This is a genomic window from Sphingomonas sp. PAMC26645, assembly GCF_004795835.1.
Classification (GTDB): Bacteria; Pseudomonadota; Alphaproteobacteria; order Sphingomonadales; family Sphingomonadaceae; genus Sphingomonas.
In genome coordinates this window covers 1,950,327-2,063,270 of sequence record NZ_CP039249.1, presented here as the reverse complement: position 1 = coordinate 2,063,270, position 112,944 = coordinate 1,950,327, and the positions used below count along the sequence as shown (strand labels likewise).

Here is a 112,944-nt window from a genome sequence, read left to right as displayed (position 1 = left end):
CAGACCGGCGAGCGCGACCAGCGGCATGCGACGCCCGCGCACCAGCACCGCCGCCGCATCGCCGATCGTCTCGATCCGCACCTGATCGCCGCGCACCAGCACGATCTCCTCGACCGATTGGCGTGCAAGCGCGAAACGCTGAGTCCCGACTTCGACGATCAGCGTCGTGAGGATCGACAGCGTCAGCGGGACGCGCGCGATAATTCGCAGCCCCCTCCCCGGATCGTTGACGAGGACGATGCGCCCGCCGATCTGCTCGATATTGGCGCGTACGACGTCCATGCCGACGCCGCGTCCCGACGTCGCGGTGACGACATCGCGGCTCGACAGCCCGGGCGCAAAGATCAAATCGAGCTTCGCCGTATCGCTCATCGCCGCCAGTTCGGTCGCGGTGTGCAGCTTCTGCTCGGCCGCCTTGGCGACGATCCGTGCTACGTCGATGCCCCGGCCGTCGTCGCTGATCTCGATGAGGATTTGGTTGCCCGATTGCCGCGCAGAAACGACAAGCCGCCCCGCCTCGGGCTTGCCCGCGGCCCGACGCGCCTCGGGTGTCTCGATACCGTGGTCGATCGCGTTGCGGATGACGTGGAGCAACGGATCGCGCATCAGCTCGATCATCTCGCGATCGAGTTCGACATCCGCACCGTCGATAACGAGGTTGACCGACTTCCCCAGTTCCGCGCTGATATCGCGTACCATCCGGGGCAGCGCCGAGAACAGCGCGTCGACCTTCTGCATGCGCGTCCGCGTGACCGTGTCGCGCATGTCGGCGACCGTCAGCGACAACCGCTCCAGCGCAGCCTCGACCTGCGGATCGGCGTCGCCATCGCGCAACCGCCGCGCGAGATCGTTCCGCGCGAGGACCATGTCGGACATACCGCTCATCATCCGATCGAGCAGATCGACGTTGAGCCGGACGCTGCGGCTGGCCGCCCGCCCCGCCGGCACAGCAACGACCGCGACCTTGGGTTTGGCATCCGGCGCCAGCGCGGCGATCAGCGAGTCTTCGGTCGAATCGTCCAGCGTTGCGCCCGCGTCGATCGCCTCGACGATCTCGCCGATCCGGTCGACGATGCCGAGCACGGCATCGACCAGCGCGGTATCGGGCGTCCGCTTGCCGTCGCGCACCGCGGCCAGCACGTCCTCCGCCGCGTGGCTGAGCCGGGCAAGCCGGGGCAGATCCAGGAACCCGCAGCTGCCCTTCACGGTATGGACGAAGCGAAAGATCGCATCGAGACGCGCACGATCGGTCGGATCGGACTCCCACGCGACGATCTCGCCGGCAATCGCTTCCAGCGTTTCGCGCGTCTCGGCAATGAATTCCTGTAACAGATCGTCCATGCGGCCCCGCGTTCGAGCCCGTCATGCATGCTTCAGGTTAAGGCGAGGTTAGTTGTCCCGCCCGTCTCTACGGGATCAGCGCGCGTTGAAGACCGCACCGAAGATCATGATGCCTTCGGCAGGCTCCGATACGATGACCTTCCCGCCGGCTTCCGCGACGACGGTGTTGATCATGTACGCCGCCGCCGCGCGGGGCGTGACAGTGTTCGCGCCCTCCCCCTCGACCAGTGTTCGACGAATTTCCGGATCAAGCACGATCCGGGTGCCCTCGATCTTCACGACGATCTCCAGCTGACCATCATTGTCCTCACCCCCGACCTCCATCGTGCCGCCGCGTACAAGCGACTCGGTTGCCACGAGGACAAGGTTGAGCAGTATTTTCACCGCGGACTTCGGCATTGCCGGCGTCTCGACGGCCCAGACGAAGGTGATCCGCTTGTTCTCGGCAACCAGACCTTCGATCGCGTTCCTGGCCTCGTGCGTATCGACCAGCTCGCCGAACCCGCCCGCCGCACCGAACGCCAGCCGGAAGAACTTCAGCTTGCTGGCCGACGCCCGCGCGCTGTCCGCGAGCAACTCCATGACGCGCTCGCGCATCGCCGGATCGGTCTCGTCCGCCAGCAGTTCGAGCCCATTGTTGAGCGCGCCCACTGGCGACAGCAGGTCGTGGCACAGGCGCGAACAGAGCAGGCTCGCGAAATCGACCGGGCTGACCGTCATGAAATTCCCCTAATTCTGGAAGGTCTTGTGGCTGGCGGGCGGCCGCTACGCAATGCCAACTTGCGGTACCCTATACAGTAGAAGCCGCCACCCTTCTTCCCCCCTCCCTGAAAGGGAGGGGTCGGGGGTGGGTCGGCCCGTTTGATCCACACCCGCAGGATATGCGGAAGCCAACCCACCCCCAGACCCTCCCTTCGAGCGAGGGGGGGGAAGAAGGGTGGCGCTACTCAACGACCTCGATCGCCTCCTCGACAAATGCCCCCACCTCGACCGACCGCCACGCCCGAGCCTCACCACCACCAAGTATTACCCAGACCGCCCCATCCCCCATCGCCTGCGCCGCATCCCGAGGAGACGGCACCGGCAGCCCAGACGGATGCGAATGATAATGCCCGATCGCCACTGCCCCCCCACTCCGAGCCCGCCGATGCGCCGCAAACAGCGCAGCCGGATCGATCTCGAACGCTCGCGCGGGGTTGGCCGCCACGTTGGCGCACGCCTCCGCCGCCTCGATCCGCGCGACCGATCCAAACAACAACCCGCACACCTCCGCATCCGGCGAAGCACCCGCTTCCTCCACCAGCCGCCGCAGCAATCCGCTTGAAATTGTCACATTCATCGCCACATCGGTAAGACATGGACCGGGGGGTTTCCATCGTCGAAGCATCGATTACGCCAGCCATTGATGGCTGGAGGCTCGATCGTGCGCTTGCCGAAGTGCTCCCAGACATGTCACGCGAGCGGCTGAAGGCACTGATCGCCGCCGGCCAGGTGACGCTTAATGGTCGCGAATGGCGCGATTCGGCGAAGAAGGCGGCTACCGGACAGGTGTTCGCCGTCGCGATCCCGCCGCCGACGCCGCTGCACAACGAAGCGCAGGATATCCCGCTCGTCGTCGCGTACGAGGACGACGACCTGATCGTGATCGACAAGCCCGCCGGCCTCGTCGTCCACCCTGCCGCGGGGAACTTTGACGGCACGCTCGTCAATGCGCTGCTCCACCACTGCGCCGGCAATCTGTCGGGCATTGGCGGCGTCGCGCGACCGGGCATCGTTCACCGGATCGACAAGGACACGTCGGGGCTGATGATCGCCGCCAAGACCGATCGCGCACACGAGGGCCTCGCAAAGCAGTTCCACGACCACAGCATAGACCGCCGCTACAAGGCGATCGTCGGCGGCATCCCGCGGCCGCCAAGCGGCACGGTCAATGCGCCGCTCGCGCGGAGTCCGCAGAACCGCAAGAAGATCGCGATCGTCGAAGGCGGTAAGCGTGCGGTGACCCATTTCTCGACGATCGAGACACTGCGCGACGCGGCGCTGATCGAGTGTCGATTAGAGACGGGCCGCACGCATCAGGTGCGCGTCCACATGGCGTCGATCGGCCATGCCTTGTTGGGGGACCCGGTCTATGGTAGAACAAAGCAAGCTCAGAAGTCGCTGCTCGAAACGCTTGGTTTCCGCCGGCAGGCCTTGCACGCGGCGCATCTGGGGTTCATCCATCCGGTGAAAAGCATCGCTTTGGCGTTCGAAAGCGAAATGCCCGCAGACATGCAGGAACTGTTCACCCAGCTTCACGTATAGATAATCGGTCCTATGCCGCATTGCGGCAATCGGGGTCAGCAGAAAGGGATTACGACCATGGCAGCCCGCTCCAACGTTCCAGCGACGATACCTGCGCTCGGCAGCGAGGCGGGTCTCAATCGCTATCTTGCCGAGATCAAAAAATTCCCGCTCCTGAAACCCGAGCAGGAATACATGCTCGCCAAGCGTTTCCAGGAGCATGGCGATACCGAAGCGGCCGCGCAGCTGGTGACCTCGCATCTTCGCCTCGTGGCGAAGATCGCGATGGGCTATCGCGGCTACGGCCTGCCGACGTCGGAGCTGATCTCCGAGGGCAATATTGGCCTTATGCAGGGCGTGAAGAAGTTCGAGCCCGAGCGTGGCTTCCGTCTCGCGACCTATGCGATGTGGTGGATCCGCGCCTCGATCCAGGAATATATCCTGCGCTCGTGGAGCCTCGTGAAGATGGGCACCACCGCCGCGCAGAAGAAGCTGTTCTTCAACCTGCGCCGGATGAAGAGCCGTCTCGATGCGTTCGAGGACGGCGATCTGCGTCCCGAGCACGTCACGAAGATCGCGACCGACCTGGGTGTCGCCGAGACCGACGTCGTCAGCATGAACCGTCGCATGGCGATGGGTGGCGACACGTCGCTCAACGTGCCGATGCGCGAAGACGGCGAAGGCCAGTGGCAGGATTGGCTGCAGGACGATGCGCCGTTGCAGGACAAGATCGTCGCCGATGCGCAGGAGGCGGACGTTCGCCACTCGATGCTGGTGTCGGCGATGGACGACCTCAACGAGCGTGAGCAGCATATCCTGACCGAGCGTCGCCTGACCGACGATCCCAAGACGCTCGAGGAACTGTCGCAGGTCTACGGCGTGTCGCGCGAGCGCGTGCGGCAGATCGAGGTGCGTGCGTTCGAGAAGCTGCAGAAGGCGATGATGCGGATTGCCGGCGAGAAGCGCCTGCTGGCAGCATAACATGGTGCGCACCGTCGTCATCGGCGGCGGTGCGGCCGGTATTGCCGCGGCAAGAATGCTGCACGACGCGGGGCAAGAGGTGCTGTTGGTCGAGGCCAATGACCGCCTAGGTGGCCGTGCGCACAGCCTGTCCCTCGCCTCCTTGTTCCCCCGCGAAGGCGGGGGCCCAGACTGGACCCCCGCCTTCGCGGGGGAACATGTCGACGCTGGTTGCGGCTGGCTACACTCCGCCCAGCGCAATCCTTGGACTCAAATTGCCGAGGCGACGGGCTTTACGGTAGACCGCTCCGACGCGAACTGGCGCACCCAGTGGCGGGACCTCGGCTTCCCACCCGAAAACCAGTCAGCCTCTGCCACAGCTTACCAAGATTGGAACGAGCGCGCCCTAGTCGCCCTTGAAGGCCCCGACCGCCCGCTGTCCGACTTCATCGCCCCCAACGACAATTGGCGCCCGAAGATCGACGCGATCTCCGGCTACGCTAACGGCGCGAACCTTACCCAAGTGTCACTCCACGACTGGGCCGCATACGAAGAGGCCGCCACCGACGACAACTGGACGGTCAGGGAAGGCTACGGCACACTCGTCGCCAGCCGTGCCGCCGGCCTGAACATCCGCCTGTCGACCCCAGTAACCCGCGTCGACCACAGCGGCCGCCGCATCAAACTCGACACCCCGGCTGGGACGATCGAGGCGGACCACGTGATCGTCTGCGTCCCCACTACCGTCCTCGCCAAGTCGCAGATCGTCTTCGATCCGCCGCTCCCCGACAAGCACGCCGCCGCCGCGGACCTCCCGCTCGGCCTAGCGGACAAGGTGTTCCTCCACGTCGACCGGCCCGAATGGCCGACCAACGCGCACCTGGTCGGCAACCCGTACAGCGCTTGCACCGCCAGCCACCGCCTTTCTCCGTTCGGCTGGCCGATCGTCGAGAGCTTCTTCGGCGGCGACTGCGCGGAGATGCTGGAGGACGGCGATGCGGCACAGTTCGCGATCGACGAACTGGTGGGGTTGCTCGGCAGCGACTGGCGCAAGCGCTTCACGCCGCTTGTCGCAACCCGCTGGCGCCACGAACCCTATATCGGCGGAAGCTATAGCCACGCGCGGATCGGCCGGGCCGGTCAGCGCGCCATCCTCGCCGCCTCGGTCGACGGCCGCATTCACTTCGCGGGCGAGGCCTGCCACCCATTCGACTTCTCCACCGCACACGGCGCGTACGAAACCGGCGTAACCGCCGCCCGCGCAGTCATTGGCGAGGCCGCGACGATCGCATAAGGAGCGGCGATGGGCCTTATCCGCATCGCTGCAAAGATCGTCTTCGCCTTCGTCCTGATCACGGTCGCGTGGGTCGGCATCTACCGCTTCGTGCCGGTCCCCTTCACGTTGACTATGATGGGCGACGTCATCAACGGCCACGGCGTGACGAAGGACTGGATGCCGCTATCGGAGATGGACTCGGACATGGCGCGCGCGGCGATCGCCGGGGAGGATTCGCGGTTCTGTTCGCATCATGGCTTCGATTTCAAGGCGATGGCGGGGGCGGCGGCGCGCAATGCACAGGGCGGACGCATTCGCGGCGGCTCGACGATCAGCCAGCAGACCGCGAAGAACGCGTTCCTTTTCCAGGGCGGCGGCTATGTGCGGAAAGCGTTCGAGGCGTATTTCACCGTGCTGATCGAGACGCTGTGGGGGAAGCGGCGGATCATGGAGGTGTATCTCAACATCGCCGAGACCGGGATCGGGACATACGGCGCGAATGCCGGGGCGATCCGGTATTTCAACCATGATGCTTCTAAGTTGTCGCCGACCGAGGCGGGGCGGATTGCTGCGGTGCTACCGTTGCCAAAGAAGCGGGCTGCGATAGACCCGCATGGTTTCGTGCGAAAACATGGGAATACGCTGTCGCGGCGGGTTTCGGTTGTCCGGAACGATGGGTTGGACAGCTGCTTGCGAACCTGACCCGTTCCGCCACCCCGGATCAATTCCAGGGTAGCGGAGTGAGAGGCAGCTGAACTCACCGTCAGCTTCCGTTCTGATCACGAACCTGCCCCCTCACCCGTCACCCCATCGAAAGCTGGAGTATCCTCGTGGCGAAGGGTGCGCGTCACCGAGGGATATCCCAGCTTTCGCTGGGATGACGGGCTTGTGAAGCTCTGGGGTGCGATTTGTAAGGAGACAGTTGCAGGTATCAGAACGGCAGCTTGAACCCGGGCGGCAGTTGCAGGCCGCTCGTCATCTTCGACATCTCGCTGCCCGACACCGCATCGGCCTTGGCACGTGCGTCGTTGAATGCAGCGGTGAGGAGGTCCTCGAGCATCTGCTTCTCGCTCACCTGCATCAGCGAATCGTCGATCGCGATGTTGATTATGCGGCCCTTGGCGGAGGCCTTGATCTTGACGAGGCCGCCGCCGGATGCGCCCTCGACCTCGATCGTGTCGAGATTGGCCTGCGCCTTTTCCATCTCGCTCTGGACGTTCTGCGCCATCGCGAGGATTTCGTCGATATTCTTCATGCGTTGCTCCTTTGACCTGGCCACGATTCAAGCTGGGCGTCGGGAAACGCTGCCACCGCGGCCTTCATGATGGGGGATTCGAGAATAGCCTGGCGCACCGCGGCGTCGGCGGCGTCCTGCGCCTCGCGCAGCGTCGGCGCGCCGGGGGCGTCGACGATCGACACTTTCCACGCGGTCCGCGTCACGCTCTTCAACAGCGTGTTGAGTTCGGCGAGCGTGTCAGCCGAGACAGGGCGACTGCCGCTGAGGACGAATTCAGGCGGCGAGTAACTGACGACGCGTGCGCCGTGACGAAGACGCGCGGCGATCGCGAGGCCGCCTGATTCGTCGAGCAGATCAACCAGCGCTTCGAACGTCGGCGGCAGGATTGGGCCGGTTGCGACGGGTTCGGGCGCCTTCGCAGCGGATCCAGCGTTCCAGGGCGGCGCTTCGCCGGACGGGGGTGTAGGTGACGGTAGAGGCGGCGCCGTTGGTGCAACCGCGGGAGCCGCTCCGCTGGCGATCTGCCGCGCGAGCTCGCCGGGGTCGGGCAGCGTCGAGGCGTAGATCGCACGCAACAACGCCATTTCCGCGGCCTCGATCGGCAGCGCTGCCTTGGCGACTTCATCATGCCCCTTGAGGAACAGCTGCCACAGGCGGTGCAACGCGGGGAAGCCGAGCGATGCCGCCCATTCCTCGCGTGCCGCCCGCTCCTCCATCGGCTGCGCGGCGTCCGCCGGCGTGCCGACCTTGGTCAGCGTGATGCCGTGGACGGTTTCGAGCAGCGAGCGCAGCACCGACAGCGGGTCGACGCCGTAATCATATTGCCGGCGCATCGAGGCGAGCGCCCCTGCCCCGTCGCCGGCCAGGATCAGCGTCAGCAGGTCCCGCACCGCGCCGCGATCCGACAGGCCGAGCATCTGGCGAACCGCGTCGGCGGTCACGCCGCCGCCTTCGAGCCCGGCATGCGCGATCGCCTGGTCGAGGATCGACAGGCCATCGCGCGCGGAGCCTTCCGCGGCGCGCGCGATCAGCATCAGCGCCTCGGGATCAGCGACGACGCCCTCTTCGGTCGAAACCCAGGCGAAGTGCTTGGCGAGCTGTTCGGCGGAGATGCGGCGCAGGTCGAACCGTTGGCAGCGCGAGAGCACCGTCACCGGGACCTTGTTCACTTCGGTCGTCGCGAACAGGAATTTCACATGGGGAGGCGGCTCTTCCAGCGTCTTCAGCAGCGCGTTGAACGCGTTCTTCGACAGCATGTGGACTTCGTCGATGATGTAGATCTTGAAACGCGCGGTGACGGCAGAATAGCGCGACGCGTCGATGATCTCGCGGACGTCGTCGACGCCGGTGTGGCTGGCGGCGTCCATCTCAATCACGTCGATATGGCGGCCCTCGGCGATCGCGCGGCAGGGTTCGCAGACGCCGCAGGGGTCGATCGTCGGGCCACCGTCGCCGTCAGGGCCGATGCAGTTGAGCGCCTTGGCGATCAGGCGGGCGGTCGATGTTTTCCCGACGCCGCGGACGCCGGTCATCAGGAACGCGTGCGCGAGCCGGTCGCGCTTGATCGCGTTGCCGAGCGTCTGGACCATCGCGTCCTGCCCGATCAGCTCGGAAAAGGTCTGCGGACGGTATTTGCGCGCGAGCACGCGGTAGGCGGGGGCATCCGGTGTTTTAGCCGGCTGCGGGGGTTCGCCCAGGTCGAAGGAATCTGACATTGCGGTCGTCATAGCGGGTGCTGCGCGTGCTGTCGAAGGGGTCGGAAGTTCACAAAGTTCACACGCTGGGAAGGGTCTGCACTTCGACGTACCCGGAGGCTGGCGAGTGGATTGTCGGAACCTGTGATGTGGGCAATGCCGGTCATGCGCGGCTTATGCCACAACGCCGCAGCGTAGGATAATGGTTTGGAACGTTGCGGGAACATCGGGAGTGGTTTTGCCCCGATTGCGCTTGGGTGATCAGCTAGCGTAACTGGTTAGCGAGGACGATTAGAAGTGCGCTGCGGCTAGGCCGCATCGTCAGTCGGTGCTCTGCACCGCTGGCCGCGCGAACGTTTGCTTGCAAACGTTCGCGGTGGGAGCCGGGACGACCCGTAGCTGAGTCGTTGTGGCTGCTTCCTTCCGGATCTGACCAAGTTGGCGACGACCACGTCCGCCCGACTCCCGCGGCGCATATGGCGGGGTCGGGCGGGATGATCAAGCCGCTTTAGTAATCGCGGCTATTCGATCAGCGGCTGACGCGAACCGTGCGGCAAACGCGCTGGCGGTGATGATTGCGATAGACGTTACGGCAAACCTGGCGCGTACGCACGGCGTGGCGACGGTAGCCGGGACGACGATCGTCGTGGCGAACGACGGTGCGCTCGTGGACGACAGTGCGCTGTGCCGAAGCTTCGGCGGCGATGCCGACGGGGGCAAGGCCGGTCAGTGCGACGAGACCGGCGGCGGCGATGGTGAACAACTTCATGATACTCTCCTTTTGGGTGCGGGGCCTCCCGACCCCGGCAACCTATGTTATCAAACTAAAAGCGTTCGTTACGGTTCCGTACTAGCGGCGGAAGCAGCGACGAACCGGGCCGTAATAGCCACGCTCAATCCGGCAGACGACGCGCGAGCGGCCGTATCCGCGAGGTCCGCGATAGCCGTAGCCGCCGCCTCGGTAGCCGTGATCGCCACGATACCCGCCGCCATAGCCACGATAGCCGCGATCCCTGCCGCGCCAGCCGCGGTCACCGTGCCAGCCGCGATTGCCATGCCATCCGCGGTCGCCGTGCCAGTCGCCACCGCGGCGGGGGCCGTCCCAGCCGTGGCGTTGCGCATCGGCGGGGGCCGAGGCGAACAGCGTCCCGGCGGCCAGCGCGCCGGCGGCGAACATTGCGATGATCTTCATGTCCGGTACTCCTCTCAAGACCTCGTACATTGAGGCGATGAGGGGATAATCCGCTTCCGGCCGTGCACGTTCCCTGAACCGGCGGTTGTCTTCCTGTAAGCTTTGCTGTCGTTTAATTCGGGATACGAACGGTCAAGCCGTCGAGCGCTTCGGTCAGGCGGATCTGGCAGGCGAGACGACTGGTGCGCGTCGCATTGTGTGCGAGATCGAGCATGTCCTCCTCGTCCTCGCTCGCCGGCGGCAGGCGGGCGAAGTCGGCGGGGTCGACGATGACGTGGCAGGTCGCGCAGGCGAGATGGCCTTCGCAAGTGCCTTCGAGCGGCTGGTTATGCGCCTGTGCGGCGTCCAGCAGGCGGTCGCCGGGGGTTGCGACGGTCGTCGTTGCGGTGCCGTCGCGGGCGATGAAGCGGACGATCATGGCCATTGCGCCTCGGCTGCGGCAACGATCGCATCGATCGCGTCGCGGAGTTCGGTTTCGGTGGTGTAGCGGCCGAAGCCGAGGCGGATGCTGGACCGTGCCTGTGCTTCGGTGAGGCCGATCGCGCGGAGGACGTGGCTGGAGCGGCCCGAACCGCTGGCGCAGGCCGAGCCGGCGGAGAAGGCGATGTCGCGAAGGTCGGACATAAGCCGGTTCACGTCGAGGTTTGCGCGGCGGACGTTGAGGTTGCCGTGGTAGCGATGTTCGGTCGAGCCGTTGATCGTCCAGCCGGGGCCGAGGCGGTCGAGCGCGAGCGACCAGAGGCGGTCGATGTGCGCGGCGTCCTGGTCCTTGCGGTCGGCCATGAGTTTCGCGGCGACGCCGAAGCCTGCGCAGAGTGCGGGTGACAGCGTGCCCGAGCGGCCGGGGGCTTCCTGCCCGCCGCCGTGTATCAGGGGGGCGAGGTCGACGCCATCGCGGATCCAGAGTGCGCCGATGCCCTTGGGCCCGTAAATTTTGTGAGCGGAGATGGCGACGAGGTCGACGGTGTCGGGGATCGAAACGCGGCCATAGCCTTGCACCGCGTCGCAGAGCACCAACGCGCCGGCTGCGTGGGCGATCTCGGCGAGCGCAGCGATCGGCTGGATGACGCCGATCTCGTTGTTGACGAGCATCGCGGCGACGAGATCGGTGCCGGGCTGGATCGCGGCGCGGGCTTCGTCGAGGTCGACCAAGCCGTCTGGGTTGACCGGGAGGATCGTGACCTGGCGCCCCCTCGCGGCTTCCGCTGCGACCGTATCGAGGACGGCGACGTGTTCGGTGCTGAGCGTGACGATTGGGCCGGGCGTGCCCTTGATCGCCCAGTTGAGCGCTTCGGTCGCGCCGCTGGTGAACGCGACGCGACCGCCGGGGGGGAGCAGCGCGGCGACTTGATCGCGGGCGACTTCGACGGCGGCTTTGGCGCGGCGACCTTCGCGGTGCGCGGAGTGCGGGTTGGCGTGCTGCGATTCGAGCCAGGGGAGCATCGTAGCGAGCGCTTCGGGCGCGAGGGAGGTGGTTGCCTGGTAGTCGAGGTAGGTCATGCCCCCAGTCTCGCAGGGCGCTTTATGTCCGCCGCAATGCGCGTCCAGGCTTCGGCGAACTTCGCGACGTCGTCCGGTGTCGTGGTCCAGCCGAAGCTGACGCGGACGACTTCGGCGGCGGCCTCGGCGGAATAGCCCATTGCGGCGAGGACGTGGCTTGGGCGCATGCTGCCCGACGAGCACGCGCTGCCCGCGGAGACGGCGAACCCAGCCATGTCGAGTCGGATCAGCTGCGCGGCGGAACTGACGCCGGGCATGCGGTAGGAGGCGATCGTGGGGATGCGGGGGGAGTTTTGCGCGACGATCTCGCCGCCGCTTGCGAGGACGGCTTCGTCGAGTTTGGCGCGAAGGTTGGCCATGTCGGCGAACCAGTCGCGAGGCGCTTCGAGCGCGGCGGCGAACCCGAGCGCGCCGGGGAGGTTCTCGGTGCCGCCTCGGTAGCCACGCTCCTGCCCGCCGGTCGGGTCGAGCAGACCGAGATCGCGGACCAGCAGCGCGCCGATGCCGGGAGGGCCGCCGAGCTTGTGCGCGGAGACGATGATCAGGTCCGCTTCGGGGAGCGGGAGCTTGCCCGCGGCCTGCGAGCAATCGGCTATCCAGAGACCGGTGGGTCGATCCTGAAGGACGCCGGTTTCACTGTTCGCGGATTGCAGTGCGATCGGCTGGGTGCCCTCTCCGTTCGCGACGATACCGCCGGCATCGACCTCCAGCATCACCGGCTGTTCCGCAGCACGGAGGACCGCATCATGCTCTACCGCCGCCACCGCGACGCCGGGGCGCCCACGCAGCGCAAGCGTCGCGGACTCGCTCGCGCCGCTGGTCAGGATCACGTGATGCGGCCAGCCCAGCGCCTTGGCGATCCGCTTCCGTGCGTCCTCCAGCGCAGCCCGCGCCGCGCGTCCCTCGGCATGCGGCGAGGACGGGTTCGCCCAGCGCGCCATGCCCTCGCCAACCGCCGCGACGGCCTCGGGGCGCATCGGCGTAGTGGCGGCGTGATCGAGGTAGATACGCGAGTCGTTACGGGCCAGGATCGGTTCCAATTGCGAAAAGGGGCTCGTTCCCTATATAGCGTTCATATTCCGGCACTCCACCCGAGTGCGTATCCCAGCTCGCGAGTGCCTATGCCAGAAGTCATTTTTCCCGGTCCCGAAGGCCGTCTCGAAGGTCGTTTTGCGCCGGGCCCGCGTCCGCGCGCGCCTGTCGCGATGATCCTGCACCCGCATCCGTCGGCCGGTGGCACGATGAACAACGCGATCGTGCAGCAGCTCTACAAGACCTTCCAGCGGCGTGGCTTTGCGACGTTGCGGTTCAACTTCCGCGGCGTCGGCAAGAGCCAGGGCGTGTTCGACAATGGCGTCGGCGAGCTGAGCGATGCGGCGAGCGCGCTCGATTGGGTGCAGAGCTTCCACCCCGAGGCACAGACGACCTGGATTGCGGGCGTCAGCTTCGGTGCATGGATCGGCATGCAGCTGTTGATGCGCCGGCCGGAAATCCGCGGGTTCATCTCGGTCGCACCACCGGCGAACCTGTACGACTTCACGTTCCTGGCGCCGTGCCCGTCGAGCGGGATCATCATCCAGGGTGAGGCCGACGAGGTTGCTACGCCTGGGGCTACGCAGAAGCTGGTGGATAAGCTGCGGACGCAGAAGCATATCACGATCCATCATGATACGATTCCGAAGGCGAACCATTTCTTCGAGCACGAGATGCCCGAGTTGATGGGGTCGGTGGACAAGTATCTCGATATGCGTCTCGACCCCAACTCGCCGATCCGGTGACCTTATCCTTCTCCCCTTGGGGAGAAGGTGGCGCGCCAGCGTCGGATGAGGGGGAGTTGGGGATCGATACGCTCTTCCCAACTCCCCTCTCCCTTCCCACCGCAAGCGCGGCGGGCCCCTTCCCTCTCCCCGTAGGGGCGAGGGAGTTAGAGCGTCCAGATCGCGACATTGGCCAGTAGCACAGCGGCCATCACCAGCATCAGGACGCCTTTTTTCGTATCGCGCTTCTTCACGATCAGCGTGATGCCACCGGTCAGGCAGGCGAACATGCCCAGCATTGCGATCGCGGGTGCCGCCGAGGCGATTGAGGTCAGTGCCGCGTTCATGCTGACATCGCCTTCGCATAAGCGGCCAGGTCCACATTGCCGCCGGACAGGATGACGAGCAGGCCCGGTTCGAGCTTTACCTTGCCGGCCAGCACTGCCGCCAGCCCGACCGCGCCGCCCGGTTCGATAACCAGGCGCAGTTTCTCCGCCGCCCAGCGCTGTGCCGCGGCGATTTCCGACTCGCTGACGGCGACGCCGGTTGCGTCGCGGCGCGAGAGGACGTCGAAGGTCAGCGGCGACACGCGTAACGTCTGGAGCGAATCGCACGCCGTAGGTGGCGGGTTTGGGCCGACCGGTTCGATCCACGATGCCTCCAGCGACCGGCGCATGTCGTCCCAGCCCTCGGGTTCGACGACGGTGATCGCGCTGTCCTTCAAGGCCAGCGCGATGCCTGCCGACAGGCCGCCGCCCCCGCAGGGGATGACGACACGGCTTGGCACGCCCAGGCCTAGCGCTGCCATCTGTGCGGCTGCTTCTATCCCGGCGCTCCCCTGCCCCTCGATGATCCACGGGTCGTCGAAGCTCGGCACCAGCGTCGCGCCACGCGCTTCCGCCAGCCCTGCGGCGATCGTCTCGCGGCTTTCGGTGGCGCGGTCGTAGGTGACCACCTCAGCCCCCAGCGCCAACGTCGACTCGCGCTTCAGTCGCGGTGCGTCCGACGGCATCACGATCGTCGCTGCGATGCCGAGGCGTTTCGCCGCCCACGCCACTCCCTGCGCGTGATTGCCCGAGGAGAATGCGACGACGCCTTTTTGTCGCGTTGCCTCGTCCAATGCGGTGAGCCGATGCCATGCGCCGCGAATCTTGAACGCACCGATTGGTTGCAACGATTCAGCCTTGAAAGCGACCGGTACACCCTTGATTTCACAGATGAACAGTGGCGTCGGCGGGAGTATCCGCGCGATCTTTTCCGCGGCGTCTCGCACACCCGCCCGCGTCGGTTGTCGCAAAATCGTCACACACCGTCTCCTATCCGCCAAACGCTATTTACATGGGGGGCGCGTAACCCTAGATCGCGCTTCCGCTGCCCCATGGGACTTCCAACCGCAAGGCAGTGTTTTTGTAATTTGTCTCAGGACATTGGAGGTCCCTTGAATTGGTCAAGCATCATATCGCGCTGGGGTTAGCGAAAGCCCATTCGACCGCCGACACCTCCCACATCGGGAGCGGCATCGACATCGCTAAAGGGCGTCCGGTCAATCCGGTCACGCTCGTTCGTCCGCACGCTGCTGCGCGAGCCGCTCGGTTCTTCGTCGAGAAGTTCCCGGGTCGCTCGATGTATGCGGTGAAGGCGAACCCGTCTCCCGAACTCCTGCAGATCCTGTGGGACAATGGCATCACGCATTACGACGTGGCGTCGATCGCCGAAGTGCGCCTGGTCGCACGGACGCTTCCCGAGGCTACGCTGTGCTTCATGCACCCGGTCAAGGCCGAGGAAGCGATCGCCGAGGCGTATTTCACGCACGGCGTCCGCACCTTCAGCCTCGACAGCCTGGAAGAGCTCGACAAGGTCGTTCGTGCCACCCGCGAAGCCACCGACCTGACGCTTTGCGTTCGGTTGCGTGTGTCGTCGGAGCATTCGAAGCTGAGCCTCGCGTCGAAGTTCGGCGCGGCCCCGCACGAAGCCAAGGAACTGCTGTTCGCGGCTCGCCAGGCAGCGGACGCGCTCGGCATCTGCTTCCATGTCGGTTCGCAGGCGATGACCCCGGAGGCCTATTCGAACGCGATGGAGCGCGTCCGTGCGGCGATCGTCGAGGCGGCGGTCACGGTCGACGTCATCGACGTCGGCGGCGGCTTCCCGTCCTCGTATCCCGGCATGGAGCCCCCGCCGCTCGAGCATTTCTTCGAGACGATCCACCGTGCGTTCGAGTCGCTGCCCGTCAGCTATTCGTCCGAACTGTGGTGCGAGCCGGGCCGGGCATTGTGTGCGGAATACTCGTCGATCATCGTGCGCGTCGAAAAGCGCCGCGGGACCGAGCTGTATATCAACGACGGTGCGTATGGCGCGCTGTTCGATGCGGCGCATATCGGCTGGCGTTTCCCGACCGAGCTGCTTCGCGAGCCGGACAGCCGTGCCAAGGACATGGAGTTTAGCTTCTATGGTCCGACGTGCGACGACATGGATTACATGGTCGGCCCGTTCATGCTGCCCGCGGACACCAAGGCCGGTGATTACATCGAGATCGGCATGCTCGGCGCCTACGGCTCGGCGATGCGGACCGCGTTCAACGGGTTCGGATCGGACGAGACGGTGATCGTCACCGACGAGCCGATGGTCTCGCTGTATGATGAACGCTTCCAGGACCTCGCGTCGAACGTCGTCAAGCTGTAACCAAGCTTTAGTACCGCGCCCTTCTTCCTCCCCTCCCGTTTATGGGAGGGGTCGGGGGAGGGCTTGTCCGCGAGCATGGCGTTCGCGGATATTTCAGTCCCTCCCCTAACCCCTCCCGCAAGCGGAAGGGGGATTTATGGAGCATGTTATGACCGAAGACACCCGCATCGACGCGCAGCGCAAGGCGGAACTCCTTTCCACCACCGTCGAGCATATCGACATCACCAGCTTCGACGCGCGGCCGATCGTCGACGCGATGAAGAAGATGTCGTTCACCAGCCGCGACCTCGGCCGTGCGACCGACATCTACAACCAGATGCTGGCCGACAAGGACTGCACGATCTTCCTGGTGATCGCAGGCTCGACGAGCGCCGGCGGTTGCATGGACCTGTATGCCGAGCTGCTGCGCAACAACATGATCGACGGCATCGTCGCGACCGGCGCGACGATCGTCGACATGGATTTCTTCGAGGGCCTCGGCCACAAGCATTACCAAGCGCTCGAAGTGCCGCACGACGACGTGCTGCGCTCGCTGATGATCGACCGGATCTACGACACTTATATCGACGAGGAAGAGCTCCAGCACGTCGACCACACGATCTTCGAGATCGCCGAGACGCTCGAGCCGCGCGCCTATTCGAGCCGCGAGTTCATTCGCGAGATGGGCAAGTATCTCGTCGAGCACGGCAAGAAGGAGAACAGCCTCGTCAAGCTCGCCTATGAGCATGACGTACCGATCTTCTGCCCGGCGTTCGTCGATTCGTCGGCGGGCTTTGGTCTGGTCAAGCATCAGGTCGATGCGGTGAAGGCGGGCAAGCCGTACATGGTCCTCGACGCGATCGCAGACTTCCGCGAGCTCACCGAGATCAAGATCAAGGCCGGCACCACGGGGCTCCTCATGATCGGCGGCGGCGTGCCGAAGAACTTCATCCAGGATACCGTGGTTTGTGCGGAAATCCTCGGTCACGACGACGTCCAGGTCCACAAGTACGCGGTGCAGATCACGGTTGCCGACGTGCGCGACGGGGCATGCTCGTCGTCGACGCTGCAGGAAGCGGCGTCTTGGGGCAAGGTGAACACGGGGATCGAGCAGATGGTGTTCGCGGAAGCGGGCTCGGTGATGCCGTTGCTGGCGTCGGATGCGTATCATCGTGGGCTCTGGAAGGACCGTCCGGTCCGCAAGTGGGGCGCGAGCTTCGACAAGGCCTGAGGCTAGCTGATCCTCCCCCGCCAGGGGGAGGTGGCGCGAAGCGGCGGAGGGGCAGGCGGCGACAACGCTGGTTGCCCTCTCCTCCCCCTCCGTCAGGCAAGCGCCTGCCACCTCCCCCTGGCGGGGGAGGATCAGATACCGTTGCCCCTTCCGGGCAATTGATGCAGCCTCCTCCGGATAACCAGGGGAGGCTTTTTCATGCACAGCGAGATCCTGCGACCGATGGTCGTGCTGATCGCGTGGACGCTCGTGATGCTGGGCTGGACACTTGCGACGCGGTTGCCGGCGATGAAGGCGGCCGGCGTCGATATGGGCAAGCTCGTCGGCACCAAGGCGTCCGACGCGGATCGATCGCTGCCTCCGCAGGTGCAATGGAAGGCGCACAACTACAACCACCTGATGGAACAGCCGACGCTGTTCTACGCGGTATGCGCCGTTATCGCGCTCAGCGGCACGGGCAACGGCGTCAATGCCTGGATCGCGTGGGCCTATGTCGGGCTGCGGATGGCGCACAGCCTCGTTCAGGCGACCAGCAACCGCGTCAGGGCCCGCTTTCTCTTCTTCACGCTGTCGAGCCTGATGCTCGTTGCACTCACGCTGCATGCCGCGCTCGCCGTGTTTTGAGAAAGCCCGCGAATAATCGCCGATCGCGGCCCCCGCCTCTCCCCGAACGCGATCCGATCGTCTAGGATTTCGCCATGACCTTCGATCGCCGTTCGCTGCTCACCGTCCCCCTCGCCGCCGGGCTGGCGCTTCCTGCATTCGCGCGGAGCGGTGCGCAGTTCACTGCTGCTCAGCCTCGCGCGACGGACCTGCCGATGTGGCCGCCCGCAGAACGGTTCGCGCTATGGCCAGGTATTCCACCAGGCGCGCCGAACCCGCTGCCGGTTCCGCAGCCGCGGATGCCGCGCTACCCCGATGGGTATCGCGATTTCCAGATGCGCGGCGTGGTGCGGCCCGAGGTCGGCGTCTTCCGCCCGGCGCGGGCCGACGGTCGCGCGGTGCTGATCGTGCCCGGCGGCGGCTATTCGATCACCTCGCTGCGCAACGAGGGCATCGACGTCGCGCACGTCCTGAACGGTTTCGGGATTACTGCATTCGTGCTGAGCTACCGCCTGCCTGGCGAAGGCTGGGCCGATCGCGCCGATGTGCCGCTATCAGATGCGCAGCGCGCGATGCGGCTGATCCGGGCGAATGCGCGCGCCTACGGGATCAGGGCGGAGAAGCTCGGTGTTCTCGGTTTCTCGGCGGGCGGGCACCTTGCGGGGTCTGTGGCGGTTCTTCACGAGTTCAAGGCGTATCGCCCAGTCGATGCCGTCGACCGCCACTCGGCACGGCCTGCCTGGGCGGGACTTATGTACGCGGTCTCGAACATGGATCCCGGCCGTAGTCACGGCGGATCGCGCGCAAACCTGCTCGGTCCCGATCCGCTGCCCGCGGTCCAGGCGCGTTATGCGATCGACCGACAGTTGAAGGCTGGCGACCCGCCACTGTTCCTCGTGCATGCCGAGGACGACAACACGGTCCCGGTCGCCAACAGCGTCGATACGCTCGCCGCCGCCCGCCGCGCCGGCATCCCCGCCGAAGCGCATTTCCTCCAGCATGGCGGGCACGGCTTCGGCACGCGCCTATCGCCTCGGTCGCCTGGGTCGCTGTGGCCGCAATTGTTCGATCGGTGGATGGGCGAACTGGTCGCTGGCTGACCATGGTCGGTCAGTATCGCGGACCTATCCGTCCTGACCTACGTTTGTCCTGAAAGATCAGGAGAGCGCGATGACTAGTCCGCATGCCGAACCCCGCGACGTCTTCCATGAAAATGGCGAGGTCGTGATCGACGGGCCGGATGGCGCCGTCATCGCAATGACCCCCGAAGCGGCGTTGCGCACGGCGGGTCGGTTGGATGAGGCGGCGCTCGACGAACTGATCGCGCGGGCGCAGCGATCTGGTGATGCGGATTGAACCAATCGTTCGTGCCAGTCAGTGAGACGTAACCGCCAGTCGACCGTCTGAGGTGATCGTGGCAGTTACGTGCAGATAATCGTCTATCCGCGGATGACGCGTATCGAGCCGGTGGCTCGTTCCATGGGTCGCCGTGATCACCAAGACATCCGCACCCGCTGCCTCGCCGGCCGTGATGCCGGCAGGGGCATCTTCGAACACCAGGCAATCGCTCGCGATGACGCCGAGTCGTTCGGCTGCGACCAGGAAACAGTCGGGTGCGGGTTTGCCATTGGGGATGTCGTCCGCGGCAATCATCGTCGCGGGGATCGGCAGGCCGGCGGCCTTGAGGCGGACTTTGGCTAGCGCTCGAGGGGCAGACGTGACGATCGTCCAACGCTCCGGGGGCAAGCCGGCCAAGAATGCGGCGGCGCCGGCGATCGGTTCGATATCGCCGACGTCGAGCATTTCGGCCGCAGTGATCGCTGCGGCTTCCGCGACCGGGTCGACGCCGGGGAGGTTGAGGCGTCGGACCGTCTCGACCGATTGCACGCCGTGGATCGTCGGCACGAACGTTGCTGCGTCGAGGCCGTGTGCGATCGCCCACTTCGTCCAGGTTCGCTCGGCGGACGCGATCGAGGTGAGGATCGTTCCGTCCATGTCGAACAGGAATGCGGCGTAGCTACGGGTCGGGAGGATCATGCGGGTGCTCGTGATGGGATTTGGTAGGTTGGGCAAGTGAGTTTGGCCTAGCCCGCTACACCACCCCGGCGAAAGCCGGGGCCCAATTGGCATGTCTGAGGTAACGGCGCGCCTCCCTTAATCAGACCCGTCCCCCACTTGGACCCCGGCCTTCGCCGGGGTGGTGGCAGTTTCGGCAGTGACGGCAGCAAAAATCTGCCCCGCAAAGAAAAGGCCACTCCGGTTTCCCGAAGCGGCCTGTATTCCTACACCAAGCTAAAGCTTAGATGTCGTCGCCGAGTGCGCCCTTGACGCTGCCCTTGACGTTCTGCGCAGTGCCCTTGGCCTGCTGCGCCTCGCCTTCGGCTACCAGCTTCTCATTATCGGTCGCCTTGCCTACGGCTTCCTTGACGTTGCCTGCGACCTTGTTGCCTGCTGCTGCGACCTTATCGGTGAACTCGCCCATCAGAGCCTCCACTTGCTTTTGCGGGCCCGCCAACCGGGCCGCTTGAACTTGCAGAGGTATAACGGCCGTCTTTACCGAGGGTTCCGTGACGTTTGCGTCATGACCTGCTTTGCGATCAGGCAGGTCAAATCAACCCCGCCAATGGGCTCGAAGGATCGGCATAGCGACGCTGTCCCATCCGCCCCGCGCGGTACGCGAGCCGGCCCGATTCGACAGCGGCCTTCATCGCCGCCGCCATCATGAGCGGGTCCTTCGCCTCGGCGATGGCGGTGTTCATCAGCACGCCGTCGCAGCCTAGCTCCATCGCCACCGCCGCATCGGACGCGGTGCCTACGCCGGCGTCGACCAGCACGGGCACCCCTGCCCCCTCGACGATCAGGCGGATCGTCACGCGGTTCTGGATGCCGAGCCCCGAGCCGATCGGTGCACCCAACGGCATGATCGCGACCGCGCCAGCATTCTCCAGGCGCTTGGTGGCGATCGGATCGTCGACGCAATAGACCATCGGCTTGAAGCCCTCGTTCGCCAGGATCTCGGTCGCGCGCAGCGTCTCGACCATGTCGGGATAGAGCGTCTTCGCCTCGCCGAGCACTTCGAGCTTCACCAGCTCCCAGCCGCCCGCCTCGCGCGCCAGGCGCAGCGTGCGAATCGCCGATTCGGCATCGAAGCAGCCGGCGGTGTTGGGCAGGTACGTGATCTTCTTCGGGTCGATGAAGTCGGTCAGCATCGGCGCGTTGCGGTCCGACACGTTGACGCGGCGGACGGCGACGGTGACGATCTCCGCGCCGGACGCTTCGACCGCGGCGGCGTTCTGGGCGAAGTCCTTGTACTTGCCGGTGCCGACGATCAGCCGCGACTTGAAGGTCTGGCCCGCGACCGTCCAGCTGTCCTCATGGTCGCCGCCACCGACGAAATGCACGATCTCGAGGTCGTCGCCATCGTCAACCATCACGTCTGCCAGCGTCGAGCGCGGCACGACCTCCATGTTGCGCTCGACCGCGATCTTCTCGGGCACGAGGCCGAGTTCGGTCGCGAGTCCTGCCAGCGAAAGCCCGGCGGAGACGCGCTTGTGCTCGCCGTTGACGGTAATCGAGACGGTGCCATCGGAATGGGGCATGGGTACAGGGTCCACTATATAGCGACGGCGCGGCTCGACTTGACGCGAGACGAGCCTGTAAGGAATGGCGTGACGCGCATATAGAGACCGCTCCGCAGCACCCGCAACCGACCCGTAATCGAAAGGCCACCCTTGCCCGATACGATATTCGTCCTGAACGGCCCCAACCTCAACCTGCTGGGAACGCGCGAGCCGGAAATCTATGGCGACGAGACGCTCGACGACATCGCCGGGATGCTGGAGGACCGCGCGCGCGAGCTCGACCTGAAGATCGACATGCGCCAGTCGAATCACGAGGGCCACCTCGTCGACTGGATCCAGGAAGCGCAGGCGCGCGGTGCTAAGGCCGTGATCCTAAACGCGGGTGCGTTCACGCATACCTCGGTCGCGGTGCACGACGCGATCAAGGGCGTGAAAACGCCGGTGATCGAAGTGCATCTTTCCAATCCCCATACGCGTGAATCGTTCAGGCATGTGAGCCTGGTCGGCCAGGCCGCAAAGGGCACGATCGCGGGTTTCGGCGCGCTTTCGTATCTGCTCGCGCTTGAAGCCGTCGCACGGTTCTGACAGGAGGCCCCGCCATGAACGATACAACTGAAAACACGGGCGCAATGCAGGTCGACGTGACCCTGGTGCGCCAGCTCGCCGAACTGCTCGACACCACGCAGCTGACCGAGATCGAAGTCGAGGACGGCTCGCGCCGGATTCGCGTCGCGCGCAAGGCCGCCCAGGCCGCACCCGTCGCGCACTACGCGCCGGCGCCCGCCCCGGCCCCCGTCTCCGCACCGCTGTCCATTCCGCAGGCCGAGATCGGCGCATCTGCCCCCGCGATCAGCGCGAGCGCGGTCAAGTCGCCGATGGTCGGCACGGTCTATCTCGCCGCCAACCCCGAGGCCAAGCCGTTCTCGACGGTCGGCCAGAAGGTCAATGCGGGCGACACGCTGCTGATCATCGAGGCGATGAAGGTGATGAACACGATCGTCGCGCCGTCGGCCGGCACCGTGACCGCGATCCTGGTCGAGAACGGCCAGCCGGTCGAGTTCGACCAGCCGCTGGTCGTGGTCGAATAATGCCGCAAATCAAGAAGCTGCTCATTGCGAATCGCGGCGAGATCGCGCTGCGGATTCACCGCGCCTGCCACGAGATGGGTATCAAGACGGTCGCGGTGCACTCGACCGCCGACGCCGACGCGATGCACGTCCGCCTCGCCGACGAGGCGATCTGCATCGGACCGCCGTCCGCCGCGGACAGCTATCTGAACATCCCGAACATCATCTCGGCGGCCGAGATCTCGGGCGCCGACGCGATCCACCCGGGCTACGGCTTCCTCAGCGAGAACGCGCAGTTCGCCGAGATCGTCGAGCTGCACAACATCCTGTTCGTCGGTCCCAAGCCCGAGCACATCCGGACGATGGGCGACAAGGTCCAGGCGAAGCGCACCGCGGGCGCGCTCGGGCTGCCGCTTGTCCCCGGTTCGGACGGCGCGATCAGCGACATCGCCGAGGCGAAGCGGATTGCCGAGGACATCGGCTATCCGGTGATCATCAAGGCAGCGTCGGGCGGCGGTGGTCGCGGGATGAAGGTCGTCAACGACGCCGACGATCTCGAAACGCAGATGCAGCAGGCCGGCAGCGAGGCGAAGGCCGCGTTCGGCGACGCCACCGTCTACATGGAAAAATACCTCGGCAATCCGCGGCATATCGAATTCCAGATCTTCGGCGATGGTGAGGGCAACGCGATTCACCTGGGCGAGCGCGACTGCTCGCTCCAGCGCCGTCACCAGAAGGTGCTCGAGGAAGCGCCCTCGCCGATTATCACCGCGGAAGAGCGCGAGCGGATGGGCGGGATCGTCGCCAAGGCGATGGCCGACATGGGCTATCGCGGCGCGGGGACGATCGAGTTTCTGTGGGAAGCGGGCGAGTTCTACTTCATCGAGATGAACACCCGGCTCCAGGTCGAGCATCCGGTGACCGAGATGATCACCGGGCTGGACCTGGTGCGCGAGCAGATCCGCGTGGCCGAGGGCCATCCGCTGACGCTCCGCCAGGAAGACGTCCAGTTCCGCGGCCATGCGATCGAATGCCGCATCAATGCCGAGGACCCGCGCACGTTCGCGCCGTCGCCGGGGCTGGTGAAGGTATATCACGCGCCGGGCGGGATGCATGTCCGCGTCGATAGCGGGCTGTATGCGGGCTATCGCGTGCCGCCTTACTACGACTCGATGATCGCCAAGTTGATCGTCTACGGGACGACTCGGCAGGGTGCGCTGCGGCGACTGCGGCGTGCGCTCGAGGAGATGGTGATCGAAGGCGTCACGACGACGATCCCGCTGCACCGTGCGCTGCTAGACGATCCCGAGTTTCAGGAAGGCGCGTACACGATCAAGTGGCTGGAAGAGTGGTTGGCCAAGCAGGGGGCTTAACTTCCCTACGGTACTAAGCTTGTTCTCCCGCGAAGGCGGGAGCCCAGACTGGGCTTCCGCCTTCGCGGGAGAACAAGAAGCGGTTGGGACCTGTGATCTGGCTGAATTTAGTTTCGACATGACGGAGCATTCGTGAAGGCGACGATCTACCACAACCCGCGTTGCTCCAAGTCCCGCGAGGCGCTTGCCCTGCTGCAGGAGGCCGGGGCGGACGTCACGATCGTCGAATATCTGAAAAACCCACCCTCCCGCGCAGAACTCGTCCGCCTCTACGACCGCGCGGGCATGACACCGCGCCAGGGGCTCCGCATGGCCGAGGATGGCGCCAAGGCGGTCAAGCATGGCGATGCCGAAGCAATCCTGGATGCGATGATGATCGATCCGCTGCTGATCGAGCGCCCGCTGGTCGAGACGGACAAGGGCGTTCGGCTCGGCCGCCCGATCGCGCGGCTGCACGAAATCCTGTGATCGGCTCCCCTGCCCTTACATTGCGCACGCACTCCCTAAGTGCCGCAATTTCGGGCAGTGAAATCAACGATATTCTGCGGTTGCCCGAGGGCGCCGCGGCTGGCACGCTTGGTGCAAGGCGCCCTTCAGGGCGGACGGCTCGTCCGAAAGGACGAGGGTTTCAACGACAATCGGGGGCGTACCTGTGAAAAAGATCGAAGCCATCATCAAGCCGTTCAAGCTGGATGAGGTGAAGGAAGCGCTACACGAGATCGGCGTGAGCGGCATCACCGTGACCGAGGCTAAGGGTTTCGGCCGGCAGAAGGGCCACACCGAACTGTACCGCGGCGCGGAATATGTCGTCGATTTCCTGCCCAAGGTGAAGCTCGAGGTCGTCGTCGAGGACGGGCTCGCGCAACGCGTCGTCGAGGCGATCGCCGCGGCCGCACAGACCGGCCGGATCGGCGACGGCAAGATCTTCGTCATCCCGGTCGAGAGCGCGCTTCGCATCCGCACCGGCGAGCGCGACGACGACGCAATCTAGTTCTTACCCACGCATATTGCGTTGACGACGAGTGACGACATCGTCATTTGACGCGACGCAACATTGTGTGGAAATCCCGTTCCATACCGCAATTAGATTCCCCGCATGAAGCGGCGGAAGTCTCAAAACGAAGGGCAAGCATCATGGCGAATTCGGCCTCCGACGTTCTCAATATGATCAAGGACCAGGAGATCGAGTGGGTCGATCTGCGGTTCACCGATCCCAAGGGCAAGTGGCAGCATCTGACGATGGTCGCGAGCCTGATCGGCGAAGACGAGCTGACCGACGGCCTGATGTTCGACGGCTCGTCGATCGAAGGCTGGAAGGCGATCAACGAGAGCGACATGACGCTCAAGCCCGATCTCGACGCGGTCTATGTCGATCCGTTCTCGGCGACGCCGATGATGATCCTGATCTGCGACATCAGCGATCCGTCGACCGGCGAGCTGTACGCCCGCGATCCGCGCTCGACCGCCAAGCGCGCCGAGGCGTATCTGCTGACCACCGGCGTCGGCGACACCGTGTATGTCGGCCCCGAAGCCGAATTCTTCATGTTCGACGACGTCCGCTTCGAGAACAGCTATTCGACCAGCTACTACAAGATCGACGACATCGAGCTGCCGGGCAATTCGGGTCGCGAGTACGAGGGCGGCAACCTCGGCCACCGTCCGCGCGCCAAGGGCGGCTACTTCCCGGTCGCACCGGTCGACAGCGCCGTCGATATCCGCGGCGAGATGGTCTCGACGATGATCGAGATGGGCCTGCCCTGCGACAAGCATCACCACGAAGTCGCGGCCGCACAGCATGAGCTGGGCCTGACCTTCGGCACGCTGACGCAGACCGCGGATCGCATGCAGATCTACAAGTATGTCGTCCACCAGGTCGCGCATGCGTACGGCAAGACGGCGACCTTCATGCCGAAGCCGATCAAGGAGGACAATGGTTCGGGGATGCACACGCACTTCTCGATCTGGGAAGGCAAGACCCCGCTGTTCGCTGGCAACGGCTATGCGGGCCTCAGCGACATGTGCCTGTATTTCATCGGCGGCATCATCAAGCACGCCAAGGCGGTCAACGCGTTCACCAACCCGTCGACCAACAGCTACAAGCGCCTCGTCCCCGGTTACGAAGCACCGGTGCTGCTCGCCTATTCGGCGCGCAACCGCTCGGCATCGTGCCGCATTCCGTACGGCACCGGCCCCAAGGCGAAGCGCGTCGAAGTGCGCTTCCCGGATGCGCTGGCCAACCCGTATCTCGCTTATGCGGCGCTGATGATGGCCGGCATGGACGGCATCCTCAACAAGATCCATCCGGGTGAAGCGATGGACAAGAACCTGTACGACCTGCCGCCGGCAGAGCTCGCGCAGGTCCCGACCGTCGCGGGTTCGCTCCGCGAGGCGCTCGAGTGCCTGCTGGCGGATCACGACTTCCTGCTGAAGGGCGACGTGTTCTCGAAGGATCAGATCGAGAGCTATGTCGAGATCAAGTACGCCGAGGTTGCGCGTTGGGAGATGACGCCTAGCCCGGTCGAGTATGACATGTACTACAGCGGATAAGGCGCGACCACGCTCGCGCCGATCCGCGCAGTGGATATCCGCTGTCGGCCGGCGTCGTGTAGCGACGACCGACGGCGTGGCTTTGCCACGTCGCTGAATTGGAAGAGGGCGCGCGGAGCAATCCGGGCGCCCTTTTTCTGTCAGGCCAAACGAGATCCCTTCTCTTCGTCCTGGCAAGTTCAGACGGGAGGGAGATCGGAACAGTGCCCCTCCCGTCATTCCCGCGAAGGCGGGAACCCATACTGGCTGACAGCGCGATATAAGCGCCAGCGGTCGAGTTTATGGATCCCCGCCTGCGCGGGGATGACGATGGGGTGTAGGCCGAAGTGCATCGGCGCCAAGCTTGTTTCCCCGCGAAGGCGGGGACCCAGACTGGACTTCCGCCTTCGCGGGAGAACAAGGGTAGCCTTGGTTAACTTCGAGGGTGGGCTCGGATTGATCGACCGTGACCGCCACCCATATCTCTCCTGAGAGCTCTCCCGAAGAACCCAAGGAACACCCGTGACCGAAGACAGCGGCAACAGCGCCGGACGCGCGATCCCAAGCGGCCGCCTCGCCCGTCTCGGCGTCTTCGGCAAGCTCGCTGGCGGCGTTGCCGGTGGAGTCGTCGCAGAAGGCGCCCGCCGCCTCGCCAACGGAGAGCGCCCCAAGATCGGCGACCTCCTCCTGACCCCCGCCAACGCCACGCGCGTCGCCGACCAGCTCTCGCACCTCCGCGGCGCCGCGATGAAGCTGGGGCAAATGATCTCGATGGACGCGGGCGACATGCTCCCGCCCGAACTCGCCACCATCCTCGCGCGCCTGCGCAACAACGCGAACCACATGCCCCCGCAGCAGCTCGACCGCGTGCTTGCTGCCGAATGGGGCAAGGACTGGCGCCGCAAATTCGCACATTTCCAGGCGCACCCCGTCGCCGCCGCCTCGATCGGCCAGGTCCACCGCGCGCGCCTGCCCAATGGAACAGAGCTGGCGATCAAGGTCCAGTATCCCGGCGTGAAGGAGAGCATCGACGCAGACGTCGACAACGTCGCGACGCTGCTGCGCGTGTCGGGCATGCTCCCCAAGTCGCTCGACATCGCGCCGTTGCTCGACGAGGCGAAGAAGCAGCTTCACGAGGAGGCCGATTACCTACGCGAGGCGCAGATGCTCGCGCGCTACGGCGAACTGCTCGCGGAGCAGACGCAGTTCGTCGTGCCCGCGCTCTATTCCGAGCTGACCACGCCCCGCGTTCTTGCGATGAGCTTCGTCACCGGCGTGCCCGTCGAGACGCTGGAGACCGCGCCACAGGACGTTCGCGACCAGGTGATGCACGACCTGATCTCGCTCGTGCTGCGCGAACTGTTCGACTGGCGGCTGATGCAGACCGATCCGAACTTCGCCAACTACCGCTGGCAGCCCGAGACGGAAAAGCTCGTCCTGCTCGATTTCGGCGCCGCCCGCCCCCTCCCTGCCGAAACCGGCGAAGGCTATCGCCGCCTGCTCACCGCTGCCCTCGCCGGCGACCGTGACGCGGTACGCGAAGCCGCAATCGCCGCCGGGTTCCTCGGCGAGGCGGCCGTTCTCCAGCACCGTGCACTGATCGATCGGATGGTCGATGTCATCCTCGCCGAACTTGCCAAACCCGGCCCGTTCGACTTCGGCGACCGCGCGTTCGTCGGCGTGCTGCGCGAACAGGGTACCGAGATCGCGCGCGACCGCGATACCTGGCACCTGCCGCCGATCGACACGCTGTTCGTCCAACGCAAGATCAGCGGCACCGCCCTGCTCGCCGCTCGCCTCAAGGCGCGGGTCGACATTCGCACGATGGTCGCGGCCTATTGCGACGGCGCGCCGTCGTAAGGATCAGCGCAGTTTCAGTGCGCGCTTCACGCCGGCCCAGCTGACGTATTTGAAGTTCTGCGTGGCCGGGGCGTTGTCGCCGTCCTGTGCGACGAACAGGCCCTGGGGGTAGGCGGGGCCGAAGTTGCCGAGCATCAGTTCGATCCCGTCGGTATCGCTAGTGCCGTCGATTGCGCCTCCGCCGATGCGGAAACGCCCGGCATAGGTGACGCCCGGCAGACGGTAGAGCGTGTAGGCGTTGTCGCCCTGGCTCGAAACGACGAGATAGCCGCCGTTCCTGCCCGACGGGGCGAGCGCGAGACCCTCCGCGTCGGCGACCAGCGTCTTGCCGTCGACCTTGGCGATCGCGGTTGCCGTGACCGGCGCGGATGGGTCGGCATCGAACCGCCAGAGACCGACGTCCTCCTCGGCGACGTAGAGCTGCCCGGTGCGATCGTCGACGACGCAGCCTTCGGACTGGGTGCCGAGTTTCATCGAGCGGACCGTCGTGACCTTGGGCGATGCGCCGGACAGGTCGATCGCGACCTGGTCGATGCGGCCGTCCTTGAGCACGACGAAGCCGAACAGCGCGTGGTCGCGCGCGCGGGTCCAGAGGCACATGCCGTAGGCCTCGCCCGGACCTACCGGAAAGCGGTCGAGCGGGATGAGCTTCGCCGCCGCCGTGTCGAGCGTGAACAGCGAGACGTGCGCGGTGGCGATGTCAGCCCGGTCGCTGGCCGCGGCGATCACGCGCGTCCCGAGATCGCGCAGGTCGACGTTGTTGAGCCGCGCGGCGGGGGTGAAGCTGAGGCGCTTGCCGGTCAGGCTGTAGACGTGGATGCCGGCTTTCTTGTCGGTGCCGATGACGAGGCTCTTCGCCGGATCGCTCGCGTTGCGCCAGATCGCGGGATCGTCCGCGGCATCGGCGGCGGTGTCGACCGGGTCGGTCTCGGCGGTCGCCGCGACTGTCGGCGCCTCGACCGCCATCGGAGTCGAGGTCGTCGCGCATCCCGCCAGCAACACCGCGATGAAGGGCAGCATGCGCATCAGAACGTCACCCGCACGCCGCCGGTGCAACGCCGGCCGAACGTCTCGTGCTCGATCGTGTAGGCCGAAGATCCGACATAGCGACGGCCCGGACCGTTCAGCAGGTTGGCGAAATCGCCGTAGATCTCGACATTGCCGTTGATCGCGTAGCGGACGGACGCGTCGAGTTCGTTGTCCTTGGCCCAGTAGAAATCGCCGCCATCGACTCCGCGGACGACGCCACCGATCGTGTCCTCCGCGCCGATCGCATCGAGCCACGCCGACCGGTTCTGATAGGAAACGCGGGCCGAGAAGCCGTATTTCTCATAATAGGCGATCAGATTGTAGATCGCATCCGATGCGCCGGGCAGGCGAACTTTCCGCGAAGGGATCGCGCCGGTTGCCGGCGTATCGGCGCGGCTCTTGTTGATCGTCGCGTTGAGCTGGACGCCGAAGCCGCCCATCCAGTCTGGCAGGCCGAGATCGGCGGTGAAGGGGTCGAGCTGCTGCTGGATCGCGCCCTCGATCCCCATGATATAGCCTTTGCCGCCGTTGATGATGGTCGAGTAGACATAGCCCGACCGATCGACGCCGGCAGCGTTCAGGTTGGTCTGGCCGTAGGTCCGGGTCGAGTCGAACAGGACATCGGTGACGTCCTTGTAGTACGCGCCGATCGACAGGAAGCCGCGCGGCATCGTGTAATATTCGACATAGAGATCGACGCCCTTGGCCTTTTCGGGCTTCGCGTCGGGGTTACCGCCGGAGATGGTCGCGTTCGCGTCGTTGATGCTGAGATTGGGGCGCAACTGATCGTAGTCGGGACGTGCGGCGCCGGTGTTGAACGACAGCCGCGCCTTCATCCGATCATTGACGTCCCAGTTCACGTGGAGGCTGGGGTAGACCAAAGTCTGACTCGATTTCACGTCGATCAGGCCGAGCGACGAGAACGCACGAGCGTCGTTGCGGATATGCTCGACGCGCGCGCCACCGATGACGCTGCCCCAGTTGGTGGTGGTCGTCGCCATCGCGTAAGCGGAATAGACCTTCTCGCCGACATCGTAGAAATTGGCGTCGGTGGACACGAACGGGCTGACCGCCTTGGCTTGATCGACCAGCGCCAGGATCTTGTCCCGATCGAAATACTGGAAGGTATAGCCGAGCGGGATCTCGCCCTGGAACCCGCCCGGCTTGGCGATTGCCGCGTACCCGGTTGGAATGCCGGCCGCGGCGAACTGGGCCGGCGTGCTCAGCTCGAGCAGATACTCGTTCGCGGTCTTGGTACGATCGTCGTAGCGGAGACCGGCCGCGAACACCGTCTGCGCGCCGAACACCGAGGCTTCGCGGCTGATGTCGAGCTTGGCGGTATAGGCTTCGGTCACGTCCTGCGCCTTCAGCGACCGCAGGCGTGCGAGGGTGCGCGGGAAGTCTTCGATCGCCGTGACCTGCGCGCCGCGCGAGAAGGTGCCGTCGGGGTTGCGGATCGTGCGGAACAGCTGGACCTTGGCGAGCTGTGGGTCGGTCAGGTCATAACCTACCGTCAGGCGGTTGGCGGCGTTCGCGCCGTTGGTGCCGAACGACGGGCTGTCATAGTTCAGCTGTGCAGGCTGCGACCGGTCGTCGATCGAACGCGTGAAATTACCGCGCCATTTCACGTTCCAGGCGCCCAATTCGTGATCGCCGCCGATCGTGTTGGTGAACACCGACTGCTTGTATTTGCGTACCGTAAAGTTCGAGTTGAGATCGATTCCGTAGACCGTGCCGAGCAGCGGCGTGTTGCCGGTGCAGACGTCGGCATAGCCGGTCGTGCCCGTCGCGGGTCGTGCGTTGACGGTGCAGGCGGCGGTGCCGTTGGGCGTGCGCGACTGCTGGTCGTCGAGGTCGAAGATGTAGTTGTTACGCTGTTCGTCGTCCTGGAACGCCGAGTAGATCGATTCCGCGAACAGCTTGTGGCCGGGCGCCGGGCGCCAGTCGAGCCGGGTCGACAGCGAGTAGTTTTTACGCGTCAGGCGATACAGCTTGTTCTCGGTCTCGCGAGCCCAGTTGCGCGTCTCGAAACCGGGGCGGCGATCGCGGTCGACCGCTTCGAAATCCGTCTCGAAATTGTCTGTGACCATGCCGCGGCGATACAGGCTGGCGGACGAGACGATGCCGAACTCGCCGATGCCGGTGTCGATCCGGTCGGAGATGACGAGCGAACCCTCATATTCGGTCTTCTTGCCGAGTTCGACATGGCCGACGCCGCCCTTGGCCTGCACCTTCATGCCCGGATAATCGAATGCCGAACGGGTGATGATGTCGACGTTGCCCGCGATCGTCTCGCCGGTCATGTCGGGGGTGACGGCCTTGCGCACGATGATCTGCGAGGCGATCGCCGACGGGATCGAATCGAAGCGTGCGTCGCGACCTTCGGGGCTGACGACGTTGATGCCGTCGATCGACAGCGTGGTCCAGTTGATCGGTGCGCCGCGCAGCGTGATGTAGCGCGCCTGGCCCTGGTCGCGCTGGACGCCGACGCCGGGGAGGCGGCTGACCGCCTGCGCGATATTCTGATCGGGCAGGCGACCGATCGAATCGGAGGCGATGACCGAGACGAGCGAGGGGCTGGTTCGCTGGATCTGAAGCGCGGCGGCTTCGGACTCCGCGATCGGGCGCGAACCGGAGACGACGATCTCGTCGCCCTCGCCCGGATTCGCGCCGACTTCGGTGGTCATCGCAACATCCAGCGTCACGGCGGCATCGGCGACCGTCACGGTCCGATGCGCGTCGGGGAAGCCGACATAGCGGATCACCAGTTCGTGCGTGCCGGCGGGGACACCGACCAGCGAGAACCGCCCGGTGCGATCGACCACGGTCGACAGTTCGAGCGTCGGGATCGAGACCGATGCACCGTCGAGATAGTCGCCGCTGCCTGCCTGCGACACGGTACCGGTGATGCTCCCGAGCGCACGCGGCGCGCCGACCGGGGTCGCGGCGTCGGGACGCGCATAGGCGCTGGTCGCGGTCAGCGAAGTCAGCGCGCAGCCGGTGAGCAGCACATGCGCGAGGACGCGACCGCGGACGCGGGTCGACAGGTTCGATTTCATGGTATTCCCCCGGGTGGTCCCGACTTCTTCAGCCGGCTTGGGAGGCGCGGTAGCGGCCGTGCATGGCACCGACGTTACTTTTGCATGACATTCACATGACAGCGGCGTCATCTGGAATCGTCTCACGTACGCGCGAGGATAAACCTACATTAAACCAACGTTAAAATCGGCGGTCACGCGATTCTTATATTCGTAACGGACGTGCCACGACCGCCGCCTATCGCGCCCTTCAAGGCAAAGACTGCCGAAAAAGGGAAACTCTCGATGTTGAATTCAGCAAGCCTGCGCTTGCGGCTGCTGGCCGGCGCCGCCCTGACGGTCGCGATCGCGTCGCCAGTGCTCGCGGCCCCCGCGCCGACCGCCGCCAAGGATACGGCGCCCGCTGCCGCTGCCGCAGACCCCGTGATCGATCCGGCCCCCGCCACTGCGGAGCCCGCCGACCAGACCGGTCTTGGCGAGATCGTCGTCACCGCGACCAAGCGCGAGACGAACCTGCAAAAGACGCCGATCGCGATCAACGTCCTGAGCAGCCAGGCGCTGACGGATCGCCACGTCCAGAGCCTGTACGATCTCGCCGACGGCGCCGTGCCGTCGTTGCGCGTCGCGACGTTCGAGGCGCGCCAGTCCGCGCTGACGATCGGTATCCGCGGCATCGTTCCGCTCGACGCCAACCAGCCCGCGCGCGAGCAGGGCGTCGGCGTCTATATCGACGGTGTCTATCTCGGCCGCCAGCACGGCCTGAACGCGGCGCTGTTCGACGTCGACCGGATCGAAGTCCTCAAGGGCCCGCAGGGCACGCTGTTCGGTCGCAACACCGAAGGCGGCGCGCTCAGCATCGTCACCAAGGGCCCGAGCGGCAAATGGGGCGGCAGCGCGACCGGCGGGATCGCGAACTACGGTAGCTATAACGGTACGCTGCATGTCGACCTGCCCGAAACGTACGGCGTGTCGCTGAAGCTCGACGGCGTCATCCAGCATCAGGACGCGACCACCAAGAACCCGCTCGCGGACCAGACCGGCTTCAACTATTATCATCGCCGCGGCTTCAAGGCGACTGCACGCGTCCGTCCGATCTCGGGCATGACCGCCGATTTCAGCTACGATAACGGCTACGACTCGAACAGCCCGTTCTACAGCCAGTTGCTCAACGTGAACCCGAACGGGTGCAAGGCCGGTGCGCAATCCGCGTCCCCTGCTTGCGCGCTGCCCGGCACCAACTACACGACGCTGACCGGCAGCGTGAAGCCACTCCCGAGCCAGGTCGTCGTCAATGGCGACAGCCGGATGAAGGTCGCCGACATCGGCGTCCCGCAGCAACCGAGCATCGACAAGACGCACGGCTTCACGTCGAATATCCGCTGGGATGTCGCCCCCGAGATCGAACTTCGCTCGATCACCGCGTGGCGCGGCGTGAACGCGACGCAGTACGACAATAGCGGCGGCTATCACCGCGTGCCCGTCGTTGCCGCTGGCTGCGTCGGCAGTGCGTGCAACTTCAGCCGCTACAGCCTCGCCGACCTCCACCAGAACCAGTTCAGCCAGGAATTCCAGGCGGTCGGCACGGTCGGCCAGTTCGATTACGTCGCCGGGCTGTATTACTTCAACGAGCACATCAGCGACGACGCGGCGACGCCGAACTCGCTGGCGTTCAATTCGGCGCTGACGACGATCTCGGTGCTCGATCCCTGCACCGGGTCGGGCGGGTTCGGCTCGCTCGTGGGCTGTCGCTCGATCGATCGTGCCTCCGAAGTGCATTCGAAGAGCTATGCCGGTTACGGCCAGGTCACCTGGAACGCGACCGACCGCGTTCACCTGACCGCCGGTGGCCGCTACACGCGCGACGAGAAGCAGGGCGTGCTGCATTTCTCGCGTAATCTGAACTACGACACGGCGACCCAGGACCAGTTGACCGCCGCCGGCTATGCGCCGCTCGACGCCACTTGGAACCGCTTCAATCCGATGGCGACGCTCGCCTATGACGCCAGTGACACGGTCCACGTCTATGCAAAATACGCGACCGGCTACCGTGCCGGCGGTGCCAGCTCGCGGACGTCCAACTACCAGACGTTCAACCCCGAGGACGTGAAGTCGTACGAGATCGGCGCGAAGACCGATTTCTGGAACCACCGTGCGCGCCTGAACCTTGCCGGCTACATCATGGATCGCAAGAACAGCCAGGTCGACATCAGCTCGATCCAGACGACCGCGTCGGGCAGCTTCAACAACCTGGTGACGATCAATGCGCCTGGTATCACCAAGATCCGCGGGATCGAGGCCGACCTGACCGTGCAGCCGGTCGACGGCCTGACGTTGACCGCGGGCTATGCCTATACCTACACCAAGATCCCGCCCGTACTGATCGCGTCGACCGGCGTGTATCAGGACTTCTACATCGTGTTCACGCCGCGCAATGCCGCCAACGGATCGGTCGACTACACGATGCCGGTCGGCGCCATGGACCTCAAGTTCCATCTCGACGGCAACTACTCGCAGGCTACGCAGACCTTCGATCAGTTCGCGACTAAGAACGACCCCGCGTTCATCGCCAACGCGCGTCTCGCCTTGGCGAACATCCACGTCGGCGGCAGCAACGCGGTGACGATCTCGGCCTGGGTCCGCAACCTGTTCGACAAGCAGTACGTGTTCCGCCGCGACCCGTCGAACAGCCTGCCGGGCGCTCCGACGACCAACCTCACATCGGGCAGCGTCAACAACGTGCTGGGCGACTACGGCAATTTCAACGCGCCGCGCACCTACGGCATGGAGGCTTCGGTCAAGTTCTGATCGGGCTTGCCGCGTAAATTGGAAACCCGGGCAGGCGCTCAGCCTGTCCGGGTTTCGTCGTTTCAGCCCTTGGGTAGGGCGATGACGACGCGCAGTCCGGGGGCCGCATCTTCGAGTGCGATCGTGCCGCGGTGAAGCCGGACTATCGCCTGGATCAGGGGCAGTCCAAGGCCGTGCCCTTCGTCGTGGCGGCTGGCGTCGAGCCGCCCGAACCGCCGCAACGCCAGCTTGCGCTGATCCGGCGGAATGCCGGGGCCGGTATCGGTCACCGTAAGCGTGGCAGTCTTGCCGGTGGTCGTGACGCCGATCTCGATGCGGGTGCCGGGTGGGGTGTGGCGGAGCGCATTCTCGATCAGGTTCACGAGCATCTGGCCGAGCAGTTGGCGATCGCCGACGATCTCGGCGACGGGCGATGTTTCCAGCGTCAGCGTCCGGCCGCCATCGGCGACTACCGGCTGCATCATCGTCGCGATCTCTTCGGCCAGCGCCGCTAGATCGAGCGTCGCGAACGCCGCACGCCGATCGCCGCCTTCGATCTCGGCGATCCGCAGCATCGCCGCGAACATCTCGAGCAGTTCGTCGCTCATCGCGATGGCGGTTTCGAGATCGTCGCGTTGGCTGTCCGTCTGAGCCCGACGCAACGCCAGCGCCAACTGGCTGCGCAAGCGTGCCAAGGGCGTGCGAAGATCGTGGGCGATATCGTTGGAGACGTTGCTGATCCCGGCCATCAGCTCCGAGATCCGGTCGAGCATGCGGTTGAAGGCCATCGCCTGGTGCGCGAACTCGCCGCCCGATCGATCGACCGGTACGCGCCGCGACATGTCGCCGTCGATGATCGCGTCGACCGTCCGCCGGGTCTCGCCGATCCGCCGCCCGATCGTAATGACGAAGAACAACAGGCCACCGATGACGACCAGCAGGATCGATCCGAAACCAATGAGGTAGATCCGGACACGTGCCGCATTATAGTCGTCGAACGGTTCGGTCTCGGCGATCGTCACCAGCGTCATGCCGTGCCCGACATCGCGGACCAGCGCACGCCCGGCGGACAGCCCCGCGATCTGGTCCTTCAACGCGACCGTCGAGAACCCCACCGGCAGGCGACGGGGCAAGGCGATGTTGCCGCCGAGCCTGCGACCTGTCGCGTCGAGCAGCAGGAAACCGATATCGCCGGTGTCACGCTCGCGGGTCGCGGCGTTGATCCGCCGGACGAGCTCTTCGGGGCTGCGGTCGCCGGAAATGCCGGCGGCGGCATCGCTCACGACCAGGATGCGGCGATCGACCAGTCGCTCGATCGTGCGTTGCGTCGCGGTGTAGATCGCGAACCCGGTGCCGAGCGTCGCGACGAGGAACGCGATCAGGAACGCCAGCGTCAACGCGCGCAGCGATCGCAGGCGGGTCATCCGCGCAGCATGTATCCGACGCCGCGCACCGTGCGGATGGGATCGTCGCCCCCCGCCGCGGTCAGTTTCACGCGCAGGTGACGCACATAGACGTCGACGATATTGGTGGTCGGGGCAAAGTCGTACCCCCAGACCCGCTCGACCAGCATCGCGCGCGTCAGCACCGCGTCGGCATTGGCGACGAACTCGGCGAGCAGCTTGAACTCGAGCTTGCCGAGATCGAGCGCGACGCCGTCGCGCCACGCCCGGAACTTGGTGGGGCTGACGACGATATCGCCGGCGTGGATCGTGTCGCCGGCGCTCCCGGTCCAGCCGCGCCCGCGCATCAGCGCGAGCAGGCGTGCGTTCAGCTCGACCGCGGCAATCGGCTTGACCACATAATCGTCCGCGCCCGCCTCCAGCCCCTCGACCTTCTCGACCGAGCGGCCGAGCGCGCTGAGCATGATGACCGGCATCGTGATGTTCGCACTACGCAGCCGCTCCAGCACGGAGATGCCGTCGATCTTCGGCAGCATCCGGTCGAGGATCACCGCGTCGAACGCCTGGCTGTCCACCGCGGCGAGTGCATCTCGTCCATCGGGTGCCACCGTCACGCCGTGATCGAACCCGCGTAGCTCCTCAGCCATCGCCTGCGCGAACACGGCATCGTCCTCGACCAGCAGAATGTTCAGGCTCATCACGGTCTCACTCGGGCAAGCATCCGCCCTATCGTGCTTTGCCGCGCGTACAAGCGTCTTGCGGGCTCAGCCGGAGGTTACAACGCCGTCCGTCGCCTAGCGAGAGCGTCGCATTGGTTCACGCGAAGGCACTAAGGCGCGAAGAGATGAGAAGAATGGGTTCACGCGGAGACGCGGAGAGTTCTCCCGGACCAACGGTCCCCTATCATCGCCGCAAGATGATGAACGACACGCCCGTACCGCCCGCAACACCTCCGCGTCTCCGCGTCTCCGCGTGAACAAATCTTCTTCGCGCCTTCGCGCCTTCGCGTGAACCCGCCTCCTGAAATCCCCCCACCCGTTACGGCAGCAGGATCGTGCTCCCCGAAGTCTCACCCGCCTCGATCGCGCGATGGGCGGCGGCAGCCTCTTCGAGCGGAAAGGTCCGGCCGATCTCCGGCGTGACCGCGCCGTTGTCGAGCATGGCGAACAAGCGGGCGATGCCGGCCTGCCTTTCCTCCGACGTGACGTAATAATCGAACAGCGTCGGCCGCGTCACGAACAGCGAACCTTTCCGCGCGAGGACGCCGATGTTGACACCATCGACCACCCCGCCGGCATTGCCGTAGCTGACGATAAGGCCACGCTTAGCCGCGCTGTCGAGCGACGCGTCCCACGTCGCACGACCAACACCGTCGAGGACCACAGGCACGCCCTTCCCATCCGTGATCTCGCGAACGCGCGCGGCGATCTCCTCCGATTTGTGAAGGATGACGTGATCGGCGCCGGCTTTCTGCGTCCGTGCCGCCTTGTCCTCGCTGCCGACGCTGGCGATCACGGTCGCGCCGATCGCCTTCAGCCAGCCGACCAGGATGTGGCCGACTCCGCCCGCCGCCGCGTGGACGAGGACGGTCTGGCCCGCCTGCACCTTGGCGCAGCGCTCGACCAGGAACTCGGCGGTGCAGCCCTTGAGCAGCATCGCCGCAGCGGTCTGATCGTCGAGCGCGTCGGGAAGCTTGAACAGCTGGTTCGCGGGCAGGTTGCGCTCGGTCGCGTAGGCGCCGCGCGACGGGCCGAAGGTACCGACACGGTCGCCGGGCGCGAAATCGGTCACGCCCTCTCCGACCGCCATCACCACGCCCGCGGCTTCGCTGCCTAGCCCCGAGGGCAGGTCGATCGGGTACACGCCGCTGCGGTGGTACGTGTCGATATAGTTCAGCCCGACCGCGGTGTTGCGCATCCAGACCTCGCCCTTGCCCGGCGGGGGCAACTCGACGTCGCGCCACTGGATGACCTCCGGACCGCCGGTCTTCTCGATGAATGCCACTCTCGCCATGCCGGCCTCCTGATAAATTTCCCGGTCAACCTACGGCATGCGTTTCGGGTTGCAACCGATCTCCGGCGAGCCCATTCCTTGGCGAGACAAGATGCGGAGAGGCACGATGAAAAGCTATTTAAAGCAGTATATTGACGGCGCTTGGGTCGATAGCGAGGGCGGCGCCGTCTATCAGGTGATCGACCCGTCGACCGAGCAGCCGTGCACCGAAGTCACGCTGGGCACCGCCGCCGATGTCGACAAGGCCGTCGCCGCGGCGCGCTCGGCGTTCGAAAGCTGGAGCCAGACGAGCGTGCAGGAACGCCTCGATGTGCTCGGCCGGATCATGACCGAATACAAGGCGCGGATGCCGGATCTGGCGAAGGCGATGTCGCAGGAGATGGGCGCCCCGATGGCGCTCGCTTCGATGGCGCAGGCGCCCACCGGGCTCGCGCATTTCTCGGCAACCGCAAAGGCGCTGGCGGCGTTCGAATTCTCCGAGACGATTGGCAAGGCAACCGTGGTGCACGAGCCGCTCGGCGTCGTCGCGATGATCACCCCGTGGAACTGGCCGCTGAACCAGATTTGCGCGAAGGTCGCCCCTGCCCTCGCGGCGGGCGACACTATGATCCTGAAACCGTCCGAGGAAGCGCCGTCGTGCGCGGTGATCCTGGCGGAGATCATGGATGCGGCGGGCGTACCGGCAGGGGTGTTCAACCTGATCAACGGTGACGGTCCCGGCGTCGGCGCAGCATTGTGCGCGCACCGCGACGTCGACATGGTGAGCTTCACCGGCTCGACCCGCGCCGGCATCGCGGTCGCTTTGGCAGCCGCGCCGACCGTGAAGCGGGTGCATCAGGAGCTTGGCGGCAAGGCGGCGAACCTCGTGCTCGAGGGCTCCGACCTTGCGACCGTCCTGCCGCCGACTGTCGCGGGCGTGCTCGCCAATTCCGGCCAGAGCTGCATCGCTCCAACTCGCCTGCTCGTGCATGCCAGCCAAGTCGCGGAGGCGACCGCGATCGTGAAGTCGATGATGGAGCAGACCAAGGTCGGCGATCCCGCCGAGATGGGCCAGCACATCGGCCCGGTCGTCAACAAGGCGCAGTTCGACAAGATCCAGGGGTTGATCCAGTCGGCGATCGATGAAGGCGCCACGCTGGTGACCGGCGGTGTCGGACGTCCGGACGGGCGCAACGCAGGATATTACATCCAGCCGACGCTGTTCACCGACGTGCGTCCCGACATGCGGATCGCGCAGGAGGAGACGTTCGGTCCGGTTGCGACGATCACGTCGTACGCGAATCAGGACGAGGGCATCCGCATTGCCAACGCCACCGAATACGGGCTGTCGGCGACGATCTCGGGTGATCCGGCGGCGGCGGCGAAGGTCGCACCGAAGTTGCGCGCGGGGCTGGTGACGATCAACTCGTGGAGCCCGGACATCGGCGCGCCGTTCGGGGGGTACAAGCAGTCGGGCAATGGTCGTGAGAACGGGCGGTATGGGCTGACGGACTTCATGGAGGTGAAGACGATCACTGGACTGCCGGGTGACGTGCGCGAAGGGAAACCAGCCGAAGCGGGGGCGTAACCTCCAAGGCCCTTTCCCGTCGGGGAAGGGCCTTCAATCCAGGTTAGGACGAAGCCAGCGTTCGGCGGTCTTCAGGTCGGCGCCACGTCGTGCCGCGTAATCCTCAAGCTGGTCGCGGCCGACGCGGGCTACCCCGAAATACTCTGCTTGCGGGTGACCGAAATAGAAGCCCGAGACGGCGGCGGTCGGGAACATCGCAAAGCTTTCGGTCAGTTCGAGGCCGGTCGCGGTTTCGGCGTCGAGCAGGTCGAACAGGATCGGCTTGAGGCTGTGATCCGGGCATGCGGGATAGCCCGGCGCGGGGCGGATGCCGCGATACTGTTCCTTGATCATCGCGTCGTTGGTGAGCTGTTCGTCGGGCGCGTAGCCCCAGAGATCGGTGCGGACGTGCTTGTGGAGACGTTCGGCGAAGGCCTCGGCGAAGCGGTCGGCGAGTGCCTTCAGCAGGATGTCGTTATAGTCGTCGTTGTCCGCCTTGAAGCGCGCGATGTGCTCGTCGATCCCGTGGATGCCGACTGCGAAGCCGCCGAACCAGTCGTCCTGCGTGTCGACGAAATCGGCGAGGCACATGTTGGCGCGGCCCTCGCGCTTGGCGATCTGCTGGCGGAGCATGGAGAGCCTTACCTCTTCCCCCCCGCCCGCTTGCGGGAGGGGGTTGGGGGGTGGGCTAGCGCCATCCTGAAGCGTGCCGGTGGAGGAGAGCGCGTGCCCACCCCCGGCCCCTCCCGCTTGCGGGAGGGGGGAAGCAGTGACCACCAGGTCATCACCCTCGCGGCGCGCCGGCCACAGCCCCGCGACCCCGCGCGGGGTCAGCCACTTCTCCGCGACGATCGTATCGAGCATCGCCTGCGCATCCGCATACAGCGAACTCGCACTCTCGCCGACCACCTCGTCGGTCAGGATCGCCGGGAAATTTCCCGCCAGCTCCCACGCGCGAAAGAACGGCGTCCAGTCGATATAGTCGCGCAGATCCGACAGATCCCAGTCCGCGAACACATGCACGCCGGGCTTCACCGGCGCAGGCGGCTTCATCGCGAAGTCCGCCACGAACCCTCGCGCACGAGCGGTTTCCAACGGCAAAAGCTCGCTCTGCCCCTTGTTCGCCCGCGAAATCCGCACCGCCTCATATTCGTCCGCGGTCTTCGTCACGAACTCGTCGCGGATCGTGTCCGACACCAGCGTCGACGCGACACCTACCGCACGGCTCGCATCGAGCACGTGTACCACCGGGCCGTCGTACGCCGGCGCAATCCTGAGCGCGGTATGCACCTTCGACGTCGTCGCGCCGCCGATCAGCAGCGGCATCGTCATGCCGGCGCGCTTCATCTCTTCGGCGACGGTTACCATCTCGTCGAGCGACGGCGTGATGAGCCCGCTCAGCCCGATCATGTCCGCGTCGTTCTCGTTCGCGGACTCGAGGATCTTCGACCACGGCACCATGACGCCGAGATCGACCACGTCGAAGCCGTTGCACTGGAGCACCACGCCGACGATGTTCTTGCCGATGTCGTGCACGTCGCCCTTGACGGTCGCCATGATGATCTTGCCCTTGCCGCGCGCGCCGGGCTCCTTCATCGCCTCGATGTACGGCAGCAGATGCGCGACCGCCTTCTTCATCACGCGCGCCGACTTGACGACCTGCGGCAGGAACATCTTGCCCGATCCGAACAGGTCTCCGACGACGTTCATGCCGTCCATCAGCGGGCCTTCGATGACCTCGATCGGACGGCCGTTGTTGCCGTCGATGATCAGCCGTGCTTCCTCGGTATCTTCTACGACGTGGAGGTCGATGCCTTTCACGAGCGCGTATTCGAGCCGCTTGTTAACGCTCAGCGAGCGCCATTCCGCAGCCGCCTTCTCGGCGACCACGTCGGTGCCGCGGTAACGTTCGGCGAGCGCGACGAGCCGGTCGCCGGCCTCGGGATCGGTGTTGAGCACGACGTCCTCGACCGCCTGGCGCAGTTCGGGATCGATATCGTCGTAGATGTCGAGCTGGCCGGCATTGACGATCGCCATGTCCATGCCCGCGGGGATCGCGTAATACAGGAACACGCTGTGCATCGCGCGGCGCACGGGTTCGTTGCCGCGGAACGAGAAGCTGAAGTTCGAGAGCCCGCCCGAGATATGGACGTGTGGGCAGCGCGCCTTGATCTCCTTGCATGCCTCGATGAAGTCGACGCCGTAGTTGTTGTGCTCCTCGATCCCCGTGGCGACCGCGAACACGTTGGGATCGAAGATAATGTCCTCAGGGGGAAAGCCGATCCCGACGAGCAGCTTGTACGCGCGCTCGCAGATCTCGACTTTCCGCTCCTTGGTGTCCGCCTGGCCAACCTCGTCGAACGCCATCACGACGACCGCCGCACCGTACGCCATGCACTTGCGCGCCTGGCTTAGGAACTGCTCCTCGCCCTCCTTCATGCTGATCGAATTGACGATCGGCTTGCCGCTGACGCACTTCAGGCCGGCCTCGATCACGCTCCATTTCGAGCTGTCGACCATGAACGGGATGCGCGCGATGTCGGGCTCGGCGGCGATCAGCTTCAGGAACGTCGTCATCGCGTGGTGCGCGTCGAGCAGCCCCTCGTCCATGTTGACGTCGAGCACCTGCGCGCCGCTCTCGACCTGCTGGCGCGCGACCTCGACCGCGGCGGGATAGTCGCCCGCCATGATCAGCTTCTTGAAGCGCGCCGAGCCGGTGACGTTGGTGCGCTCGCCGATGTTGACGAAAGAGGTGGAGGAAGAGGTCATCGGTTCGTTTCTTCTAGCCCCCTCTCCCCTCCGGGGAGAGGGTTGGGGTGAGGGGTAGTTGGGGAGGGTAGCGTTTGTGGCGCCCCTTACCCCGGCCCTCTCCCCGGCGGGGAGAGGGAGCAGTGGCCTAAGCGGCCATCGTGAACGGTTCGAGGCCGGCGAGCTTGGTGCGCACTTCCGGCCGAGCGACAACCCGCGGTTCGAGCCCGCGCACGCCGTCAGCCATCGCCTTGATATGGGCCGGCGTCGACCCGCAGCAGCCACCGAGCACGTTGACCTGCTTGGCCACCGCCCACTCGCCGACGAGGCCAGCGGTCGTCGCCGGCTGCTCGTCATACTCGCCGAGTTCGTTCGGAAGCCCCGCGTTCGGATACACCATGATCAGCGTATCCGCGATCGCCGACAGCGTCTTCACATGCGGCCGCAGCTGCTCCGCGCCGAACGAGCAGTTGAGCCCGATCGTGATCGGCTTGGCGTGCCGCACCGCATGCCAGAACGCCTCGACCGTATGCCCCGATAGGTTGCGCCCGCTGAGGTCGGTCAACGTCATCGACATCATGATCGGCACGTCGCGCCCAAGCGCATCGCCCGCCTCGATCGCCGCCATGATGCCGGCCTTGGCGTTGAGCGTATCGAACACCGTCTCGATCAGGATGAAGTCGACGCCGACCCCCTCGCCGCCTTCGAGCAGTGCGTCGATCTGCTCGCGGTACACGCCCTTGAGATAATCGAAGTCGATCTCGCGAAAGCCGGGATCGTTGACGTCGGGCGACAGCGACAGCGTCTTGTTGGTCGGCCCGATCGCGCCGGCGACGAAGCGCGGGCGGCCGTCCTTCGCCTCGTACTCGGTGGCGAGCGCACGCGCGATCCGCGCGGACTCGACGTTGATCTCGCGCACCAGATGCTCGGCACCATAGTCCGCCTGCGAGATGACGTTCGCGCTGAACGTGTTGGTCGAGACGATGTCCGACCCCGCCTCGAGATATTCGCGCGTGATCGTCTCGGGGACGTCCGGCTTGGTGATCGCCAGGATGTCGTTGTTGCCCTTCTGGTCGTGCGACAAGCCGAGCGACCCTGCGTAAGCCGCCTCGTCGAGCTTCCAGTTCTGGATCTCGGTGCCGAACGCGCCGTCGGTGATCAGGATGCGCTTGGCGGCTTCCGCGTTGAAACGTTCACGTGGTGTCATCGACAATCTCCTCCCCTCCCGCTGGCGGGAGGGGTCGGGGGAGGGAAGTGCCGCAAACGAGACGGTCGGGTTGGGCCAGCCCCTCCCCTAACCCCTCCCGCAGGCGGGAGGGGAATTACGCCGCGGCGACCTTTTCGGCCGGCTTCGCGCGAACACCGAGCATGTGGCAGATCGCGTAGGCCAGCTCCGCGCGGTTGAGCGTGTAGAAGTGGAAGTCCTTCACCCCGCCCGCATAGAGCCGCCGGCACATCTCGGCCGCGATCGTCGCTGCCACCAGCTGCCGCGCCGACGGATGATCGTCGAGCCCTTCAAACAACCGGTCCATCCACGCCGGAATTTCCGCACCGCAGAGGCCCGCGAACTTCCGAGTCTGCGCGACGTTCGACACCGGCAGGATTCCCGGCAGGATCTGCGCGGTGATCCCTGCGGCTGCAACCCGGTCGCGAAACCGGAAATACGCCTCGGGCGAGAAGAAGAACTGCGTGATCGCACGGGTCGCACCCGCATCGATCTTGCGCTTCAGATTGTCGATATCCGCGTCGTGCCCGCCCGATTCCGGATGGCACTCGGGATACGCCGCGACCGAGATCTCGAACGGATGCAGCTTCCGCAGACCAGCGACCAGAGCCGCCGCATTCTCATACCCGCCCGGATGCGCTTGATAGGGCTGACCCAAGGTTGGCATATCGCCGCGCAACGCGACGATGTGGCGAACGCCCGCCGCCCAATATTCCTCGGCCACCTGGTCGATCTCGGCCCTGGTCGCCTCGACGCAGGTCAGATGCGCGGCAGCGTTCATCGACGTCTCGCGCTGGATCCGCGCCACCGTCGCATGCGTGCGCTCGCGCGTGGAGCCGCCAGCGCCATAGGTGACAGACACGAAATCGGGGCCAAGCGGCTCTAGCGTGCGGATCGCCTCCCAGAGCTGCGCGTCCATCTTCTCGCTCTTCGGCGGGAAGAACTCGAAGCTGACGCCGACATCTCCGGCGAGATCCGCGAACAGCGGTTCTTCGAGCGCGCGGCGCGCTTCGGCCAGTTGGGGGATCGAAATGTTCGTCATGCCGCCTTCACCTCACGCAAGCTCGTGCCGATCTTCCGGCCGAGCCATAATTTCACCGTCAACTCGCCGCCCTCGAGCGTCCCGACGCGCGCCGTCTGCAAGCCTGCCGCCTCGAACCACGCCGCCATCTGCTCGTCCGCGAACCCCAGGCGCGTGTGCGCATCGCGCAACCGCAGTTCCTCGCGGTCGTGGCTAGCGAAGTCAGCGATCAGCAACCGTCCGCCGGGAGCGAGCACCCGCGCCGCCTCGCTCACCGCAGCCCCCGGCTGCTGCGCGAAATGCAGGACGTGATGCAGGATCGCGACGTCCGCTGCGGCATCCGCCATCGGTAGCGCGTACAGGTCCGCCTGCCGCAGTTCGGCATGCGTCATGTCGTGCAGCTTGGCCCGCGCGAGCCGCAGCATCTCCGAACTGCGATCGATCCCGAGCGCGACCGTCGCGCGTCCGCCGAACAGTTCGAGCATCCGCCCGGTGCCCGTACCGATGTCGATCAGCGTGCCGACCGGCGCATCGCCGAGCACGGCCGCCATCGCCGCCTCGACCTCGCTATCGGCGACATGCAGCGACCGGATCGCGTCCCACTCGTCGGCATGCCCTTCGAACCACGCCGCAGCACTCGCCGCCCGGTCCGCACGCACGGCCGCAAGCCGTGCTGCATCCGCGACCGCCCAATGGTCCGGCTCGGTCTTTGCCCATACGTCGAGCGAACGCGCGACCGGCTCGACCACGTCCGCAGACCCCAGCGCGACGAACACCCAGCTACCCTCCTTGCGACGCTCGGCAAGTCCGGCGTCGCACAGGATCTTCACATGGCGCGAGACGCGCGGCTGGCTCTGTCCGAGCACCTGCGCGAGCTCGCCGACCGACAGCTCCATCCGCCGCAGCAGCGCAAGGATCCGCAACCGGGTCGCGTCCGCCAAAGCACGGAAGATTTCGAGCGCCATCGTCATATGAGGACATATAAAGAATTCTTTATATGAGGTCAACGCGGGCGTGTGCGTCTCGAACATTACCGATCGCCGCCCGCGACTTATCGCATCGCGGCCGATCGTGACGGATCGGAAACGCTTCGTCCGCGTTCGATTGCGCTATGGGCTGGGCATTCCCCGGTCCACAAGACGACATCCACGGGAGTAGATACCTATGAAGAAGTTCCTGATCCCCGCCCTGGCGCTCACCGCCGGCCTCGCAGCTTGCAGCAACAACGCGCAGGACCAGACCGCACAGGCGGCCAACGCAATCGCCGCCGATGCAAGCGCGACCACCGCCAATGCCGTCGACGACGTCAGCGCCGCCAGCGATCGCGCGCTGGGCTCAGCCGAGCGTTCGCTCGACAATGCCGGTGCCCGCATCGACAACTCGACCGATCACCTCGACGCCAAGACCGACCGCGCCGGTGACCGGATCGAGGCCGGTGCACATCGTGCAGGCGCGTCCATCAGCAACGGTGCGGACCGTGCGACCGACGCGACCGGCAACGCGCTGACCCGCGCCGGCAACGCGATCAAGGACTAACATCTGAATGGACCGCCGCCCGCCTCCCCTCGTCATCCCAGTGAAAGCTGAGATATCCCGCTTCGTGTCCCAGCGACCTAGGCGGGCAGATGCCAGCGTTCGCCGGCATGGCGTGCTAGGTTTGGCGGCGGTCCTGTTCCCTGCTTTGCTCGCGGCGTGCTCGTCGGCGAGCGAACCCGGCGCCGTCACCGCCGACGAAGCGCACCAGTTGAACGAAGCCGCCGCGATGCTCGATGCGAACAGCGTCGACCTGAACGCGGTCGCCGCCGCTCCTGAAGATACCGAACTCCCCTCGAATCAAAGCGACCAGACCCGATGACCCTCCGCCGCCTCGGCTCGACCGATCTGAAGATCGCCCCGCTCATTCTCGGCGGCAACGTGTTCGGCTGGACCGCCGACCGCGCCGCCAGCTTCGCCGTGCTCGATGCGTTCGTCGCTGGCGGCGGCACGATGATCGACACCGCCGACGTCTATTCGGCGTGGGTCGACGGCCATCAGGGCGGCGAATCCGAGAGCATGATCGGCGAATGGCTGAAGGTCAGCGGCAAGCGCGACGACGTCCTCATCGCGACCAAGGTCGGCATGCTCCCCGGTGAAGGCGGCGAGAAGCTCGCCCCGGCGCGCATCGCCGCCGCCGCCGAAGCCTCGCTGAAGCGCCTCGATACCGATCGCATCGACCTGTATTACGCGCACCAGGACGACGATTCGCAGACGCAGGAGGCTGTCCTCGAAGCGTTCGGCAAGCTGGTCGATGCGGGGAAAGTCCGCGTGATCGGCGCATCAAACTTCCACGCCGCTCGCCTCAAGTCTGCGGTCGAGGCGGCCAAGACCTCGGACCTGCCGCGCTATCATGTGCTCCAGCCCGAATATAATCTCGTCAGCCGCACCAAGTTCGAGGGCGAATTGCAGGATTACTGCGTCACCGAGAACATCGGTGTGTTGCCCTATTACGGCCTCGCTTCGGGTTTCCTCACCGGGAAGTATCGGACCAAGGACGATCTCGGCCAGAGCGTCCGCGGCGGACGCATGGGTGAACTGCTCGAAGGCAAGGGGAAGTCCGTCCTCGATGCGATGGACTCGGTGGTCGAAGCTACCGGCGCGACCCACGCACAGGTCGCGCTCGCATGGCTGATGGCGCAGCCTGGCGTTACCGCGCCGATCGCTAGCGCGACGAGCGTGAAGCAGATCGAAGACCTGTTGGCTGCGATGACGCTGGAATTGTCGAAGGATCAGTTGGACGCGCTGATGGTCGCTGGCGCCTGACCACTTGATCCCCCCCGCAAGGGGGAGGTGTCGCCGGAGGTGACGGAGGGAGGACGAGGGAACAGCGGTTTCGCCTTCCTCCCCCTCCGTCAGGCAAGCGCCTGCCACCTCCCCCTTGCGGGGGAGGATCGTTTAGTCTCCGGCAAACGTCAGCGCCGAGGTCCGCCGTTCGCGCTCGTTGATCAGCAGCGCCCGCCCCGCCGGCGCGACAGACCGTTGCGGGCAATCGTTGCGGAAACAGGCGCGGCAGCCGAGCCCGATCGGCATCGCCCTGCCCGCCAGATCGAAACCGCTTGCCGCCGCCAGCACGCCCGCCTGCGCCGGCGCGACCCCGAGACCGATCGCGAACTCGGCATGCACTGCGCCAAAGCGGCTGCCCTGCGGCGTCACGGTGCGCGCCATCGTCAGCCAGCGCGCGCCGTCCTCCAGTTCGACCAGCTGCACCATAAGGGTGCCCGGCCGGTCGAACGCATGGTGCAGTCGCCACAACGGGCAGCGGCCGTCCGCCTCGACCAGCGCCGCACCGCTGGCGCCGGGATAGCGCTTCGACGCCTGCCCCGCCCGATCGATGCGGATCATGAAGAACGGCAGGCCGCGTGCGCCGACGCGCTGCAACGTCGTCAGCCGGTGCGCGACCTGTTCGAAGCCAGCGCCGAACCGGCGTTGCAACAGTTCGATGTCGTACCCCGTCGTCTCGCATCCACGGAGGAACCTGGCGTAGGGCATCATCAGCGCGGCGGCGAAATAGCCGAGGAGGTGACGGCGATATAGCCTTTCCGCGGCGCGATCGGTGAACCCGGCGCCTTTCGCGAGCGCATCGATCTCCGCCTTCGCCTCGATCTGGCCGAGCTGGAACGCGACCGCGAACGTGCGCGAGGCCGGGTCGAGCATCTCGCTCAACTGCAATTGCCGCGCGTGCAGGTCTAGTCGGCGGAGCGTGTCGGGGAGCACGTCGGCGGGCAGCACGCGGATCGTCAACCCGTGCTTGGCGCGCAACCGCTCGGCAATCGCGCCGTAGAGATCGCCCGCACCGAGCCGCAACTCGTCGGCCAGCGCTTCGGCCGCGGCATCGAGATCGGCGAAATGATTCCGCCAGCGCTCGATCTCGCGACGGACAAGCGTGACCGGATCGTCGCCCGCCTCGACCACGGCGCCGCCGCCGATCCGGTCGAACACGCGGGCGAACGCCGCCGCGCCGCCGGGGGCACTGGCGAGCCACTCCTCGACTTCGTTGCGATCGATCTCGAGGTCGGCGAACATCGGGTCCGCCAGCCGTCGCCGGATCGCTTCCGCACCGCCGCCCGGCTCACCCGCCGCCAGTGAACGCGGATCGAAATCGAAGCTCTCGGCGAGCTTGATTAGCAAGGTCGCGGAGATCGGCCGCTGGTTACGCTCGACGAGATTGAGATAGCTCGGGCTGATCGCGAGCATGTCGGCCATCGCCGCCTGAGTCAGCCCCGCCCCGCGTCGCAAGCGACGGATCGCATGCCCCGCCAGCAATTTCCGTTCCGCCATCGCAAACCCTCCTGTCACGATGTTTACAGAACGACACGTGTTCCACAAGCAGGGCGGACACCGCGACGTTGCGGCGGCGTGGGACGGCCTTCCAACTTGCCGGCCTCGAACGCTATTGCCTGTGCATCGCCTCTCTCGGCACATGATGCATGTAAAGAGAGAGACAAGACGATCATCGAAGGAGGCAAGCCATGCAGACGACTACCGAACAACCCCGCGCCCGCGCCGTCTTCTCGACCAACGATTTCGCGCTGATGAAGGAAGTGCTCGGCGAGATGATCAGTAAGACCTCGATCGACGACGAACGGCTGACGCGGATGAGTGCGCTGTACCACCGCCTCGGCCGGCTCGGCTAAACCGCTCTACAAAGTTTCCTGGGGAGGAAAGGATCCCGCCGGTGGCTCGTCCATCGGCGGGTATTCCTGTTTCTTCCGACTTCACCCCTCCCTGAAAGGGAGGGGTTGGGGGTGGGTCGGCCCGCTCGTGTCGCACCAGGTCGAGAAATGCGGAAACCTACCCACCCCCGGCCCCTCCCTTCCAGGGAGGGGGGAAGGGGGATCCGCCCTGAAATTCTGTCTCTTTTCAACACGCCCCCCTCGTGTAGGACGGCGACATGGCCAAGACACTGACCGCTCGCATCAAGGACGACATCGTCCTCTACGGCGCCCTCGCCGCCAATCTCGGGATCGGCGTGGCGAAATTCGTCGCCGCCGGGATGACCGGATCGTCGTCGATGCTGACCGAGGGTTTTCACTCGGTGGTCGACAGCGGCAACCAGGTGTTGCTGCTCTACGGTCAGAAAAAGGCCAAGCGCCCCGCCGACGAAGCGCACCCGTTCGGCTATGGTCGCGAGCTGTATTTCTGGGCGTTCGTCGTCGCGATCCTGATCTTCGCGATTGGCGCGGGTGTGTCGATCTTCGAGGGCTGGCGACATATCCAGGAGCCCGAGCCGCTCACCAGCCCGACCATCAACTACGTCGTGCTCGCAATCTCGTTCGCACTCGAGGGCAGCAGCTGGACGATCGCGGTGCGCGAATTCTCGAAGTCGAAGGGCGACATGGGCTGGTGGCAGGCGATCCATCGGTCGAAGGATCCGGCCGGTTTCATCGTGCTGTTCGAGGATTCCGCGGCACTGGCGGGCCTCGTCATCGCCGGGATCGGCATCTGGGCGAGCCATGCGTTCAACGATCCACGGATCGATGGCGCCGCCTCGATCGCGATCGGCTTGATCCTCGCGCTGGTCGCGGTGTTGCTCGCGCGCGAATCGAAGGGTTTGCTGATCGGCGAGCGCGCCGACCCGGCGGTGATCGCGACGATCCGCAAGATCATCGCAGCCCATCCCGCGATCGTCTCGGTCAATCACGTCCGCACGATCCACACCGCACCCGAGAGCATCTTCGCCGCGATCAGCGCCGACTTCGACGATTCGGTGACGATGGGCGACGGCGAGACGCTGATCGAGGCGATGGAGACCGAGTTGCGTGCCGCCATCCCGATGCTCTCCTCGATCTATATCCGACCAGAGAAGCGCGAGAACGCGACGCTTGCCGCATCCGCTTCGCCTGCCCCGGCGACCGCACAAAATACCACGCAAATCTGATCTAAATCAGACTCATCACACTGGTAAGGCTCGACATTCCAAAATAATATTGGGGCATGAGACCACTTCTTCGGCTGATCGCCCTGTTCTGCCTGTGCCTGGGATACGCGCTTCCCGCACAGGCGGCCGTCACCATCACCTTCTGGAGCCACGAGCTCGGCAACAGCTTCCCGCACGCGTTCTTCACGTTGCGGGGCGTGCCCGACGCAGGCGGCGCGCCGGTCGACGCAAATTACGGCTTCACCGCGAAATCGGTATCGCCAGCGCTGTTGATGGGCCCGGTGTCGGGGATGCTCGATATCGCGAAGCCGACGTACATCAACGGCAGCGACGCGCAGTTCTCGGTGGTGATGACCGACGCGCAATATACGCAGGTGCTGAAGCTGGTCGACTCGTGGAGCGAGGGCAAGCCGGACAGCGTGTACCGTCTCGGCGATCACAATTGCGTGCATTTCGTGAAGGAAGCCGCGCGGATCGTCGGACTGTCGGGGCTCGACCAGCCGAACCTCATGAAGAAGCCGCGTTCGTACCTGAAGGCCGTCAGCGCCGCGAACGTCGGTCGCGTTATTCCGGTCGGGCTGCACGGCAAGGAGTATCTTGCGGGACTTTCGCCGATCGTGCCCTCGGCCACGACCGGTGCCGTAATCGCCACCTCGTCGTCGCCGATGCCGAGCTACCAGCGTTCGACCGTGCCGCCTGCCCAATCGGCGGCCTTGCCACGCTAGTCGGCCGGTACCAGTTCGACGACGTCGAGTACCGACTCGAATTTGGGATATGGCAGCACCACGCGCCAGCGCTTGGTGCCGATCCGTTCGATCAGCCCGGCCATGTCACGGGTCGCATCGCGACCGTAGCGCATCGGGCGCTTTTCATCACCGAGTTCCATGGTGCCGAGGAAGATCGCGCGCGCGTTGGTGTCGGCGAAGATGGTCCCGACGGGACGCTGCGAGCCATCCAGCTTGGTAAGGCTGACCACTGAATTTCCGCCCCCATCGACGTCGCCGCCATCGCCGCCGCCGATCCTGCACGCGAACCATCCGGACGCCATGAAGGTCGGCCCGATCCCGGCGCGCGAACCGAGCTTGAACGTGCGACACCGATAGCTGCCGGTCGGGGGCAGCGGGTCGACGAGCGAGCGATCGGGATCGAACAGGACTGGCTCCTGCCTGATCTCGCGCGGATCGACTTGCGCAAGCGCATCGACCCAGGCGCCCCGCCAGCCTCTCAGCCGACCGCGATCCGCGACGGTCGCGACCCGCCGCCAATCCGTATCGCGATCCTGTCGATCCAGCACCGGGGCGGCGCCCGCTGGCACGATCCCGGCGATCGCCGATACGCACGTCGCCAGCGTCATGCATGCGGCCGTCTTATGCCAAGTCCGCATCATCTTGAATCCCCCACATTTTTCGCATGCTAAGCCTGCCGGGCCAGCGACGGCAATGGCTATTGCCCGACGCGAACGCAGCGCTCGATCACGCTGCCGTCCAGCCGCCGTCCATCGACAAATTGGCGCCGGTGATCGCCTTGGCCTCGTCCCGACACAGGAACAGCGCGAACGCCGCGACCTGTTCGGGGGTGACGAACTCCTTGGTGGGTTGCGCCGCCAACAGCACGTCGTTCATGACCTGGTCGCGCGTCATCCCGCGGGCCGCCATCGTGTCCGGGATCTGGTTCTCGACCAGTGGCGTCCAGACATAGCCGGGCGAGATGCAGTTGACGGTGATGCCGTCGGTCGCGGTCTCCAGCGCGATCGTCTTGGTGAGCCCGGCGATCGCGTGCTTCGCCATGACGTAGGCGGACTTGTTCGGGCTCGCGACCAGCGAGTGCGCGGACGCGGTCGAGATAATCCGGCCCCAGCCCTTGGCGCGCATGTGCGGCACGGCGGCACGCATCATGTGCCAGGCCGAGGACAGGTTAATCGCGATGATCGCGTCGAACTTGTCGATCGGGAAGTCGGCGATCCCCGCGACGTGCTGGATGCCGGCGTTGTTGACGACGATGTCGACGCTGCCGGTCTCGGCCGCGGCCCGCTCGACCATCGCCGCGATCTGGTCGGGCTTGGTCATGTCGGCGGCGTCGTAGAGCGCGATCGCACCGCTGGCCTGCGCCAACGCTGCCCGCTCACGTTCGATCACATCGGCATCGCCGAACCCGTTGAGCACCACTGCTGCGCCTTCGGCGGCGAACGCCTTTGCGTAGGCGAGCCCGATTCCCGACGTGGATCCGGTAATGACCGCGGTCTTGCCCTTCAGGAACATGCATACTCCCCCATCTTGGCGCAGCGTATTCTGCCGCCGTGCAACCCTAGCGCCACCTTGCGCATTTCGTTCCCGAGAAGAAACGAAAAGGGGCATATCCATGCGGCTCGACGATTACGATCCGAACATCAACGTCGAGGACCAGCGCGGGTCGGGCGGCGGAGGCGGCGGCTTTGGCGGCGGCGGTGGCGGCCTGCTGATGGGGCTGTTGCCGATGATCGGCAGCCGCTTCGGGTGCGGCGGGATCGTCGTGGTGCTGATCCTGATGGCAGTGTTTGGCGGCATGGGTGGCCTCGGCGGGCTGCTCGGTGGCGGACAGACGTCGACACCGACAACGCAGAGCGGACCGCGCTCGGGCACCGATACCAAGTCGAGCTGTTCGCTGAACGCCGAAAGCAAGGCTGCCTGCAACGCCTTCAGCTCGGCCGACAATACCTGGGAGGCCATCTTCCAGAAGAACGGCCAGCGGTTCGAAGCACCGAAGCTGGTGTTCTTCGACGGCAATGGCCGCTCGGGTTGCGGTGCGGCGCAGTCGGCGATGGGTCCGTTCTACTGCCCGACCGACCAGGGCATCTATCTCGACACCAGCTTTTTTAACGAACTGTCGACTCGCTTCAAGGCGAACGGCGACTTCGCGCAGGATTACGTGATCGCGCACGAGTTCGGCCATCACATCCAGAAGCTGCTCGGTACCAACGCGCAGGTCCAGCAGGCGCAGCGCCAGGCGAGCGAGACCGAGGGCAATGCGCTGTCGGTGCGGCTCGAACTGCAGGCGGATTGCTACGCCGGTGTGTGGGCGGCGGCGCACAAGACGCGGCTCGAGGCCGGGGATATCCAAGAGGGCATGACCGCGGCGCAGGCGATCGGCGACGATACGTTGCAGAAGCAGTCGCAGGGTCGCGTGGTACCGGACAGCTTTACGCACGGCACCTCGGCACAGCGCCAGTCGTGGCTGAAGCGCGGGTTGGACAGCGGCGATCCGCAGCAGTGCGACACGTTCTCGGGCGCGATCTGAGCTGAGCCTCCCGATCCTCCCCCGCCAGGGGGAGGTGGCTGGCGCTTGCCAGACGGAGGGGGAGGTAAGCGAAACGCCTGTTTCGTGTCCTCCCCCTGCGTCACCTTCGGCGACACCTCCCCCTGGCGGGGGAGGATTTAAAAAGTGGCGCGCGTGTCCTTACGCGACGACGACGCCCTTCCAGAACGCATAGCGATCCTTAATCTCGGCAGCTGCCGACTTCGGTTCCGGATAATACCAGACCGCATCGATGTTCCGCTTCCCGTCGACGACGAGGGTCTTGTAGCTCGCCACACCCTTCCACGGGCAGTTCGAATGCGTCGCGCTATCCTCCAGCAACGCCGGATCGACGCTGTCGGCGGGAAAGTAATGATTACCCTCTACCACGACGGTATCGTCCGATCGCGCGATCTCATGGCCATTCCAACTTGCAACCAGCATATTGATCTCCTTCAGGCGTGCCCCAGCCCCGCCGCCTCATACGCCTCGGGCTTGAACCCGACCAGCAGCGTCTTGCCGGTATCGAGCACAGGCCGCTTGATCATCGACGGTTGCGCCAGCATCAGCGCGGTGGCCTTCTCGGCATCGAGATCCGCTCGGTCCGCTTCCGGAAGTTTGCGGAACGTCGTCCCCGCGCGATTGAGCAACACCTCCCAGCCAACCCGGCCGATCCAGTCGTCCAGATGCGCGGCGTCGATTCCGGCGGTCTTATAGTCGTGGAACGCATAGTCCACGTCGTGCGCATCCAGCCATGTCCGCGCCTTCTTGATCGTGTCGCAATTCTTGATGCCGAACATCGTGATCGTCAAAATAGCCTCCGAAGCAAAACTGGAATCAGTCCAAGCGCAGCCGTTTGGTAGCAAGCTACGGGACGCACACGCACCCGATCCAGGTCATGAAGCTCGCTCATACCTAAGAGGAGCGATCATGTCCTTCCGCGTTCAGGGGCTCGACCCCGACCAGTTTCGACACCTGTTCGGCGCCTCCGATGCCAACCTCGCGCGAGCAGGCGCCCGGCGATACGTCGTCGACGCCAAGCCCGGCTTTCCCGATCGCATCGCGGTGCGCGACCTGGAGATTGGCGAGACGGCGATCCTGATCAACTACGAACATCAGCCGGCCGACACGCCCTACCGCTCGCGCCACGCGATCTTCGTATCCGAGGCGGAGACGGAACCGCTGGACCTGCTCGACGCGATCCCTGAGGCGATCCGCATCCGGCCGATATCCCTGCGCGCCTTCGGATCGGACGACGAGATGATCGACGCAGACCTGGTCGCCGGCTCGGACCTGATCCCGCTGATCGAGCGGTTCCTCGCGGTGCCGGACGTGGCGTATCTCCAAGCCCACTACGCCAAGCGCGGATGTTATGCGGCGCGCATCGTTCGCGCCTGACCTGCGCAAGCCGGTGGCGTGACCGGCTCGGGGCGTTTATCGGTGCGCCATGACGCATCCATTCTACGCGATCCATAGTCACGGGCTGATCCGGGTTGCCGCCGCCACGCCGCGGGCTTCGGTGGGGGATACCGGCGCCAATGCCGAGGCTACGATCGCCTTGGCGCGCGACGCGGATGCGAAGGGCGTCGACCTCGTCGTCTTCCCGGAACTGAACCTCACCTCCTACGCGATCGACGATCTTCATCTCCAGACCGCGCAGCAACGCGCGACGCTGGCCGCGATCGCGACGGTAGTCGAGGCGAGCGCGACCTTGCGGCCGGTGCTGCTGGTCGGCGCAGCGCTGGTGCGGAACGGGCGGCTGTATAACTGCGCGCTGGCGATCGCGCGCGGGCGTGTGCTCGGCGTGGTGCCGAAGACGTTCCTGCCCAATTACCGCGAGTTCTACGAGAAGCGCTGGTTCGCGAGTGGCGCCGGGATGACTGGACTGACGATCGACCTCAACGGCGAGGACGTGCCGTTCGGGACCGACCTGATCTTCGCCGCGCGCGACCTGCCGGGCTTCGTGTTCCATGCCGAGATCTGCGAGGATTACTGGGCCCCTACCCCACCCTCGACTGCGGGCGTTCTCGCGGGGGCGCTGATCTGCTGCAACCTGTCCGCCTCGAACATCGTGATCGGCAAGGCGCGCGATCGGGCAATGCTGGCGGCGGCGCAGTCGGCGCGCGCGGTCTGTGCGTATGTCTATTCCGCCGCGGGGCCGGGCGAGAGCACCACCGAAGTTGCGTGGGATGGCCAGGGACTGGTCCACGAACTCGGCGAACAGATCGCGGAGTCGGCGCGGTTCTCGACCGAGCCCGAACTGGTCGTCGCCGACGTCGACTGCGAACGGATTACGGCGGAGCGCGTAAGGACCGGCACGTTCAACGATGCGGCCGTGTTCGCCGGCAATCCCGAGACGCGCTTCCGGCGGATCGCGTTCGATCACGCGCCGGTGCTGGCCGACGGCGGTCTCGAACGCGCCATCCGCCGCTTCCCGTTCGTCCCGAACGATCCGGCGCGGCGCGACGACGATTGCTACGAGGCGTTCAACATCCAGGTGGAGGCGCTCTCGAAGCGGCTCGTCTCCGCGAATGCCGAGACGATCGTGATCGGTGTGTCCGGCGGGCTCGACTCGACCCACGCGCTGATCGTCGCGGCGAAGGCAATGGACCGCCTTGGCCGCCCCCGTAGCGCGATCCTCGGCTTCACCATGCCCGGCTTCGCGACCGGCGAAGGGACCAAGGCGAACGCCTGGGCGCTGATGCGCGCGCTCGGCATCACCGCCGAGGAGATCGACATCCGCCCCGCCGCCACGCGCATGCTGAAGGACATCGGCCACCCGTTCAGCGAAGGCGAACCCGTCTACGACATCACCTTCGAGAACGTGCAGGCAGGGCTTCGCACCGATTACCTCTTCCGCCTCGCCAACCAGCGGCGCGGGATCGTGCTCGGCACGGGCGACCTCAGCGAGATGGCGCTCGGCTGGTGCACCTACGGGGTCGGCGACCAGATGAGCCACTATGCCGTGAACAGCGGCGTGCCCAAAACACTGATCCAGTTCCTGATCCGCTGGTGTATCCGCACCGACCAGTATGACGCGGCGACCGACGCGATCCTGTCGACGATCCTCGCGCAGGAGATTTCGCCCGAGCTCGTTCCGGCGGGCGCGGATGGCGCATTGCAGAGCACCGAGTCGATGATCGGGCCGTACGCGCTAAACGATTTCTTCGCGCATTACGTGATCCGCTATGGGCTCGCGCCATCGAAGATCGCGTTTCTCGCCTGGCACGCATGGCGCGATGCGAGCGTCGGCGCATGGCCGGAAGACCTGCCCGCGGACGCGCGCGTCGCCTATGACCTGCCGACGATCCGCTACTGGCTGGAGAAATTCCTCTTCCGGTTCTTCACGACCAGCCAGTTCAAGCGGTCGGCGATGCCCAATGGACCGAAGGTCTCAGCAGGCGGTGCGCTATCGCCGCGTGGCGACTGGCGCGCGCCGTCGGATGGAACCGCGACGATCTGGATCAAGGAATTGCGGTCAAGCGTTCCGTAAGGTCAGCCGCGCCACCTTGCATAAATCGCCCATCCGGCGCATTATGAAAATCCTATGACAGTGGCTCCACCGGATGGATCGCGCGATCGCCGGATCGAGATCCCATCTAATCTTTGGCTGATTCACCCGGCAGGCCGTGCGCTTTTGCCGCTTGCGTTGGCGCGTGGAATTTCGGCCAATTCGGTGTCGGTGGCGGGGCTTTGCCTCGGCGGAGCAGCGGCGCTCGCCTACACGCAGTGGGGAAACTGGGCGCTCGCGCTGGTCGGCCTGGTGCTGTCGATGGGCTGGTTGATCGCCGACGGACTCGACGGCATGGTTGCCCGCGCGACCAAGACCGCGAGCCCGCTCGGCAGGATGCTCGACGGATTGTGCGATCACGGCGTCTTCGCGCTGATCTACATCTCGCTCGCGCTGACGATCGACACGCCCGAGGCCTGGGTCCTCGCCGTCGCGGCTGGTGGCGCGCATGCCGTTCAGTCGAACATGTACGAAGGCGAGCGCTCGCGCTTCCATCGTCGCATCAAGGGCGTGGCGCTCGAAGCGCTGCCCGTTCCGACCGGCAACGCGCTCGTCCGCTTCTACGACGGCGTAGCTAGCAGCATCGACCGGATCGCTATGCCGTTCGAGCGCACGCTCTGTCAGTCGGCGGATCCGGTCGCGCTCGGGGCCCTGTACGGTGCCCGCGCCGTCGCGCCGTTGCGCTTCATGGCCTTGCTTACCGCGAATGTCCGGGTATGGGCGATCTTCGTCGCCTGCTTCGCGGGCAACCCACGCATCTTCTGGTGGTTCGAGATCGTCCCTTTGACTCTCGTGGCCATCGTCGGACTCGTCTGGCACCGTCGTGTCGAGCGGGCTTTCGTTCGTAATACTTCCGCAACGCGACCAAAGACCGCGTCGCGCATGCATCTTTCGTAAGGAACAGGGTCAGTAATGAATAGCATTCGGATCGCCGTGGTCGGCATCGGCAACTGCGCGAGCTCGCTCGTCCAGGGCCTCGAGCATTATCGCGAGGGGGCAAACGACCAGGTTGGCCTGATGCATTTCGACATGGGCGGCTACAAGCCGAGCGACATCAAGGTCGTCGCGGCCTGGGACGTCGATCGCCGCAAGGTCGGCAAGGACGTCGCCGAGGCGATCTTCGCCAAGCCGAACTGCACCGCGGTGTTCGCACCCAATGTCGGCAACACCGGCACGATCGTGAAGATGGGCAAGAAGCTGGACGGCGTCGCCGACCACATGGCCGATTTCAAGGACGACCGCACGTTCCTCGTCTCCGACGCCGCCGAGCCGACCCGTGAAGAGGTCATCGCCGAGCTGAAGGCGTCGGGCGCCGACGTGCTGATGAACTACCTGCCGGTCGGTTCACAGGAAGCGACCGAATTCTACGCCGAGTGCGCGATCGAAGCCGGCGTTGCGTTCGTCAACAACATCCCCGTCTTCATCGCATCGAACCCGGTCTGGGCGAAGAAGTTCGAAGACGCCGGCGTCGCGATCATCGGCGACGACATCAAGGCTCAGCTCGGCGCGACGATCGTCCACCGCGTGCTGACCGACCTGTTCGCCAAGCGCGGCGTGAAGCTGGATCGCACCTACCAGCTCAACACCGGCGGCAACACCGACTTCCTCAACATGTCGAACCATCGCCGTCTCGAGTCGAAGAAGATCTCGAAGACCGAAGCGGTCCAGTCTGTTGCGGCCGAGCGCATGGACGACGACAACGTCCATATCGGTCCGTCGGACTATGTGCCTTGGCAGAACGACAACAAGGTCTGCTTCCTGCGCATGGAAGGCCAGCTGTTCGGCGGCGTGCCGATGAACATCGAGCTGCGCCTCTCGGTCGAGGACAGCCCCAATTCGGCGGGTGTCGCGATCGACATGATCCGTTGCGCCAAGATCGCCAAGGATCGCGGCATCGCCGGCGTGATCGACCCTGCATCGGCCTATTTCTGCAAGCACCCGCGCACGCAGATGACCGACGATCTCGCGCAGATCGAAGTCGAGCGGTTCATCAAGGCCGCCTGACATGATCGATACGCCCCGGATTCAAACGGCGATCATCCTCGCCGCCGGGGAAGGCAGCCGCCTTCGCACCTCCGCCCCGTACAAGCCGCTCTGCGCGGTCGCGGGGCGGCCGTTGATCGCTCACGCGCTTGAGGGGCTAGCCGAGGCCGGCTTTGCGCGCGCGATCGTGACGGTGAGCTATGGGCGCGAGGCGATCGAAGCCTATCTGGCGAGCCGGCGCTGGCCGCTGGCAGTCGAGACGGTTCTCGCGGATCACCGCGAACCTAACGGCGTTTCGGTACTGGCAGCGCGCGATGCGCTAGCCGGTGACGAAGCGATTCTCGCGATGTGCGACCACCTCGTCAGCCCCGAACTTTACGCGCGCATGGCGGAGGCCGGCGCTGGCGGCGGCTTGCGGCTCGGCATCGACCGGCGCCTTGGCCATGACTGGGTCGACCCCGAGGACGTCACCTGCGTCGCCACCGAGGGCGACCGCATCGTCGCGATCGGCAAGGGCCTCGAACCGCACGACTGCTACGACACCGGCGTCTTCGCGATCGGCCCTGCGCTGTCGGACGCGCTGGCCACCTTGGCGAGCCCCTCGCTCACCGAAGGCGTCCGCCTGCTGGCCGCACAAGGCCTCGCCCGGATCGTGGATTGCAGCGACATCGACTGGATCGACGTCGACGACGCCCCCGCCCTGGCGAAAGCCGAAGCGTGGATGGCGACTAAAGCCGAGGCGGTCGCCGCTTAACTGCCGTTCTCCTGCGAAAGCAGGAGCCCAGGATACCACCCGATACGCGCGTAACCCTGGACTCCTGCGTTCGCAGGAGAACAGTGGTTAGCCTGCGACCTCCACCCGCGGATCGGGCACGTCGAGCGTTGCGCACGTCCCTACCGGGGCGTTCTCGATCATCACCGTTCCGCGCAACTGCCGCGCGAGGCTGCCGATCATCCGCATGCCGAGGCTTTTCCGCGATGCCGTCTTCAAATCGAAGTCCACCGGCAACCCGCCGCCCTCGTCCGACACCGTCAGCACGATCCGCCCGTCCGCGCTCCGCACCGTGACCAGGATCACGCCGCCGTCGTCGCCATAGGCATATTTGATCGCGTTGGTGACCAGCTCGGTGACCAGCAATCCCATCGGGATCGCCACGTCCGCACTGATCAGGATCGCCTCGATATCACAGTCTATCCGGTGGGTGAGCGATTGCTCGCCAAGCCCCGTCGCGATCCCGCAGACCAGATCGTTAAGCGCGACGATCCCCACCTGATCGCCACGCCAGAGCTGGTCGTGCGTCTGCGCGATCGCGGTGATCCGCGCCTGCGCGTCGCCCAGCAGCCGCCGGATCCGCGGATCGTCGTCCTCCTGCATCTGGAGGTTGAGCATCGCCGACACCAAAGCGAGACTGTTCTTCACCCGGTGGCTGGCTTCGCGCGTCAGCAATTCCTGATGCTCCATCGCCTCGCTCAGCCGCTGCTCCGCCTGCTGCCGCTCGATCGCCACGCCGATGAGGTTCGCAAACCCCTGCATGAACGCGAAGTCGGCGGGCTCGAACTTGCCCTCGTCGGGGCTGTCGACCTCGAGCACGCCGAAGCGCTTGCCCGAGGTCTCGACCAGCACATTGATCGCGCGGCGGATATTGTGCTGCGCCATGAACTCCGGCGTCCGGAAACGCTGCTCGTTCTCAAGGTGGTTCGAGATCACCGGCAGCCCGGTCTCCAGTGCGAACCCTGCGGGCGAGCCGAGATCGGTCCGCATCTCGGTCGACCCGACCACCCCCGGCGCCCAGCCGATCCCGGCGCGGACCAACAACGTGTTCTGTTCAGGACGGTATTCAAGGAACTTGCAGTATTGCGACCGCATCCCCTCGCCGCACAACTCGGTCGCGCGCTGCAACATCGGCTGCAGATCCCGCGCCCGCAGCGCCTCGATCCCGAAATCGGCAAGGATCGACTGCTGCCGAAGACGATATTCCAGTTCGCCTGCGCCGGGTGGCCGATCGCCGCCGGGAGATTGTTCGATAACCGTCATACTCACTCGATGTTACTGGCAATAAGTCTCGTCACGCCTGCCGCATCCAGCCGGCTCAATCGCCCACCCTGAAATCGCGGATCATGCGTGACCTCCGCGATTGCCCATTCGGGGCTGACGGTCGACGTCAACGCGGCCGCGTCGTCCTGCTCGATCTCGGCGAGTTCGAGCCCGGCGAGCGCTCCTTCGAACAGGTCGATGCCGAAGTCCGCGCCCACCGGATACCGGCGTTTCCTCAACGATCGGGCCGGCAATTGCGCCAGCCGGTCATACTCGTCCCGATCGAGATACGTCGTGACCGTCGGCCTGCTCAGCACGTCGGCAACGTCGTATTTCTTGCCGATCTTAAGGACCACGCGCCCCGAGCCGCTATCGGTCATGGCGCGCAGCCTCAGCCGCGTACCCTCGATGTACCGGTCCTCGATCAGGATATACGGCGCGTCGGCCAGATCGGGCCGACGCGCAGGGTCGACGAGAAACCGGCGCTCGCGCTCGACATGCGCGTATTTGTGAGCGACCAGTTCCTCGTCGAGCCCCCGCAACATTGGGTCAGCGCGTCAGCTTCTTATAGGACAGCGCGGTAGGACGATCCGCCGCATCGCCCAGACGGCGGCGCTTGTCCTCTTCGTAGGATTCGAAATTGCCCTCGAACCATTCGACATGGCTGTTGCCCTCGAACGCCAGGATGTGCGTGGCGAGACGATCCAGGAAGAAGCGATCGTGGCTGATCACCACCGCGCACCCTGCGAAATTCTCGATCGCTTCCTCGAGCGCGCCCAAGGTCTCGACATCGAGATCGTTGGTGGGCTCGTCGAGCAGCAGCACGTTGCCGCCGCGCTTCAACATCTTGGCGATGTTGACGCGGTTGCGCTCACCCCCCGACAGCTTGCCGACGTTCTTCTGCTGGTCCTGGCCCTTGAAGTTGAACGCCCCGACATAGGCGCGCGTCGACTGGTCGAACCCGTTGACCTTCATCGAGTCGAGGCCGTCGGAAATCTCCTCCCAGACGTTCTTCTTGTCGTCGAGATGATCGCGGCTCTGGTCGACATAGCCCAACCGCACGGTCGAACCCTTGTCGATCGTGCCGCTGTCCGGCGTCTCCTGCCCAGTGATCAGCTTGAACAGCGTCGACTTGCCGGCGCCGTTGGGACCGATGACGCCAACGATACCGCCCGCGGGCAGCGTGAACGAGAGGTTCTCGAACAGCAGCTTGTCGCCGTAAGCCTTGGAGACGTTCTCGAGCTCGATGACCTTGCCGCCGAGACGCTCGGGCACCTGGATGACGATCTGCGCCTTGCCCGGCGAGCGGTTCTCCTGTGCGGAGACGAGGCGTTCGAAGTTGGCGATACGCGCCTTGGACTTGGTCTGGCGCGCCTTGGCACCCTGACGAATCCATTCGAGCTCGTTCTTGATCGCGGTCTGACGACCGGATTCCTCACGATCCTCCTGCTCAAGGCGCTTGGCCTTCTTCTCGAGATACGTCGAGTAATTGCCCTCATACGGGAAATACTTGCCGCGATCGAGTTCGAGCACCCAGCCAACGACGTTGTCGAGGAAATAGCGGTCATGGGTGATCATCAGCACCGCGCCCGCATAATCCTTCAGATGATTCTCCAGCCACTGGACGCTCTCCGCATCGAGATGGTTGGTGGGCTCGTCAAGCAGAAGGATACCCGGCTTCTGGATCAGCAGGCGGGTCAGCGCGACGCGGCGCTTCTCACCACCCGACAGCTTGTCGACCGGCCAGTCGCCCGGCGGGCAACGCAGCGCCTCCATCGCGACCTCGAGCTGGTTGTCGAGCGTCCAGCCGTCGATCGCGTCGATCTGCTCCTGAAGCGTCCCCATCTCCTCCAGCAGCGCGTCGAAGTCGGTGTCGTCCTGGGGATCGCCCATCTCGGCGGAGATCGCGTTGAAGCGATCCACCATGTCCGCGACACCGCGCGCGCCGTCCTTGACGTTCTCCAGCACGGTCTTGGTGGCGTCGAGCTGCGGCTCCTGCTCCAGATAGCCGACGGTAACGTTCTCGCCCGGCCAGGCCTCGCCGGTATAGTCCTTGTCGATGCCGGCCATGATCTTGATCAGCGTCGACTTGCCCGCGCCGTTGGGGCCTACGATGCCGATCTTGGCGCCATGATAGAATTGCAGATTGATGTTCGACAGCACCGGCTTGGGCGCGCCGGGGAAGGTCTTCGTCATGTCCTTCATGACATAGGCGTATTGGCCGGCCACGGGGGTCTCCGTTCGGGTGTTCGTGAGGGAGGGATTGATCTGCGCATGTAAGGGCAGCCGCGAAGGTTGGCAACGCGCGAGCTGGGACCTAACGGAGGAGGCCGACACCAAGGGGAATTGCTGATGACGCGTATCGCACCATTTCTGGCGGCCTGTGCCGCAATCACCGCCGTTCCTCTTGCCGCGCAGCGCACCGCTGCCCCGGCAACCGCGGTCGACGCGAAGGTCGCCGCGCTGCGTGACAAGGCACTCACCGACGATACCGCCTACAAGATCGTCGAGGGGATCACCACCGAGGTCGGCCCGCGGATGACCGGCACCGAGGCGGCACCGCGGGCGCGCGCCTGGTCGGTTGCCAAGCTGAAGGCGCTGGGTTTCAAGAACGTGCGGATCGAGCCATACCAGCTGCCCGTCTGGTCGCGTGGCACGGAGAGTGGTGAGCTGGTCGCCCCCTATGCGCAGAAGCTGCATCTGGTCGGCCTCGGCAATTCGGGCGCGACGACGCCGGGCGGGCTGACCCTGCCGATCGTGTATTTCCCGACGTACAACGATCTCGCGCTCGCCGCCGACGGCAGCCTGAGGGGCAAGATCGTCTTCGTGTCGAACGCGATGCAGCCGACCCAGGACGGGTCGAGCTATGGATCGCAGGGCACCGCGCGCTTCGTCGGACCGAACGTCGCCGCCAAGAAGGGGGCCGCGGCGATCGTGATCCGGTCGATCGGCACCGATCACGGCCGCGGGCCGCACGCGGGCAACACCAATTTCGACGCGGGCGTGACGCCGATCCCGGCGGCAGCGCTGTCGGTCGCGGACGCCGAGCATGTCGAGCGGCTGGTGAAGCTCGGCAAGCCGGTGACGCTGAAGCTGGTGCTCGAAGACAAGCAGGTCGGCATGCGCGAATCGGGCAACGTCGTCGCCGAAGTCCCCGGCACCGATCCCAAAGCCGGGATCGTGTTGGTCGGTGGCCATCTCGACAGCTGGGACCTCGGCACCGGCGCGATCGACGACGGGGCGGGCATCGCGATCACCGCGGCGGCCGCCAAGATCGTCATGGACGGCGGCCAACGCCCTCGCCGCACGATCCGCGTCGTCTGGTTCGGCGACGAGGAGAGCGGCGGCTTCGGCGGAGCCGCCTACGCCAAGGCGCACGCCGGCGAGCGCCATGCGACCGCTGCCGAATCGGATTTCGGTGCCGATCGCGTCTGGCGGTTCGAGAGCAGCCTGCCCGACGCTGCCAAGCCCATCGAGGATCGCCTGGCGGTCGCGCTCGCCCCGCTCGGGATCATCCGCGGTGCCGATGCCCCGCACGGCGGCACCGATGTCGGCCCGGTGATCGCCACGGGGGTCCCCGGAATCGACCTCAACCAGTCGGGCCTGCGCTACTTCGACTACCATCATACGCCCGAGGACACGCTGGATCTGATCGACCCCGAACAGCTCCGCCAGAACGTCGCGGCCTGGACCACGGTGATCGCGACAGTGGCCAATGCGCCCGAGGAAATCGGGTCAATTGTGCCCCAGAAGTGACGAATTGCATGAACCAATCTGTCATCGTTCTGCCGCAAACCTTGCGGACAGATGAATTTAGCGGATTGACCGCCCGCCGGGGGCCGCTATTTGACGTGACTTCGCGACGGCAATCGGGTCGGCCGCGAGTGAAACTATGCTTGGGAGCATTCGAATGAAGAAGATCGTTCTGATCGCTGCTGCCGCCGGCCTGATGTCCGTCGCAGCCTGCAGCAAGTCGCCAGAAGCCGCCGCAGTTGAGAACAACGCGGACATGCTGGCTGACAACATGGAAATGCAGGCTGACAACATGGACGCCATGGCGGACAACACCTCGAACGCAGTCGCTACCGACGTGCTCGAGAACGCTGCTGACAACATGAACGCAGCTGCCGACAACGTCCGTGACGCTGCCGACGAGAAGACCGACAACATGAACTAAGACCCTGTCGGGCGTTCGCGCTCGATAGAGTATTAGTGTCGGAAAGGGCGTTCCTTCGGGAGCGCCCTTTTTCTTTGCCGTTTTGCTTGTGCGCCCTTTTGCGGGCGGATCGCTTGCGCTAACGCAGGCGCCGGTGGGGCCTGTAGCTCAACGGTTAGAGCTGGCCGCTCATAACGGCTAGGTTGCGGGTTCGATTCCTGCCGGGCCCACCAACCCCTCTGTCCGTCATCGAGCCAAGCGCTTGAAAACCGATGTCGGGTTTGAGAGCTTCGCGACGTGCAGTGCATGTGGACGTTGCTAAAACCGGGGGGTCCCGGCGTTCCGCCAACTCAGATTTCCGTCATCACGCCCTGATAGACAGGCTCTTCCATCGCGCGGCCCGCACCGATCGCGACGCAGGTCAGCGCGTTCTCGGCGACCGTGACGGGCAGCCCCGTCGCGTCCGACAACACTTCGTCGATCCGCGCGAGCAGCGATCCGCCGCCCGTCATGACGATGCCCTGATCGCAGATATCGGCGGCCAGTTCGGGTTCGGTCTTCTCCAGCGCGGTCAGCACGGTTTCGACGATCTGGCCGATCAGATCCGCCAGCGACGCCGCGATATCCGCCTGCGTCACCTCGATTTCGCGTGGCACCCCTGCACGCAGGTCACGTCCCTTGACGCGCATGACCTCGCCAATTCCATCCTCCGGCATGCGCGCCATGCCGACCGCCAGCTTCACACGCTCGGCGGTAGCTTCGCCGATCATCAGATTGTGCTTGCGACGAATCATCGAACTGATGGCTTCGTCCATCTTGTCGCCGCCGACCCGCGCCGACGTGCTGTAGGCAAGCCCTCGCAGCGACAGCACCGCCACTTCGGTCGTGCCACCGCCGATATCGACGATCATCGCCCCGACCGGCTCGGTCACCGGCAGTCCGGCACCGATCGCCGCCGCCATCGGCTCTTCGATCAGATACACCTTGCGCGCGCCGGCGTTGGACGCCGCCTGGCGTATCGCGCGACGCTCGACCAGGGTCGCGCCGGACGGGATGCAGATCGCGATTTCGGGATGGCGTGGCAGTCGGCTGGGCCCGCCATGCGCCTTTTCGATGAAGAACTTGATCATCTGCTCGGCGACGTCGAGGTCGGCGATCACGCCGTCGCGCATCGGCCGGATGGTCTCGATCCCGTCGGGCGTCTTGCCCATCATCAATTTCGCTTCGGCGCCCACCGCGCGCACCTGCTGGACGCCATTGCGCGTTTCGATCGCCACCACGGACGGTTCGTTCAGGACGATGCCCTGGCCGCGCAGATAGACGACGGTGTTCACCGTTCCGAGGTCGATCGCCATGTCGTTCGACGGGCGGCTGAACAGGCAAGGAAGACGCATGGGCTGTGACAATCTGAAAGCGTGCGCCCGTTACCGTGGCCACTGTATGAAACCATACGCTGTCGGCGTAGTGCGATCCGCGTCAATCGCTCTGCGCCCGGACGGGCGAACCCAACGACGATCACGACGGCAATCTTAATACGGCATCATCGAATAGGGGTCGCGGTGCCTCCGAACGGCGTACAGCGCCGGGCAAGACATGCCCCTCGCCGCCCGTACCGATGAACGGATCGACCAGGGATATGCCTTACGCGCACCCGCCTGCCATCATCCGATCGGCAGGTCGAACAGCAGTTCGCGGACGTAGCGCACTGGCGGCGAACCATGGGCGAGCAACGAGTCGTTGTAGCGCTTGAGATCGAACGCCGCGCCCTGCCGCTTCTTGGCCTCTTCCCGCAGTGCCATATGCTCCGAATAGCCGGTGAAATAGCTCAGCAACTGCGTCGAGCCGAGCGAAGCGCGGACCCATTTGCCCGCCGCCTCGCGCTCCTGCTGGAACGCGGTGTGCGTCATCAGCTGCATCGCCTGGTCGCGCGTCATGCCCTCGGTGTGGATGCCGATGTCGAGCAGCGAGTTCGAGATCGAGCGCAGCCGCATCTTGAGCACGGTGAGCTTGAACAGCGGATCGCCGTTCAGATAGCCCTCGTCCGCCATCATGCCCTCGGCGTACACCGCCCAGCCCTCGACGAACGGTCCCGAACCGAGCACCGCGCGCAGCGTCGACTGAGTCGCGTTGGCGTGCGCGAGCTGGAGGTAATGCCCCGGCATCGCCTCGTGCACCGCGAGGTCGTGGATCATGTAGTCGTTATATTCGCTGAGGAACGAGGTTGCCTGCGCCTCGGTCCAGTCGTCGGGGATCGGCGAGACGGCGAAGAACGTGCCGAGGTTCTTCTCCAGCGGGCCGGGGGAATCGCAGTAGGCGACCGCGACGCCCTGCTGGAACTTGGGCATCGTGATGATCTTCACCGGGCTGTCGGGCATGCCGACCAGTCCCTTCTCACGGACGAAGGCGGTCGCCTGTGCCAGCGCCTTGGTCGAGGCGTCGATCATGCCGTCGCGGGCGGGGCGCTTGGCGTAGGTGAGTTCGAGCGCGAGCTGAATCGCGGCCTGCTGCTGCGCTTCGGACGGCTTGTCGGGAAGCAGCAGCGCGCCCTTCTTGGCGCCGAAGATCTGGCGCGCGATCGCGTACATCTGCGCGCGCGTGTCGACGATCGCAGCCTGCGCGCGGCGCTTGATCTCGGCCCGGGTGAGGTCGGATTGCAGCGCGAAGCCAAGCTTCTTGTCGTAGAGCGCTGCCCCCAGCCGAAAGTCGCCCTTCGCGCCGGGCACGAGCGTCTTGTCGAGCCAGACCTGGTGCTCGGCGACCGCCGCCTTCAGTGTCACGAGCGCCGCATCGAACCGCTTGGCGTCCGCTGCGGACAATTCGCTCTTGTGCGGGGCGAGCATGCTCTCGGCGATGTCGACGATGCCGCTGTTCTGCTTCGCCACGGTCGTCGCGTAGATCGACGGTACGCGGGCGGGCACGATGTTCGCGCGTGCCTGGGCCAGCAATGCAGGGAGCGCCGCCATCCGCGCGGTCGCCGCGTTCAGGCGCTGTGGCCACGGCGCGAAGTCCCGCGCGGCGAGCGAGTAGAGCGAACTGCCGGCGATGTCGTTATAGACCTGCGGGTCCCACGCCCAGCCGCCGAGCGTCTCGGTATCCCAGATGTCGTAGCGCAGCGCATTGTCGAGCAGCGCCGCGTCGACCTGCTCCTCGCGCGACAGGGCTTTGCGGTCGATCCGCTGGAGATCGGCGAGCATCGCCTTCGAGAACGCCTCACGCTTGGCACGCCCTGCGGCGGACATGTCGGTGATCTGCGTGTCGAAGCGGTGATCGCCGAGCGATGTCGCCGACGACGGATTGAGGCGCGCCAGGCCATCGACGTAGCGCTTCGAGAGCGACGCGAACGCGCTCGTCTCGGCTTGCGCGGCAAGGACGGGCGCGGGGATAGACGAAACGGGCAGCGCAAGCATCGCGGCGTTGAGCAACAGACGGAAATTACGCATCTTGGAATTCCTGACGATCAGCGTTGTGGCGCGAGTTGCGCGTTCAGATAGACGGTGACGAGCGCGGCGCGCTTGGCGTCCTCGATCTTGTCGGCGCCCGCCGCGTGGCCGCCTTCGGGGTTCTCGTAATAGAAGAACGGATCGCGATACGCTTCCAGCCGCGCGGCGAATTTGCGCGCGTGGCCGGGGTGGACGCGGTCGTCCTCGGTCGAGGTGTAGATGAACGGCGTCGGGTATTGCACGCCGCGCTTCAGGTTCTGATAGGGCGAATATTTCGAGATGAACGCCCAGTCCGCGGGCTTGTCCGGGTCGCCATATTCGCCGATCCACGATGCGCCTGCCGACAGATGCGAGTAACGCTGCATATCGAGCAACGGCGATCCCATCACGATCGCGCCGTAGAGATCAGGACGCTGCTCCATCGCGACGCCGACCAGCAGGCCGCCGTTCGACCGCCCCGACACGGCGATCTTCCGCTTGGCACTCACGCCGGTCCGGACAAGATCGTCACCGACCGCGTGGAGATCGTCATACGCCTTTTGCCGGTTCTCGCGCAGCGGCATCTGGTGCCAGCGCGGCCCGTATTCGCCACCGCCACGGATGTTGGCGAGCACGAACGCGTTGCCCTCCTCGACCCAGAACAGCCCGGCCGGGCCCGAGCGATAGGGCTGGTCGACGAGATAGGTCGGTGTCTGCGCATTGCGGAACCCGCCATAGGCGTGGACGAGCGCAGGCATCGGGCCCGTCGCGCCCTTCTTGCGCACGAGGAAATAGGGGATCTTCGTACCATCCTTCGACGTCGCGAACCGCTGTTCGACCTGCATTGCGGAGGCATCGAACCGCGCTGGCAGCGTGTCGACGGTGACCGGCTTGGCATTTGGGCGGACGGCATAGAGCGCGGGCGGGCTGAGGAAGCTTTCGACCACCGCGAAGGCGACGTCGTCCTTGCCCGCGGTCGCCTCGAGGTGGATCGTCGATGCGGTCGGCAGCGTCGCGACGCCTTGCGTCCAGATGCCATCCGCACCGCGCGTCAGCGACACGAGCCGGCCAGAGACGTCGTCGAGCATCTTCACCCACAGCACCGACTTGCTCGAATCGACCTGCTCCACCGCCTGCGTCGCGGTCGGCACCAGCACGCGTTCGATCGTCGGCGTGCGTCCCGCCAGCACGTCGGGGACGCTGTACGCCACGACCGACCCGCTCGGAATCCCCTTCCAGTCGGACGCCAGCGTCGCGATCAACCGGCCATCGAGGACGGCGTTGATCTCGGCATCGTCTGGCAACGGCGACGGCACCAGCCGGCCATTCTCGGCGATATGACTGCGCTTCGAATGGAAGAAATCGACGTTGCGCGACACCAGCGGATAGCGCCGGTCGCCATCGGTGAAGACGTTGGTCTCGATCCCGACATCGTCCGCCGTCGCGCTCGTCACGGTAGCCGAGGCCGCGAGCGACGTGCCGCGTTGCCACCGCTTCACGGTGCGCGGATAGCCTGATTTCGTAAGGCTGCCGGCGCCGAAATCGGTCGCCACGTACAGCGCGTCCGGCCCGGCCCAGTTCAGCCCTGTCTTGAAGCTCGGCAAAACGAAACCGTCCGCGACGAACTTGCCCGTGGGGATGTCGAACTCGCGCTCCTCGACCGCATCGCCGCCGCCGTTCGACAGCGCGACCATGCAGCGATCGTAGGACGGCGAGCGGCACGTCGCGCCTTTCCACACCCAGCTCTTGCCCTCCGTCTTGCCGAGCGCGTCGACGTCGATCAGCGTCTGCCACACCGGCTTGCCGCTGGTGAACGACGCCAGCGACGCGACCCGCCACAGGCCGCGCACGTTCGTCTTGTCCTGCCACAGGTTCAGCACCTGATCGCCAAGGATCTGGTCGGGCGTCGCGATCTGGCGGTCCGCCTGCAACAGGTCGAGTGCGCGCTGGCGGTAGCGCGCATAGCCCGGCTTGGCTTCGAGCGCGGCGAGCGACTGCGTGTTCCACCGCTTCACCGTATCGAGCGCACGCGTGCCGTGGATGTCCTCGAGATACGCATTCGGATCGGTAGCGGGGGCCGGTGTCTGCGCCAACGCGGTCGTGGAAAGGGCCAGCAAGGCCAGGAACGGCAGGCGTCTTTGCATCATCACTCTCTTATCGTTCAGTGATGCGACTGTAGGCAGCGCAGTCCGCTACGCCAGCCCCTTCTCTTCAGATCATTCAGCCTCCAGCGCGAGCAGCGCGAACGTCGCCAGCCAATGCTCACCCATGTAATCGTCCGCGAGATGCGGCAGTGCCTCTGCCAGGTGTGCGTCGGCGATCTCGCGCGCGGCGGCAGGATCGGGCAGCGCGTCGGCGATCGTCCGCCAACACCACGCGCGCGACAGGTTGACCCCGTCGAGATGCGCGAGGCGGCCGTCGGACCGATCGCTGACGATCGCGGGGGAGCGCAGGGACGCGGTTGCCGGACCGAACGGCTCGGGCAGGAACGCCGCCAGCCACGGCGCGAACTCCGCCCCGAGCACGTCCTTCATCAACGCCGCCTCGCACAGCGTCGCCGACAGGAAATCCTCTCCGCTAGGCTCGAACGGCCGACAGTCGCGGTCGTCGCCATACCAGTCCCGCGCGCGCGCCTCGATCAGTGCGGCGAGCGACTCGTCATGCGTCCGTGCCCAACGCAGCGCGTGGACGAGAGCGAACGCGGTGCAGTCATGCTTCCCGCTCCGCACCGGGTAGATCAGCTTCGGCAGATACGCTGCAAACCGCGCCGCAAACGCGCGTGCCAATGGCTCGATCGCCGCCGCCCAAGGCCGATCGGGACGCCGCGCCAACTCGTCATGCAGCGCCAGCAGCCATCCCCAGCCATAGGGCCGCTCGAACCCGCCGGTGCCCGGCCGATCGAGATACGCCACCTCTCCCGCTATCAGCGCGGGCACCAGCATCCGGTCGGCCAGCGCCTCGACCGCGGCGGCCTCCACCATGCCTGGATACAGGCGCGCGAGGCGCATCACCTGCCACCAGCCATGCACGCAGCTATGCCAGTCGAAACTGCCGTGAAACACCGGATGCAGCGTCTTCGGCAGCGCCAGGTCACCGGGCCCGTCGAGCACCTGGTCGAGCTTGTACGGCCATTCGCGGGTCAGATGCCCGAGCGTCAGCCCGGCAAATCGCGCCGCGGTCGCGTGGTCGAGCCGCTCTGTCATCGTGTCCTCCCACATCGTTCGTCGGACATTCAGCTGCTGTGGTCCGAAATGATCTTCCACGCGCCGCCACGCCGTTCGAACACCAAAGTCGTCATGCCCGATTCGCTGGTCGACGCCCCGGTCAGCGTCCACCGTGCGAACAGCATCGCATGCGCCGGATCCAGACCGCGCATCTCCAGGAACGCGAATGACAGCTTGCCGCGCGCATTGCCCGCGCCGCTGAAGCTGGACCGGTATTTGTCCGCAATCGCCGGTTTGCCGCGAAGCAGTCCCTTCGGCGTCACGAACACCGCGTCGTCCGCATAAATGTCCATGAACCGCGCGAGATCGCCCGCGTTCCAGCCCGCCGCGCTCGCTTCCATGCCCTTGCGGATCGCGATTTTGGCGGGCGTCTGCGCGATCGCGGGCGCTGCGATCGCGACGATCGCGAAGGGTAGCATCATGGGTCGCATCATTCTCTCGCCATCAGTTCGAGCAACGCCGCCTCGCCGACCGGCTCCGACAGCAGGAACCCCTGATACAGGCTGCATCCACCCGCGGCGAGCAGTTCGAGCTGCGACGGTCGCTCGACCCCCTCGGCGATCACCGCGAGCCCCAGCGAACGCGCCATCGTGATCGCGCCGGCGACCACCACGCGGTCGCGCGCGCTGCCGTCGATGTCCCGCACCAGCGACTTGTCGATCTTGACGTAATCGAGCGGCAGCGACTTCAGATAGGCGAGGCTCGAATACCCCGTCCCGAAATCGTCGATCGCCACCCGGCACCCTGCCCCGCGCAGTTCCGCCAACAACGCCGATGCCGCTGCGAGGTCTTCGATCAACCCAGTCTCGGTAATCTCGACCGTCAGGCGCCCGCGGGGGAAGCCACTCTCGTCGATCCGCGCCAGGAACAGCGCGGCAAACCCCGGCCGGGTGATATCCGCCGCCGTCAGGTTCAGCGACACGCGCAACGTTCCCAACAACTCCGGCCAGGCGACCGCACGCGCCAGCACTAGTCGCTGGATATGGTCCGACAACGCGATGCCCAGGTCGGCGCGGTCTGCGGCATCGAACAGCGTGTCCGCCCCGAGCGGCCCGAGCGCCCGGTGGTTCCAGCGCGCCAAGGCCTCGACCCCCGTGATCTTGCCGCTCGCGATCTCGACCTGAGGCTGCCAGCGCAGATCGATCTCGTCGCGCTCGATCGCATGGTGCAGGTCGATCGCCAGCGCGTCGATCGGCGCGACCCCGTCGGGCAGCGCGACGTGCAGCACCGATCCGTCGCTCGCCTTTGCCTCTGCCAGCGCCTCGCTCGCGCGGCGCAGCAACGCCGCCGCATCGTCGCCCGGCTGGCGCTGCGCCACGCCGAAGCGACATCCGAGCACCGCGCGCGTATCGGCCACCGCGAACGGTCGCGCGAGCGCCGCGTCCAACGCGGTGATCGCCGCCGTCACCGCGTCCCCGGCCGCCTCGATCACCAGCACGAACTCCGACCCGCCGAGCCGCGCGACCATCGCATCCACGCCGATCGCCTGGCGCGCGACCGTCTCCGCGCGCAACACGGCCGCTTCGATCAGGCCATCCACCGCGGGGCGGCCATGCGCCGCATTGACGATGTCGAGGCGCGACAGCGCGACCAGCACCACCGCCACCGGCCGCTCCTCGGCGATACGGCTGACGATCCAGCGCCGCGCTTCGCCGGTCTCCCTGTCATAGTGCGATGCGCCGGGTATGCCGCGTCGATCGATCGCGCCACCGGATGCGCGTGCGGCATGGCGCCCCGCGAACCGCAGCGCCTGGACGAGTTCGCCTTCGCTCGCCGGACTAGCCAGGAATTGCGTCGCGCCCGCATCGAAGAACTCGCCGATCGCCTCGACATCGCCGCGCGATACCAGCACCAGCAACGCCGCACCGTTGGTGGCGACCAACCCGCCCAGCCTGCGCGTCGCCGAAAGTCCGTCGTCGAGCGCACCGCGCGCATCAATCAACGCGACCGCAGCACCGCTTACCAAGAACCGGCTTTCCAACCCTTCGGCATCGCCCACGACCGCCGCCTGCCACCCCGCACCGGCCCCTGCGCTTGCCAAAATCTCCGCGATCTCATCACGTTGACGGAACGATACCGCGAACAGCGTCGTTGCGATCTGCATGTCTTCCATATCCGTCGCACCTCGCTCGATCGGTGCGAGCCTAGCCGCCGTATCGCCGCGCGCCAATCCAATACCAGCCGATCCGGCCTTGTTAGTGGGACAGTCAGGTCTTAGCTCGGAGGAGATGACGATCGCGCCCACCCTCGAGCAAAAGCCGCTGCGCGATACGCATGGTCGCACGATCAAGTATCTGCGGATTTCGGTGACCGATCGCTGCGACCTGCGCTGCCGGTACTGCATGTCCGAAAAGATGACGTTCCTACCGCGCAGCAAGCTGCTGAGCCTCGAAGAGATCGCGATCATCGCCGAGCGTTTCATCGCGCGCGGCGTGACGAAGATACGTCTGTCGGGTGGCGAGCCGCTCGTGCGCCGGGACGTTGCCGAACTGGTACAGCGCTTGGGTCACAACATCGGATCGGGCCTCGAAGAGCTGACGATGACCACCAACGGCACGCGCCTCGCGCAGCATGCCGAGGCGATGGTCGATGCCGGCATTCGCCGCGTCAACGTCAGCATGGACAGCCGCGATCCCGAGCGCTTCCGCTACATCACCCGCCATGGCGACGTGTCACAGGTCATCGGCGGCATCTACGCCGCGCGCGACGCGGGGCTCGCGATCAAGATCAACATGGTCGCGCTGAAGGGCTTCAACGAGGACGAGATCGCACCGATGCTCGCCTGGTGTCGCGACGAGGGCTTCGACCTGTCGCTGATCGAGACGATGCCGCTCGGCGCGATCGACGAGGACCGTACCGACCGCTTTCTGCCGTTGACCAAGGTGTTCGACGACCTCGGCCAGCAGTTCACGCTCGCCCGCGACGCGCACAAGACCGGCGGCCCCGCGCGCTACTGGAACGTCGACGGCACGCGCACGCGTCTCGGCCTGATCTCGCCGCTGACCGCCAATTTCTGCGAAGGCTGCAACCGGGTGCGCCTGACCACCGAGGGCAAGCTGTACATGTGCCTGGGCCATGACGATCAGGTCGACCTGAAGGCGGCTCTGCGCGAAGGCGGGACCGCCGGCCTCGACGAAGCGATCGACGCTGGCCTGTTCGCCAAGCCCAAGGCTCATGACTTCCGCATCGGCCAAGGTGAAGGCCCCGCGGTCGCACGCCACATGAGCGTCACCGGCGGATGAGCCTGTACGAGCGGCGGGCGCTGGTCGCGTCTAATACCCCGCCTGCTCGTGCCGCCGAAGCGGAACTCGCCGACATGGGCGAGTGGGTGCCGGTCGAGGACGCGGACGTCATCATCGCACTCGGCGGCGACGGGTTCATGCTGCAGACGCTGCACACGATGCTGGAGCGCCGCAAGCCGCCCGTGCCCGTGTTCGGCATGAACCTTGGCACGGTCGGGTTCCTGATGAACGAATGGCGCCACCACGGCCTCACCGACCGGCTGGAGCGCGCGAAGCCGTTCAAGGTCATACCGCTCAGCATGACCGCGATCGGCGTCGATGGCCGGACGCACACGCTGCCCGCGATCAACGAAGTCTCGTTCCTGCGCGAGACCCGCCAGACCGCCAATCTCGAGGTGACGGTGAACGACCGCGTCGTCCTCGCCGAACTCGCCTGCGACGGCATCCTCGTCGCGACACCGGCCGGCTCAACCGCCTACAACCTTTCCGCGCACGGCCCGATCCTGCCGCTCGGCTCGGGCATGGTCGCACTGACCCCCATCAGCCCGTTCCGCCCACGCCGCTGGCGTGGCGCCATCCTGCCCGACAAGGCACGTATCCGCATTCGCGTGCTCGACCCCGGCAAGCGCCCCGTCTCCGCGGTCGCCGACCAGCGCGAGATCCGTGACGTCGCGCAGGTCGACATCTGCATGGACCGCGCTCGCGAACTCACGCTGCTGTTCGATCCCGAGCACGCGCTCGACGACCGCATCACCATGGAACAGTTCGTCGCCTGAACGCGGTTTATCGCCGACTTTGCATTTTTGCGGCGAAACCCGCTTGCATCGTCCGACCGGCCGTTTATAGAGCCGCCTCCGGCAACGTTCCCTGATAGCTCAGCGGTAGAGCTCTCGACTGTTAATCGAGTGGCCGTAGGTTCGAATCCTACTCAGGGAGCCATTTTCCAGCCGGACAAGTCCTCGCTTATTCGCGAGATGCCGGTATGCCGGAACCCCCTTTGAAAATGTGTTCAGCCAGTTGCAGTCGTTCTTGCGACGACGTCTGACCTGCCGCTCCCCCCAGGTGCCTAAAAGTCCAAGCTCAAAACAGATCCCGGGCGGGACGCGTTCGCGATGGGCGGGATTTGGCGGGTATTCGCGCAAATTCGTAGCTTCTACCGACACTTAGGTCTGACGAACATTCTTTAGTTCATGAAACTTATTTCATGTTAAGATACTTTGTGGTTTAGGATGAAGTCTTACTCAAACAGTGGAGATTTCATGTTTATTAAGTCACTTGCCACGGCATTGGCTGGCCTCATGCTGGTAGCCGCACCGGTTGCAGCGAATGCGGCCTCGGCCAACCCAGCATCCAGCCTCTCGACGATCAAGTCGGCACGCGCCGGTACGCCGACCGTCAAGAAGTCCAAGGTCGCCGACGGTGGTTTCATCATCATCGCTCTTGCCGCCGTTGCGGTCGGTGGTGGTCTGTATCTCGCGATCGACGATGGCGACGATTCCGACAGCAACTAATCTGTTGGACCGGTGTCATGCACCGGTCCAATCGACTTGGGCTTGGCGGAAGCCACGTCGAAACGGGCGCTTGAGCATCGCTCGTGCCCGAAATGCGCTGAACTACCAATAATCGTTCCGGACTTACCGCGCTTCCTGCTCAATCCGATGATGCTCCCCGATAGCTTTATTCGTGCGTCGCGCGCCGATTTGATACTATGCGGTCCCGCACGTGAAAAACGGGGCGGAGGGTTCGGAATGGTCGATGCAGTGATAGTCCGCGCAGGCGACAGCGTCGTGACCCTGCTGCGCGATGGCGATGTCGGCGACCGGATCAATACCGGCGACACCGTGCTCACCCTGTCTCAGGCTATTCCGCGCAACCTGCCGCGACACCCGCTCGGCTTTCCCGTACCGACGATCAAGATCGCGTCGAACACCGACCTTGCACAGCGCAAGCCGGGCTGGATCGATTTCGACGCCGGGCAGGTGCTCGACCAGGGGTTCGCCTCGGCCGAAACGGCGCTGCTCGACTGCATCGCCGCGATCGCATCGGGCCGCGAGACCGCCGCCGAGCGCAATGGCGAACGCGAGATCGCGATCTGGAAACGTGGAGTAACGCTTTGACACGACTGACCCATGCGACGCTCGACCAGCTTGCAGCGACGATCGAGAGCCCGCGAGGCCGCCCCCTCCCCTCGATCGGCATCGTTCATTTCGGGCCGGGGGCATTCCACCGCGCGCATCAGGCGGCGTATATCGACGCGCTGTTGGGTGATGACCCGCGCTGGGGCATCGCCGCAGTCTCGATGCGCAGCAAGCGGACGGTCGCCGCGCTCGCCGAGCAGGACGGGCTCTACACGCTCGCGATCCGCGACGCCGAATCGTCGAACCGTGTAATCGGCGCGCATCGCCGGTTCCTCGGGCCCGACGACGCGGCCGAAACGCACGCACTGCTCGCCGATCCCGCGGTACGCCTGGTGACCTCGACCGTGACCGAAAAGGGCTATTGCCTCGCCGCCAACGGCACGCTCGACCTGTCGCACCCCGATATCGTCCATGACCTTGCTGGGACTGACACGCCACGCAGCCTGGTCGGATGGCTGGTCTCGAGTCTTGCCGCACGGCGGAAGGCGGGCGTCGCGCCGTTCGTGCCGATGCCGTGCGACAATCTCGCCAACAATGGCGCTAAGCTCCACGCAGCCCTGATTGCCTTCGCGCGCATGGGCGATACGGATCTGGCAGACTGGATCGCCGGTGAGGTACGCGTCCCGTCGACGATGGTCGATTCGATCACGCCGGCGTCCGACGTTGCTCTGTACGACGACGTCGCCGAAGCGATCGGGCTCGAAGACCTTGCCGCCGTCCAGCGTGAATCCTTCGTGCAGTGGGTGATCGAGGACATCGGCACGCCGCTCGGCCCCGATCTCGCGTCGGTCGGCGCCACGATCACGACCGACGTCGCCAGCTACGAGAAGGCGAAGCTGCGGATTCTCAACGGGGCGCATTCGACGCTTGCCTATGTCGGCCTGCTACGCGGCGCAGCGAGCGTGGCGGACGCGATGAACGACGCGGCGCTCGCCAGGTTCGTCGATGCGATGATCCGCGACGACATCATCCCGATGCTAGCCCACACCCCCGGCCTCGACCTGGATGCCTACCGCGCCGCCGTGCTCCAGCGGTTCCGCAACCCGGTGATCGTCCACCGGCTCGACCAGATCGCGCAGGACGGATCGCAGAAGCTGCCCTACCGGCTGGGCGATACACTCGTCGCAAACCGCCGCGCGGGTCGCATGCCCCAGGGCGTCGTCACCGCGCTCGGCGCGTGGGTCGTCTTCCTGATGCAGCGCACCCGCGACAACACCCCGATCGTCGATCCAGCCGGCGATCGCCTTGCCGCTGCGGCACGCGACGGAACGCCCGCCAAGGTCGTCGCGCGCCTGATCGATGCCGGACTGGGCTTCCCCCCCGAACTCCGCGACGACGCAGCCGCCCGGTCCGCGATCGCCGATGCGGCAGAACGGATCAGCCGCGGCGACTGGTCGGGCGTGAACCTCTAGACCCCATAGGCCGCCCGAGCATTGCCGCCGAAGATCGCGTCGCGCGCCTCCGGGCAGGCGCGCGCGACGAACCCGTCGATCAGGTCGACGACCTGGCGATACTCGGCGGCAAGGCGGCAGACCGGCCAATCGGAGCCGAAGATCAGGCGGTCAGGCCCGAAGCACGCAAGCAGGTGATCGAGATACCGCGCGATCTGCTCTGCCGTCCAGGTCGCGTGATCCGCCTCCGTGACGAGCCCGGATATCTTGCAATAAAGCGACGGCACCTGCGCCATGTCGGCGATCGCGTCCGCCCAAGGCTGCCAGCCACCATGCGCGATGTCGGGCTTCGCACCATGATCGAGGATCAGCCGCGGCGTCGGCGAACGCCCCGCCGCGACCAGATCGCAGAAGCGACGGACATGGATCGCCTGACGAGGTTTGACGAGAATGTCGTAGCTGAAACCGCGCTCGACCGTCGCCCGGACCCCGCGCACGAAGTCCGATGTCAGCAGGAAATCGTCGTCCGGCTCGTCCTGGACGATATGCCGAAACCCAACCAGCTTGGACGATCCCGACCAGGTCTCCAGCCGCTGCGCAATGTTGTCGGCCCGCAGGTCGATCCAGCCGACCACGCCCATGATCCGCGGATGCGCAGCCGCGAGCTCCAGCAGCCAGTCGGTCTCAGCCTTCGTCTGTCGCGCCTGCACCGCGATGCAGCCGTCGATCGCGGTGCCGTCCAACAATGGCATCAGATCGGCGGGCGAAAAGTCCCGAGCGAGCACGCTGTCAGTATCGATCCAGTCGAATGCAGACGGCGAATAGGACCAGAAATGCTGGTGCGCGTCGATACGAGTCACGCGGCGATCCGCGCCTGGCTGGTCGGCTGTGTCTGCATCCGAAGAACGTACCGCGTGCACGCCAGCGCAGCAATCGGATCGACGTGTCGCTTTGACCGAACGCTATTTCGCGACGACCACCGGCATGAAGATACAGCCGTTGCCGCGCACCGTCCGGATGATCTCCGTTTCTTAAATACCAACACCAACATCGACGCGTTTCCCGGCGCGATGGTTGTACCGGACACCAGTCGGCGCTAGCGGCATTCTCCATGTCGCCGCCCGCCAAACCGCACGTTAAACCCTTGAACTGGCTCCAGCCTTTGGAGGGCCTGCGGATACTGAAACGCGGCGACGTGCCGATCACGCGAGTCCAGGTTTATGGCCAGCGATGCAGCGGCACCAACCTCGTCACCCGCGCGATCGAGGCGAACATGCCGAGCGTGACGATCACCGAGGATTTTGGCTTCAAGCACTGGTTCGTGCCGCCGCAGACGTTGTTCGTGAAGGATACGCTGGTGCTGGTCGTCGCGCGCGACGCGTTCGACTGGACCCGTAGCCTCCACCGCCAGCCGTGGCACGCGCATCCGGACCTGAAGGCGGAGCCGTTCGACGTGTTCATCCGCAGCCAGTGGCATAGCTATTGGGACGATCATTTCGGTCCCATCGAGCCGGGGCATCCGATGCAGGGCGACGAGATGCTGCACGAGCGCGATCCGGAAACCGGCGAACGCTTCGCCAATTGCATCGCCAAGCGCACCGCGAAGCTTCGCCACTGGGCGTCGTTGACCAACCGGACGCACAACGTCGCGTTGCTCGGCTATGATGCGTTCGCGCGCGCTCCGTCGGCGTTCGTCGAGGCGTTGTCCGAGGCGACCGGGATCCCGCGGCGCGAAGAATATGTGCCGATCACCAGCTACAAGGGACAAGGCTATGCGCCCTACGTTCCGACGGCTTATCCCGAACTCGCGCCTGCTGATGCCGAACACATCACCGCGTGGCTCGATCCCGAGGTCGAGGCGGCATTCGGACTGAGCGCGAACTATGCTGATCGATATCAGTCGCCTTCGGAGGCCGGATCGGTACAACGTTCGGCATGACCAAGCCGATCACGTTCTTCATCCATCACCAGGGTCGCGGCCACGCCAACCGCGCGATGGCGATCATCCGCGAACTGCCGGCCGAGCGCGCGGTGACGATCCTGACCGCCAAGCCGTCGCTGTTCGACGGGTTCGAGCGACCGATCACGATCGCCGCGCTGCCCGACATGATCGGCGCGCCAGTGCCGACGCCCGGCCTGTTCGCGCAGGCGACGCCCGAGGTGATGCACTGCGTTCCGCTCGGCGTCGCGAAGACCCGCGCGACGATGCGGACGATCATCGACCATCTCGACGACGTCGATCCGGCGCTGTTCGTGGTCGACGTTTCCGCCGAGATCGCGCTGCTCGCCCGGATCGCGAGCGTGCCCGCGATCAGCATCCGCATGCACGGCGACCGCCTCGATCCCGGTCATCTGGGCGCCTACCAGGCGAGCGTCGGCTTGCTCGCACCCTTCGGCGAGGCGCTCGAACAGGCGGACACGCCGGACTGGGTCCGCGCGAACACGTGTTACGCAGGCGGCCTTTGCACCACCGTCGACCCCGTCCCGACCAAGGCCGAGGCGCGCGCGAAACTCGGCCTCGATCCGACCAAGGAAATCATCGTCGTCCTCACCGGCGGTGGCGGTGCGGGCACGCCCTATGCGCCGCTGACGATGGCGGCGCGCGCGGTGCCGGATGCGCTATGGCTGGTGCTCGGGCCGGTCCACCGCGAGGGACATGAGACCGACTTCGGCAATCTCGTCGAGCTCGGCTGGGTGCCCGGCGTCACCGACCATATCGCCGCCGCCGACGTCGTCATCGCATCGGCCGGCGACAACACCGTGCATGAGATCGCACGCGTCGGTCGGCCTTATGTCTGCGCGCCCGAATGGCGGTATTTCGGTGAGCAGACCCGGAAGGCGGAGCGTCTTGCCGAGCTTGGCGCCGCGGTCGCGCTGCCATCATGGCCGGGGGCGCTGGCACCGTGGCGGGGGATACTCGACGCCGCGAAAGCGCTCGATTCTGCCGCGCTCGCGGACCTGTACGACGCGGATGCAGCCAAGGTCGCCGCGGACTATCTGGAAGGACTGGCGGTCTCGCTTTGGGCGCCCGCTTCGAAATAGAGCGCTAGTCGATCCTCCCCCGCCAGGGGAGGATCGACACGTTGCGCAGCATCTCAGCTAAACAAAACCTCCGGAGGCATTTTCGACGCGGCCACCTCTTCTGCGGTCGGCCCCCGCAACACCGTAATCGTATCCGCATCCCAGGCGATCAGCCCGCGCTCGGCGAAATGCCCCAGCCAATAGTCCATGCACCACCGCCCCCAGGTGCCGCGAAACAACCGCGCATTGCGGATGATCGCGTCGAAATGCTGGTACGCAGGCGTGTGGACGACATGATGCTGGTGATACGCCCGCGCGCCGCCGACCCACCACATCGGCACCACGGCGCGCTCGAGTCGCGCGGCGAAGTCGGTTTCCTCCCCGCCATAGCCGACATAGCGCTCGTCCATCCCCCCTGCCCGCGCCCAGTCCGCCGCGGAGATCGCGAACGACAGGCCCCAGAGCTCGCCATGGCTCGGCGTCGGCACGATGGCGTCGGACGCGATCGGCGGCTTGGCCGGGTGACGCACGCCGGCGCGGTCAAGCGCGTCCCAGTCCAGCCCGGCATCCAGCACGCCGAACGGCAAATACAAGACCTCGCCCAATCGGATTCCGCCCGGCTCGATCGCCGTAGCCGCGTAGCGCTCGACCAACGTCGGCGCAGGGAGGCAATCGACATCCAGGAAGATCAACTGATCCCCACTCGCAGCCGCCGCCGCACGGTTGCGCGCCGCCGCCAGCGGCATCGCGTCGCCCTCGACGAACACCGCGTGCATCGGAAAGTCGGTCGGCGGGAGATCGGCGTGCGGCGCGTCCTGCATGTACGCGATCACGAGTTCGTCGGGCTTGCGCGTCGCTGCGTTGAGGCCGGCGATCAAGTTCACCAGGTGCGCGCGACGTCCGCGTACCAGCGTCAGCACGCTGACCGTCGAGGACGTCACGATGCTTTCCTGATTCCCTCGACGTCTATCCCGGCTGCCGCATCGCGGAAGAACGCCACGCCTTCGATCACGCCGCGCGCATGATGGCCGATCGCGACATAGCCGTGCGCAAGGTCCGCCCGCGATCCCAGGCCGTCCGAATAATTGCCGACGATGATCGCATGACGCGACGACCGCAACATCTCGATGTCGTTGCCGCTGTCGCCCGCGACGATCACCTGCCGCGGTTCGAGACCGAGGCGGCGGCGGACGTGCTCGACCGCCGTACCCTTCGACGCGGCATGTGGCAGGATGTCGAGATAGCGGCCATGGCTCTGGATGATCGAGCAGCTATGCCCGTGTTCCGCCAGCAGCGCGCGCACCCGCTCGGCCGCCGCCATGTCGCCATCGGCGAAATAGCTGAGCTTGAACCGGCGCTGTTCGAGCGGGCTTTGCGGCGTCAGGCCGGCATGTTGCCCGATCAGCGCGGCAACCGCCTCGCGGTCCCAACCGGCGGCGATGATCCCGTCCCATTCGGTATCGCGGTCGTACACCGCCCCGCGCACCGTCCGGTAATAGATCTCCGAGCCGACCGAGGTGATCAGGATTTCGGGCCGCGGCGCATCATGCTGCCCAAGCACCGCCATGGCGCTGTGGAAGCTGCGCCCCGTTGCGATCGCAAACGTGACATCGGTCTGCGCATCGTGCCACGCGGTGAAATCGTCGACGTCCTTGGCACAACCGAGCAGCGTTCCGTCAATATCCGACACCAGCAACAATTCCGGCTTCCGATCCGGGACCGCAGGCGCGGCGTTCACGACCTCCGCCAGCAACCCGGTATAAAGCTGTACGTGCCGGTCCCAGTCATAGGCGCGGATCGCTACCGATCCTGCCGCTGAGTAGCGCGACCACAGCGCCGGATCGTCTAGTATCTTCTGGATCGCATCGGTGATGGCGCTAGGTGAACGCGGATCGACGAGAATGCCGTTGCCGCAGGTCTCGACGATATCGTTCGGACCGCCGCTGTCGGTCGCGACCACGGGTAACCCGCTCGCCGCCGCTTCGAGCAAAGTCAGCCCGAACGGTTCATTGAGCGCCGGATTGACGAACACGCCCCGCCGGATGCGGGCATGGGCATAGACCGCGGCGATATCGTCCGGCCGGTGCTGCTTGGGATAAGCGATCTTGCCGTACAGGTCGTAGCGGTCGATCAACTGGAGAAGTTCGGCGATGTTGTCGCGGATCTCGGGTTCCAACGTCGCACTGTCGTCGCGCGTGCCCGCCAGGATCACGAGGTTCGCCGCGGCCTGGAGCGCGGGTGACCGGCCATAAGCATGGACGAGCGCCGCGAGGTTCTTCTTGGTCACCGGGCGAGCAATCGCGAGGATTACCGGCTTGGCGGGATCGTCCAGGAACCGGTTGATCAGCGCATCGACGCGGGCATCGGTGCCACAGTTCGCGAACTGCTTGAGATCGCTACCCGGCGCGAACACGCGGATGCGGCCGGGGTCATATGCATCATAATCTGCATACTGGACTTCGGCCTCGTCGCGCGACGAGGCAATGATCGCGGCCGCCCCGGCGATGGCTTCCTCTTCGATCGCGATCCGGCGATCGAGGCCCGCGGTTTCCGCACACTCACGATCGAACGCGGCCAGCTTCACCCGGCCGAGCGAATGTGCGGTGAACACATAGGGGATGCCGGTACGCGCCCAAACCCGCGCCGCGATCAGTCCGGCATCGGCATAGTGCGCGTGCATGACGTCGGGCGCGCGATCTAGCGTGGCGATATGCGCGACCAAAGCCTCGACCAGGCTGTCATGCTCGGTCCACAGGTCTTCCTTGACGAGATACGCATCGGACGCGGTCAGCAGGCGGACGATACGCGTCGTGCCGTCGATCGTCTCGATCGGCTCGGCATAGCATTCCGCATAAGCCGCATGATGGAATGCACGGGTAACGATTTCCATCCGGTCGATAGCCGGATTGCGGCCGCTGGCAGCGACGAGATCGAGAAGGTACCGGATATGGCCCCCGGTATCCGCGGTGATTCCGTATTCGACGTCGGTTGCGCGTAAACACCCCTGCAACGCGATATGTAGTACGAACACCCTTCCCCCGTTCACCTGCAATTCACGTAAGGAACCGCTCACGGGGTTGCCGAGTTCCGGGCCGATGATACTTTACATGCCGGTATTGACGCAGGTTATTACGTTCCCTGCGGCGCCTCGTTCGCTCGGTGATCGATCGCTGTGAGGATCGCTCTACTCACCTGGGCCTATCCTCCTGAAAAGAGCGGACTTACTCGCGCCGCGCGTGAGATCGCGCAGTCGTTGGCACAGTCTGGCAACGACGTCTGTGTCTTCACTATGGACCGTCGCGAAGACAGCCACGACGGCCGGGTGTCGGTCATCGGTTGCGGTCTGCGCGAGGGATCGTTCGCCCCGCGCCTCCGCAAGATTGCGGGGATCGGGCATCTGGTTGCGCCGTTCGCGTTCCGCCGAGCGGTCGCTCGCGAGCACCGACGCGAGCCGTTCGACGTGGTCGAGGCGACCAACTGGTATGCGCCAGGGCTGGCGATCGCGCTCACCGGTCCTGCGCCGCTCGTGACGCGCAACTCGACCCCGGCAGCGACCTCGGCAGAGACGGTTACGAGTCTACGCGACCGGTTCGATCGGCGCGCGGCGATGCTCGCGGAGCTGATCGCAGCGCGCTTCAGCAAGGCACTGATCTCGAACACGCAGCTCCACGGCGAGAAGATCGCCCATCTGTACGGCGTCGAAGCTCCAGGACCAGCCGGCCATCACGCGGTCATCGGCCTTAGCCTGCCACCGGAGATCGTGGCCCGAGGAACGGCCGCAGCCTATCCCGACGATGTCCCCGAGGACCAGCCGATCGAACTGCTGTTCGTCGGACGTGACGAGCACCGCAAGGGGTTCGATGCGCTCATCATGGCGCTGAGGATCCTTGCCCGGCGTGCGGATGCCGGGATGCGCGATTTCCGCCTCACGATCGTTGGCGTGCATGCGGACGATGTGAAAGCGCTTCCGTCCACCGCGCGAGCGCGACTGCGCTGCCATCACCGGGTCGACGAACCGACGTTGCACGACCTGATGAGCGCGGCGCACGTCATCGTCGCACCCTCGCGCTATGAAAGCTTCGGGCTGGTGTACCAGGAAGCGATGATGTTCGGCCGACCGGTCGTCGCGTGCGCCGAGGACCCGAGCGCACGACTGTTCATCGGCGAGAGCGGCGCCGGGTTGCTGGCCAAGACCTGCGCCGGCGACGACCTCGCCACGCAGATCCAGCGGCTGATCAAAGACCCGGCCTTGCGTGCGCATTACGCTGCGGCGAGCCGGCGGGCGTCGGGGATGTTCACGCGCGATACCCTGTCCGCGCAGACGACCGCGGTCTATCGCACCGCGATCGGATCGAAGGGGGCGAGCAGCAACGCCTCGTCCTCCGGCCTGCCCGCGCCGGTCGACATCGCCTCGTAGATTCGCGTCCGCTCGCGCACCCGCTCGCCATCGAGCCGATGTTCGAGCGCACCGGCCAGTGCCAGCGAACTCTCGACGAACGGTACGACCGGACGCTCGTGGACGCGGCCGGAAAAACGGATATCGCTACGGTTGAGGCGGTACTGGATGTCCGGATAGGACGCGGACTGCACCCCATCGACAAGGTTGCGGCGCGGCAGCCCGAGCGAGCGCAACCCGTCGCGATCCGCCGCCGCGACCAGCCAGCCGAGCGCGGCGAGCAAAGCGGTGTCGGGGCGCTCGTCGGTATCGATCTGCAGCACCCAGCGGGTCTGCATCGCGTCCTGGAGGCGGTTGCGTTGTGCGGCGAAATCGTTTGCGAGGGGGTGGTGAGCGACCTCGATCCACGGGACCCGCACTGCGATTTCGCCTGCCTCGTCTGCCGTGCCGTCGAGCAGGACGACGATACGGGCAAATGCGGTGCGATAGTGTGTCGCGATCTCGACGATGTCGCTGGCGTCGGCGGGCCGCGCCATGATGCCGAGCCCTATCCCGTGCGGCACAGTCGTCGTGGGGGTCGAGTGCGCCTGGGCTGGACGGTAATCGGGAGGAAAGCGGACATCGCCCCGCGCAACGGCGACCGGCTCCACCTCGAACCCGAACCGCCACGCCGCGTTCCGCAAACCGGCTGGGTCGAGCATCCAGCGCTCCGCAGGATCGCGCTGTAGGTCAACAAGCCCGCTTCCCAACCGAGCGACGATCTCGTCGGCAACCGCACCGACCTCGTTCGCGTCGCGAACAAGCAGGCGGCAGTGGCTACACTCGAACCAATCCTCGCGCACGAGCCAGTCCCAGTTCCCACAGATCGAGCATCGTAATTGCATGGCTCCGGCAACCCGCGGCGCCAAGGACAGGTTCCGCCTGATCTAAATCCTCCCCCATCGGGGGAGGTGGCAGGCCCGCAGGGACTGGCGGAGGGGTATCCGCGATCAACTCAGGGCGACACCCCTCCGTCTGGCAAGAGCCAGCCACCTCCCCTTACAGGGGAGGATCAAGCGCCCGCTCAATACCCGAAACTATGCGCCAGCGTCAGCAGCAGCCAATACAGCCCGCCCGACAGCAGCATCGCCACCGGCAGGGTCATTACCCAGGCCAACGCCATGTTCATCACGGTCCGGCGCTGCAACCCGGCGCCATTGGCGACACTAGCACCGGCCACACCCGAGGACAGGATATGCGTGGTCGACACCGGCATGCCGTATCGCACCGCCAGCAGGATCGTCGCCGCCGCGACCAGTTCGGCCGACGCGCCCATGCCGTAGGTCAAATGCGTCTTGCCGATCCGCTCACCCACCGTGACGACGATCCGCTTCCATCCGACCATCGTCCCCAGGCCCAGCGCCAGCGCGACGGTCACCTTCACCCAGGTCGGGATATACCGCGTGCCCTGTTCGAGCCCGCTATTATAGCTCTTGAGCGTCGTGATCTCCCGCGCGGTGAAGCGGCTCTGCGCGGACTTGTCCTCGGCGATCAGCTTGGTCGTATCGAGCACGAGGTACATGTCGTTGCGCAGGTTCGGCGTCGCCGCGGCGGGCACCTTGCCCAGCGACCCGTAGCTTTCGATCCGGCTCGACACGTCGTCCGACAACGTCGCCAGCGCGCCATAGATGACAGGGTCGGCGACATGCTTGCTCTTCAGCGCCTTGGTGACCTGCGCACGCGAGGTCGCCACGTCGGCGGGTGCGCCGTCGGCATGCGCGCGGTACGCGGCCGATGCCGCCTGCGCGCTTTGCACGAACGCCGGCATCGCGCTCTCGGGCATCGTCCGGTTCAGCGCATAGGCGGTCGGCGCGCAGCCGATCAAAATGAGCATGATCAGCCCCATGCCCTTTTGACCGTCATTGCTGCCATGCGCGAAGCTGACCGCGGTGCAGGTGCCGATCAGCAGCGCACGGATGCCGCGCGGCGGTGGCGTCTGGCCCTCGGGCGCCTCGTACAGCTTCTTGTCGCGCAGGAACCGCTTCATCACGAGCAGCAGCAACAGCGCGCCGACGAAGCCGACGATCGGGCTGAATGCGAGCGCGGAGAGAACTTTCCAGACTTGCACCATGTCGACGCCCGACGTGCCGTCCGCGCCGCCGCCGTTGATGAGTTGGTTGGCAAGGCCGACGCCGAGGATCGAACCGATCAGCGCATGGCTCGACGAATTGGGCAGCCCGACCGCCCAAGTCGCGAGGTTCCACAGGATCGCCGCTAGCAGCAGCGCAAAGATCATCGCGAACCCGCCGACGCTGCCGACGTTCAGGATCAGGTCGACCGGCAGCAATGTGACGATCGAATACGCTACCGCGCCGGACGACAACATCACGCCGAGGAAGTTGAAGAATCCCGACCAGACGACCGCGAGCGGTGCGGGCATCGAGTGCGTGTAGATGACGGTGGCGACCGCGTTGGCGGTGTCGTGGAACCCGTTCACGAACTCGAACCCGAGCGCGATCAGCAGCGCCAGCGCGAGGAACGCGAACGCCCCGCCCGCCAGGCTCTCGCCGACCTGCGCGGTGTCGAACGCGATGCTGAACCCGGCATAGGCAAGCCCGCCGATCAGCACGGCAAGGAATATCCAGCGCCCGGACGGATGCAGCGAATGATCGAGTTTGGGACCGGTATGCGGCGCAGCGGTAGCGCTCGAATCAGCCGTCACCGCATCGGGTGCAAATGTGGAGGTTGCCATAGGAATGTGCAGTCGGCCCTTACGATGACAATCTTATGACAGATGTAAATCAAGCGATCGTTCGACCCTATTTGGGACGTCGCCCCCTACAATCCTCCCCCGCCAGGGGGAGGTGGCTGGCCCTCGCCAGACGGAGGGGAGGCAGAGGACAACGTGCGTTCCGTGTCCTCCCCCTCCGTCGCCTTCGGCGCCATCTCCCCCCTGCGGGGGAGGATGTTCGGAACCGACCTCCTCGACCTTAATCAGCGAGTTAATTCACCGAGCTTCACCGATGCTCGCGAGCTGCATGCCATTGCGGCCGAACAAAGTGGCCATCTTCACGTCCGCATCCGCAGTCATTTCCTTGCGGCACTGCTGCGCATCGGCGAGCGCCGCGAGGCCGACACCGTGCGATTGGCAGGCGCCGGCGATCGCCGAACGCAGCCGGCGCTGGAACGCGGTGCGCCCGGCGTCGCTGGTCAGGTCGAGCCCGGCGCGCGACACGCGCACCGATACCGGGTCGCGCCCGGAACTCGCGGAAGCACCTGTGGAAAACAGGCAAGCGCCGACGATCGCCGCCGAAGCGACGCTGATGAAAAGCTTCATGATGATGTTCCTCAAATGGTCCTGCGGTCCGCAAGGCGATGCCTGCGGGCGACGGCGTCAGCGCGTCGGGACACCTTTCTGGGTGCGGCATCTCCGACCACGAACCACGTCGCTGCGCATCCCCTACCCGTCGTTCGTTACGCTCGCGCGACGGTTTGGCGACGGTCCGACGACGCGCCGAAACTCTAGATGAGGCGTTAGGTCACATCCCCGGATATCGCTCGAACGCAGGCAAAGCGGCCACATTCGCCATCCACGCCAATCGGTCGGCCACCTGGATATGCGCACCCGGCGCGACCGCCTCGGGATCGTCCAGCGTACAGGATTGCACGTCAATGATCCCCGGCAGATACTCGGCATTGGTATAGAATAGTCCTGTCCCGCACCGTCCGCAGAATTGACGCCGACCGCTTGCCGACGATTCATACGTCACCGGATCGCCCGCGATGGTCACCTGCTCGGACCTGAATGCGATCCAGCCTACCATCGGCGCACCCGCGCTTCGCCGGCAATCGCCGCAATGGCACAGCGCGTGATGCTCGGGCTCGCCCTCCGCGACATAGCTGATCGCTCCGCAATGACATCGTCCCGCCAGCATGCCCGCCTCCCTCTATGTTCTCAACTTGTTCCACGTATCGTCGAACCGCGCAAGCCATACCCGCTTGCCCCTTCGGCCCCCGTTCCCTACCTGTTCACCGGTGAACCAGATCGCCCAAACGTCCGCGCCGCAAGCAGAGCCTCCCTATCTGCGCGGTCTCAACCCGCCGCAGCGCGAGGCGGTGCTGACCACCGACGGGCCCGTCCTGATCATCGCCGGCGCCGGCACCGGCAAGACCGCGGCGCTGACGGCACGGCTCGCGCACCTGATCTTCACCAAGAAGGCGTGGCCGTCGGAAATTCTCTCGGTCACCTTCACCAACAAGGCCGCGCGCGAGATGCGCGAGCGCGTCGGTCGTCTGGTTGGCGATGCGGTCGAGGGCATGCCGTGGCTCGGCACCTTCCACGCGATTGCGGCCAAGATGCTGCGTCGCCACGCTGAACTGGTCGGGCTGCAGTCGAACTTCACGATCCTCGATACCGACGACCAGTTGCGGTTGCTGAAGCAGTTGATCCTTGCCGCCGACATCGACGAGAAGCGCTTTCCGACGCGCAGCCTCGCCGGGCTGATCGACCAGTGGAAGAACAAGGGCCTCGTCCCCGCCGACATCGATGCGGGCGAGTCTGAGCGTTACGCCAACGGCCGCGGCGGCGAGTTGTACCAGCAATACCAGACCCGGCTGATCGCGCTCAACGCCTGCGATTTCGGCGACCTGTTGCTCCACATGCTGGTCATCCTGAAGACGCACCGCGACGTGCTGGCGCAGTATCAACAGCGCTTCAAATACATCATGGTCGACGAGTATCAGGACACCAACTCGTCGCAATATCTCTGGCTGCGGCTGCTCGCGCAGGAGCGCAAGAACATCGCCTGCGTCGGGGACGACGACCAGTCGATCTATTCTTGGCGCGGCGCGCAGGTCGAGAACATCCTGAAGTTCGAGCGCGACTTCCCCGGCGCGAAGGTCATCCGCCTCGAACAGAATTACCGCAGCACGCCGCATATCCTCGGCGCCGCATCGGGCGTGATCGCCAACAATGGCGGCCGCCTCGGCAAGCAGCTCTGGACCGAGCGCGACGTCGGCGAGAAGGTGAAGGTCATCGGCGTCTGGGACGGCCCCGAGGAAGCGCGCCGGGTCGGCGAGGAGATAGACGTCGTCCGGCGCCTTTTTCAGAAAGAGGGGGCCGGCAAGTCGCTCGACGAGGTCGCCATCCTGGTCCGCGCGCAGCACCAGACGCGCGAGTTCGAGGACCGCTTCATCGCGATCGGCATGCCGTACAAGATCGTCGGCGGCTTCCGCTTCTACGAACGCGCCGAAATCCGCGATGCGCTCGCGTACCTCCGCGTCGTCAACCAACCGGCCGACGACCTCGCCTTCGAACGCATCGTCAACGTGCCGAAGCGGGGCCTTGGCGACAAGGCAGTCGCACGCATCCACCAGCTCGCGCGCGCCACCGGCACACCGCTGACCACCGCCGCGGCGCGCATCCTCGACACCGACGAACTGACCGGCGCCGCCAAGAAGTCGCTCGGACGCTTGGTCGGCGACATCGCCCGCTGGCGCGACATGGCGACCAGCCTGCCGCACGCCGAACTCGCCCGCCAGTTGCTCGACGAGAGCGGCTACACCGCGATGTACCAGGCCGAAAAGTCGGTCGAGGCTACCGGTCGCCTGGAGAACCTCAGCGAGCTCGTCCGCGCGATGGAGGAGTACGACTCGCTTGGCGCGTTCCTCGAACACGTCTCGCTGGTGATGGACAACGAGGGCGGCGCGCAGGACCCGCAGGTCACGATCATGACCATCCACGCCGCCAAAGGCCTCGAATACGACACGGTGTTCCTGGTCGGCTGGGAGGAAGGCCTGTTCCCGTCGCAGCGCTCGCTCGACGAAGGCGGCGTGAAGAGCCTCGAAGAGGAACGCCGCCTGGCCTATGTCGCGATCACGCGTGCACGGCGACTGGCGGTCATCATCCACGCTGCTAATCGCCGCATCTACGGCCAGTGGAACTCGTCGATCCCCTCGCGCTTCGTCGCCGAACTCCCGCCTGAGCACATCGACACCGAAACCACGATGTCGGGCGGCGCGAGCCTCTGGCAGGCCAATTGGTCCGACCGCGCCGATCCGTTCGCCGACGTCGCCCGCGGCACCGGCCGCGGCCCCGGTTGGCAGCGCGCGTCAGGCACCGGCAGCACCTTCTCCACCAAACCCGCCCGCGTCGTCGAAAGCCGATCGAGCGCGATCAGTCTCGGCAACAAGGGCCGCGACGACCTGTCGCTCGGCATGCGCGTGTTCCACCAGAAGTTCGGCTACGGCGCGATCGCCGAGATCGAAGGCAACAAGCTGGAGATCGACTTCGAACAGTCCGGCCGCAAGCGCGTGATGGACAGCTTCGTGACGCTCACGCCTTAACGGCATTAACCGGGAAAACGATCAGCCGGCGGTCTGATCGGCAAGCGAGAAGATCCGCTCCATCACCGCCCATTTCGGCCCGGTCGCCTCGATCGGCTTCTGATACACGTCCATCGCGGTCTCCCAAGACGCGACGACCGGCTGCAACGCCGGGTCGACCGCGCGTGGAAAATCGTCCTCGACCTCGGCGATCATCACGAGCCGGTCCGCGACCCGCCAGATCTCCATCTCTCGATACCCCCGCTGGACGATGTCGCGCACGACCTCGGGCCACACGGCACCCAGCGCGTGTCGTTCGCGATAAGCGGCAATCAGCGCTGCGTCGTCGACGAGGTCCAATGCGGTCACGATGCGATACGTCACGGAAATTCCTTCGATACGGCGTACTCCCGCGACAATAGCGCCGCCGCCCCTTTTCAAAAGTCACTTTGACTAATAAAACCGACGAAACGCACAACGACGCGCAGGAGATGGAATGAGACTGTCCGGCAAGACCGCGGTAGTGACCGCGGCCGCACAAGGCATCGGCCGCGCCACCGCAGAACGCTTCCGCGACGAGGGCGCACGGGTGTTCGCGCTCGACCGTGATGGCGATGCGCTACAGGCGATCGACGGCGTCGAACGTCTGGTCGTCGACCTGCTCGACGCCAGCGCGATCGCCGCACTGCCCGCCACGATCGGCGACATCGACATTCTCGCCAACGTCGCCGGCTTCGTCGCGGCGGGCGACATCCTGCAAGGCAGCGACGATGACTGGATGCTGTCGTTCGACCTCAACGTCCACGCGATGCACCGCATGACCCGCGCGTTCCTGCCCGGCATGCTCGCGCGCGGCGGCGGTGCGATCGTCAACATGAGCAGCATCGCGTCGAGCGTGAAGGGCATCCCCAATCGCTACGCCTATGGCGCGTCGAAGGCGGCGGTGGTCGGGCTGACCAAGGCGATTGCCGCCGATTTCGTCGGTCGCGGAATCCGCTGCAACTGCGTGTGCCCCGGCACGATCGAGACCCCGTCGCTGCGTGAGCGGATCGTCTCGCAGGCGGGGACTCAGGGCATTTCGGTCAGCGAGGCAGACGCCGCGTTCGTCGCGCGCCAGCCGATGGGCCGGCTGGGCCGCGCCGAAGAGATCGCCGCGCTGTTCCTGTACCTTGCCAGCGACGAATCGAGCTTCACCACCGGCGCGGTCCACGTGATCGACGGCGGCTGGGTCAACTAAGGATCATCCGATGAAATTATTGCGTTACGGCCCGCGCGGCCAGGAAAAGCCCGGTATCCTCGATCAGGACGGCGCGATCCGCGCGTTGCCCGCGGAGCTCGGCGATATCGCCGGTGACCTGCTGTCGCCCGAGGGCCTCGCGATGATCGCGGCGCTCGACGTGACGACCTTGCCCAAGGTCGAGGGCGCGCCGCGGATCGGCCCGTGCGTCACGCGGACTGGCAAGTTCATCTGCATCGGCCTGAACTATTCGGACCACGCCGCCGAGAGCAACATGGCCCTCCCCGCCGAGCCGGTCGTGTTCGGTAAATGGACCAGCGCGATCCAGGGCCCGAACGACGATGTCGAGATCCCGCGCGGCTCGGAAAAGACCGACTGGGAGGTCGAACTCGGCGTCGTCATCGGCACGCCCGGCCGCCACATCGCCAAGGAAGACGCGCTGTCGCACGTCGCCGGCTATTGCGTCGTCCACGACGTGTCCGAGCGTGCGTTCCAGCTCGAGCGTGGCGGCACGTGGGACAAGGGCAAGGGCTGTGATACCTTCGGGCCGATCGGTCCCTGGCTGGTCACCGCGGACGAGGTCGGCGATCCCCAAAAGCTGGGCCTCTGGCTCGAAGTCGACGGTCACCGCTATCAGGACGGCACCACCGCCAACATGATCTTCGACGTCGCGACGATCGTCTCCTACCTCAGCGACTTCTGCACGCTCGAAGCCGGCGACATCATCTCGACCGGCACCCCCGCCGGCGTCGGTCTCGGCCAGAAGCCACCGGTCTATCTGCGTGCGGGCCAGACGGTCCGCCTCGGCATCGATGGCCTCGGCGAGCAGACGCAGACGATGGTCGCCGCCGCGTGACGACCATCACCGGCCTGCGCACGATCGACCTTCGTTTCCCGACCAGCGCGGGGCTCGACGGCTCCGACGCGATGAACCCCGATCCGGACTACTCGGCCGCCTATGTGGTGCTCGACACCGATACGGACGGTCTCGAAGGTCACGGCCTGACCTTCACGATCGGCCGCGGCAACGACATCTGCGTCGCCGCGATCGAGGCGATGCGGCATCTCGTCATCGGGCTCGACCTCGACTGGATCATCGAGAATCCGGGTCGGATGTGGCGACATCTGACCGGCGACAGCCAGTTGCGCTGGATCGGCCCCGACAAGGGCGCGATCCATCTCGCGACGGGTGCCGTGGTCAACGCGATCTGGGACCTGTGGGCGAAGGCGGTCGGCAAGCCCGTCTGGCGCCTCGTCGCGAACATGACCCCCGAGGAATTGGTCCGCACGATCGACTTCCGATACCTGACCGACGCGATCACGCCGGAAGACGCGCTCACGCTGCTGACGAACCGCGCGGCGGGCAAGGCCGAGCGGATCTCCGATCTCGAAGCGACCGGCTTCCCTTGCTACACTACGTCGGCGGGGTGGCTCGGGTATCCCGACGAGAAACTGCGTCGGCTCGCGCAGGAAGCGGTCGATGCCGGCTTCGACTATATCAAGCTGAAGGTCGGTCGCGATCTGGAGGACGATATCCGTCGCCTGACGATCGCGCGCGAAGTGCTCGGGCCCGACCGCAAGCTGATGATCGACGCGAACCAGGTGTGGGACGTCCCGCAGGCGATCGAATGGGTGAACGCGCTCGCCTTCGCCAAACCGTGGTTCATCGAGGAGCCGACCAGCCCCGACGATATCCTCGGCCACCAGGCGATCCGCGACGCGATCGGTGAGGTGAAGGTCGCGACCGGCGAGATGTGCCAGAACCGCATCATGTTCAAACAGTTCATGGCGGCGGGTGCGATCGACGTCGTGCAGATCGACAGCTGCCGTCTGGGCGGCGTCAACGAGGTGCTGGCGGTGCTGTTGCTGGCGGCCCGGTACGACCTGCCGGTCTGTCCGCATGCGGGCGGCGTCGGGCTGTGCGAATATGTCCAGCATCTCTCGATGATCGACTACCTCTGCTTCTCGGGGACCAAGGAGGGGCGCGTGATCGAGTATGTCGACCATCTCCACGAGCATTTCGTCGACCCCTGCGTGATCCGCGACGCAGCCTACATGCCGCCGACGCTGCCGGGCTATTCGATCGAGATGAAGCCGCAGTCGCTGATCGACTATCGGTTCGCCGGGTGAAGCTCGGGCTCGACGGCAAGGTCGTGATCGTCACGGGTGGCGGGGCCGGTATCGGCCTCGCCATCGCGCGGGGGTTGGCCGAGGAAGGCGCGATCCCGGTCATCGTGTCGCGGAGCGCGCCCGAGGACTTCGCGGCCGAGCATCTGTTCGTCGCGACCGAATTATCCGACGACGACGCGTGTGCGGCGGCGGTCGAGGCGGCGGTCGTGCGCTATGGCCGGATCGACGGGCTGGTGAACAACGCCGGTGCCAACGACAATATCGGGCTCGACCGGACGCCGGCGGAATTTCGTGCGTCGCTCGACCAGAACCTCGTCCATTATTTCGCGATGGCGCATCACGCGGTGCCGCATCTGCGCAAGACCGGCGGCGCGATCGTCAACATCTCGTCGAAGACCGCGGTTACAGGGCAAGGCGACACCAGCGCCTACGCCGCCGCCAAGGGCGCGCAACTGGCGCTGACCCGCGAATGGGCGGTGGCGCTGCGTGGCGACGAGATCCGCGTCAACGCGGTAATCCCCGCCGAGGTGATGACTCCGCTCTACCAGCGCTGGATCGACAGTTTCGACGATCCGCAGGCGAAGCTCGACGGCATCGTCGCGCGCATTCCGCTCGGCCACCGCATGACCGAGGATCGCGAGATCGCGGACACGGTGGTGTTCCTGCTCTCCGACCGGGCGAGCCACACGACCGGGCAATGGCTCTATGTCGATGGCGGCTACACCCACCTCGACCGCGCGATAGACTGACAAACATAAACATAATCAGGAGTGGATCATGAGCGGAACGACCGCCGACAGGAAATATGTGCCGGCGATCGTGCTGACGGTCGCGCTGTTCTTCCTCTGGGGGATGGCGAACAATCTCAACGACATCCTGATCGCGCAGTTCAAGAAGGCGTTCACGCTCACCGACTTCCAGACCAGCTTCGTCCAGCAGGCCTTCTACATGGGCTATTTCCTGCTCGCGGTGCCGGCCGCGCTGGTGACGCGCGCGAAGGGCTACAAGACCGCGATCGTCACCGGGCTGGTGCTGTATGCGGCGGGGGCGCTGCTCTTCTATCCCGCCGCGCATTACGGCGAGTACCTGTATTTCCTCGCGGCGCTGTTCGTAATCGCGTGCGGGCTGGCATTCCTCGAGACGTCGGCGAACCCGCTGATGACCGAACTCGGCGACCCGGCGACCGCGGCCAAGCGGCTCAACTGGGCGCAGGCGGCGAACCCGGTCGGTACCGTCGCGGGCGTGCTGATCGGCAAGTATTTCATCCTGTCGGCGATCGTCCACGACGAGGCGACGGTCGCCGCGATGAGCCCGGCGGCGCGCGAAGCCTTCTATCGCAGCGAAGTCGTCGCGGTACAGACGCCGTATCTGGTGATCGGCCTCGTCGTGCTGCTGTTCGCGGTCGCCGCCGCGGTGATCCGCTTTCCAGAGCACCGCGCCGAAGAGACCGTCGGCGCACCTTCGCGGTTCGTCGACGTTTTCCGCCACCCGCGGCTGATCTTCGCGACGGTGACGCAGTTCTTCTACGTCGGCGCGCAGGTGGGGATGTGGAGCTACACGATCCGCTATGCGCAGGCGAACGTGCCCGGCATGGCCGAGCACGATGCCGCGGATTATCTGTTCGCCAGCCTCGTGCTGTTCGGGATCGGCCGGTTCGTCGGCACGGCGCTGATGGGGCGGATTGCGCCCCCTCGCCTGCTGGCGATCTTCGCGGTGTTGAGTGCTGTGCTCGCCGGGGTTGCGGGCTTCGTTGGGGGACAGGTCGGGCTCTACGCGCTGGTGCTTGCGAGCCTGTTCATGTCGATCCAGTTCCCGACGATCTTCGCGCTCGGCATGGACGGGCTGGGACCGCTCCGCCGCGCGGGCGCGTCGCTGATCATCATGGCGATCATCGGTGGCGCGGTGCTGACCGGGCTGATGGGGCATATCTCCGACCTCGCCGGGATCGATACCGCGATGCTGGTACCGGCCGTGTGCTTCCTGGTGGTGCTGGCGTTCGCGGTGAAGGCCGGGCGGACGCTGTCGGGCGAGATGGTGCCACCGACGATCCACTGAGCAACCTGGTGCGCCACCCACCTCCTTGTTCTCCCGCGAAGGCGGGAGCCCAGTCTGGGTCCCCGCCTTCGCGGGGAAACATGCCTCTTTCGGGAGGAAAGGCGCGTGAAACCTAGACCAGAATACCCCGGTCGATCTCGGCGATAGACCGCACCCCGGTCAGCGCCATCGCCACGCGCATCTCGCGCTCGATCAGCGTCAGCAACTGGGTCACCCCCGCCTCCCCCCGCGCCGCCAGCGCATACAGCCACGCTCGACCGAGCAACACGCCATCCGCCCCAAGCGCCAGCATCCGCACCACGTCGAGCCCCGACCGCACGCCCGAATCCGCCAGCACCGTGAGCTGTCCCTTCACCGCCTCCGCGATCGCCGGCAGTGCCGCCGCGCTTGACAGCACGCCGTCGAGCTGCCGGCCGCCATGGTTCGACACGACGATCCCGTCCGCTCCGATCGCCGCCGCCTCGCGCGCGTCATCCGGATCTAGGATGCCCTTGATGATCAGCGGCCCGTCCCAGCCGTCGCGGATCCATTCGAGGTCTTTCCACGCGATCGACGGATCGAAATTGCTGCCAAGCCAGCCCATGTAATCGTTCAGCCCGCTCGCCTTGCCCAGCACCGGCTCGAGATTGCCGAGTTGGTGCGGCCGCCCGTGCAAGCCCACGTCCCACGCCCAGCCAGGCCGGCCCATCGCCTGCAACATCCGGCGCAGCGGCGCGCGCGGCCCCGACATTCCCGAATGCTGATCTCGGTAGCGCGCGCCCGGCACCGGCATGTCGACCGTGAACACCAGCGCCTTCGCACCTTCCGCCTTCGCCGTGGCGAGCAGATCGCGCATGAACGCGCGGTCGCGAATGACATAGAGCTGAAACCAGGTCGGCCCGGTCGGCGCCGCCTTCACCACCTCGCCAAGCGAACAGAGCGACACCGTCGACAGGCAGAACGGCACGCCCGCGGCATGCGCGGCACGCGCCGCCTGCGTCTCGCCGCGGCGATGGTACATGCCCGCGATCCCAACCGGCCCAAGCCCGACCGGCAGCGCCTGATGCTGGCCGAACAGCGTCGTCGACAGATCGATATCGGACACGTCGCGCAACACGCGCTGGCGCAGCGCGATCCCCGACAGGTCGCTCACGTTGCGCGCCAGGGTTGCCTCCGCATAGGAGCCGCCATCGGCATACTCGAACAGGAATCGCGGCAGCCGCTTGCGTGCAGCCTCGCGGAAATCGAGCGTCGAGGCGATCGTCATGCGGCGTCTCCAATGGTCTGCGCATCGATCCCTAGGTCGCCGCGTACGGCGTTCTCTAGCAAGCCAACGCCCCCGCCAGCAACTTTCAGATATGAAAGATTGTTGTTCCGCGACCGCGCGCTTGCGGCATAAGGGTCGCGCCCGCAATCACGTTAGCTTCGACCATGCCGCTTCCCTCGCCGCCGTCTCCGCCAGACACCAACAGCGCCAGCCCGCGCGTCTATTCCGCACCCGCGCTGGAAAAGGCGATCGACATCATCGAACTGCTCGCGCGCGAACCGAACGGCCTGACGGTAAGCGAGATCGCCACGCGCCTCGCACGGTCGATCAGCGAACTCTTCCGCGTTATCGTCGTGCTCGACCGGCGCGGCTGGCTGCACAAGGATCCCGGCAGCGATCGCTACCGCGTGACCTACAGGCTGCTCGAAACGGCGCACCGCGCGACCCCTGCGCAGGAACTGACGCACGTCGCCGCGCCGCTGATGCAGACCTTGGCGGCGACCGCGATGCAATCCTGCCATCTCGTCGTCGTCAACGGCACGTCCGGGCTGATCATCCTTCGACAAGAAAGCCCCGGTCCGACCGGTTTTGCCGTCCGGCTGGGTACCAGCATAGCCTTGGCGACAAACTGCTCGGGTCACGTCCTGCTCGCCTTCATGGCCGACGAGGCCCGATCCGCGATACTCGACCAAACGATGGCCCCGGCGGCCCGCGACGCGCTCGATGCCGCCTTCGCCGCCATTCGCGAACGCGGCTATGAATCGATCCGCAGCGCACGAATGGGCGGCATTTCCGACATCAGTTGCCCGATCTTCGGCTTTGACGGCCACGTCGTCGCCGCGCTGACCATCCCGTTCCTCGAGGTCATCGACGAGACTCCGCATATCTCCGCCGAAGAAGCACTGGTCGCGCTGAAGCGCACTTCAACGCAGATTTCGCAAGCGCTAGGTTGGTACGCACCGAACGCAGCGTCCGCCTGACGTCTGCGGCCATGATCGTGAGCCGCATTCCTGTCGCTTGCCACCCTGATCCGCGGCTGAGTGCGTCGAACGTAGGCCCATATCGACCAGCCAGACGGCGTGGGCCGAGTCGCATGGAAGGTCGTTCTGAAAAGGTGTTTCAGCGCTAATCCGCTGTCCGCTCATCCGGGTATAATAGTATTTATCTACCTGGCGACTGGTTAACAATACTAGAAACTTTTGAATGAATTGAAGGGTTTGGCGCTTGGGATCATCGGATCGCGGGCCACTCCGGCCTGATGTCATGGCCCCGACAAGAGGGGCTTTTCATGACTCGGCATCCCAGTTTTTCACGCGTTGCGACGCTCGCTGTCGTCGGCATCACCACGCTGTCGCTCGCTGCGTGCGTCAATCCGTCGGCCAAGATCGCCACCTCGCTCGAGGGGTATGGCTTCCAGCCCACGCAGTCGCAGTGCGTCGGCGACCGGCTCGAGGCGAACCTGTCGCTTGGCCAGCTCCAGCAGCTCGGTCGCGCGGCCAAGGCGTCGCGCGAAGGCGACACCACGCCGGGCCGCCTGACGGCCAGCGACTTCGTTCGGGTGTCGGGGCAGGTCAAGGATCCCAAGGTACCGCTCGAGGTCGGCAAGGCCGCTGCTGCGTGCGGCATCCTGACCGATCCCGCATCACCACTCTAATCCGGACCGCGGCATCGAGGTCAAGGCGCACCCAAGGCACACGGCGCCGCGAACGGCAGACGTCAGGCCCCGTAGAGGGTTTCAAGGGACACAAACATGCAAGACGTAACCTATGCGGGCGATACGGTGGTATCGAACACCCGCGATTTCGGGGCGCAAGCCTGGAGCTATGTCGAGATCTGGACACCCCGGATCATCGCGGCGCTGATCATCCTCGTCATCGGCTGGGCGATCGCGCGTGCCGTGAAGTGGGGCGTCGCCAAGCTCGTCAACAAGACGCCGCTCGCGATCCACGCCAACGAGCCGAACGCAAACCCGCGCAACCCGACCACGATCGGCGCGCAGGTTGGTGATGCCGCCTACTGGGTGGTCCTCCTGATCGCGCTGTTCCTCGCGACGCAGCCGCTGGGTCTCGCCGGCGCAACCGGCCCGCTCGGCGACATGCTGCAGGGCTTCGGCACGGCCATCCCGCGGATCATCGGCGCGGCGCTGATCTTCTTCCTCGGCTATGTCCTCGCCAAGGTCGCTAAGAAGGCGGTCGAGGCGTTCATTACGGCCAGCCATGTCGAGCGCTTCTCGACGCATGTCGGCGCGACCACGCCGACCGACCCGACGATGCTGCCGCGTACCATCGGCGGCATCGTGTTCGCGTTGATCATCATCCCGGTCTCGATCGCTGCACTCGACACGCTCAACATCGCGGCGATCTCGCGGCCGGCAACCGCCATGCTGCGCATCATCCTCGACGCCATCCCGCACGTCATCGCCGCCGGCATGATCCTCGCCGTGGCCTATGTCATCGCCAAGTTCGCGTCGCGTCTGTTGACGCAGTTCCTGGCAACGACCGGCTTCGACCGGACGATCGGGTCGATCGGCATCTTCGGCAATACGGAAAACCGCGAACTCGGCGCCCCAGGCCAGTCGACCGGTCCGTCGTTCGTGCCATCGAAGACGGTCGGCACCGGCGCGTTCGTCGCGATCCTGATCTTCGGCCTGATGGAAGCGTTCCGCCAGCTGAACTTCGCCTATGGCTCGCAGATCATGGCGGAGGTGCTGACGCTGTTCGGGCAGGTCGTGTTCGGTGCGATCATCATCTTCGCATCGGTCGTCATCGCCCGCTTCGTGGCGCACGCGATCGAGCGTAACGGCGACCAGGGCACGCGCGTTGCCGCCCCTGTCGTGCGGATCGCGATCATCGTGCTCGGCACCGCTATCGGCCTGCGCTTCATGGGTCTGGCCGACGACATCATCAACCTGGCGTTCGGGTTGCTGCTCGGTGCGATCGCGGTCGCCTTTGCGCTGGCATTCGGCCTGGGTGGTCGCGATGCGGCAGGCAATGCCGTCAAGCGGATGCTCGACGGTGCCAAGTCGACCGACGACCACACCAACCCGGCCATCGACGGAAACTTCGCCCGTCAGGATGGCCGCGGCGACGTGCGGGACCTCACCGACCGCCCCCTGATCTGACCGTCCTTCCCTAGACAATCAAAGGAAACTCTCATGAACACCGATACCCTCAATGGCGCAGCCACCAACGTCGGCGGCAAGCTCAAGGAAACGCTCGGCGGCGCGATCAGCGACACGTCGTTGCAGAGCGAAGGCGCCGCGGACCAGCTTGGCGGCACGATCCAGAAGACCGTTGGCCAGGCCAAGGATGTCGTCGAGGACAATATCCGCCCGCTGCTCGACTATGTCCGCCAGTTCTCGAAGGAACGCCCCTTCACCGCAGCCGCCGTGGCCGGCGTGCTCGGCATCGCGGTCATCAACACCCTGCGCGGCAAGTAAGCCGCCAGAGACGCCGCGGGCGGGGCAGCGATCGATGTGCCCTGCCCGCCACCCCAAAGACCGACGAGCGCTCATCGATACACCCCAGTTAGGCACGAAAGACATGGCCGACAGTCCAAACCTCCAGCGCGCATCGACCATCGGTACGCCCGCCGGTCAGGCAGCCCGACCCCGCCGTATCGCTACCGCGCGACGGTTGGCCGCCGAAGTCATCGGCACGTTCTGGCTGGTCCTGGGTGGTTGCGGTGCTGCAGTACTGGCGGCGGGCACGGGCGTCCCCGGCACGATTGGCATGGCTGGGGTGGCACTGGCGTTCGGCCTTACCGTCTTCACGATGGCGTTTGCCGTCGGTTTCATCTCGGGCGGCCATTTCAATCCGGCCGTCAGCGTCGGCTTGACGGTCGCCGGCCGCTTTCCCGCTCGCGACCTGCCGGGCTACGTCATCGCGCAGGTCATCGGCGGCATATTGGGTAGCGCGGCACTCGCTGCACTGGCGTCGGGTACCGCAGGGTTCGATCTGGTGGCCAGCGGGTTCGCCGCGAATGGCTACGGCGTGCATTCGCCGGGCGGATACGGCGCGGCAACCGCGTTCCTTTCGGAGGCACTGCTAACCGCCGGTTTCCTGACGGTAATCCTCGGCGCGACCGACGAGCGCTCTCCGGCCGCGTTCGCGCCGCTATCGATCGGTCTGGCGTTGACGCTGATCCATCTCATCTCGATCCCGATCGACAATACGTCGGTGAACCCGGCGCGCAGCACGGGTCCGGCGCTGTTCGTCGGCGGGTGGGCGCTGTCGCAGCTCTGGCTGTTCTGGATCGCACCACTGAGCGGCGCAGCGGTAGCTGGCCTTCTTGGTCGCTGGCTCTTCGCGCATACCGACGAAGATCAATCACCTGGCCCGATCGGCGATACCCCCGTCGAACTGATGGTCGGCGATGACCGCAATACTGCACCGCGTGAGGGATAGCCAGTTCGGCAGCCGCGAGAATGGGAAGCAGTAGTTTACGTGGTCAACAACAACGCGTCACCTGGAGCATCAACACAAGAACCGGTCTAAGATAATATTGTAGTTAATACCGTCAATATCGACTTAAGTAACCAACCCTGACCTTTCGACTTATCTGTCATACAGATTGCGCGCCAATATACAGATCTATCTAGTATCAAAATGGGGAGCTCCTGGTATGACGAATTTTTCACTCCATCTATCGATCAACTAAAGCGTATCTTCGTGACGACGAGGAACGACCATGACGAACGACTGCCTGGATATCTTTACACGGCCCCACCATACGCTCGCGAGCACCGTGTGGCATGCGCCAGATCGTATCGCGCGGCTCGAATGCTCGATCGAGTCGCACCCCGCCCCCGCCATCGTCTGCGGCTTGCGAGACCTGCGCTACGTCATGGTCAATCGTAGATTCCTCGCGCTCACCGATAGCGCGGATGAGGATTGGCTGAGACGCTCGATGTACGAGCGCAACATCCTCGAGGGCGTCGCGAACTACGCGGCGGTAAAGCGCGCGCTCGTCGACGCGCAGACGATACCGCAGACCCGGGCCAGCCTGGCGATGCCTGACGGTACAAGCCGGCCCGTGATCGTTACCGGCCAGCCCATCACCGTCGCCGGCCAGCCGTGCATGCTGTTTACGCTGACGGATATCGAAGCATGGCAGCAGACCGAACGCCATTACGATCAACTCCGAACAAGCGTCGAAACCGCGTTCGCGACGTCGACGGCGTGTATGATGATCGTCGATCCGGCCGACAATTTCGTGACCGTCGCGAATGACAGTTTTTGTTCTCTGATCGGGTATTCGCGGAGTGACCTGTCCGGGCGATCGACCGACGACATCGAGATCTGGCCATCGGGAATTGCATCCGGCTTCGTCCGCACCAAGTGCGGGCAACGTCTCGAATGCCGGATTTCCGAGGCCACGATCATGATCGCCGACAAGGCCTACGCGCTCTGGACCTTTCAGGACGTCACCAATCGTCGGATCGACGAGCGCAATCTGGCCGCCGCGATCGAGGCGACGATCGCGGAATCCAAATGGCTCAGCCACGCCATCCTGGACAATCTTGCGCTACAGTCCGAACCACCGCGAGACGTTACGCCATCAGGCCTGAACGACCTGACCGCTCGCGAACGCGATGTCCTGGCGCTGATTTGCGAGGGCATGGACGACAAGACGATGGCGCGCACATTGAACGTCAGCGGCAACACCGTCCGCAACCATGTCGCGCGCGTCTACAGCAAGATCGGCGTCAATCGCAGGGTGGCGGCGGCGGCCTGGGCGCGTGCCCGCGGGTTCGGCGATGGGGCCGATCGCAAGACGCTGCTGCCGGGCCCCGTCCCGGTCGTGACGCTACAGCCCTGATCGGCATTGGCCTGATCGATGACGCCGCTGATATTGATCGAACCAAGCAGGTGCCGCCTCTCCGACAGTATCCGTGCGAGATGTCGAAAATACTATCGGGTTGATACAACGCGATCTGTTGCCGTCATTCGGATCACGCTAAATCGCGGGACTTGACCAACCCCGGATGGAGAATGGGTCCTCATGAGTGATGATACCGATGATTTTGCCGACAAGGCCAGAGCTCGGTTGCGGAGGCGATCTTCAAGCTCACCGGGGCAACCCCGTCCGAGGCTGACGTCGACGCCAAGGCCGCTCGTATCCCGAAAACTTCACCGGCGGTCGGCCGCACTCGTCGCACCGGCACCATCCACCTCAAACACTGAACATGAGAGAGACCAAGTATGAAGAACGTATTTGCACTGGCACTACTTGCTGCAGGCCTAGCGCTGACGGGATGTCACACGGTGAACGGCGTCGGCAAGGATGTGAAGTCCGCTGGAACGGCTGTCTCGAGCGCCTCGGGTGAGAGCGGCAAGAAGAAGTAACGGGCACGGCACCGTCCGCAATTTGAATCGACTTTCGCCAGGACTTTCAGTGCTGGCACGAACATCCGGCGATATTCGCGACGGACGGTGAAACCTCGGAATGCCCTGCCGATCCTTGATCCGGCAGGGCATCTTTTTATCTGGAGCCGGGAATCGTCGAGAGTGTCGAACACGCGCGTTTGAGCTCTGTTAACCGTTCGGCTGTAAAGACTCGGTGCTGCAATGAGAGGCCGAACGTGCGCATCGATCAACTTCAGCCTACCCCCACCGTGGCGGAACCGCTCGAGATCCCCGCGGAGTTGCTGGCTAGCGTACAACGTCACCAGGCACATCTTGCCGAACTGATCGTCAGCCTGCGGGCGGCGGGACTCGGCGAGGACGTCGTCGATGCGAGCATCCGCACTCTGGTCGACAGCTATGCCGACGATCTCACCGTAGCAATCCGCGCGATGATGAAGGCACCGGATCATGGATAACGCCCTGCTGCTCGACGACGACGATGGCCGGGTCGCAGCCTTGCGTCGCCTCGACGTGCTCGACACCGCGGTCGAAGAGCCGTTCGAAAAGATCGTCACGCTCGTCCGCACGGTGCTCGCGGTACCCGTAGCGACCGTGACGCTCGTCGATCGCGATCGGCAATGGTTCATGGCGCGACGCGGCATGGAGCAGAGCGAAACGCCCCGCGCGGTATCTTTCTGCACGCATACGATCCAGCAACGCGACCCGTTGATCATCGAAAACGCGCTGGACGACCCGAGGTTCGCCGATAGTCCGCTCGTCGTCGGCCCACCCTATGTGCGGAGCTATGCGGGCATCCCCCTGCGCACGCCCGAAGGATATAATGTCGGGGCGCTGTGCGCAATGGATACCCGGCCCAGACGGTTCAGCCCTGCGGACATCGCCATTCTCAGCAATTTCGCCAACATCGTTTGCGACGAACTCGAACTGCGGCTGATCGCACAGGTCGATCACCTTACCGGCGCGCTGACTCGACGTGGCTTCGTGGATCAGGCGCAACGGGAAATGGAGCGTACGCTTCGCTACGGGCGGGCAAGTTCGCTGATCATGATGGATGTCGACCATTTCAAGCGGGTGAACGATACTTACGGCCACTCGATCGGCGATCAGGTCCTGAAGCAGATCGCCAGCATCGCCGAAACGACGTTACGCCCTTGCGACCTGTTCGGTCGTCTCGGCGGCGAGGAATTCGCCCTCCTGATGCCGGAAACCAGCGGCGCGGCAGCTCTCGTCGTCGCGGAGCGACTTCGGAATACCATCGCCGAACATCCGATGACGCTCCATGGCGGCGGTACGATCCACGTAACCGCGAGCTTCGGCGTGGCTGAGCTGTCCGCATCCTTCAACACGCTAACCGCCTGGCTCGAACGTGCCGACACGATGCTCTACGCAGCGAAGTCCGGCGGCAGGAACCGTACGCAACTCGCGGAGCCGATGTAGAAGGGCGGCCATACGCGGACGCGGAACGGCGACATTCAGGACTTCAGCGAAAACGTGGAGCGGGTGAAGGGAATCGAACCCTCGTCACTTGCTTGGGAAGCAAAAGCTCTACCATTGAGCTACACCCGCTAACGGCGATCTACGCCTGTCGGTCCGGGTCTTGCACCGGCTCTCGATGACCGGCCGAGTGCCACAGTCCTTGCGGCGACGTCAACGCCAAATCGTCCCGCGTGAGCCGACTAGCCGCGCAGGCCGAACACCTGCGAACGGTCCGCCTCCGGCACCAGTCCCTCGAGCACCGCCCAGAACCCCGATACCGCGCTTTGCCCGGCGCTCGCATACGCCTCGGCCATCCGGATCCGCGCAGCCTCGAACAGTTCGCGCTCCATCTTCGAGCCCTCGGCCGTCAACCGCAGCAAACGCTGCCGCCGGTCGCGCTCGCCGGGTCGCGTCTCGACCAGCTTGCGGTCCGCCAGTTCGTTCAGCACGCGTCCCAGCGACTGCTTCGTGATCGCCAGCAGCGACAGCAGCTCGCTCACCGTCATGTCGGGCTTTCGCGCGATGAAATACAGCGCTCGGTGGTGCGCGCGGCCCAGCCCCTCTTCGGCAAGACCCTGGTCGATCGACCGCGTCAGGTGGCTATAACCGAAGTACAGCAGCTCCATGCCGCGGCGGAGTTCGGGTTCGCGAAGGAACAGGGGTGAAGCAGAAGACGGAGTGGCAGGCATGTTGACCGGTTTAGACATCGCCCGTAGTCGTCGGCAACCCGCAACGAGAGAGATTTTCGATGTCCGTTCCAGCTTTTACGCCGTCTTCCGCCTTCCGCCATGAGCCGAACGCGACTCCGGTCGAGGCGAACGAGCGGGCGAAGCGGCTGATCGATCCCGGATTCGGACGAGTCTTCACCGATCACATGGCGATGATCCGCTACAGCGAGACCGAGGGCTGGCATGACGCGCGCATCACCGCCCGCGCGCCGCTGACGATCGATCCGGCGTCGTCCGTCCTGCATTACGCGCAGGAGATCTTCGAGGGGATGAAGGCGTATCGACTCGCCGATGGGGGCACTGCGCTGTTCCGTCCGGAGGCGAATGCGCGCCGTTTCCAGGATTCGGCACGGCGCCTGGCGATGCCCGAGCTGCCGACCGAGCTGTTCCTCGAATCGGTCGAGCGCCTCGTGAAGACAGACGCGAACTGGATCCCCGAGAGCGATGGCGGCGCGCTGTACCTGCGGCCGTTCATGTTCGCGAGCGAAGTGTTCCTCGGCGTGAAGCCGTCCGCGGAATATCTCTACATGGTGCTCGCCTCGTCGGTTGGCGCATACTTCAAGGGCGGCGCCCCCACCGTGTCGATCTGGGTAAGCCAGCAATACACGCGGGCAGCGCAGGGCGGCACCGGTGCTGCCAAGTGCGGCGGCAACTACGCCGCCAGCCTGCTTGCGCAGTCCGAGGCGATCCGCAACGGTTGCGACCAGGTCGTCTTCCTCGATGCGGCCGAGCGGCGCTGGGTCGAGGAACTCGGCGGCATGAACATCTTCTTCGTGTTAGACGACGGCAGCATGGCGACCCCTGCCCTGACCGGAACGATCCTGCCCGGCATCACTCGCGACTCGATCCTGACGCTCGCCCGCGCGAACGGCATTACGGTCCGCGAGGAAGGCTACACCATCGACCAGTGGCGCGCAGACGCGGCGAGCGGTCGTCTGGTCGAGGCATTCGCCTGCGGTACCGCGGCGGTCGTCACGCCGATCGGCACGGTCGCAAGCCCCGAGGGCCGCTTCACGATCGGCGACGGTGCTCCGGGCGCACTGACGATGCGGATGCGCGATGCGCTCGTGTCGATCCAGCGCGGCACTGCACCCGACGAGAACAACTGGCTGCACCATCTCGCGGATTGACGTCCGCAAGGGCTTTTCACACGCCGCTGCCCCGCTATAAGGCCGCCTCTGTTGGGGCGTCGCCAAGTGGTAAGGCAGCGGCTTTTGATGCCGCCATGCGCAGGTTCGAACCCTGCCGCCCCAGCCAATTATTACCTAATTGTCGATCTGCCGTATTTATTGGCGAGCCGCCGCCAGTAGCACGGCCGACTGCCAACGGCGTGGCCGCGGACTGGTCACAGCCTTGGCTTAGCTCCAGGTCGCTTATCACCGCGTCGCCTGATCGATTATCGACACTTCGAAATTCGGCTATCATGGTCACAGGGCATTCATGGGCCGGAGCATGCCCCGCCTAGGCCAGGCGAGCCCCGTACACTTGGCATCCGCCTCCACTTCGTTACGCTGGAGGAATGCAACTGACTCGGCCTCAAGCAGAAACTCTCGCGCGCGACGGGATGGCTGCGCTCCGCAACGGTAACGCGGCACGCGCCTATGAAATGCTGTCCCTTCTACGCGACGGGGCACCGGGCATGCCCGCGCCTTGGTTCCTGATCGCACAAGCCGCACAGTCGCTTGGCCGCGACGACGAGGCGGAAACCGCGCTGGTGCATTTCCTGGCAGCAGAACCACGCCACCTGGCTGCGCTGTTGACGATGGCCGCGCTGAAGGTCCGACGCGGCGACGAGCGCGCGGCGCAATCCTTTTATCGTACTGCACTGAACGTCGCCACGCTGCCGGATGCCACGATAGCGCCCGTGCTGGTGCCAATGCTGAAGGCGGGTGAAGCGTTCCTGGCGGATTGCGCGAAACGGTTTGCCGCACATCTCGGCGATGCGCTGGCGGGGACGGGTCTTGCCGCTGGCGTATCGGGGGGGCGTACGCGGTACGCGCTCGACCTGCTGCTCGGACGGCGTGAACTGTATCTGCAACACCCGTCGATGTTCTATTTTGCCGGACTTGCGCAGCGTGCGTTCTTCGAGCGCGACGAGTTCGCGTGGGTTGCAGCCATGGAGGCCGCGACCGCAGACATGCGTGCCGAACTGCAAAGCGTCGTCGCGGCCGAGAAGGGCTTTGCGCCCTATGTCCAGTCGACGCCAGACCGGCCAGCGCCGGCCAACCCGTTGCTCGACGATCCAAGCTGGAGCGCGTTCCAGTTGTGGCGCGGTGGCGAGCGCGTGGAACCCAACGCATCCTCCTGTCCGCATACCATGGCCGCGCTGGAGAAGGCACCGATACCGCTGATCGCGGGCCGCTCGCCGATGGCGATCTTTTCGCTGCTGAAGCCCGGCACGCACATTCGGCCGCATCACGGGATGCTCAACACGCGGCTGATCTGTCATCTGCCGCTGATCGCACCCGAAGGATGCGCACTGCGGGTCGGGGCGGAAACGCGCGTGTGGCGGGCCGGCGAGATGCTCATCTTCGACGATTCGTTCGAGCACGAGGCGTGGAACCGTGGCACGGAAACCCGGATCGTCCTGCTGTTCGAGGTCTGGCGACCCGAACTGACCGCCGACGAACGCGCCGCGTTGACCGACATCTTCGAGGCTATCGACACCTATCAGGGCGTGGCGATCGACACGGGCTGAGCAGAACGCTGCGGGCAGCCCGTCGGCACCGGCTTCAGTCGGCAACGTCTCCGCTATTGCCGAGCTTGTTGCCGAGCGCCCCGAACAGGCGGCGCAGCATGGTCGTCTCGTCAGGCGTCAGATGCGGGTTCCAGACATCGACGATCAGGACGGCCCGGATCGTGTCGCTGTCGTTCCAGGCCTCGTGCTCGATCGTATCGTCGAACACGAACGCCTCGCCGACGCGCCATTCGCGGGTCTCGCCGCCGACGCGGAAGCCGCATTTGTCGGGCACGATCAGCGGCAGGTGCACGACCGAGCGGATGTTGCTGACCCCCGTATGCGGCGGCAAATGCGTGCCCGGTTTGAGGACCGAGAAGAATGCGGTCGGCGCGCGGCCCGGAATATCCGCCAGCGGCAACGCATCGAGGATCGCCGCGGTCTGCGGACACCGAGCGCAGACCGCGTCGTCGCGGACACCGTAGCGCCACAGATAGCGTGCGCTCCACTGGTCCGAGCGATCGAGCGGACTCCACAGATTGGCCGGCGTCCCGAGCGGCATCGCCACATAAGGCGTGAAGCCCGCCGACGGTTCGGCGAGCAGCGCCTTCAGTTCGGCGAGGATGACGGGTGTCGCCGCCTCGAATTCGGTCAACCATGCGAAATGGTCGCGCGCGAAGAACTCGTCGGCCGGAAGGAACGGGAAATGCATCCCGTGCGGCGCGGGTGCGTAGATCGTCCGACGCCCCAGCATCGCATCGACGCAGGCATCGAACCGGCGACGCCGTGCGGGGCTCACACCCGCCCGCAATGGCTGCATAGCGGTATCGACATCGTCCGACAGCGCACGCGCGTGGAATGCGATCCGGTCCGACGCGCGCGCCAGCAGTTGATCGAGCGGTGGCGATCGATCGGCCATCGATTGGACGATCGTCGCCACCCCGCCCCAGCGGAACGCCGCCTGCGCCGCATCGCCGGTCCGGTCGTGCAGTTCGGCGAGGCGCACGTTCGCCATCAGGTTGCGCTGGTCGAGCGCCAGCGCGCGCTCCAGCGCGGTCCGCTCCGCCGTCGCATCGCCCAACCCGCGGTGCGCACTCGCCAGGTTCATCCACAGCGGCGCGGCGGCGGGATCGGCATTTGCCGCACGCGCGAAATACTCGGCGGCGGCCTGGTCGTCCCGCCCCAGCGCGGCCATCCCCAGCGCGTTGAGCGCTACGGGATGATCTGGCGCGATCGCCAGGATCTCCCGGTACGCCGCCCCCGACCGCGCGGCATCGCCCGACCGGTGTGCCTGGTCGCCGTCACGCAGCAGCGCGTCGACCCGTTGTGCCAGTTGACTGCTCACGCCGATCGCCAAGCGCGCTTATTGACCGCCCATCGCCGCGCGATCCACCACGTCCTGGCCCGCCGCGCGCCCCTCCTGGGCGAGCCGGTTCCATTCGGCACGCGTATGGCATTCGCGCCGGGTCTCGACCAGCGAGCCCGACGGTGCGGAGCGTTTGCAGATCGGCCGCTCCGGCTTGGCAACCGCCTTCGCCGGTGCCACCGGTTCGGGTTGCTGCGCGACTACAGAGGATGTCGCGATGACAATCGTCGCCAGACCAAACGCAATCCGCTTCATCATCGCATAACCTCCCGGGCATCGTGTTCTTCGCAGTATCATGCCGCATTCGCCCGCAGGCACAATCGGAAATCGCATGATCGCGCCTCGCAGGTGGCGATCAGCGCCGTGATATGCGATCCCTTTGCCGCATGAGCATCTCTGCGCCATATCCTTCGACTAATAACATAGGCGCCGGCACGCTCCCCGCCGCTCGGATCGCCGACCCGCAATGGCTCGCGCATCGCTACGATCCCGGTCACGACGCAGTTCACCTGATCGCCGCGGACCGCACCATGCGAAGTGCTGCGACGTTCCTGACCGATGAATTCCTGCCGACTGCGGCAGCGCCGGTCGTGGTCCCCCGCCAGCAGGCGATCGCCATGATCCCGCGGATCGATCCGGTTCATTTCATCTTCCACTCGGCCTATTGCTGTTCGACCCTGCTCGCGCAGGTCCTCGACCGTGCAGGACTTGC

General features: G+C 65.5%; 108 protein-coding genes, 4 tRNA genes, 1 other RNA gene and 2 pseudogenes (2 of these 115 running past the window's edge). 63 read left to right on the top strand and 52 right to left on the bottom strand.

The window, feature by feature from the left end:
* From E5673_RS09800 to E5673_RS09790, 3 genes are all read right to left on the bottom strand, one after another.
* A protein-coding gene (locus E5673_RS09800) for a chemotaxis protein CheA (RefSeq protein ID WP_136189844.1) crosses the window boundary here: on the bottom strand, window positions 1–1,341 show its 5' portion. Its footprint begins 960 nt before the window's first position; 1,341 of the gene's 2,301 nt are visible here — the first part of the coding sequence; it begins with the start codon at window positions 1,339–1,341; the stop codon falls past the left edge of the window.
* Between the two features lie 75 nt (window positions 1,342–1,416).
* Window positions 1,417–2,061 carry a histidine phosphotransferase family protein gene (locus tag E5673_RS09795; protein WP_136189843.1) on the bottom strand — a complete coding sequence of 215 codons (645 nt, stop codon included), beginning with the start codon at window positions 2,059–2,061 and terminating at the stop codon, window positions 1,417–1,419.
* A gap of 223 nt (window positions 2,062–2,284) precedes the next feature.
* Window positions 2,285–2,680 carry a M67 family metallopeptidase gene (locus tag E5673_RS09790; protein WP_136189842.1) on the bottom strand — a complete coding sequence of 132 codons (396 nt, stop codon included), beginning with the start codon at window positions 2,678–2,680 and terminating at the stop codon, window positions 2,285–2,287.
* 17 nt (window positions 2,681–2,697) lie between these two features.
* Between E5673_RS09790 and E5673_RS09785 the strand changes: the two genes are divergently transcribed.
* The 4 genes from E5673_RS09785 to mtgA are packed head-to-tail and all read left to right on the top strand — an operon-like array spanning window position 2,698 to window position 6,562.
* The gene (locus tag E5673_RS09785; RefSeq protein WP_136189841.1) at window positions 2,698–3,645 is read left to right on the top strand and encodes an RluA family pseudouridine synthase; all 948 of its coding nucleotides are present in this window, start codon (window positions 2,698–2,700) and stop codon (window positions 3,643–3,645) included.
* Between the two features lie 57 nt (window positions 3,646–3,702).
* On the top strand, window positions 3,703–4,605 hold the full coding sequence (rpoH, locus tag E5673_RS09780; protein ID WP_056048373.1) for an RNA polymerase sigma factor RpoH: 903 nt from the start codon (window positions 3,703–3,705) through the stop codon (window positions 4,603–4,605).
* 1 nt (window position 4,606) lies between these two features.
* Window positions 4,607–5,878, top strand: coding sequence for an NAD(P)/FAD-dependent oxidoreductase (locus E5673_RS09775; protein ID WP_136189840.1), 1,272 nt, complete (start codon window positions 4,607–4,609; stop codon window positions 5,876–5,878).
* Between the two features lie 9 nt (window positions 5,879–5,887).
* The gene (gene mtgA, locus E5673_RS09770) at window positions 5,888–6,562 is read left to right on the top strand and encodes a monofunctional biosynthetic peptidoglycan transglycosylase (protein ID WP_136189839.1); all 675 of its coding nucleotides are present in this window, start codon (window positions 5,888–5,890) and stop codon (window positions 6,560–6,562) included.
* A 229-nt stretch (window positions 6,563–6,791) separates the two neighbouring features.
* On the opposite strand, the gene E5673_RS09765 is transcribed toward mtgA, so the two are convergent.
* From E5673_RS09765 to E5673_RS09730, 8 genes are all read right to left on the bottom strand, one after another.
* Window positions 6,792–7,115, bottom strand: a complete 324-nt coding sequence (locus E5673_RS09765; RefSeq protein ID WP_056063013.1) for a YbaB/EbfC family nucleoid-associated protein — start codon at window positions 7,113–7,115, stop codon at window positions 6,792–6,794.
* On the bottom strand, window positions 7,112–8,812 hold the full coding sequence (locus E5673_RS09760; RefSeq protein WP_136189838.1) for a DNA polymerase III subunit gamma/tau: 1,701 nt from the start codon (window positions 8,810–8,812) through the stop codon (window positions 7,112–7,114). The genes E5673_RS09765 and E5673_RS09760 overlap by 4 nt, the downstream gene beginning before the upstream one ends.
* A gap of 352 nt (window positions 8,813–9,164) precedes the next feature.
* Window positions 9,165–9,260: signal recognition particle sRNA small type (gene ffs / locus E5673_RS09755), an RNA gene on the bottom strand.
* 60 nt (window positions 9,261–9,320) lie between these two features.
* Window positions 9,321–9,560, bottom strand: a complete 240-nt coding sequence (locus tag E5673_RS09750; protein ID WP_056063010.1) for a hypothetical protein — start codon at window positions 9,558–9,560, stop codon at window positions 9,321–9,323.
* Between the two features lie 81 nt (window positions 9,561–9,641).
* Window positions 9,642–9,983, bottom strand: a complete 342-nt coding sequence (locus tag E5673_RS09745) for a hypothetical protein (protein WP_210731831.1) — start codon at window positions 9,981–9,983, stop codon at window positions 9,642–9,644.
* A 112-nt stretch (window positions 9,984–10,095) separates the two neighbouring features.
* Window positions 10,096–10,401, bottom strand: coding sequence for a 2Fe-2S iron-sulfur cluster-binding protein (locus tag E5673_RS09740; protein ID WP_136189837.1), 306 nt, complete (start codon window positions 10,399–10,401; stop codon window positions 10,096–10,098).
* A complete protein-coding gene (locus E5673_RS09735) occupies window positions 10,398–11,483 on the bottom strand; it encodes a cysteine desulfurase family protein (protein ID WP_136189836.1) in 1,086 nt (361 codons plus the stop codon). Before E5673_RS09735 ends, E5673_RS09740 begins: the two co-directional genes overlap by 4 nt.
* Entirely contained in the window at window positions 11,480–12,490 is a 1,011-nt protein-coding gene (locus tag E5673_RS09730) for an aminotransferase class V-fold PLP-dependent enzyme (RefSeq protein ID WP_281727893.1), read from the bottom strand. The genes E5673_RS09735 and E5673_RS09730 overlap by 4 nt, the downstream gene beginning before the upstream one ends.
* On the opposite strand from E5673_RS09730, the pseudogene E5673_RS09725 reads away from it, so the two are divergent.
* Window positions 12,374–13,261 (top strand): annotated as a pseudogene (locus E5673_RS09725) (alpha/beta hydrolase); the annotation flags it as partial. The gene E5673_RS09730 and the pseudogene E5673_RS09725 sit on opposite strands and share 117 nt — an antisense overlap.
* 146 nt (window positions 13,262–13,407) lie before the next feature.
* Here the strand turns inward: E5673_RS09725 and E5673_RS09720 are convergent.
* Entirely contained in the window at window positions 13,408–13,587 is a 180-nt protein-coding gene (locus E5673_RS09720; RefSeq protein WP_136189835.1) for a hypothetical protein, read from the bottom strand.
* On the bottom strand, window positions 13,584–14,546 hold the full coding sequence (locus E5673_RS09715) for a threonine/serine dehydratase (RefSeq protein ID WP_210731830.1): 963 nt from the start codon (window positions 14,544–14,546) through the stop codon (window positions 13,584–13,586). The genes E5673_RS09720 and E5673_RS09715 overlap by 4 nt, the downstream gene beginning before the upstream one ends.
* Before the next feature lie 137 nt (window positions 14,547–14,683).
* Between E5673_RS09715 and E5673_RS09710 the strand changes: the two genes are divergently transcribed.
* The 5 genes from E5673_RS09710 to E5673_RS09690 all read left to right on the top strand — a co-directional run bounded on the left by E5673_RS09710 (window position 14,684) and on the right by E5673_RS09690 (window position 19,088).
* Window positions 14,684–15,919: a type III PLP-dependent enzyme gene (locus E5673_RS09710; RefSeq protein ID WP_136189834.1), complete on the top strand. Its 1,236-nt coding sequence runs from the start codon at window positions 14,684–14,686 to the stop codon at window positions 15,917–15,919.
* 148 nt (window positions 15,920–16,067) lie between these two features.
* Window positions 16,068–17,129 (top strand): deoxyhypusine synthase, encoded by a 1,062-nt coding sequence (locus tag E5673_RS09705; protein WP_056048328.1) that lies wholly within the window; start codon window positions 16,068–16,070, stop codon window positions 17,127–17,129.
* Window positions 17,130–17,327: 198 nt separating this feature from the next.
* Window positions 17,328–17,753, top strand: coding sequence for an MAPEG family protein (locus E5673_RS09700; protein ID WP_136189833.1), 426 nt, complete (start codon window positions 17,328–17,330; stop codon window positions 17,751–17,753).
* Window positions 17,754–17,827: 74 nt separating this feature from the next.
* Complete coding sequence (locus E5673_RS09695; protein ID WP_136189832.1) at window positions 17,828–18,832, top strand: alpha/beta hydrolase; 1,005 nt, start codon at window positions 17,828–17,830, stop codon at window positions 18,830–18,832.
* A 70-nt stretch (window positions 18,833–18,902) separates the two neighbouring features.
* Window positions 18,903–19,088 carry a hypothetical protein gene (locus E5673_RS09690; RefSeq protein WP_107955187.1) on the top strand — a complete coding sequence of 62 codons (186 nt, stop codon included), beginning with the start codon at window positions 18,903–18,905 and terminating at the stop codon, window positions 19,086–19,088.
* A gap of 18 nt (window positions 19,089–19,106) precedes the next feature.
* Here the strand turns inward: E5673_RS09690 and E5673_RS09685 are convergent, their stop codons facing one another.
* The 3 genes from E5673_RS09685 to thiS all read right to left on the bottom strand — a co-directional run bounded on the left by E5673_RS09685 (window position 19,107) and on the right by thiS (window position 21,331).
* Window positions 19,107–19,769 carry an HAD-IA family hydrolase gene (locus tag E5673_RS09685; RefSeq protein ID WP_136189831.1) on the bottom strand — a complete coding sequence of 221 codons (663 nt, stop codon included), beginning with the start codon at window positions 19,767–19,769 and terminating at the stop codon, window positions 19,107–19,109.
* Between the two features lie 262 nt (window positions 19,770–20,031).
* Window positions 20,032–20,214, bottom strand: a complete 183-nt coding sequence (locus E5673_RS09680) for a CsbD family protein (RefSeq protein ID WP_056050734.1) — start codon at window positions 20,212–20,214, stop codon at window positions 20,032–20,034.
* Window positions 20,215–20,338: 124 nt separating this feature from the next.
* On the bottom strand, window positions 20,339–21,331 hold the full coding sequence (gene thiS / locus E5673_RS09675; RefSeq protein ID WP_136189830.1) for a sulfur carrier protein ThiS: 993 nt from the start codon (window positions 21,329–21,331) through the stop codon (window positions 20,339–20,341).
* 132 nt (window positions 21,332–21,463) lie between these two features.
* On the opposite strand from thiS, the gene aroQ reads away from it, so the two are divergent.
* The 7 genes from aroQ to E5673_RS09640 all read left to right on the top strand — a co-directional run bounded on the left by aroQ (window position 21,464) and on the right by E5673_RS09640 (window position 28,139).
* On the top strand, window positions 21,464–21,898 hold the full coding sequence (gene aroQ / locus E5673_RS09670) for a type II 3-dehydroquinate dehydratase (RefSeq protein WP_136189829.1): 435 nt from the start codon (window positions 21,464–21,466) through the stop codon (window positions 21,896–21,898).
* Between the two features lie 14 nt (window positions 21,899–21,912).
* The gene (accB, locus tag E5673_RS09665) at window positions 21,913–22,401 is read left to right on the top strand and encodes an acetyl-CoA carboxylase biotin carboxyl carrier protein (RefSeq protein WP_136189828.1); all 489 of its coding nucleotides are present in this window, start codon (window positions 21,913–21,915) and stop codon (window positions 22,399–22,401) included.
* Complete coding sequence (gene accC / locus E5673_RS09660) at window positions 22,401–23,753, top strand: acetyl-CoA carboxylase biotin carboxylase subunit (RefSeq protein WP_056490598.1); 1,353 nt, start codon at window positions 22,401–22,403, stop codon at window positions 23,751–23,753. Before accB ends, accC begins: the two co-directional genes overlap by 1 nt.
* A gap of 132 nt (window positions 23,754–23,885) precedes the next feature.
* Window positions 23,886–24,221: an arsenate reductase family protein gene (locus E5673_RS09655; protein WP_136189827.1), complete on the top strand. Its 336-nt coding sequence runs from the start codon at window positions 23,886–23,888 to the stop codon at window positions 24,219–24,221.
* 184 nt (window positions 24,222–24,405) lie between these two features.
* The gene (locus tag E5673_RS09650) at window positions 24,406–24,744 is read left to right on the top strand and encodes a P-II family nitrogen regulator (protein WP_055875939.1); all 339 of its coding nucleotides are present in this window, start codon (window positions 24,406–24,408) and stop codon (window positions 24,742–24,744) included.
* Window positions 24,745–24,887: 143 nt separating this feature from the next.
* Window positions 24,888–26,300 carry a type I glutamate--ammonia ligase gene (glnA, locus tag E5673_RS09645; protein WP_056062965.1) on the top strand — a complete coding sequence of 471 codons (1,413 nt, stop codon included), beginning with the start codon at window positions 24,888–24,890 and terminating at the stop codon, window positions 26,298–26,300.
* 501 nt (window positions 26,301–26,801) lie between these two features.
* Entirely contained in the window at window positions 26,802–28,139 is a 1,338-nt protein-coding gene (locus E5673_RS09640; protein ID WP_136189826.1) for an AarF/ABC1/UbiB kinase family protein, read from the top strand.
* 3 nt (window positions 28,140–28,142) lie between these two features.
* On the opposite strand, the gene E5673_RS09635 is transcribed toward E5673_RS09640, so the two are convergent.
* Window positions 28,143–29,159 (bottom strand): phytase, encoded by a 1,017-nt coding sequence (locus E5673_RS09635; RefSeq protein ID WP_168711595.1) that lies wholly within the window; start codon window positions 29,157–29,159, stop codon window positions 28,143–28,145.
* Window positions 29,160–29,164: 5 nt separating this feature from the next.
* A complete protein-coding gene (locus E5673_RS09630) occupies window positions 29,165–32,227 on the bottom strand; it encodes a TonB-dependent receptor (protein ID WP_168711594.1) in 3,063 nt (1,020 codons plus the stop codon).
* 264 nt (window positions 32,228–32,491) lie between these two features.
* Between E5673_RS09630 and E5673_RS09625 the strand changes: the two genes are divergently transcribed.
* Complete coding sequence (locus tag E5673_RS09625; RefSeq protein WP_136189824.1) at window positions 32,492–35,011, top strand: TonB-dependent receptor; 2,520 nt, start codon at window positions 32,492–32,494, stop codon at window positions 35,009–35,011.
* Between the two features lie 62 nt (window positions 35,012–35,073).
* On the opposite strand, the gene E5673_RS09620 is transcribed toward E5673_RS09625, so the two are convergent.
* From E5673_RS09620 to E5673_RS09610, 3 genes are all read right to left on the bottom strand, one after another.
* Complete coding sequence (locus E5673_RS09620; protein ID WP_136189823.1) at window positions 35,074–36,414, bottom strand: ATP-binding protein; 1,341 nt, start codon at window positions 36,412–36,414, stop codon at window positions 35,074–35,076.
* Window positions 36,411–37,091: a response regulator transcription factor gene (locus E5673_RS09615; protein WP_210731829.1), complete on the bottom strand. Its 681-nt coding sequence runs from the start codon at window positions 37,089–37,091 to the stop codon at window positions 36,411–36,413. Before E5673_RS09615 ends, E5673_RS09620 begins: the two co-directional genes overlap by 4 nt.
* 340 nt (window positions 37,092–37,431) lie before the next feature.
* Window positions 37,432–38,406: a quinone oxidoreductase gene (locus tag E5673_RS09610; RefSeq protein WP_136189822.1), complete on the bottom strand. Its 975-nt coding sequence runs from the start codon at window positions 38,404–38,406 to the stop codon at window positions 37,432–37,434.
* Between the two features lie 106 nt (window positions 38,407–38,512).
* Between E5673_RS09610 and E5673_RS09605 the strand changes: the two genes are divergently transcribed.
* Window positions 38,513–39,973, top strand: coding sequence for an aldehyde dehydrogenase family protein (locus E5673_RS09605; RefSeq protein ID WP_136189821.1), 1,461 nt, complete (start codon window positions 38,513–38,515; stop codon window positions 39,971–39,973).
* A gap of 33 nt (window positions 39,974–40,006) precedes the next feature.
* Here the strand turns inward: E5673_RS09605 and metH are convergent, their stop codons facing one another.
* The 4 genes from metH to E5673_RS09585 all read right to left on the bottom strand — a co-directional run bounded on the left by metH (window position 40,007) and on the right by E5673_RS09585 (window position 45,917).
* Window positions 40,007–42,721 (bottom strand): methionine synthase, encoded by a 2,715-nt coding sequence (gene metH / locus E5673_RS09600; RefSeq protein ID WP_136189820.1) that lies wholly within the window; start codon window positions 42,719–42,721, stop codon window positions 40,007–40,009.
* Window positions 42,722–42,848: 127 nt separating this feature from the next.
* Entirely contained in the window at window positions 42,849–43,907 is a 1,059-nt protein-coding gene (locus E5673_RS09595) for a homocysteine S-methyltransferase family protein (RefSeq protein WP_136189819.1), read from the bottom strand.
* Between the two features lie 115 nt (window positions 43,908–44,022).
* Entirely contained in the window at window positions 44,023–44,967 is a 945-nt protein-coding gene (metF, locus tag E5673_RS09590; RefSeq protein WP_136189818.1) for a methylenetetrahydrofolate reductase, read from the bottom strand.
* Window positions 44,964–45,917: a metalloregulator ArsR/SmtB family transcription factor gene (locus E5673_RS09585; protein WP_136189817.1), complete on the bottom strand. Its 954-nt coding sequence runs from the start codon at window positions 45,915–45,917 to the stop codon at window positions 44,964–44,966. Before E5673_RS09585 ends, metF begins: the two co-directional genes overlap by 4 nt.
* A gap of 193 nt (window positions 45,918–46,110) precedes the next feature.
* On the opposite strand from E5673_RS09585, the gene E5673_RS09580 reads away from it, so the two are divergent.
* From E5673_RS09580 to E5673_RS09570, 3 genes are all read left to right on the top strand, one after another.
* Window positions 46,111–46,482 carry a hypothetical protein gene (locus E5673_RS09580; protein WP_136189816.1) on the top strand — a complete coding sequence of 124 codons (372 nt, stop codon included), beginning with the start codon at window positions 46,111–46,113 and terminating at the stop codon, window positions 46,480–46,482.
* A gap of 112 nt (window positions 46,483–46,594) precedes the next feature.
* Window positions 46,595–46,801 (top strand): hypothetical protein, encoded by a 207-nt coding sequence (locus tag E5673_RS09575; RefSeq protein ID WP_136189815.1) that lies wholly within the window; start codon window positions 46,595–46,597, stop codon window positions 46,799–46,801.
* Entirely contained in the window at window positions 46,798–47,745 is a 948-nt protein-coding gene (locus E5673_RS09570; RefSeq protein ID WP_136189814.1) for an aldo/keto reductase, read from the top strand. The genes E5673_RS09575 and E5673_RS09570 overlap by 4 nt, the downstream gene beginning before the upstream one ends.
* Before the next feature lie 132 nt (window positions 47,746–47,877).
* On the opposite strand, the gene E5673_RS09565 is transcribed toward E5673_RS09570, so the two are convergent.
* Window positions 47,878–49,260: a short-chain fatty acyl-CoA regulator family protein gene (locus tag E5673_RS09565; protein ID WP_136189813.1), complete on the bottom strand. Its 1,383-nt coding sequence runs from the start codon at window positions 49,258–49,260 to the stop codon at window positions 47,878–47,880.
* A 191-nt stretch (window positions 49,261–49,451) separates the two neighbouring features.
* Between E5673_RS09565 and E5673_RS19655 the strand changes: the two genes are divergently transcribed.
* The 3 genes from E5673_RS19655 (at window position 49,452) to E5673_RS09555 (ending at window position 51,585) form a co-directional block, all read left to right on the top strand.
* Complete coding sequence (locus tag E5673_RS19655) at window positions 49,452–49,616, top strand: hypothetical protein (RefSeq protein WP_164913371.1); 165 nt, start codon at window positions 49,452–49,454, stop codon at window positions 49,614–49,616.
* Between the two features lie 257 nt (window positions 49,617–49,873).
* On the top strand, window positions 49,874–50,860 hold the full coding sequence (locus tag E5673_RS09560) for a cation diffusion facilitator family transporter (protein WP_136189812.1): 987 nt from the start codon (window positions 49,874–49,876) through the stop codon (window positions 50,858–50,860).
* Between the two features lie 56 nt (window positions 50,861–50,916).
* Window positions 50,917–51,585, top strand: a complete 669-nt coding sequence (locus E5673_RS09555; RefSeq protein ID WP_136189811.1) for a hypothetical protein — start codon at window positions 50,917–50,919, stop codon at window positions 51,583–51,585.
* Here the strand turns inward: E5673_RS09555 and E5673_RS09550 are convergent.
* Window positions 51,582–52,214, bottom strand: coding sequence for a DUF4893 domain-containing protein (locus E5673_RS09550; protein ID WP_136189810.1), 633 nt, complete (start codon window positions 52,212–52,214; stop codon window positions 51,582–51,584). The genes E5673_RS09555 and E5673_RS09550 overlap by 4 nt on opposite strands.
* 118 nt (window positions 52,215–52,332) lie before the next feature.
* Window positions 52,333–53,118 carry a 3-hydroxybutyrate dehydrogenase gene (locus E5673_RS09545; RefSeq protein WP_136189809.1) on the bottom strand — a complete coding sequence of 262 codons (786 nt, stop codon included), beginning with the start codon at window positions 53,116–53,118 and terminating at the stop codon, window positions 52,333–52,335.
* Window positions 53,119–53,218: 100 nt separating this feature from the next.
* On the opposite strand from E5673_RS09545, the gene E5673_RS09540 reads away from it, so the two are divergent.
* Window positions 53,219–54,133, top strand: a complete 915-nt coding sequence (locus E5673_RS09540) for a neutral zinc metallopeptidase (protein ID WP_136189808.1) — start codon at window positions 53,219–53,221, stop codon at window positions 54,131–54,133.
* A 159-nt stretch (window positions 54,134–54,292) separates the two neighbouring features.
* On the opposite strand, the gene E5673_RS09535 is transcribed toward E5673_RS09540, so the two are convergent.
* On the bottom strand, window positions 54,293–54,574 hold the full coding sequence (locus tag E5673_RS09535) for a DUF427 domain-containing protein (RefSeq protein ID WP_136189807.1): 282 nt from the start codon (window positions 54,572–54,574) through the stop codon (window positions 54,293–54,295).
* Window positions 54,575–54,585: 11 nt separating this feature from the next.
* Window positions 54,586–54,942 (bottom strand): ArsC family reductase, encoded by a 357-nt coding sequence (locus tag E5673_RS09530; protein ID WP_136189806.1) that lies wholly within the window; start codon window positions 54,940–54,942, stop codon window positions 54,586–54,588.
* A 118-nt stretch (window positions 54,943–55,060) separates the two neighbouring features.
* On the opposite strand from E5673_RS09530, the gene E5673_RS09525 reads away from it, so the two are divergent.
* Genes E5673_RS09525 through E5673_RS09505 form a run of 5 tightly spaced genes read left to right on the top strand, consistent with a single transcriptional unit; the run spans window position 55,061 to window position 60,378 of the window.
* A complete protein-coding gene (locus E5673_RS09525) occupies window positions 55,061–55,528 on the top strand; it encodes a DUF1203 domain-containing protein (protein ID WP_136189805.1) in 468 nt (155 codons plus the stop codon).
* 49 nt (window positions 55,529–55,577) lie between these two features.
* Complete coding sequence (locus E5673_RS09520; RefSeq protein ID WP_136189804.1) at window positions 55,578–57,623, top strand: NAD(+) synthase; 2,046 nt, start codon at window positions 55,578–55,580, stop codon at window positions 57,621–57,623.
* Window positions 57,624–57,677: 54 nt separating this feature from the next.
* Window positions 57,678–58,538, top strand: a complete 861-nt coding sequence (locus tag E5673_RS09515) for a CDP-alcohol phosphatidyltransferase family protein (RefSeq protein ID WP_136189803.1) — start codon at window positions 57,678–57,680, stop codon at window positions 58,536–58,538.
* Between the two features lie 15 nt (window positions 58,539–58,553).
* A complete protein-coding gene (locus E5673_RS09510) occupies window positions 58,554–59,645 on the top strand; it encodes an inositol-3-phosphate synthase (RefSeq protein ID WP_056050788.1) in 1,092 nt (363 codons plus the stop codon).
* A 1-nt stretch (window position 59,646) separates the two neighbouring features.
* Entirely contained in the window at window positions 59,647–60,378 is a 732-nt protein-coding gene (locus E5673_RS09505) for an NTP transferase domain-containing protein (protein ID WP_136189802.1), read from the top strand.
* Between the two features lie 87 nt (window positions 60,379–60,465).
* Here the strand turns inward: E5673_RS09505 and E5673_RS09500 are convergent, their stop codons facing one another.
* Genes E5673_RS09500 through ettA form a run of 3 tightly spaced genes read right to left on the bottom strand, consistent with a single transcriptional unit; the run spans window position 60,466 to window position 63,888 of the window.
* Complete coding sequence (locus tag E5673_RS09500; RefSeq protein WP_136189801.1) at window positions 60,466–61,659, bottom strand: histidine kinase dimerization/phosphoacceptor domain -containing protein; 1,194 nt, start codon at window positions 61,657–61,659, stop codon at window positions 60,466–60,468.
* 2 nt (window positions 61,660–61,661) lie between these two features.
* Window positions 61,662–62,204 carry a hypothetical protein gene (locus E5673_RS09495; protein WP_136189800.1) on the bottom strand — a complete coding sequence of 181 codons (543 nt, stop codon included), beginning with the start codon at window positions 62,202–62,204 and terminating at the stop codon, window positions 61,662–61,664.
* 4 nt (window positions 62,205–62,208) lie between these two features.
* Entirely contained in the window at window positions 62,209–63,888 is a 1,680-nt protein-coding gene (ettA, locus tag E5673_RS09490) for an energy-dependent translational throttle protein EttA (RefSeq protein ID WP_056062887.1), read from the bottom strand.
* Window positions 63,889–64,011: 123 nt separating this feature from the next.
* On the opposite strand from ettA, the gene E5673_RS09485 reads away from it, so the two are divergent.
* The 3 genes from E5673_RS09485 (at window position 64,012) to E5673_RS09475 (ending at window position 66,048) form a co-directional block, all read left to right on the top strand.
* The gene (locus E5673_RS09485) at window positions 64,012–65,415 is read left to right on the top strand and encodes a M20/M25/M40 family metallo-hydrolase (protein ID WP_136189799.1); all 1,404 of its coding nucleotides are present in this window, start codon (window positions 64,012–64,014) and stop codon (window positions 65,413–65,415) included.
* Between the two features lie 154 nt (window positions 65,416–65,569).
* Window positions 65,570–65,836, top strand: a complete 267-nt coding sequence (locus tag E5673_RS09480) for a hypothetical protein (RefSeq protein WP_031393308.1) — start codon at window positions 65,570–65,572, stop codon at window positions 65,834–65,836.
* 136 nt (window positions 65,837–65,972) lie between these two features.
* Window positions 65,973–66,048 (top strand) — tRNA-Ile (locus tag E5673_RS09475).
* A gap of 117 nt (window positions 66,049–66,165) precedes the next feature.
* On the opposite strand, the gene E5673_RS09470 is transcribed toward E5673_RS09475, so the two are convergent.
* The 6 genes from E5673_RS09470 to E5673_RS09445 all read right to left on the bottom strand — a co-directional run bounded on the left by E5673_RS09470 (window position 66,166) and on the right by E5673_RS09445 (window position 74,562).
* A complete protein-coding gene (locus tag E5673_RS09470; RefSeq protein WP_136189798.1) occupies window positions 66,166–67,209 on the bottom strand; it encodes a rod shape-determining protein in 1,044 nt (347 codons plus the stop codon).
* A gap of 267 nt (window positions 67,210–67,476) precedes the next feature.
* Window positions 67,477–69,255, bottom strand: a complete 1,779-nt coding sequence (locus tag E5673_RS09465; RefSeq protein WP_136189797.1) for a DUF885 domain-containing protein — start codon at window positions 69,253–69,255, stop codon at window positions 67,477–67,479.
* A gap of 17 nt (window positions 69,256–69,272) precedes the next feature.
* Complete coding sequence (locus tag E5673_RS09460; RefSeq protein ID WP_247599646.1) at window positions 69,273–71,381, bottom strand: prolyl oligopeptidase family serine peptidase; 2,109 nt, start codon at window positions 71,379–71,381, stop codon at window positions 69,273–69,275.
* Between the two features lie 69 nt (window positions 71,382–71,450).
* Complete coding sequence (locus tag E5673_RS09455) at window positions 71,451–72,437, bottom strand: DUF2891 domain-containing protein (RefSeq protein ID WP_136189796.1); 987 nt, start codon at window positions 72,435–72,437, stop codon at window positions 71,451–71,453.
* A gap of 29 nt (window positions 72,438–72,466) precedes the next feature.
* Window positions 72,467–72,880 carry an SgcJ/EcaC family oxidoreductase gene (locus E5673_RS09450; RefSeq protein ID WP_247599645.1) on the bottom strand — a complete coding sequence of 138 codons (414 nt, stop codon included), beginning with the start codon at window positions 72,878–72,880 and terminating at the stop codon, window positions 72,467–72,469.
* An 8-nt stretch (window positions 72,881–72,888) separates the two neighbouring features.
* Window positions 72,889–74,562, bottom strand: a complete 1,674-nt coding sequence (locus tag E5673_RS09445) for an EAL domain-containing response regulator (protein WP_247599644.1) — start codon at window positions 74,560–74,562, stop codon at window positions 72,889–72,891.
* A 124-nt stretch (window positions 74,563–74,686) separates the two neighbouring features.
* On the opposite strand from E5673_RS09445, the gene moaA reads away from it, so the two are divergent.
* The 6 genes and pseudogenes from moaA (at window position 74,687) to E5673_RS09415 (ending at window position 79,250) form a co-directional block, all read left to right on the top strand.
* Window positions 74,687–75,700 carry a GTP 3',8-cyclase MoaA gene (gene moaA, locus E5673_RS09440; RefSeq protein ID WP_056062863.1) on the top strand — a complete coding sequence of 338 codons (1,014 nt, stop codon included), beginning with the start codon at window positions 74,687–74,689 and terminating at the stop codon, window positions 75,698–75,700.
* Complete coding sequence (locus E5673_RS09435) at window positions 75,697–76,476, top strand: NAD kinase (protein WP_120299014.1); 780 nt, start codon at window positions 75,697–75,699, stop codon at window positions 76,474–76,476. The genes moaA and E5673_RS09435 overlap by 4 nt, the downstream gene beginning before the upstream one ends.
* Before the next feature lie 88 nt (window positions 76,477–76,564).
* Window positions 76,565–76,639: transfer RNA gene (locus tag E5673_RS09430), tRNA-Asn, on the top strand.
* A 320-nt stretch (window positions 76,640–76,959) separates the two neighbouring features.
* A complete protein-coding gene (locus tag E5673_RS09425; protein ID WP_247599643.1) occupies window positions 76,960–77,211 on the top strand; it encodes a hypothetical protein in 252 nt (83 codons plus the stop codon).
* A gap of 375 nt (window positions 77,212–77,586) precedes the next feature.
* Window positions 77,587–77,817, top strand: a pseudogene (locus E5673_RS09420) (altronate dehydratase); the annotation flags it as partial.
* Window positions 77,814–79,250: a mannitol dehydrogenase family protein gene (locus E5673_RS09415; protein WP_136189794.1), complete on the top strand. Its 1,437-nt coding sequence runs from the start codon at window positions 77,814–77,816 to the stop codon at window positions 79,248–79,250. The pseudogene E5673_RS09420 and the gene E5673_RS09415, both read left to right, overlap by 4 nt.
* Here E5673_RS09415 and E5673_RS09410 read toward each other — a convergent pair.
* Entirely contained in the window at window positions 79,247–80,089 is an 843-nt protein-coding gene (locus E5673_RS09410) for an amidohydrolase family protein (RefSeq protein WP_136189793.1), read from the bottom strand. The genes E5673_RS09415 and E5673_RS09410 overlap by 4 nt on opposite strands.
* Between E5673_RS09410 and E5673_RS09405 the strand changes: the two genes are divergently transcribed.
* From E5673_RS09405 to E5673_RS09395, 3 genes are read left to right on the top strand one after another with little or no spacing between them, the layout of a single operon-like run.
* Window positions 80,063–80,329, top strand: coding sequence for a hypothetical protein (locus tag E5673_RS09405; protein WP_136189792.1), 267 nt, complete (start codon window positions 80,063–80,065; stop codon window positions 80,327–80,329). The genes E5673_RS09410 and E5673_RS09405 overlap by 27 nt on opposite strands.
* An 11-nt stretch (window positions 80,330–80,340) precedes the next feature.
* Window positions 80,341–81,168 carry a hypothetical protein gene (locus E5673_RS09400; RefSeq protein WP_136189791.1) on the top strand — a complete coding sequence of 276 codons (828 nt, stop codon included), beginning with the start codon at window positions 80,341–80,343 and terminating at the stop codon, window positions 81,166–81,168.
* The gene (locus tag E5673_RS09395; protein ID WP_136189790.1) at window positions 81,165–82,271 is read left to right on the top strand and encodes a glycosyltransferase; all 1,107 of its coding nucleotides are present in this window, start codon (window positions 81,165–81,167) and stop codon (window positions 82,269–82,271) included. Before E5673_RS09400 ends, E5673_RS09395 begins: the two co-directional genes overlap by 4 nt.
* 53 nt (window positions 82,272–82,324) lie before the next feature.
* Here E5673_RS09395 and E5673_RS09390 read toward each other — a convergent pair whose 3' ends face one another.
* Together E5673_RS09390 and E5673_RS09385 are read right to left on the bottom strand one after the other, a co-directional pair.
* Window positions 82,325–83,191 carry a galactosyltransferase-related protein gene (locus E5673_RS09390; RefSeq protein WP_136189789.1) on the bottom strand — a complete coding sequence of 289 codons (867 nt, stop codon included), beginning with the start codon at window positions 83,189–83,191 and terminating at the stop codon, window positions 82,325–82,327.
* Window positions 83,188–85,281 (bottom strand): HAD-IIB family hydrolase, encoded by a 2,094-nt coding sequence (locus E5673_RS09385; protein WP_136189788.1) that lies wholly within the window; start codon window positions 85,279–85,281, stop codon window positions 83,188–83,190. Before E5673_RS09385 ends, E5673_RS09390 begins: the two co-directional genes overlap by 4 nt.
* 141 nt (window positions 85,282–85,422) lie before the next feature.
* Here E5673_RS09385 and E5673_RS09380 point away from each other — a divergent pair, with 141 nt between their 5' ends.
* Window positions 85,423–86,667, top strand: a complete 1,245-nt coding sequence (locus E5673_RS09380; RefSeq protein ID WP_136189787.1) for a glycosyltransferase family 4 protein — start codon at window positions 85,423–85,425, stop codon at window positions 86,665–86,667.
* Here the strand turns inward: E5673_RS09380 and E5673_RS09375 are convergent.
* The 4 genes from E5673_RS09375 to E5673_RS09360 form a co-directional block, all read right to left on the bottom strand.
* Entirely contained in the window at window positions 86,583–87,488 is a 906-nt protein-coding gene (locus E5673_RS09375; protein ID WP_247599642.1) for a hypothetical protein, read from the bottom strand. The genes E5673_RS09380 and E5673_RS09375 overlap by 85 nt on opposite strands.
* A gap of 221 nt (window positions 87,489–87,709) precedes the next feature.
* Window positions 87,710–89,377: an inorganic phosphate transporter gene (locus E5673_RS09370; RefSeq protein WP_136189785.1), complete on the bottom strand. Its 1,668-nt coding sequence runs from the start codon at window positions 89,375–89,377 to the stop codon at window positions 87,710–87,712.
* Window positions 89,378–89,632: 255 nt separating this feature from the next.
* On the bottom strand, window positions 89,633–89,962 hold the full coding sequence (locus E5673_RS09365) for a UrcA family protein (RefSeq protein WP_136189784.1): 330 nt from the start codon (window positions 89,960–89,962) through the stop codon (window positions 89,633–89,635).
* Window positions 89,963–90,164: 202 nt separating this feature from the next.
* Window positions 90,165–90,560: a GFA family protein gene (locus E5673_RS09360; RefSeq protein WP_136189783.1), complete on the bottom strand. Its 396-nt coding sequence runs from the start codon at window positions 90,558–90,560 to the stop codon at window positions 90,165–90,167.
* A gap of 109 nt (window positions 90,561–90,669) precedes the next feature.
* On the opposite strand from E5673_RS09360, the gene E5673_RS09355 reads away from it, so the two are divergent.
* Entirely contained in the window at window positions 90,670–92,970 is a 2,301-nt protein-coding gene (locus E5673_RS09355) for a UvrD-helicase domain-containing protein (RefSeq protein ID WP_136191427.1), read from the top strand.
* A gap of 21 nt (window positions 92,971–92,991) precedes the next feature.
* Here the strand turns inward: E5673_RS09355 and E5673_RS09350 are convergent, their stop codons facing one another.
* Window positions 92,992–93,333, bottom strand: coding sequence for an L-rhamnose mutarotase (locus E5673_RS09350; protein WP_136189782.1), 342 nt, complete (start codon window positions 93,331–93,333; stop codon window positions 92,992–92,994).
* 112 nt (window positions 93,334–93,445) lie between these two features.
* On the opposite strand from E5673_RS09350, the gene E5673_RS09345 reads away from it, so the two are divergent.
* Genes E5673_RS09345 through fucP form a run of 5 tightly spaced genes read left to right on the top strand, consistent with a single transcriptional unit; the run spans window position 93,446 to window position 98,371 of the window.
* On the top strand, window positions 93,446–94,186 hold the full coding sequence (locus tag E5673_RS09345) for an SDR family oxidoreductase (protein ID WP_136189781.1): 741 nt from the start codon (window positions 93,446–93,448) through the stop codon (window positions 94,184–94,186).
* Window positions 94,187–94,196: 10 nt separating this feature from the next.
* Entirely contained in the window at window positions 94,197–95,042 is an 846-nt protein-coding gene (locus E5673_RS09340) for a fumarylacetoacetate hydrolase family protein (RefSeq protein ID WP_136189780.1), read from the top strand.
* Entirely contained in the window at window positions 95,039–96,316 is a 1,278-nt protein-coding gene (locus E5673_RS09335; RefSeq protein ID WP_136189779.1) for an L-fuconate dehydratase, read from the top strand. Before E5673_RS09340 ends, E5673_RS09335 begins: the two co-directional genes overlap by 4 nt.
* Entirely contained in the window at window positions 96,313–97,065 is a 753-nt protein-coding gene (locus E5673_RS09330; RefSeq protein ID WP_136189778.1) for an SDR family oxidoreductase, read from the top strand. Before E5673_RS09335 ends, E5673_RS09330 begins: the two co-directional genes overlap by 4 nt.
* 28 nt (window positions 97,066–97,093) lie before the next feature.
* Window positions 97,094–98,371: an L-fucose:H+ symporter permease gene (gene fucP, locus E5673_RS09325; protein WP_136189777.1), complete on the top strand. Its 1,278-nt coding sequence runs from the start codon at window positions 97,094–97,096 to the stop codon at window positions 98,369–98,371.
* Window positions 98,372–98,483: 112 nt separating this feature from the next.
* On the opposite strand, the gene lldD is transcribed toward fucP, so the two are convergent.
* Complete coding sequence (gene lldD / locus E5673_RS09320; protein WP_136189776.1) at window positions 98,484–99,617, bottom strand: FMN-dependent L-lactate dehydrogenase LldD; 1,134 nt, start codon at window positions 99,615–99,617, stop codon at window positions 98,484–98,486.
* A gap of 164 nt (window positions 99,618–99,781) precedes the next feature.
* On the opposite strand from lldD, the gene E5673_RS09315 reads away from it, so the two are divergent.
* From E5673_RS09315 to E5673_RS09275, 9 genes are all read left to right on the top strand, one after another.
* Window positions 99,782–100,597, top strand: a complete 816-nt coding sequence (locus E5673_RS09315; protein WP_136189775.1) for an IclR family transcriptional regulator — start codon at window positions 99,782–99,784, stop codon at window positions 100,595–100,597.
* Window positions 100,598–100,905: 308 nt separating this feature from the next.
* Complete coding sequence (locus E5673_RS09310) at window positions 100,906–101,271, top strand: hypothetical protein (RefSeq protein WP_136189774.1); 366 nt, start codon at window positions 100,906–100,908, stop codon at window positions 101,269–101,271.
* Between the two features lie 96 nt (window positions 101,272–101,367).
* Entirely contained in the window at window positions 101,368–102,738 is a 1,371-nt protein-coding gene (locus tag E5673_RS09305; protein ID WP_136189773.1) for a mechanosensitive ion channel, read from the top strand.
* A gap of 33 nt (window positions 102,739–102,771) precedes the next feature.
* Window positions 102,772–103,056 carry a CsbD family protein gene (locus E5673_RS09300; RefSeq protein WP_136189772.1) on the top strand — a complete coding sequence of 95 codons (285 nt, stop codon included), beginning with the start codon at window positions 102,772–102,774 and terminating at the stop codon, window positions 103,054–103,056.
* 178 nt (window positions 103,057–103,234) lie between these two features.
* The gene (aqpZ, locus tag E5673_RS09295; protein ID WP_056486919.1) at window positions 103,235–104,023 is read left to right on the top strand and encodes an aquaporin Z; all 789 of its coding nucleotides are present in this window, start codon (window positions 103,235–103,237) and stop codon (window positions 104,021–104,023) included.
* Window positions 104,024–104,306: 283 nt separating this feature from the next.
* Window positions 104,307–105,437 (top strand): LuxR C-terminal-related transcriptional regulator, encoded by a 1,131-nt coding sequence (locus tag E5673_RS09290; protein ID WP_136189771.1) that lies wholly within the window; start codon window positions 104,307–104,309, stop codon window positions 105,435–105,437.
* A 383-nt stretch (window positions 105,438–105,820) separates the two neighbouring features.
* Window positions 105,821–105,964 carry an entericidin A/B family lipoprotein gene (locus tag E5673_RS09285; RefSeq protein ID WP_136189770.1) on the top strand — a complete coding sequence of 48 codons (144 nt, stop codon included), beginning with the start codon at window positions 105,821–105,823 and terminating at the stop codon, window positions 105,962–105,964.
* A 236-nt stretch (window positions 105,965–106,200) separates the two neighbouring features.
* Window positions 106,201–106,440 carry a hypothetical protein gene (locus E5673_RS09280; RefSeq protein WP_136189769.1) on the top strand — a complete coding sequence of 80 codons (240 nt, stop codon included), beginning with the start codon at window positions 106,201–106,203 and terminating at the stop codon, window positions 106,438–106,440.
* A complete protein-coding gene (locus tag E5673_RS09275) occupies window positions 106,433–107,422 on the top strand; it encodes a sensor domain-containing diguanylate cyclase (RefSeq protein ID WP_136189768.1) in 990 nt (329 codons plus the stop codon). Before E5673_RS09280 ends, E5673_RS09275 begins: the two co-directional genes overlap by 8 nt.
* Window positions 107,423–107,477: 55 nt before the next feature.
* On the opposite strand, the gene E5673_RS09270 is transcribed toward E5673_RS09275, so the two are convergent.
* Together E5673_RS09270 and E5673_RS09265 are read right to left on the bottom strand one after the other, a co-directional pair.
* Window positions 107,478–107,551 (bottom strand) — tRNA-Gly (locus E5673_RS09270).
* 110 nt (window positions 107,552–107,661) lie between these two features.
* Window positions 107,662–108,150, bottom strand: coding sequence for a helix-turn-helix domain-containing protein (locus tag E5673_RS09265; RefSeq protein ID WP_247599641.1), 489 nt, complete (start codon window positions 108,148–108,150; stop codon window positions 107,662–107,664).
* 59 nt (window positions 108,151–108,209) lie between these two features.
* Between E5673_RS09265 and E5673_RS09260 the strand changes: the two genes are divergently transcribed.
* The 3 genes from E5673_RS09260 (at window position 108,210) to E5673_RS09250 (ending at window position 110,887) form a co-directional block, all read left to right on the top strand.
* On the top strand, window positions 108,210–109,319 hold the full coding sequence (locus E5673_RS09260) for a branched-chain amino acid aminotransferase (RefSeq protein WP_136189766.1): 1,110 nt from the start codon (window positions 108,210–108,212) through the stop codon (window positions 109,317–109,319).
* Window positions 109,320–109,371: 52 nt separating this feature from the next.
* Window positions 109,372–109,446: transfer RNA gene (locus tag E5673_RS09255), tRNA-Gln, on the top strand.
* A 307-nt stretch (window positions 109,447–109,753) separates the two neighbouring features.
* Complete coding sequence (locus tag E5673_RS09250) at window positions 109,754–110,887, top strand: aspartyl/asparaginyl beta-hydroxylase domain-containing protein (protein WP_136189765.1); 1,134 nt, start codon at window positions 109,754–109,756, stop codon at window positions 110,885–110,887.
* A gap of 34 nt (window positions 110,888–110,921) precedes the next feature.
* Here the strand turns inward: E5673_RS09250 and E5673_RS09245 are convergent, their stop codons facing one another.
* Window positions 110,922–112,211 (bottom strand): aspartyl/asparaginyl beta-hydroxylase domain-containing protein, encoded by a 1,290-nt coding sequence (locus E5673_RS09245; protein WP_136189764.1) that lies wholly within the window; start codon window positions 112,209–112,211, stop codon window positions 110,922–110,924.
* Between the two features lie 18 nt (window positions 112,212–112,229).
* On the bottom strand, window positions 112,230–112,490 hold the full coding sequence (locus E5673_RS09240) for a hypothetical protein (protein WP_136189763.1): 261 nt from the start codon (window positions 112,488–112,490) through the stop codon (window positions 112,230–112,232).
* 128 nt (window positions 112,491–112,618) lie between these two features.
* Between E5673_RS09240 and E5673_RS09235 the strand changes: the two genes are divergently transcribed.
* On the top strand, window positions 112,619–112,944 hold the start of the coding sequence (locus tag E5673_RS09235) for a hypothetical protein (protein WP_136189762.1). It continues 739 nt past the right edge of the window; only the first 326 of its 1,065 coding nucleotides appear in the window; the start codon lies at window positions 112,619–112,621; its stop codon lies off the right edge, out of view.

What these genes read in the sequence shown, in the direction of transcription:
- E5673_RS09795 (WP_136189843.1), bottom strand. Translation starts at nt 2,061, where the DNA reads ATGACGGTCAGCCCGGTCGATTTCGCGAGCCTGCTCTGTTCGCGCCTG.
- E5673_RS09790 (WP_136189842.1), bottom strand. Translation starts at nt 2,680, where the DNA reads ATGAATGTGACAATTTCAAGCGGATTGCTGCGGCGGCTGGTGGAGGAA.
- E5673_RS09785 (WP_136189841.1), top strand. Translation starts at nt 2,698, where the DNA reads ATGGACCGGGGGGTTTCCATCGTCGAAGCATCGATTACGCCAGCCATT.
- rpoH (WP_056048373.1), top strand. Translation starts at nt 3,703, where the DNA reads ATGGCAGCCCGCTCCAACGTTCCAGCGACGATACCTGCGCTCGGCAGC.
- E5673_RS09775 (WP_136189840.1), top strand. Translation starts at nt 4,607, where the DNA reads ATGGTGCGCACCGTCGTCATCGGCGGCGGTGCGGCCGGTATTGCCGCG.
- mtgA (WP_136189839.1), top strand. Translation starts at nt 5,888, where the DNA reads ATGGGCCTTATCCGCATCGCTGCAAAGATCGTCTTCGCCTTCGTCCTG.
- E5673_RS09765 (WP_056063013.1), bottom strand. Translation starts at nt 7,115, where the DNA reads ATGAAGAATATCGACGAAATCCTCGCGATGGCGCAGAACGTCCAGAGC.
- E5673_RS09760 (WP_136189838.1), bottom strand. Translation starts at nt 8,812, where the DNA reads ATGTCAGATTCCTTCGACCTGGGCGAACCCCCGCAGCCGGCTAAAACA.
- E5673_RS09750 (WP_056063010.1), bottom strand. Translation starts at nt 9,560, where the DNA reads ATGAAGTTGTTCACCATCGCCGCCGCCGGTCTCGTCGCACTGACCGGC.
- E5673_RS09745 (WP_210731831.1), bottom strand. Translation starts at nt 9,983, where the DNA reads ATGAAGATCATCGCAATGTTCGCCGCCGGCGCGCTGGCCGCCGGGACG.
- E5673_RS09740 (WP_136189837.1), bottom strand. Translation starts at nt 10,401, where the DNA reads ATGATCGTCCGCTTCATCGCCCGCGACGGCACCGCAACGACGACCGTC.
- E5673_RS09735 (WP_136189836.1), bottom strand. Translation starts at nt 11,483, where the DNA reads ATGACCTACCTCGACTACCAGGCAACCACCTCCCTCGCGCCCGAAGCG.
- E5673_RS09720 (WP_136189835.1), bottom strand. Translation starts at nt 13,587, where the DNA reads ATGAACGCGGCACTGACCTCAATCGCCTCGGCGGCACCCGCGATCGCA.
- E5673_RS09705 (WP_056048328.1), top strand. Translation starts at nt 16,068, where the DNA reads ATGACCGAAGACACCCGCATCGACGCGCAGCGCAAGGCGGAACTCCTT.
- E5673_RS09700 (WP_136189833.1), top strand. Translation starts at nt 17,328, where the DNA reads ATGCACAGCGAGATCCTGCGACCGATGGTCGTGCTGATCGCGTGGACG.
- E5673_RS09695 (WP_136189832.1), top strand. Translation starts at nt 17,828, where the DNA reads ATGACCTTCGATCGCCGTTCGCTGCTCACCGTCCCCCTCGCCGCCGGG.
- E5673_RS09690 (WP_107955187.1), top strand. Translation starts at nt 18,903, where the DNA reads ATGACTAGTCCGCATGCCGAACCCCGCGACGTCTTCCATGAAAATGGC.
- E5673_RS09685 (WP_136189831.1), bottom strand. Translation starts at nt 19,769, where the DNA reads ATGATCCTCCCGACCCGTAGCTACGCCGCATTCCTGTTCGACATGGAC.
- E5673_RS09680 (WP_056050734.1), bottom strand. Translation starts at nt 20,214, where the DNA reads ATGGGCGAGTTCACCGATAAGGTCGCAGCAGCAGGCAACAAGGTCGCA.
- thiS (WP_136189830.1), bottom strand. Translation starts at nt 21,331, where the DNA reads ATGCCCCATTCCGATGGCACCGTCTCGATTACCGTCAACGGCGAGCAC.
- accB (WP_136189828.1), top strand. Translation starts at nt 21,913, where the DNA reads ATGAACGATACAACTGAAAACACGGGCGCAATGCAGGTCGACGTGACC.
- accC (WP_056490598.1), top strand. Translation starts at nt 22,401, where the DNA reads ATGCCGCAAATCAAGAAGCTGCTCATTGCGAATCGCGGCGAGATCGCG.
- glnA (WP_056062965.1), top strand. Translation starts at nt 24,888, where the DNA reads ATGGCGAATTCGGCCTCCGACGTTCTCAATATGATCAAGGACCAGGAG.
- E5673_RS09635 (WP_168711595.1), bottom strand. Translation starts at nt 29,159, where the DNA reads ATGCTGCCCTTCATCGCGGTGTTGCTGGCGGGATGCGCGACGACCTCG.
- E5673_RS09630 (WP_168711594.1), bottom strand. Translation starts at nt 32,227, where the DNA reads ATGAAATCGAACCTGTCGACCCGCGTCCGCGGTCGCGTCCTCGCGCAT.
- E5673_RS09625 (WP_136189824.1), top strand. Translation starts at nt 32,492, where the DNA reads ATGTTGAATTCAGCAAGCCTGCGCTTGCGGCTGCTGGCCGGCGCCGCC.
- E5673_RS09620 (WP_136189823.1), bottom strand. Translation starts at nt 36,414, where the DNA reads ATGACCCGCCTGCGATCGCTGCGCGCGTTGACGCTGGCGTTCCTGATC.
- E5673_RS09615 (WP_210731829.1), bottom strand. Translation starts at nt 37,091, where the DNA reads ATGAGCCTGAACATTCTGCTGGTCGAGGACGATGCCGTGTTCGCGCAG.
- E5673_RS09610 (WP_136189822.1), bottom strand. Translation starts at nt 38,406, where the DNA reads ATGGCGAGAGTGGCATTCATCGAGAAGACCGGCGGTCCGGAGGTCATC.
- E5673_RS09605 (WP_136189821.1), top strand. Translation starts at nt 38,513, where the DNA reads ATGAAAAGCTATTTAAAGCAGTATATTGACGGCGCTTGGGTCGATAGC.
- metH (WP_136189820.1), bottom strand. Translation starts at nt 42,721, where the DNA reads ATGACCTCTTCCTCCACCTCTTTCGTCAACATCGGCGAGCGCACCAAC.
- E5673_RS09595 (WP_136189819.1), bottom strand. Translation starts at nt 43,907, where the DNA reads ATGACACCACGTGAACGTTTCAACGCGGAAGCCGCCAAGCGCATCCTG.
- metF (WP_136189818.1), bottom strand. Translation starts at nt 44,967, where the DNA reads ATGACGAACATTTCGATCCCCCAACTGGCCGAAGCGCGCCGCGCGCTC.
- E5673_RS09585 (WP_136189817.1), bottom strand. Translation starts at nt 45,917, where the DNA reads ATGACGATGGCGCTCGAAATCTTCCGTGCTTTGGCGGACGCGACCCGG.
- E5673_RS09580 (WP_136189816.1), top strand. Translation starts at nt 46,111, where the DNA reads ATGAAGAAGTTCCTGATCCCCGCCCTGGCGCTCACCGCCGGCCTCGCA.
- E5673_RS09570 (WP_136189814.1), top strand. Translation starts at nt 46,798, where the DNA reads ATGACCCTCCGCCGCCTCGGCTCGACCGATCTGAAGATCGCCCCGCTC.
- E5673_RS09565 (WP_136189813.1), bottom strand. Translation starts at nt 49,260, where the DNA reads ATGGCGGAACGGAAATTGCTGGCGGGGCATGCGATCCGTCGCTTGCGA.
- E5673_RS19655 (WP_164913371.1), top strand. Translation starts at nt 49,452, where the DNA reads ATGCAGACGACTACCGAACAACCCCGCGCCCGCGCCGTCTTCTCGACC.
- E5673_RS09560 (WP_136189812.1), top strand. Translation starts at nt 49,874, where the DNA reads ATGGCCAAGACACTGACCGCTCGCATCAAGGACGACATCGTCCTCTAC.
- E5673_RS09555 (WP_136189811.1), top strand. Translation starts at nt 50,917, where the DNA reads ATGAGACCACTTCTTCGGCTGATCGCCCTGTTCTGCCTGTGCCTGGGA.
- E5673_RS09550 (WP_136189810.1), bottom strand. Translation starts at nt 52,214, where the DNA reads ATGACGCTGGCGACGTGCGTATCGGCGATCGCCGGGATCGTGCCAGCG.
- E5673_RS09545 (WP_136189809.1), bottom strand. Translation starts at nt 53,118, where the DNA reads ATGTTCCTGAAGGGCAAGACCGCGGTCATTACCGGATCCACGTCGGGA.
- E5673_RS09540 (WP_136189808.1), top strand. Translation starts at nt 53,219, where the DNA reads ATGCGGCTCGACGATTACGATCCGAACATCAACGTCGAGGACCAGCGC.
- E5673_RS09535 (WP_136189807.1), bottom strand. Translation starts at nt 54,574, where the DNA reads ATGCTGGTTGCAAGTTGGAATGGCCATGAGATCGCGCGATCGGACGAT.
- E5673_RS09525 (WP_136189805.1), top strand. Translation starts at nt 55,061, where the DNA reads ATGTCCTTCCGCGTTCAGGGGCTCGACCCCGACCAGTTTCGACACCTG.
- E5673_RS09520 (WP_136189804.1), top strand. Translation starts at nt 55,578, where the DNA reads ATGACGCATCCATTCTACGCGATCCATAGTCACGGGCTGATCCGGGTT.
- E5673_RS09515 (WP_136189803.1), top strand. Translation starts at nt 57,678, where the DNA reads ATGACAGTGGCTCCACCGGATGGATCGCGCGATCGCCGGATCGAGATC.
- E5673_RS09510 (WP_056050788.1), top strand. Translation starts at nt 58,554, where the DNA reads ATGAATAGCATTCGGATCGCCGTGGTCGGCATCGGCAACTGCGCGAGC.
- E5673_RS09505 (WP_136189802.1), top strand. Translation starts at nt 59,647, where the DNA reads ATGATCGATACGCCCCGGATTCAAACGGCGATCATCCTCGCCGCCGGG.
- E5673_RS09500 (WP_136189801.1), bottom strand. Translation starts at nt 61,659, where the DNA reads ATGACGGTTATCGAACAATCTCCCGGCGGCGATCGGCCACCCGGCGCA.
- E5673_RS09495 (WP_136189800.1), bottom strand. Translation starts at nt 62,204, where the DNA reads ATGTTGCGGGGGCTCGACGAGGAACTGGTCGCTCACAAATACGCGCAT.
- E5673_RS09485 (WP_136189799.1), top strand. Translation starts at nt 64,012, where the DNA reads ATGACGCGTATCGCACCATTTCTGGCGGCCTGTGCCGCAATCACCGCC.
- E5673_RS09480 (WP_031393308.1), top strand. Translation starts at nt 65,570, where the DNA reads ATGAAGAAGATCGTTCTGATCGCTGCTGCCGCCGGCCTGATGTCCGTC.
- E5673_RS09470 (WP_136189798.1), bottom strand. Translation starts at nt 67,209, where the DNA reads ATGCGTCTTCCTTGCCTGTTCAGCCGCCCGTCGAACGACATGGCGATC.
- E5673_RS09465 (WP_136189797.1), bottom strand. Translation starts at nt 69,255, where the DNA reads ATGCGTAATTTCCGTCTGTTGCTCAACGCCGCGATGCTTGCGCTGCCC.
- E5673_RS09460 (WP_247599646.1), bottom strand. Translation starts at nt 71,381, where the DNA reads ATGATGCAAAGACGCCTGCCGTTCCTGGCCTTGCTGGCCCTTTCCACG.
- E5673_RS09455 (WP_136189796.1), bottom strand. Translation starts at nt 72,437, where the DNA reads ATGACAGAGCGGCTCGACCACGCGACCGCGGCGCGATTTGCCGGGCTG.
- E5673_RS09450 (WP_247599645.1), bottom strand. Translation starts at nt 72,880, where the DNA reads ATGATGCTACCCTTCGCGATCGTCGCGATCGCAGCGCCCGCGATCGCG.
- E5673_RS09445 (WP_247599644.1), bottom strand. Translation starts at nt 74,562, where the DNA reads ATGCAGATCGCAACGACGCTGTTCGCGGTATCGTTCCGTCAACGTGAT.
- moaA (WP_056062863.1), top strand. Translation starts at nt 74,687, where the DNA reads ATGACGATCGCGCCCACCCTCGAGCAAAAGCCGCTGCGCGATACGCAT.
- E5673_RS09435 (WP_120299014.1), top strand. Translation starts at nt 75,697, where the DNA reads ATGAGCCTGTACGAGCGGCGGGCGCTGGTCGCGTCTAATACCCCGCCT.
- E5673_RS09425 (WP_247599643.1), top strand. Translation starts at nt 76,960, where the DNA reads ATGTTTATTAAGTCACTTGCCACGGCATTGGCTGGCCTCATGCTGGTA.
- E5673_RS09405 (WP_136189792.1), top strand. Translation starts at nt 80,063, where the DNA reads ATGCTGGTGCGCGTCGATACGAGTCACGCGGCGATCCGCGCCTGGCTG.
- E5673_RS09400 (WP_136189791.1), top strand. Translation starts at nt 80,341, where the DNA reads ATGTCGCCGCCCGCCAAACCGCACGTTAAACCCTTGAACTGGCTCCAG.
- E5673_RS09395 (WP_136189790.1), top strand. Translation starts at nt 81,165, where the DNA reads ATGACCAAGCCGATCACGTTCTTCATCCATCACCAGGGTCGCGGCCAC.
- E5673_RS09370 (WP_136189785.1), bottom strand. Translation starts at nt 89,377, where the DNA reads ATGGCAACCTCCACATTTGCACCCGATGCGGTGACGGCTGATTCGAGC.
- E5673_RS09365 (WP_136189784.1), bottom strand. Translation starts at nt 89,962, where the DNA reads ATGAAGCTTTTCATCAGCGTCGCTTCGGCGGCGATCGTCGGCGCTTGC.
- E5673_RS09360 (WP_136189783.1), bottom strand. Translation starts at nt 90,560, where the DNA reads ATGCTGGCGGGACGATGTCATTGCGGAGCGATCAGCTATGTCGCGGAG.
- E5673_RS09345 (WP_136189781.1), top strand. Translation starts at nt 93,446, where the DNA reads ATGAGACTGTCCGGCAAGACCGCGGTAGTGACCGCGGCCGCACAAGGC.
- E5673_RS09340 (WP_136189780.1), top strand. Translation starts at nt 94,197, where the DNA reads ATGAAATTATTGCGTTACGGCCCGCGCGGCCAGGAAAAGCCCGGTATC.
- fucP (WP_136189777.1), top strand. Translation starts at nt 97,094, where the DNA reads ATGAGCGGAACGACCGCCGACAGGAAATATGTGCCGGCGATCGTGCTG.
- lldD (WP_136189776.1), bottom strand. Translation starts at nt 99,617, where the DNA reads ATGACGATCGCCTCGACGCTCGATTTCCGCGAGGCTGCACGCAAGCGG.
- E5673_RS09315 (WP_136189775.1), top strand. Translation starts at nt 99,782, where the DNA reads ATGCCGCTTCCCTCGCCGCCGTCTCCGCCAGACACCAACAGCGCCAGC.
- E5673_RS09310 (WP_136189774.1), top strand. Translation starts at nt 100,906, where the DNA reads ATGACTCGGCATCCCAGTTTTTCACGCGTTGCGACGCTCGCTGTCGTC.
- E5673_RS09305 (WP_136189773.1), top strand. Translation starts at nt 101,368, where the DNA reads ATGCAAGACGTAACCTATGCGGGCGATACGGTGGTATCGAACACCCGC.
- E5673_RS09300 (WP_136189772.1), top strand. Translation starts at nt 102,772, where the DNA reads ATGAACACCGATACCCTCAATGGCGCAGCCACCAACGTCGGCGGCAAG.
- E5673_RS09290 (WP_136189771.1), top strand. Translation starts at nt 104,307, where the DNA reads ATGACGAACGACTGCCTGGATATCTTTACACGGCCCCACCATACGCTC.
- E5673_RS09285 (WP_136189770.1), top strand. Translation starts at nt 105,821, where the DNA reads ATGAAGAACGTATTTGCACTGGCACTACTTGCTGCAGGCCTAGCGCTG.
- E5673_RS09275 (WP_136189768.1), top strand. Translation starts at nt 106,433, where the DNA reads ATGGATAACGCCCTGCTGCTCGACGACGACGATGGCCGGGTCGCAGCC.
- E5673_RS09265 (WP_247599641.1), bottom strand. Translation starts at nt 108,150, where the DNA reads ATGCCTGCCACTCCGTCTTCTGCTTCACCCCTGTTCCTTCGCGAACCC.
- E5673_RS09260 (WP_136189766.1), top strand. Translation starts at nt 108,210, where the DNA reads ATGTCCGTTCCAGCTTTTACGCCGTCTTCCGCCTTCCGCCATGAGCCG.
- E5673_RS09250 (WP_136189765.1), top strand. Translation starts at nt 109,754, where the DNA reads ATGGCTGCGCTCCGCAACGGTAACGCGGCACGCGCCTATGAAATGCTG.
- E5673_RS09240 (WP_136189763.1), bottom strand. Translation starts at nt 112,490, where the DNA reads ATGATGAAGCGGATTGCGTTTGGTCTGGCGACGATTGTCATCGCGACA.